Annotated in this window: 102 protein-coding genes, 1 tRNA gene and 1 pseudogene (1 of these 104 cut by a window edge); 64 read left to right on the top strand and 40 right to left on the bottom strand. The window is 44.4% G+C overall.

Annotated elements, in window-relative coordinates; all coding sequences use genetic code 11:
- Window positions 1-74 precede the first annotated feature (74 nt).
- Window positions 75-362: a winged helix-turn-helix domain-containing protein gene (locus tag OCV12_RS12040; protein ID WP_004741665.1), complete on the top strand. Its 288-nt coding sequence runs from the start codon at window positions 75-77 to the stop codon at window positions 360-362.
- Between the two features lie 68 nt (window positions 363-430).
- Here the strand turns inward: OCV12_RS12040 and OCV12_RS12035 are convergent, their stop codons facing one another.
- Both OCV12_RS12035 and OCV12_RS12030 read right to left on the bottom strand, forming a co-directional pair.
- A complete protein-coding gene (locus OCV12_RS12035) occupies window positions 431-763 on the bottom strand; it encodes a DUF4156 domain-containing protein (RefSeq protein WP_132935753.1) in 333 nt (110 codons plus the stop codon).
- A gap of 12 nt (window positions 764-775) precedes the next feature.
- Entirely contained in the window at window positions 776-1,120 is a 345-nt protein-coding gene (locus tag OCV12_RS12030; RefSeq protein WP_261884739.1) for a DUF2956 domain-containing protein, read from the bottom strand.
- A 109-nt stretch (window positions 1,121-1,229) separates the two neighbouring features.
- On the opposite strand from OCV12_RS12030, the gene OCV12_RS12025 reads away from it, so the two are divergent.
- From OCV12_RS12025 to OCV12_RS12010, 4 genes are all read left to right on the top strand, one after another.
- The gene (locus OCV12_RS12025; RefSeq protein ID WP_017632486.1) at window positions 1,230-1,691 is read left to right on the top strand and encodes a DUF2919 domain-containing protein; all 462 of its coding nucleotides are present in this window, start codon (window positions 1,230-1,232) and stop codon (window positions 1,689-1,691) included.
- A 65-nt stretch (window positions 1,692-1,756) separates the two neighbouring features.
- The gene (locus tag OCV12_RS12020) at window positions 1,757-2,680 is read left to right on the top strand and encodes a Dyp-type peroxidase (protein WP_261884738.1); all 924 of its coding nucleotides are present in this window, start codon (window positions 1,757-1,759) and stop codon (window positions 2,678-2,680) included.
- Window positions 2,681-2,799: 119 nt separating this feature from the next.
- Window positions 2,800-3,933 (top strand): flagellin, encoded by a 1,134-nt coding sequence (locus tag OCV12_RS12015; protein WP_261884737.1) that lies wholly within the window; start codon window positions 2,800-2,802, stop codon window positions 3,931-3,933.
- Window positions 3,934-4,229: 296 nt separating this feature from the next.
- Window positions 4,230-5,363 (top strand): flagellin, encoded by a 1,134-nt coding sequence (locus OCV12_RS12010; RefSeq protein WP_102300543.1) that lies wholly within the window; start codon window positions 4,230-4,232, stop codon window positions 5,361-5,363.
- 893 nt (window positions 5,364-6,256) lie between these two features.
- Here OCV12_RS12010 and crr read toward each other — a convergent pair.
- The 5 genes from crr to cysZ all read right to left on the bottom strand — a co-directional run bounded on the left by crr (window position 6,257) and on the right by cysZ (window position 11,257).
- Complete coding sequence (gene crr / locus OCV12_RS12005; RefSeq protein WP_004737851.1) at window positions 6,257-6,766, bottom strand: PTS glucose transporter subunit IIA; 510 nt, start codon at window positions 6,764-6,766, stop codon at window positions 6,257-6,259.
- 106 nt (window positions 6,767-6,872) lie between these two features.
- Complete coding sequence (ptsI, locus tag OCV12_RS12000; protein WP_048660880.1) at window positions 6,873-8,597, bottom strand: phosphoenolpyruvate-protein phosphotransferase PtsI; 1,725 nt, start codon at window positions 8,595-8,597, stop codon at window positions 6,873-6,875.
- Between the two features lie 136 nt (window positions 8,598-8,733).
- Window positions 8,734-8,991, bottom strand: coding sequence for an HPr family phosphocarrier protein (locus OCV12_RS11995; RefSeq protein WP_004734263.1), 258 nt, complete (start codon window positions 8,989-8,991; stop codon window positions 8,734-8,736).
- A gap of 302 nt (window positions 8,992-9,293) precedes the next feature.
- Window positions 9,294-10,262 (bottom strand): cysteine synthase A, encoded by a 969-nt coding sequence (gene cysK / locus OCV12_RS11990; protein WP_017061934.1) that lies wholly within the window; start codon window positions 10,260-10,262, stop codon window positions 9,294-9,296.
- A 236-nt stretch (window positions 10,263-10,498) separates the two neighbouring features.
- Entirely contained in the window at window positions 10,499-11,257 is a 759-nt protein-coding gene (cysZ, locus tag OCV12_RS11985) for a sulfate transporter CysZ (protein ID WP_132743161.1), read from the bottom strand.
- Between the two features lie 229 nt (window positions 11,258-11,486).
- Here cysZ and zipA point away from each other — a divergent pair, with 229 nt between their 5' ends.
- From zipA to cueR, 5 genes are all read left to right on the top strand, one after another.
- A complete protein-coding gene (zipA, locus tag OCV12_RS11980) occupies window positions 11,487-12,530 on the top strand; it encodes a cell division protein ZipA (protein WP_176680267.1) in 1,044 nt (347 codons plus the stop codon).
- A gap of 92 nt (window positions 12,531-12,622) precedes the next feature.
- Window positions 12,623-14,635 (top strand): NAD-dependent DNA ligase LigA, encoded by a 2,013-nt coding sequence (gene ligA / locus OCV12_RS11975; protein WP_176680266.1) that lies wholly within the window; start codon window positions 12,623-12,625, stop codon window positions 14,633-14,635.
- A gap of 523 nt (window positions 14,636-15,158) precedes the next feature.
- Window positions 15,159-16,262 (top strand): porin, encoded by a 1,104-nt coding sequence (locus OCV12_RS11970; RefSeq protein ID WP_176680265.1) that lies wholly within the window; start codon window positions 15,159-15,161, stop codon window positions 16,260-16,262.
- 98 nt (window positions 16,263-16,360) lie between these two features.
- Window positions 16,361-17,164 carry a DUF2057 family protein gene (locus OCV12_RS11965; protein WP_176680264.1) on the top strand — a complete coding sequence of 268 codons (804 nt, stop codon included), beginning with the start codon at window positions 16,361-16,363 and terminating at the stop codon, window positions 17,162-17,164.
- 93 nt (window positions 17,165-17,257) lie between these two features.
- A complete protein-coding gene (cueR, locus tag OCV12_RS11960) occupies window positions 17,258-17,650 on the top strand; it encodes a Cu(I)-responsive transcriptional regulator (RefSeq protein WP_261884736.1) in 393 nt (130 codons plus the stop codon).
- Between the two features lie 563 nt (window positions 17,651-18,213).
- On the opposite strand, the gene OCV12_RS11955 is transcribed toward cueR, so the two are convergent.
- The 5 genes from OCV12_RS11955 to OCV12_RS11935 all read right to left on the bottom strand — a co-directional run bounded on the left by OCV12_RS11955 (window position 18,214) and on the right by OCV12_RS11935 (window position 22,844).
- On the bottom strand, window positions 18,214-18,663 hold the full coding sequence (locus OCV12_RS11955; RefSeq protein WP_261884735.1) for an NfeD family protein: 450 nt from the start codon (window positions 18,661-18,663) through the stop codon (window positions 18,214-18,216).
- Between the two features lie 3 nt (window positions 18,664-18,666).
- Complete coding sequence (locus tag OCV12_RS11950) at window positions 18,667-19,596, bottom strand: SPFH domain-containing protein (RefSeq protein WP_017629595.1); 930 nt, start codon at window positions 19,594-19,596, stop codon at window positions 18,667-18,669.
- A gap of 209 nt (window positions 19,597-19,805) precedes the next feature.
- Window positions 19,806-20,660 (bottom strand): co-chaperone YbbN, encoded by an 855-nt coding sequence (locus OCV12_RS11945; protein WP_261884734.1) that lies wholly within the window; start codon window positions 20,658-20,660, stop codon window positions 19,806-19,808.
- Between the two features lie 398 nt (window positions 20,661-21,058).
- Window positions 21,059-21,886: an SDR family oxidoreductase gene (locus tag OCV12_RS11940; RefSeq protein WP_261884733.1), complete on the bottom strand. Its 828-nt coding sequence runs from the start codon at window positions 21,884-21,886 to the stop codon at window positions 21,059-21,061.
- Between the two features lie 43 nt (window positions 21,887-21,929).
- Complete coding sequence (locus tag OCV12_RS11935; protein ID WP_261884732.1) at window positions 21,930-22,844, bottom strand: TIGR01777 family oxidoreductase; 915 nt, start codon at window positions 22,842-22,844, stop codon at window positions 21,930-21,932.
- Window positions 22,845-23,145: 301 nt separating this feature from the next.
- On the opposite strand from OCV12_RS11935, the gene OCV12_RS11930 reads away from it, so the two are divergent.
- The 5 genes from OCV12_RS11930 to yfcE are packed head-to-tail and all read left to right on the top strand — an operon-like array spanning window position 23,146 to window position 26,008.
- The gene (locus OCV12_RS11930) at window positions 23,146-23,880 is read left to right on the top strand and encodes a DUF1538 domain-containing protein (protein WP_146490387.1); all 735 of its coding nucleotides are present in this window, start codon (window positions 23,146-23,148) and stop codon (window positions 23,878-23,880) included.
- On the top strand, window positions 23,877-24,671 hold the full coding sequence (locus OCV12_RS11925; protein WP_239848753.1) for a DUF1538 domain-containing protein: 795 nt from the start codon (window positions 23,877-23,879) through the stop codon (window positions 24,669-24,671). The genes OCV12_RS11930 and OCV12_RS11925 overlap by 4 nt, the downstream gene beginning before the upstream one ends.
- Window positions 24,661-25,011, top strand: a complete 351-nt coding sequence (locus OCV12_RS11920) for a P-II family nitrogen regulator (protein ID WP_146490385.1) — start codon at window positions 24,661-24,663, stop codon at window positions 25,009-25,011. Before OCV12_RS11925 ends, OCV12_RS11920 begins: the two co-directional genes overlap by 11 nt.
- Window positions 25,008-25,415 carry a CBS domain-containing protein gene (locus tag OCV12_RS11915; protein ID WP_017629601.1) on the top strand — a complete coding sequence of 136 codons (408 nt, stop codon included), beginning with the start codon at window positions 25,008-25,010 and terminating at the stop codon, window positions 25,413-25,415. The genes OCV12_RS11920 and OCV12_RS11915 overlap by 4 nt, the downstream gene beginning before the upstream one ends.
- A gap of 47 nt (window positions 25,416-25,462) precedes the next feature.
- Window positions 25,463-26,008, top strand: coding sequence for a phosphodiesterase (gene yfcE / locus OCV12_RS11910; protein ID WP_261884731.1), 546 nt, complete (start codon window positions 25,463-25,465; stop codon window positions 26,006-26,008).
- Between the two features lie 23 nt (window positions 26,009-26,031).
- Here the strand turns inward: yfcE and OCV12_RS11905 are convergent, their stop codons facing one another.
- The 4 genes from OCV12_RS11905 to OCV12_RS11890 all read right to left on the bottom strand — a co-directional run bounded on the left by OCV12_RS11905 (window position 26,032) and on the right by OCV12_RS11890 (window position 28,660).
- Window positions 26,032-26,343 (bottom strand): SelT/SelW/SelH family protein, encoded by a 312-nt coding sequence (locus OCV12_RS11905; RefSeq protein ID WP_261884730.1) that lies wholly within the window; start codon window positions 26,341-26,343, stop codon window positions 26,032-26,034.
- An 18-nt stretch (window positions 26,344-26,361) separates the two neighbouring features.
- A complete protein-coding gene (locus OCV12_RS11900; RefSeq protein ID WP_239828777.1) occupies window positions 26,362-27,117 on the bottom strand; it encodes a sulfite exporter TauE/SafE family protein in 756 nt (251 codons plus the stop codon).
- 114 nt (window positions 27,118-27,231) lie between these two features.
- Window positions 27,232-27,747 carry a regulatory protein ToxS gene (locus tag OCV12_RS11895; protein WP_017629605.1) on the bottom strand — a complete coding sequence of 172 codons (516 nt, stop codon included), beginning with the start codon at window positions 27,745-27,747 and terminating at the stop codon, window positions 27,232-27,234.
- A gap of 1 nt (window position 27,748) precedes the next feature.
- Window positions 27,749-28,660, bottom strand: a complete 912-nt coding sequence (locus tag OCV12_RS11890) for a winged helix-turn-helix domain-containing protein (protein WP_261884729.1) — start codon at window positions 28,658-28,660, stop codon at window positions 27,749-27,751.
- Window positions 28,661-28,931: 271 nt separating this feature from the next.
- On the opposite strand from OCV12_RS11890, the gene htpG reads away from it, so the two are divergent.
- The 3 genes from htpG (at window position 28,932) to hemH (ending at window position 33,111) form a co-directional block, all read left to right on the top strand.
- A complete protein-coding gene (htpG, locus tag OCV12_RS11885) occupies window positions 28,932-30,836 on the top strand; it encodes a molecular chaperone HtpG (protein WP_261884728.1) in 1,905 nt (634 codons plus the stop codon).
- Between the two features lie 388 nt (window positions 30,837-31,224).
- Window positions 31,225-31,869 (top strand): adenylate kinase, encoded by a 645-nt coding sequence (gene adk, locus OCV12_RS11880; protein ID WP_048660860.1) that lies wholly within the window; start codon window positions 31,225-31,227, stop codon window positions 31,867-31,869.
- A gap of 279 nt (window positions 31,870-32,148) precedes the next feature.
- Entirely contained in the window at window positions 32,149-33,111 is a 963-nt protein-coding gene (gene hemH / locus OCV12_RS11875; RefSeq protein WP_017629609.1) for a ferrochelatase, read from the top strand.
- Between the two features lie 90 nt (window positions 33,112-33,201).
- Here hemH and OCV12_RS11870 read toward each other — a convergent pair whose 3' ends face one another.
- The gene (locus tag OCV12_RS11870) at window positions 33,202-34,596 is read right to left on the bottom strand and encodes a peptide MFS transporter (protein WP_017629610.1); all 1,395 of its coding nucleotides are present in this window, start codon (window positions 34,594-34,596) and stop codon (window positions 33,202-33,204) included.
- 504 nt (window positions 34,597-35,100) lie between these two features.
- Here OCV12_RS11870 and rfaH point away from each other — a divergent pair.
- A complete protein-coding gene (rfaH, locus tag OCV12_RS11865) occupies window positions 35,101-35,607 on the top strand; it encodes a transcription/translation regulatory transformer protein RfaH (RefSeq protein ID WP_176680254.1) in 507 nt (168 codons plus the stop codon).
- Between the two features lie 79 nt (window positions 35,608-35,686).
- Here the strand turns inward: rfaH and asnB are convergent, their stop codons facing one another.
- The 4 genes from asnB to nagA all read right to left on the bottom strand — a co-directional run bounded on the left by asnB (window position 35,687) and on the right by nagA (window position 41,615).
- The gene (gene asnB, locus OCV12_RS11860; protein WP_017629612.1) at window positions 35,687-37,357 is read right to left on the bottom strand and encodes an asparagine synthase B; all 1,671 of its coding nucleotides are present in this window, start codon (window positions 37,355-37,357) and stop codon (window positions 35,687-35,689) included.
- Between the two features lie 233 nt (window positions 37,358-37,590).
- Window positions 37,591-39,177: a cation:proton antiporter family protein gene (locus tag OCV12_RS11855; protein WP_261884727.1), complete on the bottom strand. Its 1,587-nt coding sequence runs from the start codon at window positions 39,175-39,177 to the stop codon at window positions 37,591-37,593.
- Window positions 39,178-39,261: 84 nt separating this feature from the next.
- Window positions 39,262-40,476 carry a DNA-binding transcriptional regulator NagC gene (nagC, locus tag OCV12_RS11850; RefSeq protein ID WP_017629614.1) on the bottom strand — a complete coding sequence of 405 codons (1,215 nt, stop codon included), beginning with the start codon at window positions 40,474-40,476 and terminating at the stop codon, window positions 39,262-39,264.
- Between the two features lie 2 nt (window positions 40,477-40,478).
- Window positions 40,479-41,615, bottom strand: a complete 1,137-nt coding sequence (nagA, locus tag OCV12_RS11845; RefSeq protein ID WP_261884726.1) for an N-acetylglucosamine-6-phosphate deacetylase — start codon at window positions 41,613-41,615, stop codon at window positions 40,479-40,481.
- A 518-nt stretch (window positions 41,616-42,133) separates the two neighbouring features.
- Between nagA and nagE the strand changes: the two genes are divergently transcribed.
- Both nagE and glnS read left to right on the top strand, forming a co-directional pair.
- Window positions 42,134-43,651 carry an N-acetylglucosamine-specific PTS transporter subunit IIBC gene (gene nagE / locus OCV12_RS11840; RefSeq protein WP_017630058.1) on the top strand — a complete coding sequence of 506 codons (1,518 nt, stop codon included), beginning with the start codon at window positions 42,134-42,136 and terminating at the stop codon, window positions 43,649-43,651.
- A gap of 302 nt (window positions 43,652-43,953) precedes the next feature.
- A complete protein-coding gene (gene glnS / locus OCV12_RS11835) occupies window positions 43,954-45,621 on the top strand; it encodes a glutamine--tRNA ligase (RefSeq protein WP_176680251.1) in 1,668 nt (555 codons plus the stop codon).
- A gap of 139 nt (window positions 45,622-45,760) precedes the next feature.
- On the opposite strand, the gene fcrX is transcribed toward glnS, so the two are convergent.
- A complete protein-coding gene (gene fcrX, locus OCV12_RS11830) occupies window positions 45,761-46,210 on the bottom strand; it encodes a ferric iron uptake transcriptional regulator FcrX (protein ID WP_017630056.1) in 450 nt (149 codons plus the stop codon).
- Between the two features lie 207 nt (window positions 46,211-46,417).
- Between fcrX and OCV12_RS11825 the strand changes: the two genes are divergently transcribed.
- On the top strand, window positions 46,418-46,924 hold the full coding sequence (locus OCV12_RS11825) for a DUF4442 domain-containing protein (protein WP_004737898.1): 507 nt from the start codon (window positions 46,418-46,420) through the stop codon (window positions 46,922-46,924).
- 96 nt (window positions 46,925-47,020) lie between these two features.
- Here OCV12_RS11825 and fldA read toward each other — a convergent pair whose 3' ends face one another.
- The 3 genes from fldA to OCV12_RS11810 all read right to left on the bottom strand — a co-directional run bounded on the left by fldA (window position 47,021) and on the right by OCV12_RS11810 (window position 48,701).
- Window positions 47,021-47,554, bottom strand: coding sequence for a flavodoxin FldA (gene fldA, locus OCV12_RS11820; RefSeq protein WP_004737899.1), 534 nt, complete (start codon window positions 47,552-47,554; stop codon window positions 47,021-47,023).
- Window positions 47,555-47,612: 58 nt separating this feature from the next.
- Window positions 47,613-47,831, bottom strand: a complete 219-nt coding sequence (locus OCV12_RS11815; protein WP_004737900.1) for a DUF2788 domain-containing protein — start codon at window positions 47,829-47,831, stop codon at window positions 47,613-47,615.
- Window positions 47,832-47,939: 108 nt separating this feature from the next.
- Window positions 47,940-48,701 carry an alpha/beta fold hydrolase gene (locus OCV12_RS11810; protein WP_261885957.1) on the bottom strand — a complete coding sequence of 254 codons (762 nt, stop codon included), beginning with the start codon at window positions 48,699-48,701 and terminating at the stop codon, window positions 47,940-47,942.
- A 93-nt stretch (window positions 48,702-48,794) separates the two neighbouring features.
- On the opposite strand from OCV12_RS11810, the gene seqA reads away from it, so the two are divergent.
- Both seqA and pgm read left to right on the top strand, forming a co-directional pair.
- Window positions 48,795-49,334, top strand: a complete 540-nt coding sequence (gene seqA / locus OCV12_RS11805; RefSeq protein ID WP_017630054.1) for a replication initiation negative regulator SeqA — start codon at window positions 48,795-48,797, stop codon at window positions 49,332-49,334.
- Between the two features lie 93 nt (window positions 49,335-49,427).
- The gene (gene pgm / locus OCV12_RS11800; RefSeq protein ID WP_019820492.1) at window positions 49,428-51,074 is read left to right on the top strand and encodes a phosphoglucomutase (alpha-D-glucose-1,6-bisphosphate-dependent); all 1,647 of its coding nucleotides are present in this window, start codon (window positions 49,428-49,430) and stop codon (window positions 51,072-51,074) included.
- 119 nt (window positions 51,075-51,193) lie between these two features.
- On the opposite strand, the gene OCV12_RS11795 is transcribed toward pgm, so the two are convergent.
- Window positions 51,194-51,952, bottom strand: coding sequence for a DUF1853 family protein (locus OCV12_RS11795; protein WP_261884725.1), 759 nt, complete (start codon window positions 51,950-51,952; stop codon window positions 51,194-51,196).
- A 114-nt stretch (window positions 51,953-52,066) separates the two neighbouring features.
- Here OCV12_RS11795 and OCV12_RS11790 point away from each other — a divergent pair, with 114 nt between their 5' ends.
- Window positions 52,067-52,825 (top strand): Nif3-like dinuclear metal center hexameric protein, encoded by a 759-nt coding sequence (locus tag OCV12_RS11790; protein ID WP_261884724.1) that lies wholly within the window; start codon window positions 52,067-52,069, stop codon window positions 52,823-52,825.
- A 300-nt stretch (window positions 52,826-53,125) separates the two neighbouring features.
- Here OCV12_RS11790 and OCV12_RS11785 read toward each other — a convergent pair whose 3' ends face one another.
- Entirely contained in the window at window positions 53,126-54,415 is a 1,290-nt protein-coding gene (locus OCV12_RS11785; protein ID WP_261884723.1) for a citrate synthase, read from the bottom strand.
- Window positions 54,416-54,831: 416 nt separating this feature from the next.
- Here OCV12_RS11785 and sdhC point away from each other — a divergent pair, with 416 nt between their 5' ends.
- The 8 genes from sdhC (at window position 54,832) to sucD (ending at window position 64,447) form a co-directional block, all read left to right on the top strand.
- Entirely contained in the window at window positions 54,832-55,224 is a 393-nt protein-coding gene (gene sdhC / locus OCV12_RS11780; RefSeq protein WP_261884722.1) for a succinate dehydrogenase cytochrome b556 subunit, read from the top strand.
- Complete coding sequence (gene sdhD, locus OCV12_RS11775) at window positions 55,218-55,565, top strand: succinate dehydrogenase, hydrophobic membrane anchor protein (RefSeq protein ID WP_010436768.1); 348 nt, start codon at window positions 55,218-55,220, stop codon at window positions 55,563-55,565. Before sdhC ends, sdhD begins: the two co-directional genes overlap by 7 nt.
- On the top strand, window positions 55,566-57,332 hold the full coding sequence (sdhA, locus tag OCV12_RS11770; RefSeq protein WP_019820485.1) for a succinate dehydrogenase flavoprotein subunit: 1,767 nt from the start codon (window positions 55,566-55,568) through the stop codon (window positions 57,330-57,332). It begins immediately after the preceding gene.
- Between the two features lie 12 nt (window positions 57,333-57,344).
- Window positions 57,345-58,058 (top strand): succinate dehydrogenase iron-sulfur subunit, encoded by a 714-nt coding sequence (locus OCV12_RS11765; RefSeq protein WP_010436773.1) that lies wholly within the window; start codon window positions 57,345-57,347, stop codon window positions 58,056-58,058.
- Between the two features lie 97 nt (window positions 58,059-58,155).
- Entirely contained in the window at window positions 58,156-60,972 is a 2,817-nt protein-coding gene (gene sucA, locus OCV12_RS11760; protein WP_017630648.1) for a 2-oxoglutarate dehydrogenase E1 component, read from the top strand.
- Window positions 60,973-60,993: 21 nt separating this feature from the next.
- A complete protein-coding gene (gene odhB, locus OCV12_RS11755) occupies window positions 60,994-62,202 on the top strand; it encodes a 2-oxoglutarate dehydrogenase complex dihydrolipoyllysine-residue succinyltransferase (protein ID WP_009847318.1) in 1,209 nt (402 codons plus the stop codon).
- Between the two features lie 206 nt (window positions 62,203-62,408).
- Entirely contained in the window at window positions 62,409-63,575 is a 1,167-nt protein-coding gene (gene sucC / locus OCV12_RS11750) for an ADP-forming succinate--CoA ligase subunit beta (RefSeq protein WP_010436793.1), read from the top strand.
- A complete protein-coding gene (sucD, locus tag OCV12_RS11745; protein ID WP_004734209.1) occupies window positions 63,575-64,447 on the top strand; it encodes a succinate--CoA ligase subunit alpha in 873 nt (290 codons plus the stop codon). The genes sucC and sucD overlap by 1 nt, the downstream gene beginning before the upstream one ends.
- Before the next feature lie 132 nt (window positions 64,448-64,579).
- On the opposite strand, the gene znuB is transcribed toward sucD, so the two are convergent.
- Both znuB and znuC read right to left on the bottom strand, forming a co-directional pair.
- Window positions 64,580-65,365, bottom strand: coding sequence for a zinc ABC transporter permease subunit ZnuB (znuB, locus tag OCV12_RS11740; RefSeq protein ID WP_017630651.1), 786 nt, complete (start codon window positions 65,363-65,365; stop codon window positions 64,580-64,582).
- Window positions 65,365-66,147, bottom strand: coding sequence for a zinc ABC transporter ATP-binding protein ZnuC (gene znuC / locus OCV12_RS11735; RefSeq protein ID WP_176680246.1), 783 nt, complete (start codon window positions 66,145-66,147; stop codon window positions 65,365-65,367). Before znuC ends, znuB begins: the two co-directional genes overlap by 1 nt.
- An 83-nt stretch (window positions 66,148-66,230) precedes the next feature.
- Between znuC and znuA the strand changes: the two genes are divergently transcribed.
- The 5 genes from znuA (at window position 66,231) to OCV12_RS11710 (ending at window position 74,206) form a co-directional block, all read left to right on the top strand.
- Complete coding sequence (gene znuA / locus OCV12_RS11730) at window positions 66,231-67,121, top strand: zinc ABC transporter substrate-binding protein ZnuA (protein WP_176680245.1); 891 nt, start codon at window positions 66,231-66,233, stop codon at window positions 67,119-67,121.
- A 247-nt stretch (window positions 67,122-67,368) separates the two neighbouring features.
- Window positions 67,369-70,752 (top strand): helix-turn-helix domain-containing protein, encoded by a 3,384-nt coding sequence (locus OCV12_RS11725; RefSeq protein WP_261884721.1) that lies wholly within the window; start codon window positions 67,369-67,371, stop codon window positions 70,750-70,752.
- Between the two features lie 731 nt (window positions 70,753-71,483).
- Window positions 71,484-71,705 (top strand): FeoA family protein, encoded by a 222-nt coding sequence (locus OCV12_RS11720; protein ID WP_008221191.1) that lies wholly within the window; start codon window positions 71,484-71,486, stop codon window positions 71,703-71,705.
- Entirely contained in the window at window positions 71,706-73,979 is a 2,274-nt protein-coding gene (gene feoB, locus OCV12_RS11715; RefSeq protein ID WP_261884720.1) for a Fe(2+) transporter permease subunit FeoB, read from the top strand. It begins immediately after the preceding gene.
- On the top strand, window positions 73,976-74,206 hold the full coding sequence (locus OCV12_RS11710) for a FeoC-like transcriptional regulator (protein WP_017630655.1): 231 nt from the start codon (window positions 73,976-73,978) through the stop codon (window positions 74,204-74,206). Before feoB ends, OCV12_RS11710 begins: the two co-directional genes overlap by 4 nt.
- A 134-nt stretch (window positions 74,207-74,340) precedes the next feature.
- On the opposite strand, the gene OCV12_RS11705 is transcribed toward OCV12_RS11710, so the two are convergent.
- On the bottom strand, window positions 74,341-74,769 hold the full coding sequence (locus tag OCV12_RS11705) for an HIT family protein (RefSeq protein WP_261884719.1): 429 nt from the start codon (window positions 74,767-74,769) through the stop codon (window positions 74,341-74,343).
- Between the two features lie 637 nt (window positions 74,770-75,406).
- Window positions 75,407-77,140: an arginine--tRNA ligase gene (gene argS, locus OCV12_RS11700; RefSeq protein ID WP_261884718.1), complete on the bottom strand. Its 1,734-nt coding sequence runs from the start codon at window positions 77,138-77,140 to the stop codon at window positions 75,407-75,409.
- A 347-nt stretch (window positions 77,141-77,487) separates the two neighbouring features.
- Between argS and OCV12_RS11695 the strand changes: the two genes are divergently transcribed.
- Window positions 77,488-78,084 (top strand): VOC family protein, encoded by a 597-nt coding sequence (locus OCV12_RS11695; RefSeq protein ID WP_261884717.1) that lies wholly within the window; start codon window positions 77,488-77,490, stop codon window positions 78,082-78,084.
- A 258-nt stretch (window positions 78,085-78,342) separates the two neighbouring features.
- Here OCV12_RS11695 and purU read toward each other — a convergent pair whose 3' ends face one another.
- Window positions 78,343-79,176, bottom strand: coding sequence for a formyltetrahydrofolate deformylase (gene purU, locus OCV12_RS11690; protein WP_116872060.1), 834 nt, complete (start codon window positions 79,174-79,176; stop codon window positions 78,343-78,345).
- Window positions 79,177-79,457: 281 nt separating this feature from the next.
- On the opposite strand from purU, the gene OCV12_RS11685 reads away from it, so the two are divergent.
- The 8 genes from OCV12_RS11685 to rnd all read left to right on the top strand — a co-directional run bounded on the left by OCV12_RS11685 (window position 79,458) and on the right by rnd (window position 87,484).
- Entirely contained in the window at window positions 79,458-79,658 is a 201-nt protein-coding gene (locus OCV12_RS11685; RefSeq protein WP_048664628.1) for a hypothetical protein, read from the top strand.
- Between the two features lie 154 nt (window positions 79,659-79,812).
- Complete coding sequence (locus OCV12_RS11680) at window positions 79,813-81,741, top strand: ATP-dependent DNA helicase (RefSeq protein ID WP_116871772.1); 1,929 nt, start codon at window positions 79,813-79,815, stop codon at window positions 81,739-81,741.
- 59 nt (window positions 81,742-81,800) lie between these two features.
- Window positions 81,801-82,502 (top strand): tRNA (adenosine(37)-N6)-threonylcarbamoyltransferase complex dimerization subunit type 1 TsaB, encoded by a 702-nt coding sequence (tsaB, locus tag OCV12_RS11675; RefSeq protein WP_048664625.1) that lies wholly within the window; start codon window positions 81,801-81,803, stop codon window positions 82,500-82,502.
- A 72-nt stretch (window positions 82,503-82,574) separates the two neighbouring features.
- A complete protein-coding gene (locus tag OCV12_RS11670) occupies window positions 82,575-82,880 on the top strand; it encodes a hypothetical protein (protein WP_017062378.1) in 306 nt (101 codons plus the stop codon).
- Window positions 82,881-82,915: 35 nt separating this feature from the next.
- Window positions 82,916-83,476: a Slp family lipoprotein gene (locus OCV12_RS11665; protein ID WP_261884716.1), complete on the top strand. Its 561-nt coding sequence runs from the start codon at window positions 82,916-82,918 to the stop codon at window positions 83,474-83,476.
- 77 nt (window positions 83,477-83,553) lie between these two features.
- The gene (locus tag OCV12_RS11660) at window positions 83,554-84,405 is read left to right on the top strand and encodes an alpha/beta fold hydrolase (RefSeq protein ID WP_239847834.1); all 852 of its coding nucleotides are present in this window, start codon (window positions 83,554-83,556) and stop codon (window positions 84,403-84,405) included.
- A gap of 106 nt (window positions 84,406-84,511) precedes the next feature.
- The gene (gene fadD / locus OCV12_RS11655; RefSeq protein WP_261884715.1) at window positions 84,512-86,206 is read left to right on the top strand and encodes a long-chain-fatty-acid--CoA ligase FadD; all 1,695 of its coding nucleotides are present in this window, start codon (window positions 84,512-84,514) and stop codon (window positions 86,204-86,206) included.
- 159 nt (window positions 86,207-86,365) lie between these two features.
- On the top strand, window positions 86,366-87,484 hold the full coding sequence (gene rnd, locus OCV12_RS11650) for a ribonuclease D (protein WP_261884714.1): 1,119 nt from the start codon (window positions 86,366-86,368) through the stop codon (window positions 87,482-87,484).
- Between the two features lie 113 nt (window positions 87,485-87,597).
- On the opposite strand, the gene minE is transcribed toward rnd, so the two are convergent.
- From minE to minC, 3 genes are read right to left on the bottom strand one after another with little or no spacing between them, the layout of a single operon-like run.
- Window positions 87,598-87,861: a cell division topological specificity factor MinE gene (gene minE, locus OCV12_RS11645; RefSeq protein ID WP_004737949.1), complete on the bottom strand. Its 264-nt coding sequence runs from the start codon at window positions 87,859-87,861 to the stop codon at window positions 87,598-87,600.
- A 6-nt stretch (window positions 87,862-87,867) separates the two neighbouring features.
- A complete protein-coding gene (minD, locus tag OCV12_RS11640; RefSeq protein WP_009848498.1) occupies window positions 87,868-88,680 on the bottom strand; it encodes a septum site-determining protein MinD in 813 nt (270 codons plus the stop codon).
- 21 nt (window positions 88,681-88,701) lie between these two features.
- Entirely contained in the window at window positions 88,702-89,364 is a 663-nt protein-coding gene (minC, locus tag OCV12_RS11635; RefSeq protein WP_017629530.1) for a septum site-determining protein MinC, read from the bottom strand.
- 220 nt (window positions 89,365-89,584) lie between these two features.
- On the opposite strand from minC, the gene OCV12_RS11630 reads away from it, so the two are divergent.
- From OCV12_RS11630 to OCV12_RS11610, 5 genes are all read left to right on the top strand, one after another.
- The gene (locus OCV12_RS11630) at window positions 89,585-89,875 is read left to right on the top strand and encodes a YcgL domain-containing protein (RefSeq protein ID WP_017062372.1); all 291 of its coding nucleotides are present in this window, start codon (window positions 89,585-89,587) and stop codon (window positions 89,873-89,875) included.
- 30 nt (window positions 89,876-89,905) lie between these two features.
- The gene (locus tag OCV12_RS11625; protein WP_261884713.1) at window positions 89,906-90,904 is read left to right on the top strand and encodes a lytic murein transglycosylase; all 999 of its coding nucleotides are present in this window, start codon (window positions 89,906-89,908) and stop codon (window positions 90,902-90,904) included.
- A gap of 170 nt (window positions 90,905-91,074) precedes the next feature.
- Window positions 91,075-91,995, top strand: coding sequence for a LysR family transcriptional regulator (locus OCV12_RS11620; protein ID WP_261885956.1), 921 nt, complete (start codon window positions 91,075-91,077; stop codon window positions 91,993-91,995).
- Window positions 91,996-92,200: 205 nt separating this feature from the next.
- On the top strand, window positions 92,201-93,400 hold the full coding sequence (locus OCV12_RS11615; protein ID WP_017070302.1) for a NupC/NupG family nucleoside CNT transporter: 1,200 nt from the start codon (window positions 92,201-92,203) through the stop codon (window positions 93,398-93,400).
- A 184-nt stretch (window positions 93,401-93,584) separates the two neighbouring features.
- A complete protein-coding gene (locus tag OCV12_RS11610) occupies window positions 93,585-95,399 on the top strand; it encodes a cation:proton antiporter (protein ID WP_261884712.1) in 1,815 nt (604 codons plus the stop codon).
- A gap of 115 nt (window positions 95,400-95,514) precedes the next feature.
- On the opposite strand, the gene folD is transcribed toward OCV12_RS11610, so the two are convergent.
- Window positions 95,515-96,372: a bifunctional methylenetetrahydrofolate dehydrogenase/methenyltetrahydrofolate cyclohydrolase FolD gene (folD, locus tag OCV12_RS11605; RefSeq protein WP_017629535.1), complete on the bottom strand. Its 858-nt coding sequence runs from the start codon at window positions 96,370-96,372 to the stop codon at window positions 95,515-95,517.
- Between the two features lie 211 nt (window positions 96,373-96,583).
- Between folD and OCV12_RS11600 the strand changes: the two genes are divergently transcribed.
- Window positions 96,584-96,660, top strand: a tRNA-Arg gene (locus tag OCV12_RS11600).
- A gap of 104 nt (window positions 96,661-96,764) precedes the next feature.
- Here OCV12_RS11600 and OCV12_RS11595 read toward each other — a convergent pair.
- Window positions 96,765-97,268: a GNAT family N-acetyltransferase gene (locus OCV12_RS11595; protein ID WP_261884711.1), complete on the bottom strand. Its 504-nt coding sequence runs from the start codon at window positions 97,266-97,268 to the stop codon at window positions 96,765-96,767.
- 298 nt (window positions 97,269-97,566) lie between these two features.
- Between OCV12_RS11595 and aroC the strand changes: the two genes are divergently transcribed.
- Window positions 97,567-98,652 (top strand): chorismate synthase, encoded by a 1,086-nt coding sequence (gene aroC, locus OCV12_RS11590; protein ID WP_017062360.1) that lies wholly within the window; start codon window positions 97,567-97,569, stop codon window positions 98,650-98,652.
- A gap of 160 nt (window positions 98,653-98,812) precedes the next feature.
- Here aroC and OCV12_RS11585 read toward each other — a convergent pair whose 3' ends face one another.
- On the bottom strand, window positions 98,813-99,436 hold the full coding sequence (locus tag OCV12_RS11585; protein WP_261884710.1) for a trimeric intracellular cation channel family protein: 624 nt from the start codon (window positions 99,434-99,436) through the stop codon (window positions 98,813-98,815).
- Between the two features lie 299 nt (window positions 99,437-99,735).
- Here OCV12_RS11585 and OCV12_RS11580 point away from each other — a divergent pair, with 299 nt between their 5' ends.
- The 3 genes from OCV12_RS11580 (at window position 99,736) to OCV12_RS11570 (ending at window position 101,236) form a co-directional block, all read left to right on the top strand.
- Window positions 99,736-100,266 (top strand): elongation factor P hydroxylase, encoded by a 531-nt coding sequence (locus OCV12_RS11580; RefSeq protein WP_017063424.1) that lies wholly within the window; start codon window positions 99,736-99,738, stop codon window positions 100,264-100,266.
- 9 nt (window positions 100,267-100,275) lie between these two features.
- A complete protein-coding gene (locus OCV12_RS11575) occupies window positions 100,276-100,539 on the top strand; it encodes a YfcL family protein (protein WP_017632537.1) in 264 nt (87 codons plus the stop codon).
- Between the two features lie 175 nt (window positions 100,540-100,714).
- Window positions 100,715-101,236, top strand: coding sequence for an NADPH-dependent FMN reductase (locus OCV12_RS11570; RefSeq protein WP_055319703.1), 522 nt, complete (start codon window positions 100,715-100,717; stop codon window positions 101,234-101,236).
- A 147-nt stretch (window positions 101,237-101,383) separates the two neighbouring features.
- Here the strand turns inward: OCV12_RS11570 and mnmC are convergent, their stop codons facing one another.
- On the bottom strand, window positions 101,384-103,462 hold the full coding sequence (gene mnmC, locus OCV12_RS11565) for a bifunctional tRNA (5-methylaminomethyl-2-thiouridine)(34)-methyltransferase MnmD/FAD-dependent 5-carboxymethylaminomethyl-2-thiouridine(34) oxidoreductase MnmC (RefSeq protein ID WP_261884709.1): 2,079 nt from the start codon (window positions 103,460-103,462) through the stop codon (window positions 101,384-101,386).
- A 128-nt stretch (window positions 103,463-103,590) separates the two neighbouring features.
- Between mnmC and fabB the strand changes: the two genes are divergently transcribed.
- Window positions 103,591-104,802 (top strand): beta-ketoacyl-ACP synthase I, encoded by a 1,212-nt coding sequence (fabB, locus tag OCV12_RS11560; protein WP_048660829.1) that lies wholly within the window; start codon window positions 103,591-103,593, stop codon window positions 104,800-104,802.
- A gap of 79 nt (window positions 104,803-104,881) precedes the next feature.
- Here the strand turns inward: fabB and OCV12_RS24920 are convergent.
- Window positions 104,882-105,180: pseudogene (locus OCV12_RS24920) on the bottom strand (hypothetical protein).
- A gap of 86 nt (window positions 105,181-105,266) precedes the next feature.
- Here OCV12_RS24920 and OCV12_RS11555 point away from each other — a divergent pair.
- The 6 genes from OCV12_RS11555 to folC form a co-directional block, all read left to right on the top strand.
- On the top strand, window positions 105,267-106,400 hold the full coding sequence (locus OCV12_RS11555; protein WP_261884708.1) for a 4-phosphoerythronate dehydrogenase: 1,134 nt from the start codon (window positions 105,267-105,269) through the stop codon (window positions 106,398-106,400).
- A gap of 12 nt (window positions 106,401-106,412) precedes the next feature.
- Window positions 106,413-107,426, top strand: coding sequence for an aspartate-semialdehyde dehydrogenase (locus OCV12_RS11550; protein ID WP_010436890.1), 1,014 nt, complete (start codon window positions 106,413-106,415; stop codon window positions 107,424-107,426).
- Between the two features lie 208 nt (window positions 107,427-107,634).
- On the top strand, window positions 107,635-112,644 hold the full coding sequence (locus OCV12_RS11545) for a FimV/HubP family polar landmark protein (protein ID WP_261884707.1): 5,010 nt from the start codon (window positions 107,635-107,637) through the stop codon (window positions 112,642-112,644).
- 192 nt (window positions 112,645-112,836) lie between these two features.
- Window positions 112,837-113,631, top strand: coding sequence for a tRNA pseudouridine(38-40) synthase TruA (gene truA / locus OCV12_RS11540; protein ID WP_004734161.1), 795 nt, complete (start codon window positions 112,837-112,839; stop codon window positions 113,629-113,631).
- Window positions 113,632-113,807: 176 nt separating this feature from the next.
- Entirely contained in the window at window positions 113,808-114,734 is a 927-nt protein-coding gene (gene accD / locus OCV12_RS11535) for an acetyl-CoA carboxylase, carboxyltransferase subunit beta (RefSeq protein ID WP_176680227.1), read from the top strand.
- A 42-nt stretch (window positions 114,735-114,776) separates the two neighbouring features.
- A protein-coding gene (gene folC / locus OCV12_RS11530; RefSeq protein WP_261884706.1) for a bifunctional tetrahydrofolate synthase/dihydrofolate synthase crosses the window boundary here: on the top strand, window positions 114,777-115,343 show its 5' portion. The gene runs 696 nt beyond the window's last position; the window shows 567 of its 1,263 coding nt (coding positions 1-567); it begins with the start codon at window positions 114,777-114,779; its stop codon lies off the right edge, out of view.

Genomic DNA, 115,343 nt, shown 5'->3' with positions numbered 1-115,343 from the left:
GAGTTATTGATCAGCCTCAACATGTTGTCAGCGAAAAAAGAAATAATTGAGTTGCACATATATAGGAGGTGTCAATGGAGTTGAGTCCTGTTTTTGCAAGGCGGCTATATTTAGCATTGTTAGTCGAAAGCCTTGATAGGCCAAATGTGCCTAAACTCATCGAAAAAACGGGTTGGCCTCGTCGTACTATTCAAGATGTACTCAAGGCGTTACCGGGGATCGGTATCGAACTTATGTTTGTTCAAGATGGGCGACGTCATAATGATGGTTATTACCAGTTATCCGACTGGGGACCATTTGACAGTCAGTGGGTTCTAGAACGTAAAGGCGATATAGCAACAAGCCTTGGATTTAGTGCATAAGCCAGCGAAAGCTGGCTTTCTTTTGGGCGTTATAAAATCGAAGCATAACGATATGCCGATTTAATTGCTTACTCGCACAGGTAGGCAGTACCAAGCATGGTCACGGAAGTGCTGAAATCTTGGGGAAGGGTAAAGATAACGGTGTCTGCGCCTAGCTCAATGGCATTCGACTTAAGCTCATTCATCGCACCTTGAATAAGGGTGTCATTGGGAAAGAACAAGTAGCTGTACCAATGACCTTCGCTGCCAGTGACTTCCCCTTTATATTCACACTGCTCGATGTTAATCAGACCGTGGTAATCCATTTGTACCTTGTCTGCTTTACTATGAGGCGTTGATGTGGGTGTGGTACACCCGAGTAACATGCCACTCATAGCCAAAGCGACTAATTCCTTTTTCATACGTTTACCCTGCTATTGCATCAAATAAATCGCGAAGCCTACCCAGCTTGCGATCAGTAGTAACCACGGCAGTTTAGTGGCGTGATTTGATGGTGTTTCAACACTTGCTTCGATCGTGTCTTCTTGGTTTTGACTAGCTTGTTGAGTCTGCTTCTCTTTTTGTACGCGTTTCTTCGCTTTATCGGCTTGGCGACTGCGCTCTTTTTGCTGTTTCTTATACAGTGCGATGCCTTTCTCGATACCCTGAGCAATCAGTTTAGTTTGTTCTTTGGTTTGAGCTGGCTTTTGAGTCGCTTTGGCTATCTTCAGTGCTTCTTGTTGAGATTCAACAGACGGCGTATTAGTTTTCTTTTTCATACTGAGTTCGATAATTAAAACGGATTGGCTACTAAGATAACGCAAAGCTAGTTAAGTATGAATGATTTGCGTTAAAGTGTTGGTTTGAAAATAAGTGAAAGTGAGATTTGTGCGGTACTCCATAGAACAATACGACAAGCACGGCTTTTTGAAAGCCCCAATCTTGCTCTGGTTAGGTTGGCTGTTTCTAGCGAAAGCCTTGGTCGTTTTCATTGTTGCAGGCGCAAGCCGAGAATCGGGAACCGATATTCTTGAGATAATCTACCCAGACCATCAGATGTTTTATGTTGGAATTGCATTGAGTGTTCCTAGTTTGCTACTGATGTGGTTATTTGGGCTAAGATCTCCAGATAGAAAGCGCCTTAACAAAGTCGTGTCATGGGGGCGCGGGGTGACCATGATGGCTATCTTGGCACAAGGCTCCCATACGATTTATTTAATCTATTTGGATAACGGATGGTTCCGTTGGTCAAATGGCATCACCCTATTGTTGCTGCTTTGGTTAGCGCTTTATCTAACCAATAGCCATGCTGCAAGGGATTGCTTTAAAGTGGTTGAGCTCGAAGACTGATTCTCATCAAAACATTTGTCCCATTCACAATTATACTTAGAAGCTAAAACTGGAAGGAATAATCTATGCTTAATGTTTCAAATGAGCAGCCTAACGTTCAAAGTGCTATTTTGCCTGAAGCTGGGCCTTTCGCTCTTTACGTTCAACTTAAAGTGAACGCTAACACTGCTAGTGTACTAGCAGAAATTCAAAAGCTTCCGACTCTAATCGACGAGCTAAACCAAACTCAACCTGATGCGAACCTAACGGCGTCGGTTGCGTTCTCAAAAGCTTTTTGGGATAAGTTCGAGCAAGCTGCTCCCTCTGATCTAATTGATTTCCCTGCGCTTGGTGAAGGTGATGTTACAGCACCGAGCACACTGTCTGATGTTTTGATTCACTGTCATTCAAACCGACATGATCTGCATTTCTTCATCCTACGTAAATTGCTATCTGAAGTAGCAGCAGACGTGGAAGTAGTGGATGAAACTTACGGTTACCGCTTCCTAGACTCACGTGACATGACTGATTTCGTTGATGGCACTGAAAACCCGAAAGACGCGCAGCGCGCTGAAGTGGCGATTGTGCCTGAAGGTGAATTCGCAGGTGGTAGCTACGTGATGGTGCAACGCTTTGTGCATAACCTACCTGCTTGGAACCGATTAAACGTATCGGCACAAGAAAAAGTGGTTGGCCGTACTAAGCCAGACTCTATCGAGCTAGATGATGTTCCTGCAGCGTCTCACGTTGGTCGTGTGGATATCAAAGAAGAAGGCAAGGGCCTTAAAATCGTTCGTCACAGCCTGCCTTACGGCACAGCAACGGGCGATCACGGCTTACTGTTCATTGCTTACTGTAACGTGCGTCATAATTTTGATGCGATGTTAGAGAGCATGTACGGCGTAACTGATGGCAAAACAGACCAACTGCTTCGCTTTACTAAAGCCGTTACTGGCGCTTACTACTTTGCTCCTTCAACTGAGATGTTGAGTGCATTAACGATTAAGTAAGTCGTCTCAAAAAATAAACAAAGGGAGCCTCAGGGCTCCTTTTTTATTAAAGCTTTATATGAATTGGTCGATATAAGAGCAATCGTGAGTTTTATTCATCTTTTTGTAAGTGAAGGTCTATGGCTATAACTGTTAATACAAATGTCTCAGCGCTGGTGGCTCAGAGAAACCTCTCTAATGCCAACAACATGCTGAACCAATCTTTGGAGCGCTTGGCTTCAGGGAGTCGTATTAACAGTGCTAAAGACGACGCTGCAGGCCTACAAATCTCGAATCGACTCGAAGCGCAGATGAGCGGCATTGATGTCGCAGTTCGAAATGCGAATGACGGTATCTCCATTATGCAGACCGCAGAAGGCGCGATGAATGAAACCACCAATATCATGCAACGCATGCGAGACTTGTCACTGCAAGCGAGCAATGGTTCAAATAGCCAGTCGGAAAGAACAGCGATTCAAGAAGAAATTACTGCCTTAAACGATGAGCTGAATCGTATTGCAGAGACCACTTCATTTGGTGGTAAAAAACTCCTTAACGGTAGCTTTGGTAGCACGTCATTTCAGATTGGTGGCAGTTCTGGTGAAGCGGTGCAAATCGGCCTGAAAAGCATGCGCACCGATGATATCAACATGGGCGGTTTTAGTTATGTCGCGAATGGCATGGCCAATGACTCGTGGGAAGTAAAATCCAATCAGAATGATATGACGATGTCGTTTACGGATCGTTTTGGTCAGCCTCAAGAGATCACCATTAATGCGAAAGCGGGCGATGACATTGAAGAGTTGGCGACTTATATCAATGGTCAAACGGACCTGGTTTCGGCTTCCGTCAATGATGACGGACAGCTTCAGATTTATATGTCTGGTGAAGATACTGCGGGTACGATCTCTTTCTCAGGGTCGTTAGCCGGTGAGCTTTCGATGTCGGCGGGTTATTACGAATCTGTCGATGACATCAATGTGACCGATGTGGGTGGTGCACAGCGTGCTGTTTCTATTTTAGACACAGCCATGAAGTATGTGGACAGTCATCGTTCTGAATTAGGCGCAATGCAAAACCGCTTTGATCATGCGATAAATAATCTCGAAAATGTTCATGAGAACTTGGCGACATCAAATAGCAGAATCAAAGATACTGATTACGCCAAGGAAACCACTCAAATGCTTAAGCAACAAATACTGCAGCAGGTGAGCACCACAATACTGGCTCAAGCAAAGCAGGCGCCGAACCTTGCCTTAACCTTATTAGGCTAATAAATCGTCTCAAATCTTATAAAGATATTTCAGCTTAATTAACCCGTTTGGTTAATTAAAATACAAATCATCGCTCGACCGACTTCTCGGCAACTTTAGCGTTTTTCTCATCTTTTTTTGATAATTTTACTGCCAGTCACGCTTTCTTCTCCTTTATCGCTATTTCTTTAATTTTGTTGTTTTTTTCCTAAAGGTTTCGCCAATCACGCCGTTATTAAAAGTAACTTAGAGATAACTACTTGGTTTTCCGAGACGTCGGAAACCGCTATACCGGAAAATCAATTGGAGAAATCACCATGGCAGTGAATGTAAATACAAACGTATCAGCGATGACAGCGCAACGTTACCTAAACAATGCAAACAGCGCACAACAAACATCAATGGAGCGTCTAGCTTCAGGTTCTAAAATCAACAGCGCAAAAGATGACGCTGCAGGCCTACAAATCTCGAACCGTTTGAACGTTCAGAGTCGTGGTCTTGATGTTGCTGTACGTAACGCGAACGACGGTATCTCTATTGCACAAACTGCTGAAGGTGCAATGAACGAGACAACGAACATCCTGCAACGTATGCGTGATTTGTCTCTACAGTCTTCAAACGGCTCAAACTCAAAATCTGAGCGTGTAGCGATTCAAGAAGAAGTAACCGCACTGAACGACGAACTAAACCGTATCGCGGAAACGACGTCTTTTGGTGGCAACAAGCTACTTAACGGTACTCACGGTACTAAATCATTCCAAATCGGTGCGGACAACGGTGAAGCGGTAATGCTTCAACTGAAAGACATGCGCTCTGATAACGCTCAGATGGGTGGTAAGAGCTACCAAACTGAGAACGCGAAAGACAAAGACTGGAACGTTCAAGCGGGTTCTAACGACCTGAAATTGTCGTTCACTGACAACTTTGGTCAAGCACAAGAAATCGACATCAGCGCAAAAGCGGGTGACGACATCGAAGAGCTAGCGACTTACATCAACGGTCAACAAGATTCTGTTAAAGCGTCTGTTACTGAAGACGGCAAGCTACAAATGTTCACAGGCAACAATAAAGTGAGCGGTGATGTGTCTTTCTCTGGCGGTCTTGCGGGTGAACTAGGTATTCAAGCAGCTAAAGACGTAACGGTTGATACTATCGACGTAACATCTGTTGGCGGCGCACAAGAGTCTGTAGCAGTAATCGATGCGGCACTTAAGTACGTAGACAGCCACCGTGCTGAGCTAGGTGCTTTCCAAAACCGTTTCGACCACGCTATCAGCAACTTAGACAACATTAACGAGAACGTTAACGCATCTAAGAGCCGTATTAAAGATACCGATTTCGCGAAAGAAACGACTCAGATGACCAAGTCTCAGATCCTTTCTCAAGCTTCAAGCTCGATTCTTGCTCAAGCGAAGCAAGCACCGAACTCGGCACTTAGCCTACTAGGTTAATCGATTGAAAAGCCACGTTGACTAAAAGTTTTGACGTAAGGCTTCCACAAATTAGCTCGTGGTGAGAGATGAGCGCTAAACAGACCCAGCTTCGGCTGGGTTTTTTATTGCCTGTAATTTGGCAAAGTAGAGAGTTTAGGACAGTGGTAAAAGCCAAAAGCGAGATTCCCTATCACGTTCGTACCTCACTGTAGGGAATGACGGGAATAGGGCGATGATGATCTTATTGCTTTGTAGAATGAGTACGGTTGGTTTGAGTAAGTAACAGCTCAGTTAGAATAAAGGCTTTTATCGTCATTCCAGAACCGAGTAGAACGAGGTATCAGGAATCTCGCTTTTAAAAAGAGGTTGGTATTCCAGGTTGATTTTTTGTATTCGTGAAGTTTTTATAAGTTAGTTGAGCGCTATTCGTCATTCCAGAATCGAGTGGAACGCGATATCAGGAATCTGTTTTGAACGAGAAGTTTAATGATGAGGGATTTGAAATTCTATTGTCCCTGAGAGTGAGAGGTCTTGCCTGAGCTCGTAGCTTTCTAGGTTGGGAACAAACAGGGGATAAGTAACGTTGCAACCATTCGTCATCCCAGAATCGAGTAGAACGAGATACCAGGGATCTATGTTTGCTGAGATTCACACAGTGCAATCAATATGCATGGTTAGCGTCTGGAATGGATTCTAACACCACTCAATTAGAAGCTAGCTTGGTAGTTGATAACAAACGTCCGCTATTGTTTACGTTCGTAGAGAGGACTTTGATAGGGCGAGTAGTGGGGTTGTAGTAGCTCACGGAAGAGTCGCTGACAAAGGGTAAATCGTGAATAAAACAAATACAGCAGGCACAAAAAACGCCACCCTTAGGTAGCGTTTTAATTAAAGCCGATAAGTAATCGAGATTACTTAGTTACTTTAAGAACTGGAGTTTCGCCAACAGTTACAGAACCAGAAAGCTTGTTCAGCTCTTTGATTTCGTCCATGTTAGAGATAACAACTGGAGTAAGCGTAGATTTTGCTTTCTCTTCTAGAAGCGCTAGGTCGAAAGTGATGATAGTGTCACCAGCTTTAACAGATTGACCTTCTTCAGCTACACGAGTGAAGCCTTCGCCTTTAAGTTCAACAGTATCGATACCGAAGTGAACGAAAAGCTCAACACCGTCGTCAGACTCGATAGAGAATGCGTGGTTAGTTTCGAAGATCTTACCGATAGTACCGTTAACTGGAGCTACCATTTTGTCGCCAGCTGGTTTGATCGCGATGCCGTCACCAACGATTTTTTCAGCGAAAACTACATCTGGCACATCTTCGATGTTTACGATTTCACCAGAAAGAGGTGCGATGATTTCGATTGCACCAGCATCAGCGCTGTCATCAGATACAAGCTTTTTCAGTTTGTCAAACAGACCCATTGTGTCATGCTCCTAACGTTTAGTTTTATTCTGTAGAATATACTATACCAATCTAACAAATTAGACGACTATTTTTAGCCGTCTAACGTTATTAAGCAATTGGCGATTACTGAGTTTTCTCAGCGATGAACTTTTCTACGCAAGCTTCAATTTCAGCAGCTGTTGGTAGGGATAGTGCTTCGTCAGCCATAGCTTTAACTTCAGCGAAGTTAGAGTTACGGATTACTTTCTTAACTTTAGGGATAGAGATACCGCTCATAGAGAACTCATCTAGACCCATACCAAGTAGAAGTAGCGTTGCACGCTCATCACCAGCAAGCTCACCACACATACCAGTCCACTTACCTTCAGCGTGTGATGCGTCGATCACTTGCTTGATTACTGTAAGAACAGCAGGAGATAGTGGGTTGTATAGGTGAGAAATCATTTCGTTACCACGGTCTACCGCAAGAGTGTATTGCGTTAGGTCGTTAGTACCGATAGAGAAGAAAGATACTTCTTTTGCTAGGTGGTGTGCGATTGCAGCAGCTGCTGGAGTCTCAACCATTACGCCGATTTCGATTTCTTCATCGAAAGCTAGGCCTTCAGCGCGAAGTTCAACTTTGTACTCTTCGATTGCTTTTTTCAGTTCACGGATCTCTTCAACAGAAATGATCATTGGGAACATGATACGTAGTTTACCGTGTGCAGATGCACGTAGGATGCCACGTAGTTGGTCACGTAGGATTTCACGACGATCCAAGCTGATACGTACTGCACGCCAGCCTAGGAAAGGGTTCATCTCTTGTGGAAGGTCCATGTATGGTAGGTCTTTGTCGCCACCGATATCCATAGTACGGATAATCACTGACTCGCCTTCCATTGCTTCTGCTACTTCTTTGTAAGCAACGTATTGCTCTTCTTCAGTAGGAAGCGCGTCACGGTCCATAAATAGGAATTCAGTACGGTACAGACCAACGCCTTCACCGCCGTTACGCAGGATACCGTCACAGTCTTTTACTGTACCGATGTTGCCGCAAACTTCTACACGGTGGCCGTCTAGAGTTTCAGCATGCAAATCTTTTAGTTTTGCTAGTTCAGCCGCTTCTGCTTCGAAATCTGCTTTGATTTTCTTAGCTTCTGCTAATTCAGCTTCAGAAGGGTTGATGATGATCTTGTTGTTCATCGCGTCTAGCACAAGCATGTCGCCGTTCTTAACTTGCTTAGTGATATCGTTAGTACCAACGATAGCTGGAAGCTCAAGAGAACGTGCCATGATTGAAGTATGAGATGTACGACCGCCGATGTCACAAGCGAAACCAAGAACGTAGTCTAGGTTGATTTGTGCAGTTTCAGATGGTGTTAGGTCGTAAGCAACTAGGATAACTTCTTCATTGATGTCTGCTAGAGAAACAATGTTGATGCCTAGTGCATTTTTAACGAAACGAGTACCGATATCACGGATATCAGTTGCACGTTCTTTTAGGTACTCGTCATCAAGAGACTCTAGTGCAACAGCTTGCTCTTCGATCACAGTGTGGATCGCGTTGTCTGCGTGCATCTTGTCTTTCTTGATGAGTGCTAAAATCTCTTCTTCTAGCTCTTCATCTTCAAGCAGCATGATGTGGCCTTCAAAGATTGCTTCTTTTTCTTCGCCAAAAGTTTCAAGTGCTTTTTGCTTAACAACTTCAAGTTGTTGAGAAGATTTGTTACGAGCGTCAAAGAAACGCTGTACTTCTGCTTCAACTTGGTCGTCAGAGATAGATTGAGTGTTTAGGACAATTTCATCTTCTTGAAGTAGTAGTGCTTTACCAAAAGCAATACCAGGAGATGCTAGGATGCCTGAAATCATAGCCTTACCTTAGTTGTTCAACTGTAAACGGGAGAGTGTGTGACTTTAAGTCGTCGACTAATGTCGCGCTTATTCCTATCTATTTCGAACAAAGCCACTTTGCTATGCAAAATGGCTTTGAAAGAAGGAGACCGTATTAGTGTAGTTGATCCATAAGAGCAACTAGGTGGTCTACTGCTTGCTGAGCTTGAGGACCTTCAGCTGAAATAGTAACGTTAGTACCTTTTACTAGGCCTAAAGTTTGTAGTTTGAACAGGCTTTTCGCGCTAGCGCTTTTGCCGTTAGAAGTCACTGTGATGTCAGCGTCGAAAGATTTTGCTTCTTTAACGAACTGTGCAGCTGGACGAGTGTGAAGACCGTTTTCTGCTGTGATTTCTACTTGCTTCTCGTACATTTTATATACCCCAATTAATTTATTTTTTGTAAGTTTGTAACCAGATTAGCTTAACTGCTTTAGCCCAAATGCGCTAGAGGCTAGTACGCCATGTTCGTGTTAGAACTTAGACTGGTTATAAATTTTTATCCAGCCATGGTCGTCTTTTGTTGAGTACTCATGACTTTCAGAATTTGTTTATTGCTTCTTTTATTTTGAAGCGAAAAATAAAACAGACCCGATATTACCAAAGGTGGGGCAGGGATCAACAAAAAAGCCCCTAAACGGGGCTTTTTTGGACGAAAAATTGATTTGACCACATATTATTGTTGGTTCTCTTTTTCCGTAAAGATGCCAGCAAATAGGGCTGTACTTAGGTAACGTTCACCAGAGCTTGGTAGTACCGTTACAATGGTTTTTCCTGCAAATTCAGGGAGTTCTGCGATTCTGTTTGCGGCTACTACAGCTGCGCCAGATGAGATGCCAGCAAGAATACCTTCTTCTTTCATTAGGCGTTGAGCCATCTCAATCGCTTCTTCAGAAGTTACCGATTCTACACGGTCAATAATCTCTAAATCTAGGTTTCCAGGGATGAAACCTGCACCGATACCTTGAATTTTGTGCGGAGCTGGCTTGATTTCTTCACCTGCAAGCGCTTGTGCAATAACTGGAGACTCTGCCGGCTCAACCGCTACTGAAGTAATCGCTTTGCCTTTTTCGCCTTTAATGTAACGACTTGTACCAGTGATAGTACCGCCCGTACCAACACCCGCTACAAACACGTCGATTTCGCCGTCTGTTGCTTCCCAAATTTCTGGACCAGTTGTCTGCTCGTGAATCTGTGGGTTAGCAGGGTTGTTGAACTGTTGAAGTAGTAGGTACTTGTCTGGGTCTGAAGCAACAATCTCTTCTGCTTTAGCAATCGCGCCGTTCATGCCTTTTGGTGCTTCAGTCAGTACTAGGTTTGCGCCAAGTGCTTTAAGCAGCTTACGACGTTCTAGGCTCATTGACTCAGGCATAGTTAGCGTTAGCTTGTAACCGCGCGCCGCAGCGACGAATGCAAGAGCAACACCAGTGTTACCACTAGTAGGTTCTACAAGCTCGATACCTGGCTTCAGCGTACCTGCTTTTTCTGCTTCCCAGATCATGTTTGAACCGATACGACACTTAACACTGAAGCTTGGGTTACGAGCTTCGATCTTAGCTAGAACGTTACCTTTGCTTACTTTGTTAAGGCGGACTAGAGGTGTGTTACCAATCGTTAGGGTGTTGTCTTCGTAGATCTTGCTCATGCGATATTCCTTCATTTAATGACAGAACTAAACGTAGTATATCAATCACTTTACCGTCTAGTGTCTTTCGATGTTTGTTCAGCTTGAATTTAGATTAAACAAGTTGAAAAAAAGGTAAAAGGATTAAAAAGTTATATCATATAGATATGTAGCAGAATTGACGCCTATCTTTATTGAAATCAGAACTTCAAAAAGATAGGCGACACTAGGAAGTATGGCAGGGTTAGAGAAGAGAACTATAGACGTGAGCGCAGGGCTTGGTCTTTAAACTCAGCAACCCACATTGCAGTTGCGCCACAAACGGCAACGGGCATCACAATCAGGTTTAAAATTGGAATAGTAGTGAAAACAGAAACAAGCGCACCGAAGCTGTAGCTCTTACCTTGTTTTTGTTTCAAATTGTTTCTCATGTCATCGAACTTGATTTTATGGTTATCGAACGGGTAGTCAGCGTATTGAATCGCTAACATCCATGCTGTGAAGATGAACCATAAAAACGGTGCAACGGTTTGCCCTAGGGCTGGAATTAACAAAAGTAGGAATAAACCGATCGCTTTTGGCAGAACGTAGACAAGCTTGCGCCATTCTCTCGCTAATATACGTGGGGTATCTTTGAGAACATCAAGTAAACCATCGTCATTGACTTTTTTACCGCTCAGCAACTCTTCCACTTTTTCTGCGAGTAAACCGTTGAACGGTGCGGCAATGAAGTTAGCGAGCGTACTAAAGAAATACGAGAACGTGGCCAAGACGGTTAAGACAAGTAACGGCCATAAAATGTATGACAACCAAGACAAGAAGCTTGGCAATGCACCAATCCAACCTTCAATCCAAGTGTTTAGATTGGAGAAGATATAAAACAAGGCACCACCAACAAGCAATACGTTAGCGATCAAAGGAAGTAGTACAAACTTACGAATGCTCGGTGATAAAGCGATTTTTATTCCGAAAATAAAATAGCCAAAGCCTGAGCGTGGAACAGATTCAATAGTCATATTTAAATTAGGTCACATGTGAATTTGATTAAATAGCAAACATGTCTAGTGTACTCGACCGAAATTAAGAAAAAAAGCGTGGCGAAAATCACACCATGTAAGGAACTAATTGTATTAAGTTGTTCTAAAACAGTGGCTACTTTTGATAGAGTAGTGAGATTGGCCAAATTAACCCAACTTAGTGACAGCGTCTTTATCGCTAGTTGACTAAGAAAGCTGAGAGCGAAAAATGCAGGAATTGCGATTTGTACTCATTATTGTTGGCGCACTAGCTATCGCCGCATTATTGTTCCACGGTCTGTGGACGAGTAAAAAAGAAGGGAAAGCAAAGTTTGGTGATAAGCCGCTTGGTAAGCTTGATAACGATAGCTTAGATGAAGCAGAAACTATCCCAAATCGTTCATTCGCCCCAGAAGATGATTTTGAGATAATCCGAAAAGAACGTAAAGAACCGGATTTTGCTGTTTCGCCATCTGCGACTGATCCTCTGATCGATTCAGATCCACTTACAGCGCCACAAATGAAAGAAGCTCACGAAGACGACATCGAATTGAATGATCTTCCTTCTTTCAGTGTTGAAGACCCAATCAAGGTTGAAAGTGAGCCGGAAGAGCTTGAAGAAGAGAAGGTTATTGAACCTGAAGTTCCAAGCTTTGAGTTGACCGACGAACAAAAAGAAAACCATGCAGGCTTTAAAGAGCAGTACGGTTCGTTTGAAGAAACTTCTGAGACGGTTGATGAGCAACTTGTTCCAAACGAAACGTTCACTCAAAGTGAACCTGTTGTTGCGAAAGAAGTCGTTACTCCACAAAGCGCACCTGTTGAAGAAGCGAAGCCAGATGAAGAACTTGGTTTAGAAGTTATCGTTCTTAATGTTCATTGTGCTGGAGAAATCCCATTCGTGGGGACTGAGCTGTTCCGCAGCATGGAAAATAACGGTCTAACTTATGGTGAGATGTCTATCTACCACTGCTTTGCGCAGTCGAGTGACGAACCAAAAGTTATTTTCAGCGTAGCAAACATGATGCAGCCAGGCACTCTAGAACATGACGACCCTGCTGATTTCACGACGAAAGGTATTTCGTTCTTTATGACGTTGCCTTGTTACGGTCAAGCTGATCAAAACTTCAATGTAATGTTGAGTGCGGCGCAGAAAATTGCTGATGATATGGGCGGAAACGTATTGGATGAGTCACGTAATTTAATGACACCAAACCGTTTGTCTGACTACCGCAAGCAAATCAGAGATTTTATGACGGCATCGAATGCCTAGCCGTATTGTTTAGCCTTATAAATAATCTATATTTATAGAAAAGGGCTCCTAAGGGAGCCCTTTTTGATATTTCAATCACGACAGAGAATGATATGAAAGAATCGATTCAAGTTACCTTAGAGCAGTTAAGAGAAACTCTGCATTATCACGCCGTTCGTTATTACGTAGAAGATAGCCCTGAGATCCCTGATGTCGAGTACGATCGATTAATGCAGCAATTGCTAAAGATCGAAGAAGAGAACCCAGAGCTCGTGACGGTCGATTCACCAAGCCAACGTGTTGGCGGTCAGCCTTTGGATGGCTTCACGCAAGTGACTCACGAAATCCCAATGCTTTCTCTAGATAATGCATTCTCTGACGAAGACTTGGATGCGTTTAATAAGCGTATGTCGGATAGAGCACCAACCGCGAACCTTAAAACTTTCTGTTGTGAGCCTAAGCTTGATGGCCTTGCTGTAAGCTTGCTCTATGTGAATGGCACTTTAGTTCAAGCTGCGACTCGTGGTGATGGTGCGACTGGCGAAAACATTACAGAAAACGTACGTACGATCAGTTCGATTCCACTTAAGCTGCAAGGCGAAGGTTGGCCTGAGCGTATCGAAGTTCGTGGTGAAGTATTCATGCCAAAAGCAGGCTTCGACAAATTAAATGAGATGGCGTTGAAGAAAGGCGAAAAAGTCTTTGTTAACCCACGTAATGCCGCAGCAGGTAGTTTGCGTCAACTTGATTCTCGTATTACAGCGAAACGTCCGCTGGCTTTCTATGCCTACAGTGTTGGTGTTGTAGAGGGCGCTGAGCTTTCTAATAGCCACTATCAACGTTTCTTACAGCTGAAAAGTTGGGGTTTACCTATGTGCCCTGAGACTAAGCAGCTTAGCTCACTTGAGGACGTAAAGGCTTATTATCAAGATATCATGACCCGTCGCGATGCTCTGGCTTATGAGATTGATGGTGTGGTTATCAAAGTCGATGATATTGCCGCACAAGAAGTGCTTGGCTTTGTTGCTAGAGCTCCTCGCTGGGCGATTGCTTACAAATTCCCAGCGCAAGAAGAGATAACTTTGCTTAACGATGTTGAGTTCCAGGTAGGCCGTACGGGCGCTATTACGCCTGTTGCTAAACTGGAACCTATCTTTGTTGGTGGTGTGACGGTGAGTAATGCCACACTCCACAACGCTGACGAGATTGCTCGTCTAGGTGTGAAGGTAGGCGATAGCGTTATTATTCGTCGAGCTGGTGACGTGATTCCACAGATCGTCGCGGTTGTACAAGATCGTCGTCCTGAGACAGCGAAAGACATAGTTTTCCCTGATGCTTGCCCTGTATGTAGTTCTGCCGTTGAGCGTGTTGAAGGCGAAGCGGTAGCGCGTTGTACTGGCGGTCTCGTGTGTCAGGCGCAGCGTAAAGAAGCACTTAAACACTTTGTTTCTAGAAAGGCGCTAGACGTTGATGGACTGGGCGTGAAAGTAATTGAGCAACTTGTGGACCGTGAAATGGTAGAAACACCGGCTGACTTGTTTAAGCTCAGCGCTGGCGTGATTACTGTTCTTGACCGAATGGGACCTAAATCGGCACAAAACGTCGTGAGCGCGCTGAATAAAGCTAAAGACACGACATTAGCGCGTTTCCTCTATTCACTCGGTATTCGTGAAGTCGGTGAAGCGACAGCGATGAACCTAGCGCAACACTTTAAGACGTTGGAACTGGTTCAGGCAGCCACTCATGAACAATTAGTTGAAGTGTCAGATATTGGCGACATCGTTGCTAGCCATATCACCAGCTTCTTCTCACAAGGGAAAAATAGAGCTGTTGTCGATCAGTTGATAGAGCTAGGTGTGAATTGGCCAATCATCGAAGAAGCTGCCGATGATCAAGAGCTACCATTAGAAGGAAAAGTCGTTGTCTTAACAGGTTCATTGTCGCAATTAGGTCGAAGTGAAGCGAAAGCTGCGTTACAAGCATTAGGTGCGAAAGTGACGGGTAGCGTATCGAAGAAAACTGATATCTTATTTGCTGGTGAAGCTGCGGGTTCTAAACTAACTAAAGCACAAGATTTAGGAATCGAAATAAGAACCGAAGAAGATCTAATAGCCCTTATATCGTAAGTAAATTCAGATAAAAAAAGCTCAAAGGCACTCCTTTCAAGGGAGTGCCTTTTTTGTTTTTGCTATAAATTAGCAAGCTTTTTGTTTGTTGAGAATTTTGTTCCTATACGAAGTCTCAAATCAGGACAGTGATGGTGCTCAACATTAATGAAATGCTGTTCTAGTTGTGCTTAAAATGCGAGTCATATCTATTTTTATAAAAGGTGTTTTCATTTAACTTGTTGTTTTTATTTGTAATTGCTGTTTTTAGTTGTGAGCTTTTCATTTTGTCGATCTGGATCACTAAGTACCTACTAAATTTGCACCAACTCATATTTTTTTAGATGAAAATTAAGTTCTCATTGATCTTTTTGAGGGCGAAGTTAGTCTTAATGCCATGGATGCACGATGTGTATACCCAGAAAGGAAATAGAGAATTCAGCGTTAAGGGTTCTCAAACAAGAAAAGGTATTTCTCTCTACGGCGGCCAACTTTAGGCGGGAAATATTCAAACAGCTATATCCATTTTTAGGAGTTTTATTCCATGGAAAACAAAATTTTCAAACGTACTCTACTAGGTGCATCCGTTGCACTTTTATCGACAGGCGTAATGGCGAAAGAAGTTGGTATCAACTCTGACTTTAACGTTGACGTATACGGTGTTGCAGCTATCTCAATGGTTAACTACAACACGACTGATAACAACAACAACAGCAAGGGCTTTGTCGTAGAGAATGAATCTCGTATCGGTTTCCGTGCTCATAAAGATATGTTTGATGATGTATTAATCACAATGCAGATCGAATCTGGTTACGTAGATAGCACAGACTGGTCTCACGGTGGTGTTTCAGGTGGTGTGCTAGGTTTCCGTGATACTTTCATCGGTGCTTCTGGCTCTTGGGGTAACCTACGTGTCGGTCGTGTTCTGACACCACTATACGAAATCGTCGACTGGCCATTCTCTAACCCTGGTCTAGGTTCTGTATTCGATTGGGGCGGCATCAACGGCCACTACGATCGTCAATCTAACCAAGTTCGTTACGATTCAGCTAAATTTGGTGGATTCTCTTTTGCTGCTTCTGTTGGTCGTGATGACGATAACAATGGTGGTGGTAACGCTACACGTGATGCAAGCTTTGCTGGCGCAAGTGCTAAATATAGCTTTGAAAAAGTAACTTTGATGGGTGCGGTTGAATCTGGTACACGTGTAACTCCAGCTGTTGATGCTGGTTTTGAGTTTAACCCAGAGACGGGTGTTGCAGACCCTGTAGCTGCTGCTGCAGAAATTAAAGACGATACATTTGCATACATCGTTGGTTTTGAAGCTAGCCTACCTGCAGGTTTTGGCTTCGCAGCAGCTTATAAAGGCGAAGAGCTGGATAACAGCATCCGCAAAGTAACTCAAGATTCTTACTCTATCATTGGTCAGTACTGGAATGGTCCAATCGGTTTCAAACTAGGCTACGCAGCTAACCTTGAGTCTGAAACAAACGGTAAGAAAGACGCTAACTCAGACAGCAACACTATCTCTGGTCAGCTAATGGCTGTTCATAACGGTTTCGTACCTTACCTACGTGTAGCGGGTCGTACTGTTGGTGACGCTGATACAGATATCGTAACTCGCGTTGGTCTTGAATACGGTTTCTAAGCTAGAATCTTTAGCTTAAACAGTTAGATAAAAATCAAAACGCTGGTAAATTTTGTTTGCCAGCGTTTTTCCATAGTGAACGTAAGGAATTAGTCATAATGAATAAAGTTAGTGTAGTCGTATTATCATTATTTTTGGGAGCTTGTAGTTCACTCGATTCACAAAGTAATTTTGCAGACTCAGTTGCTGATGTGCAGCCCAAAGGTGGTTACATTAAAGTAACAGGTCAATCTTACGTAGCAGAAAATAGAGCAAATGTAGGCGCAGACATTCTCAAGTCGTCGCTTTACTTTACATACAATAAAGAAGTAACACCGAATACTGCCCCAGAATCTTCAATTACTATGGACGTGAGTTACTTCCAAAGTTACAAAGAGTACGAAACGGTTAGTTTTTTTGGTAAAACGATAGAACTAGAAGACAGACAAGTACCAAGAGAAAGCTGCAGCGAACACTGCACAAAGACTCAGTATATTAAATTTCCACTGAGCGAAACTGATATCCAGCAAGCAAGAGAAAAGAACTTAGAATTTACACTTGATGGACAAAACTCAGTAATGAGTACAACTTTCATTGTGCCGAAAGCGTATATCGACACAATTTATAATGGCGCAAATAATCATACAGCTATCGCTGTTGCTCCAGTAACGGTACCTGTTGCGGCTGTAGTTGCTGAAGAACCAAAAGCGTCTCAAGCTCAAGAGATGGTTAACTATTGGTACGGTGAAGCAACAAAAGAAGAGCAAGCTGCAGTAACAGATTGGGCATTCAAGAACCGTAAGAACGCTAACCCAGCATCACTAGAAGGCTCAAAAGAGATCGAAATGGTTTCATACTGGTTTAATAAGCTAGACAGTGAAGAAAAATCTCAAACTATGATTTGGTTGTTAGAGCAAGAGTAAACCTTTAACGTTACGCCCTAACTATGTTTTTCAACCGCAGTATTGTATAACAGCAGTACTGCGGTTTTTCATTTTAGGCTTACAGGTAAGATTGTGAATATTGGTGAAGTAGCAAAGCGTGTTGGTACAACAGCGAAATCCATTCGTTTTTACGAAAGTAAAGGCATGATGAGTCCTCCACATCGTTCAGAAAACGGCTATAGGCAATACGGCGAGATTCACATCGAACAGTTAGAGTTTGTACTAAGAGCTAAAATGGTTGGGTTTACCCTTGATGAGTGTAAATCACTGGTTGAGTTGGCAATGAATCCCAATAGAGAAAGCTACGAGGTAAAAAAGAAGGCAACGCAGAAGTTAAACGAAATAGAGTTGAAGCTTGCTGAATTAAATAAGATGAAAGCCCAACTGCAATCTTGGGTTCATGACTGCCCTGGTGATGCTTCCACGGAATGTCCTATCTTAAACAATCTATCTGGCCGCAGTTAGGTTGTGTCAGTTATACATAATCGTCAGGCCGCAATTACATTACTAGCCTGACTTTAGTCTCCTATCACAGCACTTTTCCGCCGTAATGTTTACAAATCAGTAATGGCACGTGAGTGACTGCATTACCATCTGAACATTTTACAATTGGCCCCATGTTTCCGTTACCAGGAGACTGACTGCTCGCGAGAGCACTTCCGAATGATAAGCTGAAAATAGCCGTTAGAATTATTAAAAAATGTCTCATACAAACTCCATTAGGTTTATCTCTGATTGAGATAAATGAAAGTATGGACAAGGAAAAGAAAATTTCAAAAATTGGACGGACTTAACATTTTTAATAATTATAATTAAGCGAGAGTCAGGCTAATTATTCATATATATCTTGGGTAAGAAATCTGGCTTTCTTATACCTTTTTAGCTTAATCAAACTTTTTAGCTTTACGAAATAAGAACTTATTTTTTTTTCAATTCAATCTATCGCAATGATAATTCGAATATTATTAAGGTTCAAAAATAGAAAAAGCCTGCATTTATTGAAAATGCAGGCTCTATATAGCATTTGATTATAAAGGTTCTATTATTAGAACTATTCCGTCTAAAGCGACAATCTTAATTTCGGTGCCAGATGGAATATCTTGACTCGCCTTTGCAGACCAAGAAGAGTCACCGAACTTGATTCGACAGCTACCTTTCTTTACGTCTTCACTTAGAATAACGGTTTGACCTACCAGTTGCTTTTCTCTTTGGTTTAACTCTCGCCCTGCATCCGATTGCTTGTCATTTGAGAGTTGTCTTCTCCACCACAACCAAGTCGTGATAAGTGAAAAGCTTGCAAAGGATAGCCATTGCATCTGCCAACCAATTGGTAGAGCACCTAAAAGTGCACCGATTAACATGGCAGATATGCCTATCCATAAAAAGTAACCAGCGGTTCCAACCAGTTCAAGTGCAAGCAGTGCTAGACCAAATGCTAGCCAGTGCCAGTGGTTTACTTGTTCTAGTAATTCGACCATAAGTTAGTCCTTACTACCTTTGTCATTCTTATGCGCAAACATCTCTGCAATGCCCGCGACAGAACCCATTAGGCCTGTGGCTTCAAGTGGTAACATGATGATCTTACCGTTTTCTGCTTGACCAATTGATTTAAGTGCGTCGGTGTAGCCTTGTGCAATAAAGTAGTTTACGGCTTGCATGTCACCTTGAGCAATCGCCGTCGATACCATTTCTGTTGCTTTCGCTTCTGCTTCTGCAGCGCGTTCACGAGCTTCGGCTTGAAGTATCGCGGCTTGTTTTTCACCTTCCGCTTTCAGGATCTCAGACTGCTTGTGACCTTCCGCTTTTAGGATCTCAGCTTGTCTTACGCCTTCCGCTTCTAGTATGTCAGCACGTTTGTTTCGTTCTGCCTTCATCTGAGCATTCATCGCAGCGGTAAGATCGGCGGGCGGTTGTACGTCTTTAATCTCGATACGCGTAACTTTTACGCCCCAAGGGTTAGTTGCTTCATCGACGATGTTCAGCAGTTTGGTATTGATCATGTCACGCTGGCTGAGCATTTCATCCAGTTCCATAGAACCCAGAACTGTACGGATATTGGTGAGGGTTAAGTTACGGATCGCGTGCTCAAGATCGTTCACTTCATAGGCCGCTTTAGGGGCATCGATAACCTGAACAAAACACACCGCATCAATAACGACGTTCGCGTTGTCTTTAGAGATGACCTCTTGAGCTGGGATGTCGAGAACACGCTCCATCATGCTGATGCGTTGTCCAACTTTATCAATAAACGGAATGATCAAGTTTAAGCCCGGTCTTAGGGTATGCGTGTAGCGACCGAAGCGTTCTACCGTCCAGTTATTGCCTTGCGGAACGGTTTTTACTCCGGCGAAAATAAATAACAGTGCGACGACGGTAAAGACGCCAATAGTAATCAATGTATCAATAGCCATACAAAATCCTTTGCAAGTTTAAGTTTTTGATAGTTCATTATTGATACTGGCTCATATTTAAAATCGGAGCAAATTTATAAACGAAAAACGGGCCATAAAATATTGATTTTATGGCCCATTTGGCATTCTTGTATTCGATAAACTAACTGATTGAATTGTTAGTTTTCGATGTGTTTTACAACGCTTAACTTAACTGGCGTTGACGATTGCTAGTAAAGCAGAGAGTACAACTGTCGACGGTATTTACTCGCAACCGGGTTACCTTGTCCAAGCGCACTCAAGATGTCCATGAATTCTTTCTTCATGTCACCATCGAGAGTATTAAGATCTTTTGCTAGGAAAGACCACAGTAGGTCCATTGCTTCTTCGCTACGGTTTACTTGGTGGTATTGCAGTGCTAATTCAGAGGCTGTTTTAGCATCGCTTGGGTTTTGCTGAAGAGCAGATTCTAGTGCTTGAATCTCAGGGCTGTCTGCTGCCTGTTTATGAAGTTCAAGCTTCGCAACTAGGCCTTTGTAGTAGTTATCTTGGTACTCAAGTGGGATGGTTGCTAGCTGAGCTTCAGCAAGGTCAAACTGTTGTGTTTCTAGCAAACACTCTGCTATCGCCAGTTTTACTTCACCTTTGTTTGTAAGCTCTGCTGGAAGTTGTTGCATTGCCGCTAGAGCTTGAGTGTGATCGCCTGCTTGCATTAACTCAAGAGCTTGGCGCAGTGCGAGTTCATCTTGACTAGGAAGGTGTTTGCTTAGCATCTCTACAATCGCGTCTAAGCTTTGAGGGCCACCAAGACCGTCGACAGGTTGACCGTTAACAAACAGTGCGATCGTAGGCAGTGCTTGAACACCAAATTGGCTAGCAATCGCTTGTTCTTGCTCGCAATTCAGTAGGGCTAACGTGAAAGCACCGTTGTATTGCTGAGTTAATGTTTGGAGTTCAGGAATGACTTGGGCGCTCTCTTGGCTCATTGGTGCCCAAAAATGGATGAGTACAGGGGTCTGCATCGAACCTTCTAATACTTGACGAAAGTTCTGCTCATTAAGTTCAACAATATGCGGAGATTGCATTTACGTTCCTTGAGGTTTGTTTTGTGGATACGTTGCAAATATGGGGTGAGAAGTCGGTAACTTCAAGATCTAACTCAGTTATCTCAGATAAAAAGCGCCAAAAATAAAAAAACGCCATGCTTCGATGTTGATTGAGTTGTTATCTCAACACGGAAGACACAGCGTTCTCATTGAGGTGGTCAGTGAGGTATTACTTAAGATATTCAAAACAGAATAAACAACGTAATAGCCAAACTCACACCTACCCAATTAAGGCGGTTTAAAGTCATGAAATATCCAGAAGTAGCTTCATCAATTGGGAATAATTGATGAGATAGGCTAAATCATGACATCTTATTGTTACGAATAAATTACATCGTTACATTAAAGTTTGCGACTGTGCATTCAAAGTTAGTAATTTATGCTGCTTTTCTCAAAATAGGGTCTAGCAAGCGGCTTGGTAGTAGCCTTTTTAACACAGCGAATACCTTAGTTGGTGTTGTCACTCGGTACCTTAACTTAGGTTTATCGGCAGTCAGCGCGTGAAAAACAGGTGCAATGCAGCTTTCAGCAGGCAGAACAAAAGCGTTGTTCGACGACTCTTTTTCAAGTCGGTCTTTTTGCTGTTGGTAAGCTTCTTGATGGACACTGCCTTCGATGCGTATCCACTTATTGAAGGCCTTTAGGGCGTTCGTTCTAAACTGGGTTTCGATAGGGCCGGGTTGAAGTAATGAAATGTGTATGCCACTGCCATGAAGTTCTAAACGCAGAGTGTCAGTCCAACCTTCTATCGCGAATTTTGAAGCGTTGTAAGCACCGCGATATTTCATAGCGGCGAAGCCTAACACTGAACTGTTTTGTACGATTCGTCCTTCGCCACGTTCACGCATGTGTGGGAGGATCTGGCAAACAAGATGGTGCCAGCCGAAGAAGTTGGTTTCGAATTGCTCTCTGAGTCCTTGAGTTGGTAAGTCTTCTAGCGCACCTGCTTGGCCGTAAGCGCCGTTGTTGAACAATCCATATAGCCCGTTAGGTGCGAGTTCAATAGCAAGCTTGGCACCATGTTCAATACTTTCTTGGTTGGAAAGATCGAGTTGAATGCAGGTGAGACCTTCATCTTGAAGGCGTTGAACATCTTGTGGGTCACGACAAGATGCAATGACATGAAAACCGCGCTTTTGCAGTGCATGAGCACATGTATAGCCAATACCCGTTGAGCAACCAGTGATAAGAATCGACTTGTTCACGCTTAATCCTTTATTAGAGTCTCTATGACTCTAGGGTAAAGAATTAGTCTTGATGTTGTAACAAGTTTTTTAGTGCAGGCTCGATTCTTGAGTAACTAAAGATGAATCCCATTTCGGTGAGCTTCTTTGGTTTGGAGCGGATGCTATCAAATAGCAAACAAGATGATTCTCCCATCAGAAGCGACATAGCCCATTTCGGTGTGAACAAGAAATGTGGTCGGCCCAATTGTTTGGCTAACGTACTGCTGAACAGTTTGTTAGTCACAGGGTGTGGCGCGCACATATTAAACTCGCCTTGAGCGTGAGGAATCGACAACAAGTGGTTAATGGCTCGCACCATATCTAGCATGTGAATCCATGGCATGTACTGTTTGCCAGAACCTAGAGGCCCACCGACGCCCAGTTTGTAGGGCATCAGCATTTTCTTTAGTGCACCGCCATTTTCTCCTAATACAATCCCCGTTCTGAGTAGTATCACTCGCGTGTTATCTGTTTCAGCTCGTTTAGCTATCTCTTCCCAGTGAGCACAAACTTTATGAGGGAAGCTCTCATCCTCCACTCGTAATGATTCATCAAACGGATGCTGTTGTTGATCGCCATAATAACCGACGGCTGAACCACTAATGAAAACCTCTGGTGGGTTGCTGCTGGCATGAATTAACTCGACCAACTTTTCTGTGATGTGCCAGCGGCTACTACAGATTCGCTCTTTTTGTTCTTCGCTCCAACGCTTGTCGGCTATCGGTTCGCCAGCAAGGTTAACCACCACATCGAAGTCGTTGAGGTCGCTTAGTTCATCAAGGGATTGAATGTAATGAAGGTTGTTCTGGTTCAGGTGATTTAGATTTTGCTTTGCTTTTTCAGGGTTCCGCGTCAGCAATGTCACATCGTCAGTGTTCCAACTTTTAACCAATTCAGAGCCAATAAATCCCGTACCACCAGTTAACAATATCTTCATACCAATCTCCTTATTAAACATAATTATAGACATGGCTTGTTTTTAATCGCCAATCAATACGAAAAAATCACTATAACGATCAGTTGGTTTCAATCGTGTGATACCCAAATTACGCCTTTTAAAATTAAAGAATGAATGAAATAAAATTCATTTGGCCAGGATGTGTACCGTTATCACACTTATGGATTTTACTCGGATATGTTACCAACTGCGTAATATTTATCACATAAGGAATGATAAGGATTTGCCATGATTATTAGTAACCAATAACCCGACACAATTTCAGCGATAAGGAGTGGCGATGGCGGCAGTACTTGCTTTGTTTCGAGCCATGCTAGGTAGCCTACGAGATCTGTTGCCGATTGTCGCAGTGATCGCCTTCTTCCAGCTCGCTGTGTTGCAAGAGCCACTTCCTCATCTGTTATCAATTCTAACTGGTTTAGTGCTGGTGGTCTTTGGACTGACTTTCTTCATATTCGGGCTCGAAATGGGGTTATTCCCAATTGGTGAGTCTATGGCCCAAGCCTTTGCTCGCAAAGGGAGTGTGTTCTGGTTACTGACATTTGCTTTTTGTTTGGGTTTTGGAACAACCATTGCAGAACCTGCGTTAACTGCGGTGGCGGCTGAAGCTGCGGAAGTGGCCGCCGAGGGAGGCGTTATCCCTAATACGTTAGATGAAATGGAAGAATATGCAGACGGCCTACGTTTCACCGTAGCATTGTCGGTGGGTATCGCCATCTTACTCGGAGTATTACGCATCTTAAAAGGGTGGCCAATTCAGTACATGATCATCGGTGGGTATATTGGTGTGGTGGTGCTTACCGCTTTCGCCCCTGAAAATATCATTGGCATAGCCTATGACTCTGGTGGAGTGACAACATCAACCATCACCGTTCCGTTGGTGACAGCATTAGGGGTGGGTTTAGCTTCAGCAATCAAGGGCCGTAATCCAATGATCGATGGCTTTGGGTTGATCGCCTTTGCGTCACTGTTGCCGATGATGTTTGTCATGGTCTATGGGATGGTGGTGACATGATCAGTGCTCAGCAGTTTATCGACACCTTTTTAGGTACCGTGATGGATGTGATTCCGATTGCGGTGATCATTTTTGGTTTTCAGCTGGCGGTGTTACGTAAGCCTGTGAACAATTTAGCCAAGGTGTTGATTGGTTTTTTCTACGTCATTCTTGGGTTGTCCCTTTTCTTGATGGGATTGGAACTCGCATTGTTTCCCTTAGGGGAGACCATGGCCATGCAGTTGACCGAACCCAGTTTTCTGACTGAGTTTAAAGTCAGCTCTGGTCTGACATTAGCTTGGTTTGATTATTATTGGGTTTACCTTTTTGCATTCTGTATTGGTTTTAGTACCACGATAGCCGAGCCATCTTTGATTGCGGTGGCTATTAAAGCGAATCAAGTATCCGGCGGCAGCATCAGTGTTAATGGGCTGAGAATCGCAGTGGCATTAGGAGTTGCTATCGGTATCTCGCTTGGAAGCTATCGGATCGTTGCTGGTGACCCGATCCATTACTACATCATTTTTGGCTATGTTGTCGTGGTTATCCAAACCTTTTACGCCCCCAAACTGATCATCCCATTGGCCTATGATTCTGGTGGGGTGACGACATCCACCGTGACCGTTCCCTTAGTGACGGCGCTTGGGCTAGGGCTCGCTTCAACTGTACCTGGACGAAACCCTGTGATTGATGGTTTTGGGTTGATTGCCTTTGCCAGCTTATTTCCGATTATTTCAGTGATGGGCTATGCCCAAATAACACAATGGTTAAACCGTTTACATACCTCTAAGGAGAGCAAAGATGCGCTTTAAACTTATCTTAGCGTTTGTAGAAGAGAGCAAGACAGACAGTGTACTCGATGCCGCGCGTGATGCGGGCGCAACTGGAGCAACGGTGATAAACAATGCCAGAGGGCAAGGTCTAAACCAAAAAACCACCTTCTTTGGCTTAACCTTGGAGGTGCAAAAAGATGTGTTGTTGTTTGTCGTCGAGGAGCATTTGGCTAGACATATTTTAGAAACCATCGGTGAAGTCGGAGAGTTCGACCAAGAGTCAGGGCAAGGCATTGCTGTTCAGATCGATGTTGAAGATGCGGTCGGGGTCGCGCATCAAGTCGAGACATTAACCAAAGTTGTGGAGGATGAGCTATGAATACGGGTGAGACAATTCGAGTAAGCGATGTAATGGCCAACACGTATGTGATTATTGACGGTCTAACGACGGTGTTAGAAGCGATTGAGATGGCAAAAAAACACAAAGTAAAAGCCATCATCGTCGATAAACGCCATGAGGATGATGAATACGGCATCGTGTTGATGAATGACATCGCCAAGAAAGTGTTAGCCAAGAACCGATCACCTAAGCGCACTAACGTTTATGAAATCATGACTAAACCGGCTTTGAGCGTGTCTGCCGATATGAATGTGAAGTATTGTGCGCGCTTGTTTGAGCGTTTTGGTATCAGTCGTGCCCCAGTAGTCAGTGACCATAAAATAGTCGGTATGGTTAGTTACAATAATATCGTGATCAACGGTATGGCGAGAGATGACGTGTAGCCGTTAGATACGTACAATAGGCTCATAAATTTTATGGAGAAGTACGTGTGAAATTATTTTTTGCTTCAGACCTACACGGTTCGCTGCCAGCAACAGAAAAAGTATTAGAGCTATACCAAGCATCTGGTGCGCAATATTTGGTTCTATTGGGTGATATTCTGAATCATGGTCCAAGAAACCCGATTCCAGAGGGATACAACCCGCCGGCGGTTGCAGAGAAGTTGAATGCGTTTTCTCAAGAGATCATCGCCGTTCGTGGTAACTGTGACAGCGAAGTAGATCAGATGCTGTTGTCTTTCCCAATGATGATGGATTACTCATGGGTGTTATTGGAATCGGGTCAGCGTATTTTCTTAACTCATGGTCACCTATATAACACAACGAAGCGACCAGCACTGAAAGCGGGCGATATTATTGCTCACGGTCATACTCATATCCCAGTTGCTGAATACCAAGATGAGATCTTCATTTTCAACCCTAGCTCAGTGACATTCCCTCGAGAAGGGCACGCAGCAAGCTATGGTCTATATGAAGACAACACCTTCAAAGTAATCAGCCTTGAAGGTGACCTGATTGTGAGCGGTCAGCTTTAAATAATAAAATCGGTCGCGTGGCTTTACTTTGAATCTACGTGGCCGAGGTCTTTGTCTGGAGCAATAATGTTCCGTACTCTTTGCTTCAGAACTTTAGCCTCAGGAAAACCGCCGTCCGCTTTTCTTTCCCAAATCTGTATTCCATTACAAAAGATCTCGAATCGTCCGCCCGTATCAGGGTGCAGACTGACTTGCTCTATCTCTTCACTGAAGGTGTGTAGCAATTCTTGGCACAACCAGCTTGAGCGAAGCATCCAATTACATTGACGGCAATAGTGTATGGTTATCGTTGCTTTCAGTACTGTTGTCGTGGTTGGATTCGATTCTGTATTCATAGTTAATCCTTTTAAATTCTATATCAGCAGCTTGATACCGACGGCAAACGTCAATATTTCAAAAGCGGTTTTGACGAGCTGATTGCTTGAACGGTTGGCAAGAAATGCACCGAGGCTTCCGCCTATAAATGAGCTAAGTAGAAGTATGGGTAGCCACAACCAGTATATCGGAGCACCAGCTTGTACGATTGCGATACCGCCGATGCCATTCCAGAACAGACCAACACATATCATGGTGAGTGCCACGGCCTGCTTATAAGTGAAACCAAACCAGCGAACAAGAAACAAGGTCACTAACAGTCCTGATCCGGCAGTGAGCGAGCCATTGATGATGCCAATCAGCGCAAGCCCAATGCCACCAATAATCCAACCTTTGGTATCTCGGTTTTTGAGTTGTTCCTCTTGTCCCAATTGCTTCTTTAGTCGCGAGTAGACGCCAAGCGCTAAGATCATCGCCCCAAGCAGTTTTTGTGCAATATCATCTGGAATCAGTAACACGATATTTGCCCCAATGACAACGCCGATGCTGCCAACAAGGATCAGATAGCAACAAATTCTCCAACTGAGCGTGCCACCTTTAATATGTGTATAAGCAGCGCCCAAACCTAAAGCGACACTGGCGACTTTGTGTGTTGCTAAGGCGACTGAGAAGGGGAGGCCAAGAAAGATAAGCAGTGGGAATTGAAGTAGCCCAGCACCACCACCCGATAAGGAAGCGAGGGTATTGGCGATCAATGAACCAAAAAAGAGGGCAAGTGAGTTTATCCAATCCATAGAATTTCGTACTTGTAAGTTTTAGATAACAAAAAGGGGCATCATGCCCCTTTTCTATTGGTTTACCGCTTCATGGTATTCAGCTATTGATACACAGTAAACGGCTTTCCAATGTTAGTTTGAAAACAATACGGTTGAACCGTGATTTAAGCTAGTCAGTAGCAGTGCTTTCGGGTTAACGATGTCGATTCGTCGGCTTTGCTCTGCATCCATCTTAATAACCTGAGTGATCAATTCGAGCTGACCTTCCGAAAAATCTTGGCGCTGAGCAGAAGTCACATCTTTAAACTCTGTTGGTGAAACCAATAGGTAGTTGTCATTGATATCCCACTGACCCGTTTCCGAAATGTTGATGACATTCGCAGGCTCAGTTTGAGTACCATACAGTCTAACCACTGACATTCTCAGATATGTACCATTTGGTAGGTATTTCGCATTCGATGACAGCTCAACTTTGCGAAGTGGGCCGATTGAGTCCGCTTGTTTGTTGTCGCTGATCAGAGTGACCATCTTAGATTGCCATTCATGTGCAGTAAGTAGGCGCTCTACTTTTGCATCGCTTCCCCAATATAGCCAACCACTCAAAAATGCAGATAGAACCAGTAAAATAATCGATACTTTTAATTTCATGTTACTGACCACCGTTACAAATGTCGTTTACATCCGACTGGTTTGCATAAATTCTTAGGGTTACATTCTCGCTAGAGTAATCTTGCGGGTGAATGTAGTTGAGGGCAAGGTTGTTGGTTTGTCCACCTGTTGCGATCACTTCAGTCGGCTTGAGCATGCCTGTGTGATTGGTGTTGTAACGTAATACACACTTCTCTATCGCTGGCAGCCAACTGCTAAGATCTGGGTGGTTAACTGGTGATTGAACCTTTACGCCATCCACTTCAGCCAATGTTTTGAACTCGGATTCTGCCGGGTTAGTAAACGTTAAAACCAGAATCGGCATGATGAAAGCAATAAGTAGCAACCAAAACGTTAACCACTTATTTGTGCTTTTAGCTGGAGTTGCAGCAGGAGCTCGTGCTGGTTCAGCTTCGACATTGGTTTCTTGAACCTTTGCTACTGGCTCTGACTCAACCGTTTCAGTGATCGTTTCTTCAGTCGCTGCAGGTGTTGCAAACGTCAAGATAGGTTCTACGTCATTTTCGACAATTTCAGCCGCTACTGGCTGATCATTTGATGAAAGTGGTGCAGAGCGCTCAACGGTCGCAATAAATTGATAACCGCGTTTAGGCACTGTCTTTACGAATTCTGGGGATTTGGTCGAATCTTTCAGCATCTTTCTTAGCGTTGATACTGCTTGCGTTAAGCTAGAGTCATCAACCTCAAAGCCTTGGTCTCGCCAAACATACTCGTGTAATTCATTACGAGTGATAACTTCATTGGGTCTTTCCGACAGCATCAGGAGAATGCGGCTTTCATTGCTGCCAAGGCGTACGACTTCGCCGTCGCTCATTTGGTCAACAAGTGAGTTGCTGTTTGGATCGAAGACAAACCGCTGTGCGAGAATAAACTTTGTGCCGATATTGCTCATTGAATTCTTCTACTTTTGGATGATTTGGGGTGCGAAATAGACAAATCTCAGGTGAAGTTCAGTTAATTCTTCACCAAATCATGGCTTCTTTTATGTTCTTTTATATTTATCAGACTCAAGGATAATAAAAACAGATCAAAAAAACAGTGTTTTTATGATTTTTGACCTTGAATTTACATTTGTCATCCTCATGTTAATGAACATAAGAGTGGCATCAAGTGTTACGCCCCTATGGTTATTCAACATAAAGTATAGATGTTTTGGAGTAAAAATGAGCGAAACGGCAACGCAAAATAAAGAGACTCGTGGCTTTCAATCTGAAGTAAAACAACTACTTCATCTAATGATTCACTCACTGTATTCAAATAAAGAAATCTTCTTACGTGAGCTGATCTCTAACGCATCTGACGCGGCTGACAAGCTTCGTTTCCAAGCCCTATCTAATGGTGACCTTTACCAAGGTGATGCTGATTTAGGTGTAAAACTTTCATTCAATGCTGAAGCAAATACCTTAACGATTTCTGATAACGGTATCGGCATGAGCCGTGACAACGTTATTGAGCATTTAGGTACGATTGCTAAATCAGGCACTGCAGACTTCTTCTCAAAACTGTCTGAAGACCAAAGCAAAGACTCTCAATTGATTGGTCAATTTGGTGTTGGTTTCTACTCAGCATTCATCGTTGCGGACGCGGTAACCGTTCGCACTCGTGCAGCTGGCCTAGCAAACAATGAAGCCGTTCAATGGCACTCTGCTGGCGAAGGCGATTACACCATCGAGGACATCACCAAAGAATCTCGCGGTACTGACATCATTCTTCATATGCGTGAAGACGGTAAAGAGTTCTTAAACGAATGGCGTCTGCGTGAAGTGATTGGTAAGTACTCTGATCACATCGGCATTCCTGTTTCTATCTTCACAGCAGTGAAAGATGACGAAGGTAAAGACACCGAAGAGAAGCATTGGGAACAGATTAACAAGGCGCAAGCGCTTTGGACTCGTAACAAATCTGATATCGAGAAAGAAGAGTACCAAGAGTTCTACAAGCACGTATCTCACGATTTCGCTGATCCACTAACGTGGAGCCACAACAAGGTTGAAGGTAAGAACGACTACACAAGCCTGCTTTACATCCCAGCGAAAGCACCTTGGGATATGATGAACCGTGACCATAAGAGCGGCTTAAAGCTTTATGTACAGCGTGTATTCATCATGGACGATGCTGAACAGTTCATGCCATCTTACATGCGTTTCGTTCGCGGCTTGATTGATTCAAATGATCTGCCTCTGAACGTGTCGCGTGAAATTCTTCAAGATAACAAGGTGACTCAGTCTCTTCGTGGCGCATGTACTAAGCGTGTACTAACTATGCTTGAGCGCATGGCGAAGAACGACAACGACAAGTACCTAGAGTTTTGGAAAGAGTTTGGCCTAGTTATGAAAGAAGGCCCAGCTGAAGACATGGCGAACAAAGAGAAGATCGCGGGTCTACTACGCTTCTCATCAACGGAAGTGGATTCTGCTGAGCAAACTATCAGCCTAGAATCTTACGTTGAGCGCATGAAAGAAGGCCAAGATAAGATCTATTACCTAACAGCAGATAGCTACGCTGCCGCTAAAAACAGCCCGCACTTGGAGCAGTTCAAAGCAAAAGGTATTGAAGTGGTTCTAATGTACGATCGCATTGATGAGTACGTAATGAACTACCTAACTGACTTTGATGGTAAGCAGTTTCAATCGATCACAAAAGCGGGCTTAAACTTAAGCAAGTTTGAAGGTGAAGAAGAGAAAGAGAAGCAAAAAGAGACTGAAGAAGAGTTCAAGTCTGTTGTAGAGCGTACTCAATCTTACCTAGGTGGTCGTGTTAAAGAAGTTCGCACCACATTCAAGCTAGCAACAACACCGGCTGTTGTTGTAACTGACGACTTCGAAATGGGTACGCAAATGGCTAAGCTTCTTGAAGCTGCAGGTCAAGCGGCACCTGAAGTGAAGTACATCTTCGAGATTAACCCTGAGCACGCACTGGTTAAACAGATGGCTGACGAAGCAGACGAGCAAGCGTTTGGTCGTTGGGTTGAGTTGCTACTTGGTCAAGCGATGCTGGCTGAAAAAGGCTCAATGGAAGATCCGTCACAATTCTTGGGTGCAATCAACGAGCTACTGACAAAGCGTTAGTCTTTCGACTTTAGGTTAAGCCAATAATTGTAATAAAAAGCTCGCAAATGCGGGCTTTTTTTATGAACGTCGCTGAAAATCTATTAAACGTGGTCAACGTCACCGTTGTCGTCACAACAAATGTTGCCGATACATTCTTTAGTCGTAAATTCAGCCAAATTGAATATTAATGTGATAGAATGCTCGACCTAATCAGCTGGAGCTAGGAACTCATTCCTTCCAGTTGTATGATTTTTAAACGTTATACCGAAACTTACCGTTTTGCTTCTGTTTACAGTTTTGCTTAACCTCAGCTGTTACCTAACTTTTCCTGTTTATCTTAAGTATGAACGAGGAAGGTGGGATAGTGAGCTTCGGTATAAATCATAATTTTATAAGAGGATTAAACATGCGCATCATTCTTCTAGGTGCTCCTGGCGCGGGTAAAGGTACTCAAGCTAACTTCATCATGAACAAATTTGGTATCCCTCAAATTTCAACTGGTGACATGCTACGTGCTGCTATCAAAGCGGGTACTGAGCTTGGTAAGCAAGCAAAATCAGTAATCGACGCTGGTCAGCTAGTTTCTGATGAAATTATCCTTGGTCTTATCAAAGAGCGTATCGCTCAAGATGACTGTGAGAAAGGTTTCCTACTAGACGGTTTCCCACGCACAATCCCACAAGCTGATGGCCTAAAAGAAATGGGTATCGCTGTTGATTACGTTGTTGAATTCGACGTAGCTGACGATGTGATTGTTGAGCGTATGGCTGGTCGTCGTGCTCACCTTCCTTCAGGCCGTACATACCACACTGTGTACAACCCGCCTAAAGAAGAAGGTAAAGATGACGTAACTGGCGAAGAGCTAGTTGTACGTGATGACGACAAAGAAGAAACAGTTCGTGCACGTCTAGGCGTATACCACGATCAAACAGCTCCGCTTATCTCTTACTACGGTAAAGAAGCTGAAGCAGGCAACACTCAGTACCTTAAGTTTGACGGTACTAAGCAAGTTGCTGAAGTTAGTGCAGAACTTGAGAAAGCACTAGCATAATTGGCTAACAGCCAGTTTTAGAATTTGATATATTGGAAGCGACCTTAAGGGTCGCTTTTTTTGTTTCAATTTTTAGTACGATACCAATCTAGATAATTTGATTGCACATCATTCAAGACGAAACCGTTTTCGATGAAGGTGGCTCACAATCGAGAGTAGATATTGTGATATCCCATTTAAAGAATGATTATTCAGACATTTAGTGGGAAGCAATGATCTTAAACTTATGCAGATTAGTATATTACTTTCCAGAAAAACACATATTGGTCTCAGGTATCTATGGAAAATAATAAAAAGCAGGGCGTTTTACTGGTGAACTTAGGTACGCCAGATTCTGCGACCCCAGCTGGCGTTCGTCGATTTTTGAGTGAGTTCTTGCACGACAAGCGAGTAGTAAACCTAACTCGTTGGCTTTGGTGTCCTATTCTGCATGGGGTGATTCTTCCTATTCGCTCGCCTAAGGTGGCAAAGCTGTATCAGTCGGTTTGGATGGATGATGGCTCACCACTGCTTGTTTACTCGCAAAGACAAGCGGAAAAGCTAGAGAAAAAATTAGAGATGCCGGTTGCATTGGGAATGACCTATGGTAACCCAAGCCTTAAGACGGGTATCGAACAACTGATGGAGCAGGGCGTAGAAGACATTATCGTATTACCTTTATACCCTCAGTACTCAGGCACAACGACAGCCGCCGTTTCTGATGGCTTAACTAAAGCTTTTAAGCAGATGCCTGTAATTCCAAGCTATCGCTTTATTCGTGATTACTACTCACATCCGAGCTATGCCAAAGCACTGGCTGAAAGCGTTCGCAGCCATTGGGATCAAAATGGCAAAGCCGATCACTTGGTTTGTTCGTTCCATGGCATTCCGAAGCGCTTAGCTGATGAAGGCGATATCTACCCACAGCATTGTGAAGCAACGACAAAACTCCTTGCAGCAGAGCTAGGTTTATCTGAAGAAGACATCACTATGACCTACCAATCTCGATTTGGTCGAGAGGAGTGGTTGAAGCCTTACACAGACGAGACGCTAGAATCCCTGCCAGGAAAAGGTATTAAGAAGATTGATATCATGGCTCCTGCATTCTCGGTGGATTGCTTGGAAACATTGGAAGAGATTTCAGACCAGTGTAAAGAGACTTTCATCGAAGCTGGTGGCTCAGACTTTAGCTATATTATGTGTCTTAACGATAGAGACTCGCATATCGACATGATGGCTGAACTGGTAGCACTTCATCGCTAATTGATGTGTCGATTGAATAGATAACAAAAGGGCTGCTCATTGAGCAGCCCTTTTTGATCTTGATGTTTCTTCTTGAAATAGATCTAGATATTAAGCCACAGAGGTTTCTGCTGTCTCAGCTTTTGGCTCTGCTTCAAGCGTCATGTTGGTTTCTACACCGTGCATCCATGATACAAGCTTGCCCGCACAAAGAAGTAGTAATACGCCACTAATTGTTGCTGTAATCGCGATACCACCGAAGATAGACATTGCGCCAAGCTCACCAACGTGAGAACCCACTAGGCCTGCGACGTAGTTTGCAACCGCATTGAAGCCGAACCAAGCACCCATCATTAGTGATGCTAAACGAAGTGGAGCTAGCTTGGTGACCAACGACAGGCCAATAGGCGATAGACAAAGCTCACCAAGAGTATGGAAGAAGAATGCACCCACTAGCCATAACATCGATGTTTTCACTGTTAGGTCGCCACCTTGCTCCATTACCGCGCCCATCATGCACACAAAGCCAAGTGCTAAGAAGAACAACGCCATCGCAAACTTAACCGGTGAGTTTGGTTCACGCTTACCTAGTTTCACCCAAAACGCAGCGATGATCGGTGCAAGTGTAATGATGAAGAATGGGTTTAGAGATTGGAACCAAGCTGCTGGAACTTCAAAACCACCAATCATACGGTCAGTATATTGTTGAGTGTAGATGTTCATTAGGCCGCCAGCTTGTTCAAAGCCAGCCCAGAAAACGATTACGAACAGACCCATAATCAGAATAACTTTTAGTCTGTCGAATTCTTCTTTAGTCAGTGGCGCTTTCTCTTTCGATTTGTTCAGCTCTTTTGCTCGAGCAGCCGCAGGTACAGAGCCGATGTTGCCTAACCAAGATTGAGCCATCGTCATTTGCATGATCAAGCTAATAACCATACCGATACCAGCAGCCAAGAAGCCTGCTTTCCAACCGAATGAATCTACTGCTGCACCCGAAATCAAGCCACCAAGTAGTGCGCCTAAGTTGATGCCCATGTAGAAAATGGTGAAAGCACCATCACGGCGGTTGTCACCTTCTTGATACAAGTCGCCAACCATGGTCGAGATGTTTGGCTTAAACATACCGTTACCACTGATAAGCAGTGCTAAACCAAGGTACAGAGCGTTGACTTGGTCTAAGCCAATAAAACCGTTAGGTAGGGCAAGTGTGAATTGGCCTAGAGCCATTAATACACCACCAATCAGGATCGATTTACGTTGTCCTAGGTAGTTATCGGCAATCCAGCCACCAATTAATGGTGTGATGTAGACTAAACCGGTGTAGATCCCGTAGAGATCGAGTGCGTCTTTTGTTGACCAACCAAGGCCACCATTAAGGGTGGTATCAGTTAAGAATAAAACAAGAATTGCACGCATTGCATAGTAGGAGAAACGTTCCCATAGCTCTGTGCTAAATAGTAGAAATAGGCCTCTAGGGTGGCCAAAGATGTTGTGAGTGCTTGGCATAAGTTTTACTAATTTTAGGTATTAAAAGATTTTATAGTCACTTATGTATACAGAGTGGAATAACCATCTGCAATAGGCGTCTTTTATGGTTACGATAACTAATTTTTTATAAGCTTATGAAAATAAGGGGTTTTCTATGCAATGTCACCCAGATAATGCGTGCTGCAAACTAATTTTCCAGTTTTGAGCTGGACGCATAGTGAGCGTTTTAAAAGAATTACCGAATAATAAAAGTGAAATGCATTGGCTTGTTGTATCGTTTTGATCTTCATAGGGTATGGTGTATTTTATTTGGTCTTGCATACATACGCTTACAAGAATGCGCCTTTTTGTCTGCAAATGATCCCTGTACAATGCTTAACCACTTTTCAGACCTATGACTTTTTGTTGATAAGTTGGTCTGCTACGCATAATTTCTTGCTTAGCAGTCTTCATTTTATTAACGGTGATTAAACCGTTTTAGGCTTGTGGTAAAATGTCCAAAAATAGAAAATGGCTAGTAAAATGAAACGTTGGTATTTGCTCTACTGTAAGCGTGGTGATCAAAAACGCGCTCAACAGCACCTAGAAAATCAGGGGGTAGAGTGCTTTTACCCTCAAATAGAAGTCGAAAAGGTGGTTAGAGGGAAAGAGAAGCAGGTCAAAGAGCCACTGTTCCCGTCTTACATCTTTGTTCGCTTTGACTATGAACAAGGCCCTAGTTTTACGACAGTTCGTTCAACGCGCGGTGTGGTCGACTTTATTAAGTTCGGCGCAAGACCGCATGAAGTCCAAGGTGACTTAGTTTTCGAACTCAAAGAGTTTGAGAAGTGTTGCAGTAACGAAACTGAAGATTGTTGTGTTGAGTTTGAGTCTGGGCAGGTGGTTAAGATTAAGAGTGGCCAGTTCGCTGGCATTGAAGCGATTTTCCATCAGAAAGATGGTGAAGCTCGCTCTATCATGCTCGTAAAAATGATCAGCCAAGTGGTTCCTATCAGTATTGAGAACGAAGCACTGCAAGCTCACGCATAAATACAACAATAAAAAATAGGCTTAAAAATAAAAAGGCGCATCATGCGCCTTTTTTAGTCTTTAGAATTTACCAATCGCTTTAAGCGTTGTAAGCATCGTTGTGAACGGCTTGTACTGCACGGCCAGATGGGTCAACACAGTTTTGGAAAGACTCATCCCATTCGATAGCTTTTGCTGATGAACAAGCCACAGATGGACCACCAGGTACACACTCTGCTGCTGACTCTAGCGGGAACAACTCTTCAAAGATTTCACGGTAAGCGTAACCTTCTTTGGTTGTTGGCGTGTTGTAAGGGAAACGGAACTGAGCTGTTTCCATTTGCTTATCCGTTACTTTCGCTTCGGCAGTTGCCTTCAATGTATCAATCCAATCGTAGCCAACGCCGTCAGAGAATTGCTCTTTTTGACGCCAAGCGATTGAATCTGGTAGGTAGTCTTCAAAACACTCACGTAGGATGTGTTTCTCCATCTTACCGTTACCACACATCTTGTCTTCAGGGTTCAAACGCATTGCCACATCGATGAACTCTTTGTCCAAGAATGGTACACGACCTTCAACGCCCCATGCTGCCAACGATTTGTTCGCACGAGCACAGTCAAACATGTTCAGAGCCAGCAGTTTACGTACTGTTTCTTCGTGGAACTCTTTAGCGTTTGGCGCTTTATGGAAATACAGGTAACCGCCGAAGATTTCATCCGCACCTTCACCTGAAAGTACCATTTTGATGCCCATCGCTTTGATCTTACGAGCTAGCAAGTACATCGGAGTTGATGCACGAATTGTCGTTACATCGTAAGTCTCGATGTGGTAGATAACGTCACGGATTGCGTCTAGGCCTTCCTGAATTGTGTACGTCATCTCGTGGTGCACAGTACCGATCTTGTCAGCCACTTCACGAGCAGCGATAAGATCTGGCGCACCTTCTAAGCCAACAGCAAACGAGTGCAGTTGTGGCCACCAAGCTTCAGATTGCTCATCATCTTCAATACGCATTGCAGCATAACGTTTCGCTACTGCTGAAGTAATTGATGAATCTAGACCACCCGATAGAAGTACACCGTAAGGTACGTCAGTCATTAGTTGGCGTTTAACCGCTGCTTCTAGTGCTTCAGTCAGTTCTTCTTTGCTTGTGCTGTTGCCTTGAACTGCCGCATATTCGTTCCAATCACGAATGTAGTAACGTTGTGGCTCTGCATCTTTAGAAGAGTAGAAGCTACCAGGAGGGAACTCACTGATTGTTTTACATACTGGAACCAGTGCTTTCATTTCTGAAGCAACGTAGTAGTTACCGTGTTCATCGTAGCCTTGGTAAAGCGGGATGATACCGATGTGGTCACGGCCTACTAGGTATTCGTCTTTCTCTTCATCGTATAAAACGAAGGCGAAAATACCGTTAAGTTCTTCTAGTAGGTCGGCACCCATTTCTTGGTACAGCGCAAGAATCACTTCACAGTCAGAATCTGTCTGGAATTGGTACTTGTCTTCGTAGCGTGCACGAAGTTCTTTGTGGTTATAGATTTCGCCGTTTACTGCAAGAATATGCTTTTTATCCTGGCTGTATAGTGGTTGAGCACCACTGTTTAAACCAACGATAGCTAAACGCTCGTGAGCAAGGATTGCTTTTTCACCAGCATAAATACCAGACCAGTCAGGACCGCGGTGACGAAGCTTTTTAGACATTTCTAAAGCAATTGGGCGAAGTGCTGCGGCATCACTTTTAATGTCGAGAATGCCAAATACTGAACACATAGAACTTCCTTTTAAATAATTTCTAAATCAACTGTATTCAATTTGCCATTCTGGCTAAAAAAAGCAACCGGATGTAAGCAAAAAAATAATATAAAGGGGGTTATGTTAGAAATTATCTAATTATTGATTGGTTTTGGTGTTTGATATTTAATTGCAGTTGGTTTTTTATACGAAAACCTCTCAAAAGTGCAAAAATTCGCAATTTTGAGAGGCTTTGAAGAGGGCGTTTTAGGTTAGATTTTATTGATGTTTGGGTTTAACTGTTCACATACGTGACGAGCAAAACCACTACCGGCTTCGCTATAAATGTTAAATGCCGCATCAACACCGTTTTCTTTGAGCGTTTCGAGTTGATCCGGATATTCAGCAATCGCCGCAATTTGACCTTTGAAGTTTCGAGATTTCAACTGGTCTAAAGCAGTTTGGTTACCTTGGTGGTGAGGCATCGCCAAGATCACTAATTTTACATTGGCGGTATCTAAGATGCGTTCCCAGAAGTCCGGGTCAGTCGCGTCGCCAGAAATCACGTTTCTGCCATGACTTCTGTGGTTGTGTGCTGCTTCTTCACGAACTTCGACACCTAGGCTGACTTTGCCATAGCGAGAGCGTAATTCGTCATAAGCACCAGTACCAATTCGGCCCATACCAAGAATAAGCACTTGTGCTCGACCTGGGTCAATTCGTTTATCACGTTGATTAAGCTTTTCTGACGCATGCTCTTTCAGCCATTTACCTGACTGCTGATAAAGCTTGTGACCAGCTCGGTTTAAAGGTGCAGCGATTAAGAACGAGAGTGAAACCGCAATGGCTACCGCAACTAGGATATCGCCCGACATCCAACCCATCTTGAAGGCAAGACCACCAACGATGAGGCCAAATTCGCTGTAGTTAAACAGTGATAATGAGGCGAGTAGAGACGTTCGAACACGGAACTTGAAACGGTTGAGCACCAAGAAGTAGAGAACACCTTTCACTGGCAGCATCAGCAAGAACAAGATTGCAAGCATAAAGCCTTGAATGGTTGGTTGCTCTGACAAACCAATGTTCAAGAAGAAACAGACAAGGAAAAGCTCTTTAAGATTAAACAGCGATTTTGATAACTCTGAGGCTTTTGGGTGACCAGCAAGTAACATACCTAGAACAAGAGCACCCAGATCTGGTTTCACACCAACCAAATGGAATAAACCAGCACCGACGACTAATGCGAAGAAGATGCCGGACAGAACCAGCATCTCGCCGTGACCAACCCAATCGAGCACCTTGTAGAACAGTGGGCGTAATAAAGGCAGGGCAAACAGAGCAATCGCATACCACTCAGGTATTTTGCCGGTAGAAGCCGTTAGGAATACGACGGCAAAGATATCCTGCATGACCAAGATACCAATCGCCAACGTTCCGTAAGTCGCATTCATCTCACCTTTCTCTTGCAGAGTCTTAACCGCAAATACCGTACTTGAGAAGGAAAGAGCAAAACCGAGCAGAACGATCTGTTCTACCGACATGGCGGCCAACGATGAAATGCCTAAGAACTTAAAACCAAACAGGGCGGCGGCGAAAAACAGAGTGGACAAAAGGTTGTGGATTGTCGCGCCAGCCCAGATCTCTTTAGAGAGTAGGGTTTTGATGTCGAGTTTTAAGCCGATAGTAAATAGAAGCAGTGTGACACCAAGGTCAGCTAAAGTAATGATGGTGTCGTTGGTTTCAAAGCCAAAGGCAAAAAGCCCAAAGCCTGCAACCAAAAAACCAACTAATGGGGGAAGGTGACACTTTAAAGCAATAAATCCTGCGATAAACGCAGTGGATATTAATATAAGTTCCATAACTTGTTGTTGTAGTTCCCTAGCTTAAAAAAACGGGCCGTGTTTATACAAACACGGCCCGCGGAAAATCAGAATTATTTTTCTTTAATCTTCGAGAAGCTTCTGCAGCAACACACCGTTGAGCATGGCGCGCTTAATCATGGCAAAAGCTCCCATCGTAGGATGTTTATCGATCTGTGATGCTACAATAGGCAGGCCGCTATGGAAAGTCGTTAACGACTGATTCTCTACATTGCGCTTAATTGCAGGGAAAACAATCTCTTGTGCCTTCGTAATATCACCCGCGATGATAACTTTTTGAGGGTTAAATAAGTTAATCGTCATAGCGATCGCCTTACCTAATTGGTTTCCTACTCGAACTAAGCTTTGTTTCGCCAGTTCGTCACCATTGATTGCATGGTCACACACATCTTGAATCGTAATACGGTCAAGCTCTGTTAAAGAAGACTCATAGCCTTGTTTAATCAACTTTTGAACTCGTTCAACGATAGCCGGGTTTGCTGCTACGGTTTCAAGACAACCGAAGTTACCGCATTGGCATTGCTCGCCTAGCGGATCGATTTGGATGTGACCAATCTCACCTACGTTGCGGTTGTGACCTAAGAAAACCTGACCATTCACGATAATACCTGCGCCGGTACCACGGTGAACACTCACTAAAATAGAGTCTTGGCTGTCTTTACTTGCGCCGAAGTAGTGTTCAGCAAGCGCCATTCCGCGAACATCGTTACCCACAAAACAAGCGACATGGAATGTGTCGCGAATAATGTCGCTTAAAGCTAGGTTATCGATGTCTGTGTTTGGCATGTACTCAACAACACCAGTCGTTGGGTTAACCAAGCCTGGAAGAGTAACGCCAATAGCAATCAGCTGATCGATCTTTGGTTGGTGCTCAGCAATGAAAGCCTTCAAATTATTAACCAAGCCTTGGGTAAGGTCTGATTGGTCTGAATAATTCAGGTCTTGCTGTTGGAAAGCCAGTTCACGACCGCCAAGGTCATGAAGGCTTATTTGAATATAGTCTCGGCCTAAGCGCACTGCGACAGAATGAAAAGGTTCCACTTCTGTGGTTAGGGAGATAGCGCGTCTACCGCCAGTAGACGCTTGCTGCGCAACCTCTTTGATTAGGCCGCGCTCTAAAAGTTGGCGGGTAATTTTTGTAACACTTGCCGGTGCGAGTTGGCTTACATCAGCCACTTGTATACGACTGATAGGCCCTTGTTGGTCTATTAGTCGGTATACCGCCGCACTGTTTAGTTGTTTAACTAAGTCTACGTTACCTATTTGTCCGCCATTCATACTTAATTGTGCTCGTATTGTCCATTAACAACAGTCGCTTTAACGTTAAAGTCTCGGTCAAATACAGCTAGGTTTGCAACCATGCCTTTTTTGATTCGACCTAGCTTGCTTTCTACACCGATAGCCGTAGCTGGGTATAGCGTAGCCATGCGAAGAGCTTCGTCTAAAGCGATACCAGCGTGCTCAACTGTATTCTGAACTGCTTCAATCATAGTCAGAGCTGAGCCGCCCAGTGTGCCGTTTTCATCAACACACTTACCATCCCGGTAATATACTTTCTTACCGACAAAAATAAAGTATTCCATGTCAGCACCTGCAGGAGCTGTGGCGTCCGTCACTAATACGAGCTTTTCTCCCTTGATTTTGTGCGCAATTCGAATGTTTGCGTAATCAACGTGGAAGCCATCGGCGATGATACCTGCGTATACTTCTGGTGTATCGTAAATCGCGCCAACAACGCCTGGCTCGCGGCCAACCATAGGTGTCATTGCATTGAATAGGTGAGTCGCGAAAGTAATACCAGATTCAAAACCTTGACGTGCTTCTGCATAAGTTGCGTTGGTGTGGCCAATAGAAACCACCACGCCCGCTTTCTGAAGACGTTCAATGTGTTCAGGATCGTTAAGTTCAGGCGCCAAAGTTACTTTTGCAACAAGGTCGCTGTTTTCACAGATAAGCTCAATCATCTCGTTATCAGATTTACGAATGTGATCGACGCTGTGAATGCCTTTTTTCGCAACGTTTAGGTACGGACCTTCAAGGTGAAGACCTAAAGACTGGTTTTGGTACTGATTGTGGTATTCACGAGCTGCCGTGATAACTGCACGCATATCTTCGTCTGAAGAGGTGATAAGCGTAGGCAGGAAGCTAGTACAGCCTGATTTCAGGTTTGCTTTGTGCATGATCTGCATAGTGTTTGCAGTGATCTCATCGTTCAGCATTACACCACCACAACCATTCAGTTGTAGGTCAATGAAACCTGGGCTTAGGTTTGCTCCGTCTAGGTTGCGAACCTCAATTCCTTCTGGCAATTCAGATATAGGGCAGACTTTTTTGATCAGTTCGTTTTCGATTACTACAGCATGATCGGTCAGAACATCACTACCAGTGTAAATTTTACAGTTACTTAGCGCGTACATAGTCAGCTAATCCTTATTTCGTGAGATCTTTAAAAATTCTTCGTTACCTAAATGGGTACTTAGTTTGCGAGCATCATTTACGTAACGATTTATCTTTTATGGGCAAACGGCTTCAAAATGGGAAGCGATTTTAAGTGTTTGAAAAATATGTGAACAATTCATTTTATTTATAAGTTTAGGCCAAGTGTTATCAGTGTTTTATCTGGCATTGCTTGCCTCAAATAACCCGTTGTTAGCCCAAACATTAGATCTAGATTTTATCTATAAATGTTCATTTTTTTGAATGATAAAATAAGTTTTATGATCTCGCTAGCAAAAACCTCTGGATTTGGTAAAAACTGGTGATTACGATCACAAATGGTAAGGTTTTAATTTGCGGAGCAAAATTAATTGAATACACTGAATAGGACTAAATTGAGCGACTAAAATAAGTTTCTCAAACGAATTCTAAAAAATCCTATAGGGGGAAACAACTGGTGAATATTCTAGGATATGCACAGAAGCTGGGTAAGGCATTAATGCTACCTATCGCAACGCTTCCGATTGCGGCGCTTCTATTACGTTTAGGTCAAGGCGATCTACTTGATATTCCATTTATGGCGCAAGCTGGTGGTGCTATCTTCGGTAACCTACCATTGCTATTTGGTCTAGGTATCGCGATTGGTCTTTCTAAAGACGGTAACGGCGCAGCAGGTCTTGCTGGTGCAGTTGCTTACTTCGTATTAACAGCTACAGCAACGACAATTAACGCAGACGTTAACATGTCATTCTTCGGCGGTATCTTCGCAGGTATCATCGCAGGTCACTCTTACAACGCTTTCCACGCTACACGCCTTCCTGAGTGGCTGGCATTCTTCGCGGGTAAACGTTTAGTACCTATCATGGCCGGTCTATTTGCACTTGTTGCAGGTGCTGTGTCTGGTGTGGTTTGGCCTGGTGTTCAATCTGGTCTAGACGCACTGGCTCACGCAGTATCAACGTCTGGCGCTATCGGTCAATTCGTTTACGGTACTCTTAACCGTGCACTTATCCCTGTAGGTCTACACCACGTATTGAACTCATACTTCTGGTTCGGTATGGGTACATGTCAAGAAATCATCGTTGCTGGTCAAGGCGCATTCGCTAACATCACTCAACTTTGTGTTGACCCATCACTAGCTAAAACTCTAGTTGTTGGTCAAGAGCACACATTCACATTCGCTAACTCTGTAACTCCAGAAATTACTACTGTAGTTAAAGAAGTGACTGAAACTGTTAAATCTGGCGACCTACACCGTTTCTTCGGTGGCGATAAAGGCGCTGGCGTATTCATGAACGGTTTCTTCCCAGTAATGATGTTCGGTCTACCAGGTGCTGCACTTGCAATGTACCTAGCAGCTCCTGCTGAAAAACGCAGCCAAGTTGGTGGCGCACTATTCTCAGTAGCATTCTGTTCATTCCTAACAGGTATCACAGAGCCGCTAGAATTCATGTTCGTATTCCTAGCTCCTGCTCTATACGCAATGCACGCTGTATTCACTGGTCTGTCTCTAGTTGTTGCTAACATGTTTGGTACTCTGCACGGTTTCGGTTTCTCTGCTGGTCTAATCGACTTCGTATTGAACTGGGGTCTAGCAACTAAACCATTCGTACTACTACTAATCGGTCTAGGCTTCGGTGCTCTATACTTCTTCACTTTCTCTTTCGCAATCCGCGCTTTCAACCTGAAATCGCCAGGTCGTGAAGATGATGACGAAGCTGCTGCAGCTCCTGCTGGTGAAGCTCCAAAAGGCGACCTTGCACGTCAATACCTGAAAGCTCTAGGTGGTCACGACAACCTAACTTCAATCGACGCTTGTATCACTCGTCTACGTCTAACTCTTAAAGACCGCTCTGTTGCAGATGAAGTTGTTCTTAAGAAACTAGGTGCTAAAGGTGTGGTTAAACTAGGTGAAAACAACCTACAGGTTATCCTAGGCCCACTAGCTGAAATCGTAGCTGGCGAAATGAAAGCTATCGGTGCAGGTGAAGACCTATCTGATGTAAAACTTCCATAGTAAGGGAAGTACTTAACTAAGACGTAAAGTTACTCTTAAGTAAGTTTCAAATTGAAAGCCTCCCACATGGGAGGCTTTTTTGTGACTGCCGTTTAAGGCCAGCGAACACGGTTCGTTCTATTCTTCATCGAATAGCAGAAATAATCGCAATTAACGGACGGTTCTTATTGTGCAAAGGCGAAGAATTGTGGATGATTAGCAACAATGATCTTTCTATCTTTGACTTGCGCTATAAGCGCCCGTTTTCTTGGAGATGAAAGATAACTTTCTCTGACAATACTAAATACATAGAGGTGCTATAGATGAGTGAAGCTGAGGCTCGTCCATCGAATTTCATTCGCCAAATTATCGATAAAGATTTAGCGGATGGTACACACAGTAGCGTGCATACTCGTTTCCCGCCGGAGCCGAACGGCTACCTGCACATTGGTCACGCTAAATCTATTTGCTTGAATTTTGGTATTGCTCAGGACTACCAGGGACAATGTAATCTTCGTTTCGATGATACAAACCCTGAAAAAGAAGACGTTGAATACGTTGAGTCAATTAAGAATGATGTAAGCTGGTTAGGCTTTGAATGGTCTGGTGACATTTGTTACTCATCAAACTACTTCGATACGCTTTACGCTTATGCTGTGGAATTAATTAATAAAGGCTTAGCGTACGTTGACGAGCTAAGTCCTGAGCAGATCCGTGAATACCGTGGCACGCTAAAAGAGCCAGGTAAAGCGAGCCCGTACCGTGACCGTAGCCCAGAAGAGAACCTAGCGTTATTTGAAAAAATGCGTGATGGTGGCTTTGAAGAAGGTAAAGCGTGTCTACGTGCTAAGATCGACATGAGCTCTTCATTCATGGTGATGCGCGATCCTGTTATCTACCGTGTTCGTTTTGCTCACCACCATCAGACGGGTGACAAGTGGTGCATTTACCCAATGTACGACTTTACTCACTGTATCTCTGATGCGTTAGAAGGTATTACGCACTCTATATGTACGCTTGAATTCCAAGACAACCGTCGTTTGTACGATTGGGTTCTAGATAACATCACGATCGATTGCCAACCTCGTCAGTACGAGTTTAGCCGTCTGAATCTTGAATACACAGTGATGTCTAAGCGTAAGCTGAACCAACTTGTGGTTGAAAACCTAGTTCAAGGTTGGGATGACCCACGTATGCCTACTATCTCTGGTCTACGTCGTCGTGGTTTCACTTCTGCGTCTATCCGTGAATTCTGTAAGCGTATCGGTGTGACGAAACAAGAGAACATGATTGAATTCGGTTCACTTGAGTCTTGTATCCGTGACGATCTAAACGAAAATGCACCTCGTGCAATGGCCGTTCTGGATCCAGTTAAGATCGTGATTGAAAACTACGATGCGGATAAAGTAGAGACACTAACGGTTGCTAACCACCCGAACAAACCTGAAATGGGCACTCGTGAAGTACCATTTACTCGTGAAGTGTGGATTGAGCGTGATGACTTCCGTGAAGAAGCAAACAAGAAATACAAGCGTTTGGTTCTAGGTAAAGAAGTTCGTCTACGTGGTGCTTACGTGATTAAAGCTGAGCGTATCGAGAAAGATGCGGAAGGCAACATTACGACTATCTTCTGTTCTTACGACAACGAAACACTAGGTAAGAACCCTGCTGATGGCCGTAAAGTGAAAGGTGTTATCCACTGGGTATCTGCTGATAAAGCACTGCCTGCTGAGATTCGTCTATACGATCGTCTATTCACTGTGGCAAATCCAGCCGCAGCTGATGACTTTGCAGCAACGCTTAACCCTGAGTCGCTTGTTACGCTAAACGGTTTTGTTGAGCCTAGCCTAGCGGAAGGTGCAGCAGAGCAAGCATACCAGTTTGAACGTACAGGTTACTTCTGCGTAGATTCGAAAGACTCTAAAGCAGACGCGCTAGTGTTCAACCGTACGGTTGGTCTACGTGATACTTGGGGTAAAACTGAAGCTTAATGCTTGAGTGTTTAGCTTGTTAAAAGTAACCCAATAAAAAACCGGCCTAGAGCCGGTTTTTTTGTGTTTGAATAATATCGGATATTTTTACTTATATAGTGACGATATAAAAAACGCCGGCCTAAGCCAGCGTTTAGTATTACTTCTTCGGTTTGTGTGCGTCAGGGTTACCTTTGCAATCACCGGTAATACTTTTTCCGTACAAGTATAAACTGTGGTTAGTCAGTTTCACGTTGTAACGTTCTGCGATTTCTTTCTGTCTCTCTTCGATGATGTCATCAGAGAATTCGATAACTTCGCCACAATCTAGACATACTAGATGATCGTGGTGGTGCTGTGTTGAAAGTTCAAATACAGACTTACCACCTTCGAAGTGGTGGCGAGTTACAATGCCAGCGTCATCGAATTGGTTTAATACTCGATAAACGGTCGCAAGTCCGATCTCTTCACCTAAGTCGATCAGCTTTTTATATAAATCTTCAGCACTAATATGTTGGCAGTCTGGTTGTTGTAATACTTCTAAAATTTTGAGCCTTGGGAGGGTCACTTTAAGACCAGCATCTTTTAGCGCTTGATTATTGTCTGACATATACTTTCCTGTTGATGATCTGCAGCAATTAACAGAATTCAATATTAATACCATTATAGTTTAGTCAGGCATAACAATAAACCACGAACTTCAAAGGGTTACTAATCGACATCACAATCTGTTTTGTAAATTGGAAGTATCTCACTTATAGTGGAGGTACGACCAGTCAAGGTGGCGGTAATTCTAATATGAACACGGAATGTTGTTATGAATAAGCAACTTGCAAAAATATACAAACCAAACATCGTAAAATTCGCTCTTAATATCTGGCCTCCGTTCTGGGGAGCGGGCATCAAGATAGCGCATATAAGTTCAGACTTCAGGGTAGTAAAGACGGTGCTGAAGCTACGTTGGTGGAACAAAAATGCCAATCGCACTCAATATGGCGGCAGTATCTTTTCCCTGACGGATCCGGTTTACTCATTGATGTTAATGGGAATTTTGGGTGAGCGATATTATGTTTGGGACAAGGAAGCGAGCATTAATTTTATCAAACCTGGTCAATCTGACTTGTATGCAGATTTCGAAATAAGCCAAGGGCAACTGGATGAGATCTATCGTCAGACACAGCTCGGTGAGAAGTGTTTTCCTGAGTTTATTATCTATGTCAAAGATAAGCAGGGAAATGTGGTATCAGAAATTCAGCGTACGCTTTATGTAAGAAAGAAGCCGCAATTTAGAGATGATGATGAAGCACTAGAAGCTGAGTGTTAATTGGTCACCATTGAATAGCAAAAAACCTCCCAAAAGGAGGTTTTTTCATATCTACATAGTTGCCATTAATTGTAACAATTAACAACCGCTAGAGAATTAGTCTTCTAGCTCTGCTAGGCACATTTCTTCGTGGATTTGTTTAACCCAGTTAGATACACGCTCATCAGTTAGCTCAGGTTGACGATCTTCATCGATACATAGACCAACGAATTGGCTGTCATCGCCTTCAACTAAACCTTTCGATGCTTCGAATTCGTAGCCTTCAGTTGATGTGTAACCTAAGATAGTACCGCCTTTCGCTTCAACGATGTCACGGATAGTACCCATAGCATCACAGAAGTATTCTGCGTAATCTTCTTGGTCGCCACAACCAAAGATAGCAACAAGCTTAGTTGAGAAATCAATAGCTTCTAGCTCAGGGAAGAAGTCATCCCAATCACATTGTGCTTCACCGTAGTACCACGTAGGGATACCAAGCAGCAGTAGATCGAAGTTATCGATATCTTCTTTGCTACTTTTTGCAATGTCTTGAACGTGAACGAGCTGCTTGCTCAATTGCTTTTGAATCATCTTAGCAACAGCTTCAGTGTTACCTGTATCGCTACCAAAGAAGAGACCTACACTTGCCATAGAATCATTACCTTTCATTTTGTCTGTTGTCGGTGTAATAAAGTTCGGAAGGGAATCGTTAGATCCCGGTTCCTTCCCAGCTTAGTTGGATTATCCCTTTGGCGATAAAACCTGCACAGCCAAGGAAAAGTACTAACCACACAATGCGACGACCAAATGGAGGAACATTTCCTTGCTTGAGAACGTCCTTAATTGCCATACCGATTAAAAAGAAAATCGCGGCAAATAGGAGATCTAAACCAACAGATTCAATGATGTTCATGTAGTCGTAAAGCATGGGAACCTTATATACCAATTTTGCTTGGGCGCACTATATCACTGTTGCGAGATAAAGTTAATGTGCAGTGATTACTCAGCTCTCATTTATCTGCATGAAAAAGCGTGCTTAAGCGATGAATTTTCGAATTGCTCTGAGTACTTCTGCTGGCTTTTCTGCGTGTAGCCAGTGACCCGTATTCGCAATGACGTGCGCCTTTGCGTTAGAAAATTGCTGCTGAACCGCGGTTTGGTGTTCAGCCGTGAGATAGTCAGAGTCCCCACCTTTTATTAGCAAGGTTTTGACCGAGGTTTTGTCGATCGGTTCCCAGCCAATGATGTGCGCGTAATTGGCGAGCAGGGATGCGACGTTAAAGCGCCACTCCATGATGCCTTGCCCTGATTTGAACAAAGATTTGGTCAAGAACTGGCGAACCCCATCAATCTCGATATGTTTTGCGAGAACCTTTAGCGCCTCTGAGCGAGAGGTTGGTTGTTCTGCGATCACGGCTTGCAGGCCAGCGAATACGTTATCGTGACGGCTCTGGGTGTAGGCGACCGGAGCCATGTCCAGTACAACCAACTTACGCAGTTCGAGATGTTGGGTTAGCGCCATCGCGACTTTGCCACCCATAGAGTGACCAATCACAGTCACATCTTCTAACTCAAGATCATTCAGCAGTTGAGCTACATCTTGTGCCATCGCTTGATAGTTGTGAGTGTCACTATGGAAAGATTGACCGTGGTTACGTAGATCGATACTAAGCACTTGATGATCGGCTTTTAGATCCCTAGCGAGCAAGCCAAGGTTGTCCAGATTACCGAATAATCCATGGATCAAAACAATGGTGTGACCCTCACCTTCAATTTTATAGTTGAGCTGTACTGACATTTTTATCTTATTCATGGTGGGTTTGACGTAGAGTATCCGCGCGGATCTCGCTATAATCCCCCAGAGTTTAAACATTGAGATTGTGAAAAGCGAATGAAAACAATTGAGGTTGATGAGGACCTATACCGTTTTATTGCGGGTCAGACAGAACGTATTGGCGAAAGCGCTTCAGATATTCTGCGCCGCTTGTTACAGGTTGATAGCCAAGGCATGGTTCCGATCGAAGAGATCGTTGAGCCAAAAGGTATCGTTGTTAGCAAAGAGGTAGGCTTTACTCCAGAGAAATTCGATGGCGTTAAAGAGATGCGCTCACTACTAATATCAGATGAGTTTGCATCACTAAAGAAAGCCATTGATCGTTTCATGCTTGTGTTGTCAACACTGCATAAAATCGACCCTTTAAGCTTTTCAGAAGCAACTCAAGTAAAAGGCCGTAAACGTGTTTACTTTGCAGACAACGAAGCGACGTTGCTAGCAAACGGTAACACCACTAAGCCTAAAGCTATTCCACAAAGTCCTTTTTGGGTTATTACTAATAATAATACAAGCCGTAAAAGACAGATGGTTGAGCAGCTTATGAGCCGCATGAGTTTCCAAGCAGAATTGATAGAAAAAGTAACAGGTTCAATTTAACGAAATCTGATTTAAACCTCATAATATCCATGGATAAGAAGATATTATGAGGTTTTTTTTGTTTTTAAATTTTATATATAAGGATGTCGAAAAATGGCTATGCACCCTCGTGCTGGGCAAAAAGCTCAGCAGGAAGATCTTCATAATATTCCGGCTTTAGTGGCTAACTATTTCTTACAGCAACCGGATGCTACCAACCCAGATCACAAAGTACTGTTCGGTACTTCAGGTCACCGTGGTACAGCAGACAAATCAACATTTAACGAAAACCACATTCTAGCGATTGCACAAGCAGTGGCTGAGGTTCGTGCCGAGCAGGGTACAACAGGTCCACTTTTCTTAGGTAAAGATACTCACGCTCTATCTGAGCCTGCGTTCTCTACGGTTATCGAAGTGCTTGTAGCGAACGGTGTTGAAGTTATTATTCAAGAAAACAATGGCTTTACTCCAACCCCGGGTATCTCGCACGCGATTCTTACGCACAACCTAGTGAATGATAAGAAAGCTGACGGCATTGTTATCACGCCTTCGCATAACCCACCACAAGACGGCGGTATTAAATACAACCCGACACACGGTGGCCCTGCTGAAGCTGAATTGACTCAAGCGATTGAAGACCGTGCGAACGTGATCATTGCTGAGCAAATGCAAGGTGTTAAGCGCACTCCTATCGCACAAGCTAAACAGTCTGAGTTAGTGAAAGAAGTGGATCTGGTTGCTCCATACGTTGCTGATTTGGTTAACGTGGTTGATATGGAAGCGATCCAGAAAGCAAACATCAAGATTGGTGTTGATCCACTGGGTGGCAGCGGTATCGATTACTGGCGCCAAATTGGTAAAGCGTACAACCTAGATCTTACTCTGGTAAGTGAAGCGGTTGACCCTTCTTTCCAATTCATGTCTCTAGATAAAGATGGTGTTGTTCGTATGGACTGTTCTTCTCCATACGCGATGGCAGGCCTACTGGCTCTTAAAGACGAGTATGCACTAGCGTTTGGTAACGACCCTGATTACGATCGTCACGGCATTGTTACGCCAAAAGGCCTAATGAATCCAAACCACTTCCTAGCAGTTTGTATCGACTACTTATACCGTAACCGTGAAGGTTGGGGCAAAGACGTTGCTGTTGGTAAAACCCTGGTATCAAGTGCATTGATTGACCGTGTCGTTGCAGACTTAGGTCGCGAACTTTGTGAAGTGCCAGTTGGTTTCAAATGGTTTGTTGATGGCTTATACAACGGTCAGTTTGGTTTCGGCGGCGAAGAGAGTGCGGGTGCATCTTTCTTACGTAAAGATGGAACGCCTTGGTCAACAGATAAAGATGGCCTAATTCTTTGCCTGCTTGCGGCTGAGATCACAGCGGTAACGGGTAAGAACCCACAAGAATACTACGAAGAGCTTGCTGCTAAACACGGTGAATCTAAGTACAACCGTATTCAAGCGGTAGCAAATGGCGCGCAAAAAGACGTGCTGAAGAAGCTGTCTCCAGAGATGGTTTCTGCTGAAACTCTTGCTGGCGATGCGATTACTGCTCGCTTAACGCATGCTCCAGGTAATGGCGCTGCGATTGGTGGCCTTAAAGTGACAACTGAGAACGGTTGGTTTGCTGCTCGTCCATCAGGCACTGAAGACATCTACAAGATCTACTGTGAAAGCTTTAAAGGTGAAGAGCACCTAAAAGCAATTGAAGCGGAAGCTCAAGAGATTGTTAACCAAGTATTTGCAGCCGCTGGCCTATAATCGAACCTCGATTACTAGGGTTGCTACGTAAATAGAAGAAGGGTTGATGTGAAAGCATCAGCCCTTTTTATTTGTCTATGAATAAGTGGCAAGACAAAGTAAGTTCAATGACGAATGGATTAGCCATGTGGCCAGCTTTGCGGCATTACAAACCAGAATTGACCGGACTGGGTTTGTCCATGAACAAAGCGATCACCAAACTCAGTAATGGGGTTACTGCTAAAATCATCTGTCCCAGCTGCCCATTGTTCTTTGGTGAGAGGGTAGAGTGCTTCAGTGATTAGATGAGCTTGGTTTTGATAGCACCAAAAACCGTTTACTTGGCTTGGATTAATGTCGTAACCCAAACATGTAGTAGGCACGTTTTGTTCTAAGAATGGGTTGGTATATAGGCGACCTTGCATCAGAAGATGTTTTGAGTCGACTTCGATCTCTGGATACTGCTCAATAAAGGCGGCTGAAGATGACATTCCAAGCTGGTGGCTGAGCATTCTATCGAGCTTCTTATCCAATTGATCATGGGAGTTGGGCCCAAACCATGTTTGCTCATGAAGTAGGTAAAATTTAATCGCGACTTCCCAGTGTTCTAACTTTTGACTGTTTGCATCTTCGAGAATAAAGTCGATAGCGCCTAGTGTTCTACCCTCAACATTAATCTGAATCTCATCGTGCTTGATTGAATAATTATCCGAAGCAGTGATGACTTGTTCACATAGGTGTTGGTAGAGGAAGCCTAATCTAGGATTACCATTATAAGCATGTGATGCGTCGAGCGCTTGGTGGCTTGAGAATACACCGAGATCAGAAATGGGTGGCTTGATTTCCAGTAGTGGTGGTGAGCCAATCACCCATTGGTAAAAACGTTGCAGTTCAGTCATCGGTTCCTCGTAAACTTTAGTCATCTGTTCTTAATAAACAGAGGGCAGGGCTTTCGACATTCTACCCGTAAATTGATATAACGACGTTATTATAAAGGTAAGCTGGAAATAAAAATGAATAACTTACAATTAGAAAAGCTACTGAACGAAAAGCTGCAGCCACAGCAGATTAAAGATTACTGTCCTAATGGCCTTCAAGTCGAAGGTGCTTCTGAAGTGAAGCGCATCGTTACTGGTGTAACAGCTTCTCAAGCGCTGATTGACAAAGCGGTAGAATTGAACGCCGATGCTTTATTGGTTCATCACGGTTTCTTTTGGAAAGGCGAGTCAGAGGCAATTCGTGGCATGAAGGGCAAGCGCATTCGTACTCTGATTAAGAATGATATCAACCTGTTAGGTTATCACTTACCTCTCGATATCCACCCTGAACTTGGTAACAACGCTAAGCTTGCTGAACTGCTTGATATTGAAGTAGAAGGTGGCTTGGAAGGGCACCCGCAATCGGTTGCAATGTTTGGTAAGTTGAAAACACCAATGACAGGTGCTGAGTTTGCCGAAAAAATTGATCAAGTGTTGAATCGTAAGCCGCTACACATTGCTCCTGAGAACGCCGATAAAATGATTCAAACAGTTGGTTGGTGTACTGGCGGCGGTCAAGACTACATTGAGCTTGCTGCCTCTCAAGGTATCGATGCGTTTATCTCTGGTGAAATTTCTGAGCGCACAACCTATTCAGCGCGTGAGCAAGACATTCATTATTTTTCAGCAGGGCACCACGCAACAGAACGTTATGGCGTGAAAGCGCTGGGTGAGTGGTTAGCAAAAGAACACGGCTTGGATGTTGAGTTTATCGATATCGATAACCCAGTTTAAGAACAGATGCTAGATGAGGGATACGAGTAAAATAGCATTCGTCATTCCCTAGACTGACGAAGGAGGGAGTAGGGAATCTCTTTGGGCTATCTACTCGTTGAATGAGATCCCCAACTCGCTCGTCCCTCGCTCTCGGGGATGACGGCATAGTTTGTTTCTATCGTCATTCCCTAGACTGACGAAGGAAGGAGTAGGGAATCTCTTTGACAGGCCGTTGTGGAGATTCAAAATATCTCGTACAAAAAGAAAGGGTTGATGTTTTCACATCAACCCTTTTTAACAATCATACTTTAATCGCAATTATTCACGTTCGTGAAGTGCTTTAAAGTCACGCTGCTCTTGACCAGTGTACAACTGACGAGGACGACCGATACGGTTTGTCGGATCGCTGTGCATTTCGTTCCAGTGTGCAATCCAACCGATAGTACGAGACATCGCGAAGATTACAGTAAACATTGATACTGGAATACCGATAGCTTTCAGAATGATACCTGAGTAGAAATCTACGTTCGGGTATAGCTTCTTAGACACAAAGTACTCATCAGACAGAGCGATACGCTCAAGTTCCATTGCTACGTCAAGTAGTGGATCTTGGATGTTTAGCTCTTTCAGTACTTCGTGACATGCTTCGCGCATTACCGTTGCACGTGGATCGTAGTTCTTGTAAACACGGTGACCGAAGCCCATCAAACGGAATGGGTCATCTTTGTCTTTTGCTTTCGCAACGTATTCTTCAATGTTATCTACGCTACCGATCTCTTCAAGCATACGTAGACAAGCTTCGTTTGCGCCGCCGTGAGCTGGGCCCCAAAGTGATGCGATACCTGCTGCGATACACGCAAACGGGTTAGCACCAGATGAACCAGACAGACGTACTGTAGATGTTGAAGCGTTCTGTTCGTGATCAGCATGTAGTGTGAAGATTTTATCCATTGCGCGAGCAACAATAGGGTTCACTTCGTACTCTTCACATGGGTTTGCAAACATCATGTGTAAGAAGTTTTCAGCGTAGCCTAGGTCGTTACGTGGGTAGATAAACGGCTGACCGATTGAATATTTGTAACACATTGCTGCCAGTGTCGGCATTTTTGAAATCAGGCGGTAAGCCGCAATTTCACGGTGTGTATCGTTGTTGATATCAAGTGAGTCGTGGTAGAACGCCGCTAGAGCACCTACAACACCACACATTACAGCCATAGGGTGAGCATCACGACGGAAGCCGTGGAAGAAACTAGCAATCTGCTCATGCACCATAGTGTGACGTGTCACGGTAGTCTTGAACTTTTCGTATTCAGCTCGAGACGGGGCTTCACCGTAAAGAAGTATGTAACATACTTCTAAGTAATCAGCGTTATTGGCAAGTTGGTCAATTGGATAACCACGGTGTAGAAGAATACCTTTTCCACCGTCAATAAAAGTGATTTGAGACTCACAAGATGCAGTGGCAAGAAAACCAGGGTCAAAAGTGAAAAAACCATTAGAACCTAGTGTACGAACATCGATCACTGGAGTACCAAGTACACCTTCCGTAATCGGCAGCTCGATTGGCGCTTGACCTTCAATGTGAAGGGTAGCTTTCTTATCCGCCATAACAATCTCCTTTGTTTATTATTAATCCGTCCAGGATGTTTATGTGCCATTTTTTTACTGGTCTTACGTGGGAAAGTCAATTTTTCTACAGCTTTGTGTGCACTTGTTAGTGTTTTTTACATTAAATTCGTTAAAAATCTGGTCTGTGTAGCATTATTTGTTACATCAATTGTATTAGAATGTTGCCAGCCGTATAGTGGCGCTGAAAAGTTTGGTTAAAACCTTATAAATGCAAGGCTAAGAAGAAATGTGAGGTGTCTTTCTTAATCTGGCAGTTAACAATTATTTTACAATTATCTAAGGCTCAACTTCAGTTATTTGTTAAGTTAATGTTAAATTTTGAAGGTTTGCGATCAAATTTTGTCCATAACAATATCATAAGGTTATTTAATGACCATAATGCTCAATGGAGCTGAGTGAGCAAGCCCGTGAAAGAAAGAAAGACAAGACCTGTTAATTTAGATTTACAGACCATCCACTTTCCTATCACTGCAATAGCTTCCATCCTACACCGTGTGTCTGGGGTGATAACTTTTGTCGCGATTGGAATTCTGCTTTGGTTACTATCCACTTCCCTCTCATCCCCAGTAGGCTTTATGGAAGCTAGCGACATTGTCGACGGTTTCTTCGTGAAGTTTATTCTGTGGGGCATTCTAACCGCTTTGGCTTACCACATTGCTGGTGGTATTCGTCACCTTCTTATGGACCTAGGTCACTTTGAAGAGCTGGAATCTGGCGCTAAGAGCGCTAAGGTTGCATTCGCAGCAACAGCGGTATTGTCTCTACTAGCGGGGATCTTCGTATGGTAAACAACGTTTCTACTTTTGGTCGTAATGGTGTTCATGATTATCTACTGATTCGTGCAACTGCCATCATTATGACTCTTTACACTATCTACCTAGTGAGCTTCTGTGCTTTCTCTGGTGATATCTCTTACGCATCTTGGACGCAATTCTTTGGTGGAACCTTCACTAAAGTCTTCACCATGTTAGCGCTTACTTCTGTTTTGGTTCACGCGTGGATCGGCCTATGGCAAGTACTAACTGACTACATCAAATGCGCAAAACTGCGTGTTGGTCTTCAAGTCGGTGTTGTTGCAGTTCTTCTTGGATATTTCTTCTCTGGTCTGTTTATTTTGTGGGGTGCGTAAGTGACTATTCCTGTTCGTGAGTTTGATGCCGTAGTTATCGGCGCTGGTGGTGCAGGTATGCGTGCCGCACTGCAAATTTCTGAGCAAGGCCTATCTTGTGCATTGCTTTCTAAAGTTTTCCCTACTCGTTCTCATACGGTTTCAGCACAAGGCGGCATCACTGTTGCTCTTGGTAACGCGCACGAAGACCATTGGGAACAACACATGTACGACACCGTTAAAGGTTCTGATTACATCGGTGACCAAGACGCTATCGAATACATGTGTAAAAACGGTCCTGAGTCGGTAATCGAACTTGAAAAAATGGGCCTGCCTTTCTCTCGTTTCGAGAACGGCACTATTTACCAACGTCCTTTCGGTGGTCAATCTAAAAACTTTGGTGGTGAGCAAGCGGCTCGTACCGCAGCAGCAGCCGACCGTACTGGTCACGCACTGCTTCACACGCTTTACCAACAAAACATTAAGCACAAAACGACGGTTTTCTCTGAGTGGTATGCACTGGATCTTGTTAAGAACGAAGACGGTGCAATCTTAGGTACAACTGCGCTTTGTATGGAAACGGGCGAAGTTTGTTACTTCAAAGCGAAGGCAACAATCCTTGCTACTGGCGGTGCTGGTCGTATCTACGCTTCGACAACTAACGCACACATCAACACTGGTGACGGTGTTGGTATGGCGATTCGTGCTGGTGTTCCAATGCAAGACATCGAAATGTGGCAGTTCCACCCAACGGGTATCGCTGGCGCAGGTGTATTGGTAACGGAAGGTTGTCGTGGTGAAGGTGGTTACCTTCTGAATAAAGACGGCGAACGCTTCATGGAACGTTACGCACCAAACGCTAAAGACTTAGCGGGTCGTGATGTTGTTGCTCGTTCAATGATGGTTGAAATCCGTGAAGGTCGCGGCTGCGATGGTCCTTGGGGTCCACACATCAAGCTTAAGCTTGATCACCTAGGTAAAGAGACACTTGAATCTCGTCTTCCTGGTGTATGTGAGCTGTCTCGTACCTTTGCTCACGTTGATCCAGTAAAAGAGCCAATCCCAGTAATCCCAACATGTCACTACATGATGGGTGGTGTTCCAACACAAGTTTCTGGTCAAGCTATTAAGCAAACTGAGGATGGCACTGATGTTGAAATCCAAGGTCTATTTGCTTGTGGTGAAATCGCATCAGTATCAGTACACGGTGCGAACCGTCTAGGTGGTAACTCACTACTTGATTTGGTGGTATTTGGTCGTGCAACAGGTCTACACCTAGGTGAGACTCTGAAGAAGCAAGACGAAGCGAAACCAGCAACTGAAGCAGACATTGAGCGTTCTCTAGAACGTTACAACCGTTGGGAAAACAGTACTGACGGCGAAGATCCAGCGCAAATCCGTAAAGATCTTCAACAATGTATGCAGAATAACTTCTCAGTATTCCGTGAAGGCAAAGCAATGGCTGAAGGCCTAGAAGAGCTTAAAGCGATTCGCGAGCGTCTGAAGAATGCACACTTATCTGACAAGTCGACAGAGTTCAACACTCAACGTATCGAGTGTCTAGAGCTTGAAAACCTGATGGAAACTGCATTCGCAACAGCGGTTGCTGCAAACTTCCGTACAGAGAGCCGTGGCGCACACGCTCGATTCGATTTCCCTGACCGTGATGATGAGCAATGGCTATGCCACTCTCTTTACAATCCAGAGTCAGAGAGCATGACTAAGCGTGGTGTAAACATGGAACCTATCCATCGTGAAGCGTTCCCACCAAAAGCACGTACGTACTAAGGAGATATGACCATGAAACTGAATTTCTCTTTATACCGTTACAATCCAGATGTCGACCAGAAGCCTTACATGAAGGAATACACCCTAGAGGTGGATGAAGGTTCAGACATGATGCTTTTGGACGCGCTTATTCTGTTGAAAGAGCAAGATCCAACTATCTCATTCCGTCGCTCATGCCGTGAAGGTGTATGTGGTTCGGATGGTTTGAACATGAATGGTAAAAACGGTCTGGCGTGTATCACTCCATTGTCTGCGCTTTCTGGCCAAGACAAGATTGTGATTCGTCCACTGCCTGGTTTACCTGTTGTTCGTGACCTGATTGTAGACATGACCCAGTTCTACGATAACTACGAGAAAGTGAAGCCATTCTTAGTGTCTGATGGCAATGTACCACCGGCACGTGAAAACTTACAAAGCCCTGATGAGCGCGCGCACTTAGATGGATTGTACGAATGTATCATGTGTGCATGTTGTACTACATCTTGCCCATCGTTCTGGTGGAACCCTGACAAATTCATCGGACCAGCAGGCCTACTTGCAGCGTACCGTTGGCTAATTGATAGCCGAGATACAGCGACAGACGAACGTTTGTCCGATCTTGATGATGCATTTAGCGTTTTTCGTTGCCATGGCATCATGAATTGTGTAAGTGTTTGTCCTAAGGGATTAAATCCGACGAAAGCTATTGGTCACATCAAGACCATGTTGGTGAATCGTTCGGTTTAAGTTATATAAAAATTGCCGCCCTAGAAGTTTTGGGGCGGCCTTTTAATAGCTCGGCATAGACCGCAGCAAACGTGAAAACTACTGGTTAAGGGAAAATATGCACAACGGCGTGATGAAGGCATGGCTCGAGTCTTCACACTTGGCTGGCGCCAATGCAACGTACGTAGAAGAACTCTATGAACTGTATCTAAGTGACCCAGATTCGGTAAGTGACGAATGGAGAAGTGTTTTTGAAGAACTGCCTGTGCAAGCTTCAGAGACAGTGGAACAACCACACTCTCGTGTTCGTGAATACTTCCGTCGACTCGCTCAAGAAACAAAGCATTACAGTGTCCAAGTTAGTGATCCAGATGTCGATGCGAAACAAGTAAAGGTTCTGCAACTAATTAATGCTTATCGATTCCGAGGGCATCAATCAGCAAATCTAGACCCCCTAGGTTTATGGAAAAGAGATACAGTTGAAGAGCTGGATCCTTCTTTCCACACTCTTACCGAAGATGACCTCAATGAGACGTTTAACGTCGGCTCTTACGCGATTGGCCAAGAGACGATGGTGCTTAAAGATTTATACAAATCTCTAAAGCAGACTTATTGTGGTTCTATTGGTGCTGAATACATGCACATGACAAATACAGAGCAAAAGCGTTGGATTCAACAACGTTTAGAGTCTGTGTCTGGTCAACCCTCTTTCAATAAAGAAGAAAAGCAAGCTTTCCTAGAAGAGCTAACTGCAGCTGAAGGTCTTGAGCGCTATCTTGGTGCGAAATTCCCAGGTGCGAAACGCTTCTCGTTGGAAGGTGGTGATGCGCTTATCCCAATGACGAAAGAAATTATTCGTCATGCTGGCGGACAAGGAATGCGTGAAGTTGTTGTTGGTATGGCTCACCGTGGTCGTCTAAACATGTTGGTCAACGTGCTTGGTAAAAAGCCACAAGACCTGTTTGACGAATTTGCGGGTAAGCACGATGACACGTGGGGTACTGGTGATGTGAAATACCACCAAGGCTTCTCTGCGGACTTCGCAACGCCAGGCGGCAACGTTCACTTAGCACTTGCATTTAACCCATCTCACTTAGAAATCGTAAATCCGGTAGTTATCGGTTCAGTACGTGCACGCCAAGATCGCCTTGGTGATAGTGACGGCAGCCGTGTACTTCCAATTACTATCCACGGTGATTCAGCTATCGCTGGTCAGGGTGTAGTACAAGAGACGTTTAACATGTCTCAAGCTCGTGGCTTCTGTGTAGGTGGTACGGTTCGTATCGTTGTAAACAACCAAGTTGGTTTTACAACTTCTAACCCACGCGATACTCGTTCTACGATGTACTGTACTGATATCGCGAAGATGGTTCAGGCTCCGATTTTCCACGTTAACTCTGATGATCCAGAAGCGGTTGCGTTCGTTGCGCGTCTTGCATTGGATTACCGTAATACGTTTAAGCGTGATGTTGTTATTGATTTGGTTTGTTACCGTCGTCACGGTCACAATGAAGCCGATGAGCCGAATGCAACACAGCCTTTGATGTACCAAAAAATCAAGAAGCACCCAACACCACGTAAGCTTTACGCTGACGTGCTAATGGAGCGCGGTGAGTTTGGTATTGATACAGCAACTCAACTAGTTAACGAATATCGTGATGCACTTGATCACGGTGAAGTTGTGGTTAAAGAGTGGCGCCCAATGGCACTTCACTCTGTGGACTGGTCTCCTTACCTAGGTCACGACTGGAACATCGAATGGGATAACAAGATTGATATCGAGCGCCTGAAAGAGCTTGGTACCAAACTTTGCCAATACCCAGACAGCCATAAGCTGCAAAGCCGAGTCAATAAACTGTACAACGATCGTACTGCCATGGTGAATGGTGAGAAACAAGTCGATTGGGGTATGGCTGAAACTCTGGCATACGCAACACTGGTTGATGACGGTAAGCGTATTCGTATCTCTGGCCAAGATTCTGGTCGTGGTACGTTCTTCCACCGTCACTCAGTACTGCACAACCAATCAGATGCAAGCACGTATGTTCCTCTTGCGAACATTCATGACAAGCAAGGGCCATTCCAAGTGTTTGACTCGGTATTGTCTGAAGAAGCGGTACTGGCATTTGAGTATGGTTACGCAACAGCAGAGCCAAGCGGTCTAACCCTTTGGGAAGCACAATTTGGTGACTTCGCAAACGGTGCACAAGTTGTTATCGACCAATTTATTTCGTCAGGTGAGCAAAAGTGGGCACGTCTATGTGGTCTAACTATGCTGCTTCCTCACGGTTATGAAGGTCAAGGCCCAGAGCACTCTTCTGCACGTCTTGAGCGTTACCTTCAATTATGTGCTGAACAAAACATGCAGGTTGTTGTTCCTTCAACACCAGCTCAGGTTTACCACATGATTCGCCGTCAGGTTGTTCGACCAATGCGTCGTCCTCTGATCGTAATGTCACCTAAGTCATTGCTTCGTCATCCTCTGTGTACTTCTTCTCTGGAAGATTTGGCAGAAGGTACGTTCCAACCAGCTATCGCAGAAATTGATGATCTGGCTCCTGAGAACGTAAAACGCGTCGTGTTCTGTTCAGGTAAGGTTTACTTTGACCTGCTTGACCAAAGACGTAAGAACGAGCAAGACGATGTCGCTATTGTGCGTATTGAGCAACTTTACCCGTTCCCTTACGAGGACGTGAGAGCTGCAATTGCACAGTACACGAATGTAGTCGATTACGTTTGGTGTCAAGAAGAGCCACAAAACCAAGGTGCTTGGTACAGTAGCCAACATAATTTCCGAGCTGCTATCCCAGTGGGTGCTGATATTCAATACGCAGGTCGTCCTGCATCAGCATCACCAGCTGTTGGCTATATGTCGGTACACTTGAAACAACAAAAAGCGTTAGTTGACGACGCTTTGACCCTACTTAAGAACTAGAAGTAAAAGGAAAATACGCACATGACAATTGAAATTCTGGTTCCAGATTTACCTGAATCTGTGGCTGATGCAACAGTTGCTACTTGGCACAAAAAACCGGGCGAAGCGGTTGCACGTGATGAAGTCATTGTAGATATCGAAACAGATAAAGTAGTTCTAGAAGTACCGGCTCCTGAAGCGGGTGTTCTGGAAGCTATCATCGAAGAAGAAGGTGCTACAGTACTTTCTAAACAGCTTCTGGCTAAAATCAAGCCGGGTGCTGTCGCTGGTGAACCAACGAAAGATACAACTGAAGATACAGAAGCTTCTCCTGATAAGCGCCACAAAGCGGCTCTTACAGAAGAGAGCAACGACGCACTAAGCCCAGCTGTTCGTCGCTTGCTTGCAGAGCACAACCTACAACCAGCTGACGTTAAAGGCACTGGTGTTGGTGGTCGTATTACTCGTGAAGACATTGACGCACACCTAGCAGCAGCGAAAGCGGCTCCGGCAGCAGCATCTGCACCAGCAGTTGAAGCGCCAGCAGCAGCTCGTAGCCAAAAACGCGTACCTATGACTCGCCTACGTAAGACAGTGGCTAACCGTCTTCTAGAAGCGAAGAACAGCACAGCAATGCTGACTACTTTCAACGAAGTGAACATGAAGCCAATCATGGACCTTCGTAAGCAGTACAAAGACCAATTCGAGAAGCGTCACGACACGCGTCTTGGTTTCATGTCTTTCTACGTGAAAGCAGTAACAGAAGCGCTAAAACGTTTCCCAGAAGTGAACGCTTCTATTGATGGTACAGATATCGTTTACCACAACTACTTCGACATCAGCATGGCAGTATCAACGCCACGTGGTCTAGTAACTCCAGTACTGAAAGACTGTGACACACTAGGTTTCGCTGACATAGAAAAAGGCATCAAAGAGCTAGCAATCAAAGGCCGTGACGGCAAGCTAACTGTTGATGAACTGATGGGCGGTAACTTCACTATCACAAACGGTGGTGTATTTGGTTCTCTAATGTCTACGCCAATCATCAACCCGCCTCAAGCGGCAATCCTGGGTATGCACAAAATCCAAGATCGTCCAATGGCTGTTGATGGCAAGGTAGAGATTCTACCAATGATGTACCTAGCGCTTTCTTACGACCACCGTCTAATCGATGGCCGTGAATCAGTTGGCTTCCTAGTGACCATCAAAGAGCTACTAGAAGATCCTGCACGTCTGCTATTAGACGTTTAGTATCGCTAAAACGTCTAGTTAACCCAGTTAGCTAGACGTAAAAAGTTTCAAAGGCTAGGCTGCTCAACGTCTGGCCTTCACTTGAACTGTAAAGCCATTAGAAAATGGACAGCAGTTTATTTGAGAAGACCCTACAGACGTAACACAGGAAACTGTGTCGTTATGGAAATAATAATCCCTTAAGGGAAAATAAACGGAATATCAAAATGAATTTGCATGAATACCAAGCCAAACAGCTGTTTGCAGAATTCGGTTTGCCTGTACCAGAAGGTTTCGCATGTGATACTGCACAAGAAGCTTTCGAAGCTGCAGGTCGTATCAGTACAGCCAAGAAAGTCGTTAAGTGTCAAGTGCACGCTGGTGGCCGCGGTAAAGCGGGCGGCGTAGAGCTACATGACACGAAAGAAGGCGTTAAAGAGTTTGCACAAAAGTGGCTAGGTAAAAACCTAGTGACTTACCAAACAGACGCTAATGGTCAGCCTGTAACAAAGATCCTAGTTGAAGAAGCATCGAACATTGCTAATGAGCTTTACTTAGGTGCTGTTGTTGACCGAGCAACGCGCAAAATTGTATTCATGGCGTCGACTGAAGGCGGTGTGGACATTGAGAAAATCGCTGAAGAAACTCCAGAGTTAATTCACCAATCAGCGATCGATCCTCTAGTGGGCCCTCAAGCTTACCAAGGCCGTGAACTTGCGTTCAAACTTGGTCTAGTTGGCGATCAAATTAAACAGTTCGTTAAGATCTTCATGGGTCTTGGCCAAATGTTCTCTCAGTACGACCTAGCTCTACTAGAAATCAACCCGCTTGTAATAACTGGCGAAGGCAACCTGCTTTGTCTAGACGGCAAGATCAACATCGACTCAAACGCGATGTACCGTCAGCCTAAACTACGTGAAATGCACGATCCATCTCAAGAAGATGAGCGCGAAGCACACGCAGCACAGTGGGAACTGAACTACGTAGCATTAGATGGCAACGTTGGCTGTATGGTTAACGGTGCAGGCCTTGCGATGGGTACGATGGATATCGTAAACCTACACGGCGGCAAGCCAGCAAACTTCCTTGATGTAGGCGGCGGCGCGACAAAAGAACGTGTAGCTGAAGCATTCAAGATCATCCTTTCTGATGACAATGTTAAAGCAGTACTAGTAAACATCTTCGGTGGCATCGTTCGTTGTGACATGATCGCTGAAGGTATTATCGGTGCGGTTAAAGAAGTTGGCGTAACAGTTCCTGTAGTTGTTCGTCTAGAAGGTACTAACGCAGACCTAGGTCGCGAAGTACTTGCTAATTCTGATGTTGATATCATTGCAGCTGAATCTCTAACAGATGCTGCTCAGAAAGTTGTTGCTGCTGCGGAGGCTAAATAATGTCTGTATTAATTAACAAAGACACTAAAGTAATCTGTCAGGGTTTCACTGGCGGTCAAGGTACATTCCACTCAGACCAAGCTATCGCATACGGTACGCAAATGGTTGGTGGTGTTTCACCTGGTAAAGGTGGTCAAACTCACCTAGGCCTTCCAGTATTCAACACAGTACGTGAAGCCGTAGAAGTAACTGGCGCAACAGCAACCGTTATCTACGTACCAGCACCTTTCTGTAAAGATGCAATCCTAGAAGCGATTGATGCCGGTATCGAACTGATCGTAACGATCACTGAAGGTATCCCTACAACAGATATGATCGACGTTAAAGTGAAGCTAGAAGAAACTGGCGTTCGCATGATCGGTCCTAACTGTCCAGGTCTTATTACTCCAGATGAGTGTAAGATTGGTATCATGCCTGGTCATATCCACAAGAAGGGTAAAGTAGGTATCGTATCTCGTTCAGGTACTCTGACGTACGAAGCAGTTAAGCAAACAACAGATGAAGGCTTTGGTCAGTCTACATGTGTTGGTATCGGTGGTGACCCAATCCCAGGTTCAAACTTCATTGATATCCTAAAACTTTTCCAAGAAGATCCAGAGACTGAAGCAATCGTAATGATTGGTGAAATAGGTGGTACTGCGGAAGAAGAAGCAGCTGAGTTCATCAAAGCGAACGTAACTAAGCCAGTTGTTTCTTACATCGCTGGTGTTACTGCTCCTCCGGGTAAACGTATGGGCCACGCAGGCGCAATCATCTCTGGCGGTAAAGGTACTGCTGAAGATAAATTCGCAGCACTAGAAGCAGCAGGCGTTAAGACAGTTAAGTCTCTTGCTGACATCGGTAAAGGCCTACGTGAAATCACAGGTTGGTAATCAGCTAACTTTTATCGATTGAGATAGAAGCTAACTAACTGAATGATATTAAAAAGGCTTGGTCACTGACCAAGCCTTTTTTGTATGTCTTCAATGATACGAGATACGAGATACGAGATAAGAATCGTAAGATTACGCTCGGGTCTTCACCATTTGAGATAGCATAAACATCGCAGCTGCACTGATAACCACAGACGGGCCAGCAGGCGTGTCATAGAACCAAGACAAGCTTAATCCACCGAATACAGAGATAGAGCCAATAATCGATGCTAGGAACGCCATCTGCTCAGGTGTATTGGAGAACTTCCTTGCCGTTGCTGCAGGAATAATCAGTAGTGATGTCATGATTAGTGCACCCACAAACTTCATACCGACAGCAATCACTATGCCAACAAGCAGCATCAAAATCAGACGCATTAAATCAATGTTTATACCATCAACAGCCGCGAGATCTTCGTTAACCGTCGTTGATAATAGTGGTCGCCAAAAGATAGCCAGTACCAGCCCTATCACAGCAGCCCCCGCATAGATGAACACCAAATCGGTCGGAGAGACTGCCAGCAAGTCACCAAATAGGTAGCTCATCAGGTCAACACGAACATTATCTAAGAAGCTGACAGCAACCAAACCAAGTGATAGCGCACTGTGCGCCAAAATACCGAGTAGGGTATCGGTCGCGACCAGTTTTTGTTTTTGCAATGTCACGAGTAACACAGCCAGCATCAAACAACAGATCAGCAGCGCGAAGTACAAGTTAATGTTAAACAGGAAGCCAAGCGCTAAGCCCATTAGTGAGGCGTGTGCAAGGGTGTCACCAAAGTAAGCCATCTTGCGCCACACCACGAACGAACCCAGTGGACCAGCAATAAGAGCAATGCCTAAGCCTGCAAGAATAGAAGGTAGAAGAAACTCAAGCATTAGTGGTGATGTCCGTGTTTATGGTTGGAGCAGTCGTGCACATCCCCAGAAACTGGCTGGCCTGCCAAGTCATGGTGATGGTGGTCATGTTGGTGGTGGTAGAAAGCCAAACTCTCTTGAACCGCAGTACCGAACAGCGCGATATAAGAAGGGTGGTGCTTGATGTCAGCTGGTGCACCAGAGCAGCAGATGTGGTGATGCAAACAGATCACATCGTCTGTTTTTGCCATCACTAAATGCAAGTCGTGTGAAACCATAAACACAGCGCACCCAAAGCGGTGACGGATGGAATCGATCAGGTCGTAAAGATCGATTTGGCCTTGCACATCAACACCTTGTGCGGGTTCATCAAGAACGAGCAGGTCGGGTCTTTTCAATAGTGAGCGAGCGATCAGCACGCGTTGGTTTTCGCCACCAGACAGTTGGTGCATGTTACTTTTTATTAGGTGTTCAGCGCCTACTAGCATCAAAGATTCTAGAATTTCTTGTTTGCTGAATTTTCCGGTGAGCTTAAGAAAACGCTCTACATTAAGAGGCAGAGAGTCGTTCAGCTTTAGCTTTTGAGGAACGTAACCAATTTTTAGTTTTTTTGATTTGGTGATCTTTCCTGAATATTTGTTCTGGAGCCCTAGTAGTACTTTAACTAAGGTTGATTTTCCCGCGCCATTAGGCCCAATTAGGGTAGTGATTCTGCCACGCTCTAAATTTAGAGAGATGTTGTCTAAAACTTTTCGACCGTCAAATTCGACGCTCACAGAATCTAGTTGGATTAAGTTATCCATGAATAGAACTCATTTGCAATTCGCTAATGTTATAATGTAACATTTACCTCAAGCCTAAGCTACTTTTCTATTATCGAGGGATTATGTCACGTTCATCTTTTATACTTGCTACTTTGCTTTTAGCGCCAAGTGTTGCAAGTGCCAATACTATTTTAACAAGTTTTAAACCAATTCAAATGATTGTGACGGAATTAACGCAAGGCGTTAGTGAACCGGGCGTGTTGATGAACAGCAACGCTTCGCCGCACGATTATGCGCTTAAGCCATCTGACGTGAAAAAAGTTCACAGTGCAGACATGGTGGTTTGGTTCGGTCCTGACCTAGAAGCTTTCTTGACGAAAGTGATTGGTTCAAAAGAGAACGTTATCCAGATCAGTGAGATCCCTGGTATTAACTTGAGAGAGTTCGGACATGAAGAGCATGATCACGATGCTCATGAAGGCCATAACCACGGCAGCCATGATCCTCACTTCTGGTTAGGCATTGATCAAGTTGAGGTAGCAGCAAAATACATCTCAGCTAAGTTGATTGAATCTGACCCTGACAACGCAATGGCGTATCAAGAGAACTTAGATTCATTCTTGATTACTCTGAAAGAAAAACAGCAGTCAATTCGCGAGCAACTTGCGCCAGTAAAAGATAAAGGTTACTACGTGTTCCATGATGCGTATGGCTACTTTGAGCAAGAGTTTGAGTTGAATAACCTAGGTCACTTCACGGTAAGCCCTGAACGTAAACCGGGTGCAAAAAGCCTAATTGCTATCAAGAAAACCTTAGTACGTGAGAATGTTCAGTGTGTCTTCTCTGAGCCTCAGTTTACGCCTGCTGTCATCGAATCAGTGACTCGCGGAAGCAATGCGAAGCAAGGTCAACTTGATCCAATCGGTTCAACGGTTGAAGTGAAGAGCGGAAGTTATTTCGATTTTCTTCAACAAGTTACAGACAGCTACACGAGCTGCCTAAGTGCTAAGTAATCGCTAGAGAGTATTCCTTACTCTACTTTGCTCTCGTTAATTTATGAATCATGCCGCTTTTTGCGGCATTTTCGTGACCGCTAAGATAAAACCTTCCAACAAATCGCAAACCTCCTTTCTCCTTTGTTAATTTCCGCTAAAATAGAAAGATAATAATAAGCACAAAAAAACTCAGTTTTGGTTTAAGCAACGTTAAGACATTGCGGCAGCCGAAACTTCACGTGTTGTTGCTGTTCAGGATTAAAAGTTGTATCAGATTATCTTCAGAATGTTCATGTTAATGAGCATTTCATTTAGCGTTCTTGCGGTAAATACATCACCTTCTGTTTTCTACCCTTTGCCCGTTCAAGCGCAAGGGAACTTTCTTGCGGCCAAAAATCTATATCTCGGTGCCGGAGGCGGGCTTTGGGTTCATGATGTTCATGGAAAAGTACTTTTTTATGATGGTCGAACTCTGCTTCCGAGAAAGGGCAGTTTGTTGCAGTTTTCCTCTGAAAACGTGGCGTTCCTTAATGATGAATTTTGGACTTTTTTCGATAATGAAGTGTACCGACACAGTCCGGGCATTGGCAACGAACTGGCGTTTAGCTTAAGCCCAGGCGCTGAAATCTCAAACATAGGTGCATCCGGCGATTATATTTGGGTGACCGACGGCAGTAATTTTTATACCTACAACACTCAGACCTTAGAATTTAATACTTACTCATTGCTCAAGTTGTATCGCTACAACAACAGCAGTGACATTTCGATAAATGACGCTGAGTGGGTGCTATCAAAATGGGTACTAGCGACCAGTTCAGGCGTTTACCTTTCTGAAAATCAAGAATTTACCCATGTAACAGCCTCAGAGAAGAATCACATAGAGACGGTCTATTTTTCGAATGCGAGACGTGAGTTAGTGATTGGCACCTTGAAGGGGGCGGTGATCGTCGATCTTGCGAATCCAGAGAAAGAGGTAAAAGTCAGTGGCTCTCATGTACTTTCACTCGCTGAAACCTCAGACCAATATTGGATTGGTACCGAGCACGGCTTAATTAGCTATAACTTTATTACAGGTCACATTACGCGATTCGACCAAGCGACTAACCAAGACTTCTCGTTACCGGGTGAGAAAATATACTCATTGATTAACGACCACGCTGGTGGTATGTGGGTGGCGACTAATAATGGTATCCGCTACTTTTCACTGTTCAGTAAGACATTCTCAAGAACACCATTAACCGGAATGGGGATGCACTCGAGCAGTGTAGTGATCAACAAAGTGCAACCTGTTAGTGACCACTTATCTTGGGTTGCTTCTTCAATGGGGCTCTATTTTGTCGATTCTCAAAGCGAAGAACGCCCGGTTCGTGTCTATTCGGATTCTGTACGGGATTTTGTCATCTTTGATTCTTCGATTTGGTTGGCTACCGAAGAAGGCATTATTAGCTTTAATACCGATACACTAGAACCTGAAGCACTCGATTTACCGAGAGCGATTGATGGGGTGCATGTTGAAAATTTTGCGCTTCAATCTAACAACCTGCTTTGGATGACCTCTGGGCAGAACCTTTATTCTCTTTCCGTTGATACGATGAATTTAACGGGCTATGGCATTGATTGGTTAGTCGATAAGTTTTTGCCAGCCAAAATCACCGATCTCAATATAGGGTTACAAGGTCGAGTCTATATAGGCACAGACCACGGTTTTTATTCTTTTATTGATAAGCGAATCAGCTTTAGTCGCTCAAGTGAACGATTTGGCAAAGTCGTCGATATTGAAAAAGCCAAAGATGGGGCTCAATGGTTCGCAGGCAGTTACGGCGTGTATCGAATTCCTTATGACAGCTCAGCGATTCAAGAGATCACCCTCGTTGAAGATAATATTAGCCCTAACTGTTTGATCAGCGATGACAATGGAGTGTGGTTAGGGTCTTCGAAAGGCATCAGTTACTACGGTTTAGATGGTCAACTGCATAAACACATTGGCTCTCCTTTTGGATTGATTACCAACGAACTGGCGGAAGGTGCATGTGCGTTGTTTTACAGTGAAGAGAGTCAATCTTCACGACTCGTTTTAGGCTCAAAGTATGGTGTGGTGAGTGCATTATCGAATGAGTTATTGGTATCCACGACACCTCATAGTCGCGCGTTGCTGAGTAAGATTAGCGTAGACCAACAAACGGTATCCTTGGGTGGCAAGACTGCCGACTTAGCTGAGATCCCTTATGGTTCATCGATTGGTTTCAAATTGGGTATTTTACCGGCGACGTTTGCTCCTGCTATGGAGTATCGACTGAGCGACGATGAACCTTGGAGTGAGTTTGAAGGGGGCTTGCTAACGCTCGATCATCTTCTTCCTGGTGACTACACGCTTGAAGTTAAGCCAGTGAAGGACTCCCATTACCGATTTGTCTCAACCAATCAAAGCTTCTCGATTGCAGAACCTTGGTATCTGAGTAACTGGGCGGCAGCGAGTTCTCTTATCTTGCTCATCTGTGTCGTGACCATCTTGGTATTTTGGCGTTCCCGTTATGTTACTTTTGCCAACAGGCACTTAAAGGCGCAAGTTGCACTAAAAACGGATCAGCTGAGACATCAGAGTCGTATCTTGTTGACGACCAATCAACAGCTGAAAAAGCAGCTATCGGTTAAAAATGCGCTTGTGTCTCACACCGCAAAAGAGCTGTCTTCTGAAGTGAATAATATCGCGGCCATGCTCCCGAATTGGAATGATGACCAAGGGAAGTCACCTATCTTGACCTTGAAGAATGGTTTAGCTCAGTTGAGTAATAGCCAACAAGGTGAGGGAGCGGTTTGTTACGACATGATTTTAATCTTGGAGTCGGTGCTCAAGGCTTGGCAGGACGATTTAGTGAAAGCCGGTATTGAACTGGATATTAAAGTCGAGACCAAGCAAAGACATGTCTCCTTACTGTATTTTAATCTCGATATTATCTTCAATAGCCTAGTGGCGAGCATCATAAAGCGTAACTTTAAGTCGCAGAGTATGGTTGTGCTAGTCGAAGAGGTAAAAGGGCATCTTGTTGTTACGATTCGAGATCATGGGATGCCTTTCCCTAAATTAGCGTCAAGCATCAGTGATAACAATGGTAAGTCGACTGACCTTAATATTGAGAAGCTTCCTTTGTTGATGAATCAGAGCGGTGGTGAGTTGAACGCCTTTGTGTCTGATTCTCAGAACAAGGTTCAGCTTTCTTGGCCGATTGAATATCAGATGTTGGATGACCTTGAAGCAAGCACAATAGAACAGATTGAAACCATTAAGCTTGCGGCTTCAACACCAGAACAACAAAAGCTGACCGCTGAACAAGAATGGAAGAATAAAGTGTCGCAGCTTGTTAGTGCGCACTACGCTGATGCGGAGTTCGGCACTGCAACTGCTGCTAAGTATCTGTTCATGTCGGAGAGAAGTTTACAGAGACGCTTTAAGTTGGCTTATAACAAGACCTTTAAAGAACACTTGAATGAAGTGCGCCTTGAGCATGCGTGTGAGCGACTCCTTGCAGGAGAGAAGATCTCAGATGTTGCGTTTGACTCGGGCTTCAATGACCCTTCTTACTTTAGCCAAAGGTTTAAGCATCACTTCGGTATGTCGCCGTCTAAGTTTGCTGAAAACAACGAGGAGTAGTTCACTGCGGATCCACTCTACTTTCACATAGATAAAGATACTCTAAGCCTCGACATTCGTGTCGGGGCTTTTTTATGCTCCTACGAGATACGAGATACGAGATACGAGATACGAGATACGAGATACGAGATACGAGATACGAGATACGAGATACGAGATACGAGATACGAGATACGAGATACGAGATACGAGATACGAGATACGAGATACGAGATACGAGATACGAGATAACGAGATAACGAGATAACGAGAGTTGGGATTTAGAAATATGTTTGGGATAAACAAGAGGAAGAAAAAAATATCGTGGTATAGCCGGGGGGACTATACCACGGGTGCCAAAGACACCTTCGCTTGCTGCCGGAGTGATATGGCAAGCCACATCACCTCTGGAATAAAATTAAAGAGAAGGAGTTTCTCTTCGATGGAGTAACTATACGTCCAGGTACTTATTTTACTTATAAAATTAACGACAGATGGTCATGAGAAAACCGACATTATTTTAAGTTATTGATAATTAATGATTTGTCGCTGTTTCTGTGAATTTGTACTAGTGAGGTAGTTCTCGTTGTTTGTTGAAAGTAACGTTTTTGACGTAAACGTTTTTAACGAAATTTACGAGCATGTATTTTCGAAAACATTGATTTCACACAATAGAATTGTGGTCATGTATGTGTATCATGCTGTTAATAACAATCTTTCTCATTATCAGTCACGAATTGGGTACTTATGAAATGAAACTCTCACAACTAGAGCAAGGCAAAGCGGCTTCTATTGTTGCACTAACAGGTTTAACACCAGAAGTTAGAAAAAAACTCATGGTCATGGGTATGTTGCCAAAAACCGAGGTGACTCTGATTCGCCGTGCACCTATGGGTGATCCGCTTCAAGTTGAAGTGAGAGGGGTTTCAATTGCCATTCGTGAAAGCATCGCAGAACAAATCGAGGTTATCTAAATGGATTATCAAGTTCTAACCGTTGGTAACCCGAATAGTGGTAAAACAACATTATTTAATGCACTGACTGGTGCTAAACAGCACGTTGGTAACTGGGTTGGTGTAACCGTAGAAAAGAAGACGGGCGTATATTCGCACGCTGGTGATCAGTTCCAGCTTACCGATTTACCGGGTATCTACGCACTAGACAGTGGCAATGACGCTAACAGCATCGATGAGTCGATTGCATCTCGTGCCGTTCTTACTCATCCAGCAAACGTAATCATTAATGTGGTAGATGCTAGTTGTCTGGAACGAAGCTTATACATGACATTACAACTGCGAGAATTGGGTCGCCCAATGATCGTGGTATTGAACAAAATGGATGTACTAAAGCGTGAGCGTCAGGTGATTAACCTTAAAGCGCTTGAGAAAGAGCTAGGTTGTCCAGTATTAAGCTTGTCTGCAAACGATAAAGGCCAAGTGGTTCGCTTTAAAGAACGCCTACATAAATTGCTTGTTCAAGGTGTGAGCCTTGATCCTATCTCTATTGATTACGACGCAGCATTAGAAGCTCTTATCCCTTCTGTTGAATCACAATTTGATGATGCTGACGTTTCTCACCGAGCTCTGGCTATTCGTGCTTTAGAAAATGATTACTTGGTCTTGAATGGACTGGCTCCGCAGACTCGTACTCAAATTGATGGCGTACGTCTTGGTGCTGACTTTGATATTGACCTTGCAGTCGCCGACGCGAAATACACATTCTTACATGACCTTTGTAAACGTGTTCGTCGCAGCGAAGGCAAACTAAGCCGCAACTTCACAGAAAAAGCAGACCAATTCATTTTGAACAAATGGGTCGGTATTCCTTTCTTCTTTGTGATCATGTACCTGATGTTCATGTTCTCTATCAATATCGGTAGTGCGTTTATCGACTTCTTTGATATCGGTGTTGGGGCAATCTTGGTCGATGGTGGACATCACCTATTAGATGGTCATTTACCTGTTTGGTTAGTCACTATATTGGCCGATGGTATCGGTGGTGGTATTCAAACCGTTGCGACCTTCATTCCGGTGATTGCAGCTCTTTACTTGTTCTTAGCAGTTCTTGAAAGCTCAGGTTATATGGCGCGTGCGGCATTTGTACTTGATAAAGTCATGCAGAAGATTGGTTTGCCGGGCAAAGCGTTTGTACCACTAGTGCTTGGTTTTGGTTGTAACGTACCTTCAATCATGGCAACTCGTACTCTTGACCAAGAACGCGAACGTAAACTGGCTGCATCAATGGCGCCGTTTATGTCATGTGGTGCTCGTCTTCCGGTATACGCACTGTTCGCCGCTGCATTCTTCCCTGGGGCTGGACAAAACGTGGTATTCGCTCTGTACATCATGGGTATTGTTGCTTCTGTGTTCACGGGTCTGTTCCTTAAGAACACCATTTACCCAGGTAGCAGCGATAGCTTAGTAATGGAAATGCCAGATTACGAATTGCCGACAGTGCAAAACGTGATGCTAAAAACATGGCAAAAACTGAAGCGTTTCGTACTTGGCGCAGGTAAAACAATTGTAATGGTTGTGGCAATCCTGAGCTTCTTGAACTCGCTAGGTATGGATGGCAGCTTCGGTAACGAAGACAGCGAGAACTCTGTGTTGTCTAAAGCGGCACAAGTTGTGACCCCTGTGTTCCAACCAATTGGTATTACTGAAGAAAACTGGCCTGCGACGGTTGGTATCATTACAGGTATCTTCGCAAAAGAAGCCGTTGTAGGTACATTAAATAGCCTATACACAACGCCTTCTGATGAAGAAGCGGCTGAATTTGATTTAGCAGCAAGCTTGCAAGAAGCGGTGATGACGATTCCTGAAAACCTGTCTGGTCTGAGCTATTCAGATCCACTAGGTATTGAAGTGGGTGATTTATCAGACTCTGGCTCAGTGGCTGAAGATCAAGAAGTCGATTCATCTATCTTTGGTAACCTGAAAGATAAGTTTGTTTCTGGCCACGCGGCATTCGCTTACTTGATTCTTATCCTGCTTTACACGCCTTGTGTTGCTGCGATGGGTGCTTATGTACGTGAGTTTGGCCAGACGTTCGCACGCTTCATTGCAGTTTGGACGATGGCGCTTGGTTACTTTGGTGCGACCTTCTATTACCAAGCGGCAAACTTTGCTGCACACCCAGTGACAAGTGCTGTGTGGATGGTGGTAATTGCTGGTGGCTTTGTGGTGACATATCGCGTGTTCAAGAAAATTGGTAACAAGCAGAAAGCGCTAGAGGTGCAAGTCGTATGATCTTAACTGAACTTCATCAATACATAGACAGCCAAGGTGTCGCAGCTCGTAAAGAACTCGCCGCAAAGTTTGGTATGAGTGAAGATGGCGTCGATGCGATGCTGGGTGTGTGGGTCAAGAAAGGGAAAATTTCTCGCTTGGTCGATACTAACAAGCATGGCCATACAACGCGCATTCGCTACACAATCAGCAAACAAGATGGCCTGTCGCTTAACGTGATGATGTAGTTCAGACCTGCATACACTCGTTGAGAACGGCGAGGTTAGAAAATTAGAAAGCCGCTTATCTATTTTAGATAAGCGGCTTTTTGTTATGTGTCTTTTCTGAACTGTCTGGTTTGAAGCTTAACGAGAGACTCTAATTACGCTTTCTTGAAGATAGAGCTCAGTGACAGCACGTTTTGAATACGAGTCAGAATAGCGGCTTGATCTTCTTCACTGCGTTGCTCGCCTTTGGTGTTACCCCATACAGGACCTGGCCATGCCATGTCGTCTTTGAAGCGTGCAATATGGTGAATGTGCAGTTGAGGCACCATATTACCTAGCGCACCTAGGTTTAGTTTGTCTGGTTGGAATGTGGCTTCTAGTGCTTGGCTTACCGCTTGAGATTCATGTAAGAACTGCTGCTGTTCTTTCATTGGTAAGTGGTGCAGTTCTTTTAGATTGGCACGTTTTGGTACCAGAATAACCCAAGGCACAGCGTTGTCTTTGTGCAGTAGCGCAAGGCTAAGAGGGAATTCGCCAATAATAGTAGTGTCTTTTGCCAATTGGGGATGAAGTTCGAAGCTCATGATCTTTCCAATTAATTGTTTTAGTTGAGTATAAGGTTGGAACAGATATGTGGCTAGTGCTTCGCTCTCAATAAGCAGATTCCCTATCACGTTCGTCCCTCACTGTAGGGAATGACGGCTGGGGAGAGTGATAACGAATTGGTTTGCTGTGGTTACGTGCTTTTCGGAGATTCCCTATCACGTTCGTTCCTCACTGTAGGGAATGACGATTGGGGAGAGTGATAACGAATTGGTTTGCTGTTGTTGTGTGTTTTTGGGAGATTTCCTATCACGTTCGTCCCTCACTGTAGGGAATGACGATGGAGGGGAGGGATAACGAATTGGTTTGCTGTGGTTACGCGCTTTTCAGAGATTCCCTATCACGTCCGTCCCCACTGTTGTGAGTAACGGTTTGGGAAATTGATAGCGATTTGGTGTGGTTTGATAGCGCATCATTGATGCTATCTTGGATTCACGGTACCTATTCCCGTCATCTCCTAGAGCGACGAAGGAGCGTAATAGGAGATCTCTTGTTGAGGACGTTGGTGGGTAACAGAGCTTGCTAAGTAAACGTAGCCTCCAAATAAAACAAAAGGTTGACGCTTTCACGTCAACCTTTCTAATTATCTCGAATCTCGAATCTCGAATCTCGAATCTCTTACATGCGCTCTAGAGTATCGATACCTAGAAGCGATAGACCTTGCTTGATTGTCTTCGCAGTTAGTGCAGCAAGCTTCAGACGGCTCTGTTTAACAGTTTCATCTTCAGCAACTAGGATAGGGCATGCTTCGTAGAAGCTAGAGAACTGACCTGCTAGTTCGAATAGGTAGCTACACATGATGTGTGGTTGACCTTCACGAGCAACAGACTGTACCGCTTCTTCGAATTGTAGAAGTTTTGCGATAAGTGCTTTCTCTTTCTCTTCAGTGATTTTGATTTCACCTTCAAGAGAGTCCATAGAAACGCCAGCTTTAGCGAATACAGAAGCAACACGAGTGTACGCGTACTGCATGTACGGTGCTGTGTTACCTTCGAACGCAAGCATGTTGTCCCAATCGAACACGTAGTCAGTAGTACGGTGCTTAGAAAGGTCTGCGTACTTAACCGCTGCCATTGCAACTGTGTTCGCGATCGCTTTCTTCTCGTCTTCTGCTAGTTCAGGGTTCTTAGATTCGATCAGCTGTGCTGCACGAACTTCAGCTTCATCAAGAAGGTCAGCTAGACGAACCGTACCGCCTGCGCGAGTCTTGAATGGCTTACCGTCTTTACCTAGCATCATGCCGAACGCGTGGTGCTCAAGAGAAACAGATTCTGGGATGTAACCTGCTTTACGAACGATAGTCCAAGCTTGCATTAGGTGCTGGTGTTGACGTGAATCGATGAAGTAAAGAACACGGTCTGCGCCTAGCTCTTCAAAACGGTATTTTGCACAAGCAATGTCAGTTGTTGTGTAAAGGAAGCCGCCGTCACGTTTCTGGATGATAACGCCCATTGGGTCACCATCTTTGTTTTTGTATTCGTCTAGGAATACAACTTGTGCGCCGTCGTCTTCTTTAGCAAGACCTTGCTCTTTCAGATCCGCAACGATAGTTGGAAGCATGTGGTTGTACATGCTTTCGCCCATTACGTCATCACGCGTTAGAGACACGTTTAGACGATCGTAGTTGCGTTGGTTTTGAATCATTGTTACGTCAACAAGCTTCTTCCACATCTCTGCGCAGAACTCGTCGCCGCTTTGCAGTTTAACAACGTAGCCACGTGCTTTAACTGCGAACTCTTCGTCTTCATCGTAAAGCTTTTTAGATTCACGGTAGAAGCCTTCAAGGTCAGCAAGTTCCATTGAAACTTCACCAGACTCAGCCTGAACGCGCTCAAGGTTTGCGATAAGCATACCGAATTGAGTACCCCAGTCACCGATGTGGTTAGCACGGATAACGTTGTTGCCTAGGAATTCTAGAGTACGAACAACTGCATCACCGATGATAGTTGAACGTAGGTGACCAACGTGCATTTCTTTAGCAACGTTTGGCGCAGAGTAATCCGCAACAATAGTTTGCGTTTCAGCAACGGCAACACCAAGGCGAGAGTCAGCCAATGCTGCGTCTGCTTGTTTTGCTAGGAAAGCTTCATCTAGGAAGATGTTTAGGAAACCCGGACCTGCGATTTCAACTTTAGACGCGATACCGTCTAGGTTTAGAACGTCCAATACTTTTTGAGCAAATTCTCGTGGGTTAGTGCCTAGTCGTTTAGCAACGCCCATAACGCCGTTTGCTTGGTAGTCACCAAACTGTGGTTTTGCAGATTGACGAACAGCAGCAGGAGAGCCTGCAGGTGCGCCAGCGGCTTCTAGAGCCTGAGATACTTTGTCATTAATAAGTGCTTGGATATTCACACGCGTTTCCTTCAATTCAAGGATGATAAGAGTGGCCGTTAATTCTTGGTCATTAAATTGGTTAATTATGCTTCTAGTTAACGATTTAATGCCAAAATCAGCAGCAGACTCTGTTTAAGTTCACAGAAATGGCGGTAATCATACCAATTTTGTGCGGTTTCTTATAGGTCGAATTGATAGAAAATTAACATTTCCTCAGGGGTTTTTGACAAACAACTTTTGCCAAGCCGAGTTTGAATGTTTAAGGAGTCGAATGAGCATACTTATTGAGTCTATTTTGCAAAAGCAACGCTTGTTGAAGAAAGCAAAACTGATAACATGCTGCCATAAATGGGAGAACACAGACAATGACGATGAGCCTCAAGCAAGCCGAACTCGAACCACAACAAATGATTGCCCGCCTTGATACGTTTATGGCGAAAATTGAGAACCTAGGAAATACATTGGGTTTGGATTTAAGCTTTGCTCAAGCGGATCATATTGCACTAAGAATCAATGAAACTGAGCTTGCGAAATCTGCGCACCAAGCATGGTCTGAGTACGGTTCTACGATTTCAGAGGCGATGATCAACGGTCGCCCAATTGTGGTGTTGGCTTTCGATGAACCGTTGCAAAGCCTTGGTTGGAAGATTGAATGCTTAGAGCTGCCATACCCAGCAGAAGGCAAGATTTACCCGAGCCAAGATTGGGAACATGTTGAGTTCGTGATTCCTTCTCACGCACAAACGGCTGATGAATATTTAGCGGATCTGAAAGAGACTTACCCAGAGTTCGCAGCTAAGTTCGACTCTTTGGCTGAGCAAGGTATTAAGATCAAACTCTCTAGCCCGAAAGGCGAGGGCGAACGTTTGAATAACCCAACGGTTGCATTCAAGCATCAAGGAATTTGCATCAAGCTGCACCCACATTCGTTGAAGAATATTGTAGAGTCAGAGCAGGCTTAGTCTGATCGGACTTAACAAGAAAGAGATTCCTGATCTCGCTTAGGCTCGTCGGAATGACGGATGTGTGCAGTGGTTGTGTTGGTCTACTAACTATTGCGAGCGCTTGCTAAATATAAAATTTTCTAGATAGAAAGCCTATCGTAGTCGGGAATCTCTTAAAGCCAGTCTGATCATCAGATACAAAAAACGCGCAATGGGTTAACCCTATTGCGCGTTTTTTATTGGATTCTAGCTGGAAGCCGAACCTAAATTAGCGACTTACAGAATCACAGTTTTGTTGCCGTAAACAAACACGTGATCGTTGATCACCTTGTTGAGCGCCTTACTCAGAACATTCTTCTCAACGTCACGACCCGCTTGCGCCATGTCTTTCGCGCTGAAGTTATGATCCACTGGAATAACGTCTTGTTTAATGATTGGGCCTTCATCCAAATCATTAGTCACGAAGTGTGCCGTTGCACCAATGATCTTTACGCCGCGCTCATACGCTTGTTGGTATGGCTTTGCGCCAATAAATGCTGGCAAGAAGCTGTGGTGGATATTGATGATCTTGTGGTTGTACTTTTCAACAAACCCCGGAGTCAGCACTCGCATGTACTTAGCCAAAACAAGGTAATCAGCCTCGTATTGGTCAATCACTTCTAGCATTTTCTGCTCATGCTCTTCACGGTTCAGACCTTCGTGTGAAACATGGTGGTAAGGAATGTCAAAACGCTCGGTTAGGCTTTGTAGGATGTCATAGTTGCCAACAACGGCTGCGATTTCCACGTCTAAACTGCCATCGAAGTTCTTCATTAGAATGTCGCCAAGGCAGTGCGCTTCTTTGGTTACAAGAATCACAACACGCTTGCGAGAAGAGCTCATTAGCTTGCGTTTTGCGTTCTCTGGTAGCGCTTGGTCTAAATCGGCTAACAAGGTTTCGTCATTGAAGTAACCCTCTAGCTCGGTGCGCATAAAGAAGTGGCCGCTGGTGTTATCTACGAACTCATTGTTGTGCACAATATTGAGTTGGTGTTTGTAACAAATGTTGGTGATCTTCGAGATGAGGCCTGGGGCATCAGTACAATGTGTTAGTAAAGTTTTTCTTTCCATTTGCATCTTACTTCCATGAAATATTTTTATTCTTTAAATTAAATGCAGGCCGTCGAACGGTGAACTGAGCCGCAATATCACCGTTATAATTAATCTATTATCAAGTTGGTTTCAACAAATTCTGCTGCTCATTTATCGCTTTGATAAATTGTTTGATATGGAAATATCAGTTTTTAGATAGGAAAACAGGCAGAAGCTTCATTTTTAAAGTTTTGACCGTAGTACGCATTTGAACTTCAACCGGGGCATTCACGCCTTGGCCAAAAATAGAGGTGATACTTATGGATAAAGAGTTACTAGCAAAAAAACTGTACTGCAAGCGAGTGAATTCATTGGCGGGTGGTACGGAGTTAGATGGTAATGTTTTAGATGAAATGTGGGAAAGCAAAACCTCACCAACCGATGCTGCGAAAGCCATGCAGCCTTGCGAGAACCAATTTGAAGGTGCGCCTTGGTTGTCGCGTTACCTCAGCCGTAAATAAAACCCTTTCTTTGATTTCTGTTCCTTTCTCTTTTCAGGACACTCAGACCAAATCAAACTAAACCAAACACCTCCGGTGCGAAGTCATTCTTGATTCGCGCCGGCTCACTAAACCTGCCATAATTCGCCTTCTCTTTTTCTAAACTTCGTACTCTATGATATCTAAAACGTTTTCTGCTGATGGTGCTCTGGGCAAAGCAATCCCTGGGTTTCAACCAAGACAAGCTCAGTTAGACATGGCTGAAGCGGTTTCACAAGCGATTGAAAAACAAAGCCAATTGGTTGTTGAAGCTGGAACAGGTACAGGTAAGACGTTTGCTTACTTAGTGCCTGCGTTGCTGAGTGGTAAGAAAACCATCATTAGTACGGGGTCTAAAAACCTTCAAGAACAGCTGTTTCATCGCGATTTACCATTAATGGTCGATGCGCTCGGCTTTTATGGTCAGGTTGCGTTACTTAAAGGACGTTCTAACTATTTGTGTTTGGATAGGCTGAGTCGTCAAATGATCGAGAGTCATGGCACTCACACCGATCCAACACTGTTAGCGCAACTAGTGAAAGTTCGTAGTTGGTCGTCTGCGACACAAACGGGTGATTTAGGCGATTGTGATGATATTGCAGAAGATAGCCCAATTATTCCTACGATTACTTCTACTAACGACAACTGCTTAGGTAAAGAGTGTCCAAGCTATACCGATTGCTTTGTGCTTAAAGCGCGTAAGAAAGCGATGGATTCCGATGTGGTTGTCGTAAACCACCACCTGTTCCTAGCCGATTTAGCGATCAAAGAAACCGGATTTGGTGAACTGATTCCTGAAGCCGACGTGTTTATCTTTGATGAAGCGCATCAGCTTCCTGATATTGCCAGCCAGTATTTTGGTCAGTCTGTGTCGAGTCGACAGATTAATGAGCTCGCCAAAGACATCGAGATCGCCTACCGAACTGAAGCAAAAGACATGCGTCAGTTACAAAAGGTCGGGGACAGGCTCGTTCAGTCTGCCGCCGATCTACGCATTGTATTGGGCGATACGGGCTTTCGTGGTAACTGGCGTGAGGCCTTGAAATCGGAGTCGATTGCACGAGAGTTAGTTCGCCTACAAGATGCGTTGCAACTGGCCGTCGATGTATTGAAGCTAGCACTGGGTCGAAGCCAACTGTTAGACACGGCTTTTGAACGTGCGAACATGATTAAGTCACGCATTGAACGTGTGTGCGATGTGTCGATTACGGGGTACTCCTATTGGTATGACACAACACCAAGGCAATTTGCTTTGCACATCACACCACTGTCGGTTGCGGATAAATTCCACGAGCAAATCGAACTTAAACCGGGCGCTTGGGTATTTACCTCAGCAACCTTGGCGGTGTCCGATGATTTCGACCATTTCACATCGCGACTTGGCTTAAAGCCGTCAGCTCAGTTTTCACTACCGAGCCCATTTGATTATCCGAATCAGGCGCGTTTATGTGTGCCTCGTTATCTTCCAGAACCGAATAGTCCGGGGTTGGCCGATAAGCTGGTTCGAATGCTGACTCCTGTGATCGAGCAAAACCAAGGCCGCTGTTTCTTCTTGTGTACTTCACACAGCATGATGAAAGAGTTGGGAGAGCGATTCCGAGAAACCCTCACGGTTCCTGTTCTATTGCAAGGTGAGACAAGCAAGCAAAAAACCTTAGCCGAGTTCATGGAATTGGGTAACGCATTGCTCGTAGCGACAGGCGCTTTTTGGGAAGGGATAGATGTTAGGGGCGATGCATTAAGCTGTGTTATCATCGACAAATTGCCCTTTACGGCCCCTGATGACCCTTTACTTAAGGCTCGAATCGAGGACTGTAAGCTAAAAGGGGGTGATCCTTTTGCACAAGTACAGTTGCCAGACGCTGTGATTACCTTGAAACAAGGTGTCGGCCGATTGATACGTGACAAGCGCGATAATGGCGCTTTGATTATTTGCGATAACCGATTGGTGACTCGCGATTACGGTGGCATATTTTTGGCGAGTTTACCGCCTATCCCTCGTACACGTGACTTAGGGGTCATTAAAGAATTCTTAGCTAAAGACCATTCAACCGCTGCTGAGTAACTGGCATTGTTGAGTTTAGCCATTATTTTTAGATTAGATAACGAATATTTGAGACACAAATGAGCGCGAAAATTCTTGCAGTAGATACCGCAACTGAAAACTGTTCAGTTGCATTAGTAATGGGTGACCAGGTGTTCGCACGTAGCGAAGAGGCTCCTCGAGACCATACGAAGAAAATTCTACCTATGGTTGATGAAGTACTGAAAGAAGCGAATGTCGCTTTAACCGATATCGATGCTATCGCGTTTGGTCAAGGTCCAGGCAGCTTCACGGGCGTACGTATTGGTATTGGCATTGCTCAAGGCTTGGCTTTTGGCGCGGATTTACCAATGATCGGTGTCTCTACACTGGCAGCGATGGCGCAAGGCAGCTACCGTAAATTTGGTGAAACTCATGTAGCAACAGCGATTGATGCGCGTATGAGTGAAGTGTACTGGGCTCGTTATAGCCGTGAAGAAGACGGTCGTTGGACTGCGGTTGATGCTGAGTGTGTTACACCACCAAGCGAATTGGCTGCGCAGCTTGAAGCTGACTCTGAAACATGGGCAAAAGTCGGCACAGGTTGGGAAGCGTACGCAGAACATATGGATACTCTAGCGATCAACACCAAAGCGTGTGAAGTGCTATTCCCAGAAGCGCAAGATATGGCGTTCCTTGCTCAATTTGCTTACGCAGAAGGTAAAGCGGTTGCCGCTGAAGAGTCTGAGCCAGTTTATCTTCGTGACAAAGTGACTTGGAAGAAACTGCCAGGTCGCGAATAATTTTTACAAGGTTCTGATGCAAATTAGATCTAAATGCGTATTATTTAGATTTGAGAGGGCAGATATTTAGTCATGGTATCAATTAACAACTTACCTCCTTCTTCGATAGGCAGCACGTCTAAGCCTAATCGAATCAAAAAGAAGGAGCAGGCAAAAAAATCTGATGCTAGCACTGCGGTTGGGCAACCAACTAAGGTGGCTAATGCTGTTTCCCACTCTATTCGTCAAGTTAAAGAGTCTGAACTCCATAAGGCTCAAATCCAGTATGATCTTCCAGAAGGCCGAGGACGTAAGGCTATGGAAGAGTATATGGATGTAATGAATCAGGCGAAGAAAGAAGAACTTGCAAAGCTTATCGGTGTCGATATCTACATCTAGAGCTTGTCATTAATGCCTGTTTAAGGACCAGAACCATGTCAAATTACTTATCTAAAATTCGCTTAATTGCCCTTTCTATTGGTATTTTGGTGCTTGCAGGGTGTTCGTCACTACCTAGCGAACTCGAAGCAAAATCAGAGCCTGTTATTAGCGATTACCAACAATGGGTCGACCAACTACCGGATGCCAAAAGTGTTCGATTAGGTGGCGTAATATCTAAAGTAACTAACTTGAAAGATAAGACTCGAATCGAAGTCGCTAATATGCCGATTTCTAGTAACGGTAAGCCAGATCTAGACGCAGAACCAAGCGGACGTTTTGTCGGTTATATTGAAGGCTATGTTGAGCCTCTAAGCTTTGCAGAAGGTCGCCTGATTACTTTGGTTGGTCAATCAAGCGGCAGTGAAGATGGGAAAATAGGGGAGTACCCTTATACCTTCCCTGTGATGCAAGTAGACAACCAACGACTTTGGAACATTACGGAGCGCGTTGTTGTTAACGATTTTGCACCAACCTACTACTCGTGCAGAAGTCTACATTGCCGCAGCTTCCAAACGATGCCAAGACAAGGTCGAGTGATACAGGACGTAGAGTAGCTCACTTTGCCGGCTCTTGATTACTAAAGGTTGATTACTAGAGCTTGATTACGCAACCAGATGGAATTAGATGCTTGATGATTGAAAAGTCATACTCCCTTGCGAGCGGGAAGCTTGCAACACAGCAGATAGGCAACCCAGAAACGACCGCTACGACGGTCGTTTTTATTCATGGGTGGTTAGATAACTCCGCGAGTTTCTCTTCTGTTCTCTCTAATCTCGAAACACTTTCCCCCAACTCTCACTTGGTTGCGATTGATCTCTTTGGTCATGGCTTTTCGTCGCATAAGTCGGGCAGTTACTACCCGTTTCACGACTATATTGATGATTTGCACCAGTTGGTGACTAAATTATCGCCAAACAGACTGGTACTGGTAGGACATTCACTTGGTGCATTGATCGCAAGTTGCTATAGTGCCGCCTTTCCTGAAAAGGTGTCAGGATTAATTCAAATTGAAGGTCACGGACCTCTTTCAGAAGCTCCCCAAGAAACGGTTTCTCGCTTGAGAGATGGGGTACTCAGTCGTCTTCGACAGCGAAGAAAGCCTTCACGTCCTCTGGCAAGCCTTGAGGATGCTATTAAGCTGAGAGCTCACGCCAATCAAATCAATGCTGAATTAATTGCTCCTATAGTAGAGCGAGGAATTGTCGAGTTAGATAACTCTTGGCAATGGCGATGCGACCCTAACCTAAAATGTGACTCGTTATATCGAATGTCACAGGCGCACGCTGAAGCGATTATGGCGGCTATTGAATGCCCTCAATTAATAGTTTTAGGAAATGATGGATTCCGACATTTGCAGCATAATCGCTACAAATCAGCCCATAGTCCTCTAAATATAGAGACTGTTCCTGGCGGACATCATTGCCATTTAGAGAGTCCAGAGTTAGTTTCAGAGCTAATTCTTGGTGTAGTTAACAAAATTTAAACAAGTGTTTGAGCCTTTTAGTGCTCATGCACTAAAGCTGTGCTGTAATACCGCAATGATAAAAAGCGGCGAAACAGTCGTCAGCTGATAAACGAGGAGTAACATAGTGGATAAACCTTGGCTTTCACGTTATCCAAGTGACGTACCAGAGACGATCAACCCAGATCAGTACCCATCTCTTGTTGAAATGTTTGAACAGTCGGTACAGAAGTACGCAGACCAACCAGCATTCGAGAACATGGGCTCAATAATGACGTTCCGTAAGCTTGAAGAGCGCAGCCGTGCTTTTGCCGCTTACCTGCAGAATGATTTGAAACTGAAGAAAGGCGATCGCGTTGCACTGATGATGCCAAACCTGCTGCAATACCCAATTGCACTTTTTGGTGTATTGCGTGCTGGTATGATTGCAGTGAACGTCAACCCACTGTACACACCTCGTGAGCTTGAACATCAACTGAACGATTCTGGTGCAAAGGCGATTGTTATCGTTTCAAACTTTGCGAGCACGCTAGAGAAAGTCGTTGATAACACGCCAGTTAAACACGTTGTACTCACCAGCTTAGGGCAAATGCTGCCACGCGCGAAAGGTACAATTGTCGATTTCGTAGTGAAATACGTAAAAGGCATGGTGCCTAAGTATGATCTACCGGGCGCTATCTCTTTCAGAAAAGCACTGCATAAAGGTCGCCGTCTTCAGTATGTGAAGCCGTTTATGGCGGGTGATGACATTGCTTTCCTACAGTACACGGGCGGTACTACGGGTGTGGCTAAGGGCGCAATCCTAACGCACCGCAATATGATCGCGAACGTACTTCAAGCGAAAGGGGCATACGGTCCTGTTCTGCAAGAAGGCCGTGAGCTGGTGGTAACGGCACTGCCGCTTTACCACGTGTTCGCACTGACCGTAAACTGCTTGCTGTTTGTTGAGATGGGTGGTCGAAACCTTCTTATCACCAACCCTCGTGATATTCCTGGTTTCATTAAAGAGCTACAAAAGGTGCCGTTTACCGCGATTACTGGCGTAAACACTCTATTCAATGCACTTGTGAATAACGAAGATTTCCACGAGTTGGATTTCAGTAACCTGCGCCTATCGGTTGGCGGTGGCATGGCGGTTCAACGCTCTGTTGCTGAGCAATGGAAGAAAGCGACAGGCATTCACTTGCTGGAAGGCTATGGCTTAACCGAGTGTTCACCACTGGTAACGGGTAACCCATACGACCTTAAAGATTACACTGGCGCTATTGGCCTGCCTGTACCATCAACAGAAGTTCGTATTGTTGATGATGAAGGCCAAGTGGTTGCTAATGATCAAGTGGGCGAACTGCAAGTTCGTGGTCCTCAAGTGATGCAAGGCTACTGGCAGCGTCCAGAAGCAACCAAAGAAGTGATCGACCAAGACGGTTGGCTATCTACGGGTGACATCGTTAAGTTTGATGACGAAGGCTTACTGCACATTGTTGACCGTAAGAAAGACATGATTCTTGTGTCTGGCTTTAACGTTTATCCGAATGAGATTGAAGATGTAGTGGCACTACACGGCAAAGTGCTCGAAGTAGCGGCTATCGGTCAACCTCATGAAGTGTCCGGTGAATTGGTTAAGATCTACGTCGTGAAGCGCGACCCTAGCCTAACCAAAGAAGACATTATCGCGCACTGTCGTGAACACCTAACGGGTTACAAGATCCCTAAACTGGTTGAATTCAGAGAAGATCTTCCAAAGACCAATGTAGGTAAGATCTTACGTCGTGTGCTTCGTGAAGAGAACGATGCAGAATTGGCTAAACGCGCGAGCGAATAATAAGCCAGTTTATGGGTAACCATTACTCGAGAAACCATAGCACGAGAAGCCATTGAGGCGCTTAATCTAAGCGAGCGCTGAAAAATGGTGTTAGAATGCCGACAGTTAATGTCGGCATTTTTGTATCCGGCGATCAAATAGAAACCAGTGAGAGTTTTTGTGGATTATCAAATCATTACCCAATTGAAAGACCTTGAGCGAGTTTGCCAACAAGCACGTGAAGCCGATGTCGTTATGCTTGATACGGAGTTCGTTCGTACAAGAACCTATTACCCTCAATTAGGCTTGATTCAGTTATTTGATGGTGAAACGCTGTCACTGATTGACCCTATTGCTCTTGGCGAAATGACACCATTTGTTGGATTGTTGAAAGACGCCTCAGTATTGAAAGTGCTGCACGCGTGCGGTGAAGATTTGGAAGTGTTCCAGAACGCATTTGGCTGCACACCGACACCAATGGTGGATACGCAAATCATGGCTGCTTTCTTAGGCCATGGCTTATCAACAGGCTTTGCTGCTCTGGTTTCAGAGTTTGTTGGTGTTGATCTCGATAAGAGTGAATCTCGCACTGACTGGCTAGCTCGTCCACTTTCTCAAAAGCAATTGGACTACGCAGCGGCAGATGTGCATTACCTGATGCCAATGTACAACAAGCTTCTTGAAAAAGTGATGGAAGCGGGTTGGTGGGAAGCGGCTCAACAAGAGTCTGACCTACAAGTTGCTAAACGTATTCGTAAAGCAAATCCAGACAATGCTTACCTTGATATCAAAGGTGCATGGCAATTAAAACCTAAACAGTTAGCTATCTTAAGACCGCTAGCAACTTGGCGTCTAAAAGAAGCAATTAAGCGTGATTTAGCGCTGAACTTTGTTTTCAAAGAACAAGACCTGTGGGCTGTAGCTCGATTCGCTATGAAAGATCCCAAGCACATGGAACAGGAAGGTTTTGACTACCGCTCTGTACGTCGCCATGGTGCTAAGATCAGCTCAATAGTAAAGTTAGCGGAACACACGCCAGAAGAAGAGTACCCAGCACCAGTAGAACGTCTAATGGATTACCCGGGCTACAAGCAAATCTTCAAAGTGTTGAAAGATGAAGTGAAAACAGCATCACAACACAGCGGCTTAGCGACCGAGTTTTTGGCATCGAAAAAGCAACTTAACCAAATGTTAAGCTGGGTTTGGAAACACCAACGTAACCCTGAAAAGCTACCTGATGTAATGCAAGGTTGGCGTTTAGATGTGGTTGGCGAAAAGCTGAGTAAAGCGATTAAGTAATCTGTACTTGTTATAAGAGTTAGCCAGTTACAGATATAAAATGCAGACACAAAAAAGAGAGCCTAAGCTCTCTTTTTTATTTAATCTGCTTACTACTTACAAGATAGTGAAGACTACTTATCGTCTTCTGGTAGTTTAACGTTCAACTCTAATACTGAGATGTCGTCGTCTTTGTGTTCGAAAGTAAGATCAACCATTGATGGATCTACCTCAACGTACTTTGCAATACACTTCAAGATGTCTTCTTTCAGTTGCGGCAAGTACGATGGAGCAGGGTCGTCATGACTGCGGCGCTCAGCAACAATGATCTGCAAACGCTCTTTGGCTAGATTTGCGGTCGTCTTTTTCTGTGGTCTGAAAAACTCTAGTAATGACATTGCGTATTAGCCCCCGAACAGTCTTTTGAAGATGCCTTTCTTCTGTTCCGTTAAGAAACGGAAGTCCACTTGGCTACCTAGTAGTCGCTCTACAGTATCATTGTAAGCCATACCTGCGTCGGTTGCTTCGTCAAAGATAACTGGAACACCCTTGTTCGATGCGTTCAGTACCGCTTGGCTCTCTGGAATCACGCCCAGTAAAGAGATGTGTAGGATCTCTTCAACATCTTCAACACTCAGCATTTCACCTTGAGTTACACGTGCTGGGTTGTAGCGAGTCAGTAGAAGGTGAGTTTTCACTGGCTCTAAACCGTCTTCTGAGCGACGAGATTTAGAGTCAAGAATACCTAAAATACGGTCTGAGTCGCGTACAGAAGAGACTTCAGGGTTGGTTGTTACAATCGCTTCATCAGCAAAGTACAACGCCATTAGAGCGCCTTGCTCAATACCCGCAGGAGAATCACAGATGATGAAATCAAAGCCCATTTCATCAAGTTCATCAAATACGCGACGAACACCGTCTTTCGTTAGTGCATCTTTATCACGAGTTTGAGAAGCAGGAAGAATGAACAGGTTTTCTGTGCGCTTGTCTTTGATCATCGCTTGGTTCAGCGTAGCTTCACCATTGATAACGTTAACGAAATCGTAAACAACACGACGCTCACAACCCATGATTAAATCTAGGTTACGCAGACCGATATCAAAGTCGATAACTGCGGTTTTCTTCCCTTTTAAAGCCAGACCTGAGGCAATAGCTGCACTAGAGGTCGTTTTGCCTACCCCGCCTTTACCTGACGTTACAACGATAATGCGTGCCATTATTTTTTCCTTTTATTTCTCTTATATTGCGAGGACGTCAACGTGTAATACATCGTTTGCCATACTGAACATGGTTTTCTTCTGCCAGTACTCGCTTTCAATTTGATCGCTGAGCCAGTAATTTCCTGCAATAGAAACCAGCTCGGCTTGTAAATCATTACAAATTATTTTTGCTTCAGTTTGACCACTTGCACCTGCAATCGCGCGGCCGCGTAAAGTGCCATGAATATGGATGCTGCCATCGGCAATCACTTCTGCACCCGCACTTACGTGACTTAGGATGAGTAGGTCGCCATCTTTCGCGTAAACCTGCTGACCAGAACGAATTGGGGTTCGAACCACCTTAATCGGTGCCATCTTAGCGGGTGCTTGCGATGGAGATTTACTTGCCGTCATGACAGCAAAGCCCGCTTCTTTCGCTAGATTTTGCATACGTTTATCAGAACAGCCAGCCACGCCAACCGGGATCATGCCCGCTTGAGAGATACCATTTTTCAGTTGCACAAAATCGATATCGCCTGCGACTTTGCTGATGTTGATAACAACAGGCGCAGCGGCGAAAAACGTGGGTGCTTGGTCTACCTTCTCCTGAAGAAAAGACACTGCATTTTCGACTTGATCATCGGATAAGTGCAAAACAGATAGCGTAAAGCTGCTACCTTTTAGATCTGGGTTACTAGACATCGAAAAACTACAGGACCTCAATAGCGAATTGGTACAATTTCTTTATCAATAAAATAAAGGGCATTGCCTGAAACTAGGTTTATCATGTTATATTCCCAAACCAAGCACAGCAAGTAATCTTGTTGTCAAATGGACGTTTTGTTCCCAATATTTCCCTAACATAAACTATTGATCTCGCAAGTGAGAGTTTTGTAGTCATAATCAATTAAAAAGGTTTGTCATGCTGTGTTCTATATATAAAAGCTCAAAGAAAGAAGGAACATACCTTTATATCCCAAAGAAGGATGATTTTTCACAAGTTCCTGACGCATTGATGCAAATGTTTGGTAAACCTAGTTTTGTAATGGTAATTAAAATGGATGGCCGTAAACTGGCTCAAGTGAACATCGAGAAAGTGAAAGAATCACTGAATACCGATGGTTTCTTTTTGCAGGTTCCGCCACCACCAGTTAACGAACTTGAGCTTCATAAAGAGCGTAAAGCTCAACAGAAATCTCAAGACGAAGAGTGATAGCCACCTCAATTCAAGGAGGAGTGATCGTTGAGTAAATTTTCGAAAACCATATTGGCTGTGTCAGCATTACTATTGGGTAATAGCCTGACCATTAGCTCAGTACACGCTGAAGAGCTGAGCTTCGAACAATATGTAGAAAAACTAAAGCAACAAGGCCGTGAAGAAGGCGTTTCTGAAGCGATCATTGATGAAGCCTTTGATGGTGTAACGTTTAAGCCAAGAGCGGTGAAAGCCGACAAAAACCAACCTGAGAAGAAGCTGACTCTGGATGAATACATTCCACGAGCGGTACCAGATTGGAAAGTGAAGCAAGCCCGCTCGCTTTATAAGAAGCATTACACAGCGCTAAAGCGTATTGGTGATGAATATGGTGTTCAACCAAGATTCATTGTCGCGCTATGGGGCGTTGAGAGTAACTTTGGTAAGTTCACTGGTAACTACAGTGTTATCGATGCGCTAACGACCATGGCTTACGAAGGACGCAGAGAAGCGTTTTTCCGCAGCGAAGCAATGGCGGCGTTGAAGATTCTTGATCAAGGCCATATTACACCAAAAGAGATGAAAGGCTCTTGGGCTGGTGCTATGGGGCAACCTCAGTTTATGCCAAGCTCATTCTTAGCGTTTGCCGCTGATGGTAATGGCGACGGTAAGAAAGACATTTGGGGTACTGAAGAAGATGTGTTTGCTTCGGCAGCCAATTACCTTAGCCAATCAGGTTGGGATGATAAGTACACTTGGGGCCGTCAGGTTCACGTACCGTCAACCGTGTCTATTGATTTGCAAGGCCGAACTGAAGACAAAGCGAAGTACCTAAAAGAGTGGTCTGAACTTGGTATTAAGCGCTACGACGATCGCCCATTGCCGACGCTTGATGAAGACATTAAAGCTTGGTTGATTATGCCGGATGACGAAGCGGGTCGTTCGTACCTCATTTACAACAACTACAATGTGTTAATGAAGTGGAATCGTTCTTACTACTTTGCTTTGGCAGTTAGCCACCTAGCAGACAGAATTAAGTTTAATTAATCGGCCTAATTTGATTAGCAGACTTAATTTGATTAATAGACCTAGCTTGCTTTGATAGCAATTGGCCTACCATAGGCAGAACGAACTAAAGGACTCTTCGGAGTCCTTTTTGATTTTATATTTCAGAGATTTAAGAAGGTGGTCTTGTGCTAACAGATAGAGCTGCACAGATGGTGATATTCCATGCATTAATTAAGCATGATGGCTTTACCAGTGCTGCGAAAAGCTTGAACGTTTCGGTGTCTCATATCAGTAAACAAGTTGCTTTGCTTGAAGACTCCATTGGCATCAAGCTGGTACAACGAACCACACGTAGTCTAACGCTGACCGAAGCTGGGGAAGTGTTCTATCAGCACTGTGAGCAACTGTTTAACACGGTAAAAGCGGCTCAAATGGATATGGATAGCCAGCGTGATGACATTTCTGGAATATTGCGTGTTGGGTTGTCACAGTCATTTGGTACTTTGCACATCATTCCTGCGATTGATCAGCTCAGACAGCTTTATCCTCAGTTGAGAATCGAGGTCCACTTGTTTGACTACAAGGTGGATATGATTGAAGAGCGATTGGATCTCTGGATCACCAATAACGAAGACCTGCCTGAAGGGTACATTGCGCAGCGATTAGCTGACAGTCAGTTTGTGGTTGCAGCATCGCCGGATTATCTGATTAAAGCAGGGACGCCACATGTACCTTCTGACCTGATTGACCATAACTGTCTTATCTATCGTAGCCGAGAGCGAGATTACACCTCGTGGGCGTTTGATAATGGCCAAGAGAATCTTAGCGTTAAAGTAGCGGGCGATTACTCGGTGGACTTAGCAGAGGCAGTACGCGATGCAGCGGTATCAGGGTGGGGAGTGGCTTACTTAGCAACTTACCTAGTTAAGGAAGAGTTTAGAACGGGCAAATTAATTCAAGTTTTGCCTGAATGGCGCGCTAGCCAATTAATGCCATTTTATGCCGTGTATCCGAGTCGAAAGAACATGCCGAAGAAGCTTTCTGCGGTGATTGAGTTCATCAAAGATCATATCGGATCGCCGACGTACTGGGATGAAAACCTGAAAACTTGCGTTGAACTGCATCGCTAACTGTTTCCAAATCTATAAATATAATTTCCATATGGAAAAAGTATGGTTTTTAATCAAACTTAATTATTAAAATTCAATAACTTAATTTATATCATCACTCAAAGGTGATTACCCCAACATCACGTTAACAACCACCACTTGCCGCAAACGATTTCCTCTATAGAATGCGTCGCCTTTCCTATCTACAACTTTTAGGTTGACGCACATGGCTTCGCTACTTGGAATTATCACTATTTTAGTTGCCGCTTGGTTACTATCTACGGACAGAAAAAATATTCCACTAAGAACAGTCTCTTTGGCTTTCTTATTACAAATCTCATTCGCGCTGTTGGTTCTGTATGTACCAATGGGTAAAGAAGCGTTGAATGCAGCCACAGGTGCGGTATCTAGCTTGATCAACTACGGTCAAGAGGGGATTAACTTCCTATTTGGTGGCCTTACGAATAACGGTTTCGTTTTCGCGATTAACGTTCTAGGCATCATTATCTTTTTCTCTGCACTGATCTCGGGTTTGTACCACATCGGCTTTATGCCAAAGGTGATCAACCTTATCGGTGGCGCGCTGCAGAAGTTCTTGGGCACAGGTCGTGCCGAGTCACTGTCTGCGACAGCAAATATCTTCGTTGGCATGATTGAAGCGCCATTGGTGGTTAAGCCTTACTTGAAGCACATGACAGACTCACAACTGTTTGCTGTGATGGTGTGTGGTTTGGCTTCTGTCGCTGGTGGTACGCTAGTGGGTTATGCATCGCTTGGTGTTGACCTAAATTATCTGATCGCTGCGGCATTCATGTCTGCACCTGCGGGTCTATTGATGGCTAAGATCTTAGTGCCAGGTAGCGCTGATGACGCTCAAGAAAATATTGAGTCTGATGTTGAAATTCCACGAGCAACAAACGTAGTTGAGGCAATGGCAGATGGGGCTATGTCTGGACTTCGTATTGCCGTTGCGGTGGGTGCGACACTTCTAGCCTTTATCAGTGTGATTGCAATGCTGAATGGCTTATTAGGTATTGTTGGCGGTTGGTTTGGCGTAAACCTAAGCTTTGAACTGATCCTAGGTTATGTGTTCGCACCCGTTGCATGGCTGATCGGTGTGCCATGGTCTGAGGCTGTGGTTGCAGGTTCACTGATCGGTAACAAGATTGTCGTGAACGAGTTCGTGGCCTTCATCCAGCTAATGGATGCTAAAGAAGCGCTAAGTGAACACTCACAAGCGATCGTGACTTTCGCTCTATGTGGTTTTGCTAACATCTCAACAATGGCGATTCTAATTGGTGGCTTGGGCAGCTTGGTACCAGAGCGTCGCTCTTTCATCTCACAATACGGCTTTAAAGCAATTTGTGCAGGTGTGTTTGCCAACCTAATGAGTGCAGCGATTGCTGGTGTGGTGCTGTCTCTGTAGCTAGATGATAAGTACCGAGTGGATGAGTCAGTCACTTTATTTCCCCGATAGTAAAGTGACTGATTAATCACAATAATATTCGGTTAGCACGAAAAAGAGAGCCTATAGTTTAATGACGTAGGCTTTCTTGTTTCAGCAAATAGGTTTGTGTCACAGGGTGTGGTACAAATTTTTAGGGGCACAAATGGATTTGTCGATTACTTCTTCTTTGGCGTTAATTGGACTCTTGTCTTTAGCTTGTCAGCTGCTCGGCTGGCGTTTGCGTCTTCCCGCGATTCTCCCTCTTCTCATTGTTGGCCTGCTGTTAGGTCCCGGTTTAAATGTCCTTAATCCCGATGTTATTTTCGGTGATGTTCTATTCCCGCTGATTTCATTAGGTGTCGCCATCATTCTGTTTGAAGGCGCATTGACTCTGAACTTTAAGGAAATTAGAGGCCACGGTCGAATGGTGACTCACCTCGTGAGTTTCGGCATGTTGATTACATGGGTGTGCATTGTTGTTGGTGCTTACTACTTTGTTAACTTCAGTTGGCCACTAGCGGCACTATTCGGTGCCTTGGTGGTGGTGACAGGGCCGACGGTGATTGTCCCTATGCTTCGCAGTATTCAGCCTAAATCTTCTCTGGGCAGTATCTTGCGATGGGAGGGGATAGTGATTGATCCCATTGGCGCTCTGTTTGCTGTTCTGGTTTATGAATACATAGTCTCTTCTGCCGACCCGACAGGGCATGTACTTTCAGCTCTGGGGCTAACCTTAGCCATTGGTTTAGGCTTAGGGATCATCGGTGGCCATTTGATTGCCAAGATGCTGCAAGGGCACTGGGTGCCTCACTATTTACGTAATGTGGCGGTGCTGACGCTAATGTTGGCGGCGTTCTCTTTTTCTAATGACTTGAGTGAAGAGTCGGGCTTACTAACCGTGACCATCATGGGGATCTGGCTTGCCAATGTGAAGGGCTTGGATATCGAAGACATCATCGAATTCAAAGAAACCCTGACCGTGTTACTCATTTCTGCGTTGTTTATTCTGTTAGCCAGTCGACTCGACTCGGGGACCTTCCTCTCGATAGGTTGGGGCGGTATAGGGTTGTTAGCGGTGGTTATGCTGGTGGCTCGCCCGTTAAGCGTGTGGATCAGCGGGATCGGTACGGATCTTACTTCGGCGGATAAATGGTTTTTGAGTTGGATGGCACCTCGCGGGATCGTTGCGGCCGCGGTTTCTTCTCTGTTTGCTATCAAACTGCAAGAGAAGCAATTGATTGAGGGTGCAGATCTGCTCGTGCCTATGGTGTTCTTAGTCATTATTGGTACGGTTGTGATTCAGAGCTTAACCGCGAGCTGGTGGGCGAGAAGACTTGGTGTGACTCAAGAGAAAGCACAAGGGGTTATCTTCTTTGGCGCCACTCACTTTGCAAGACAATTTGCCAAGGTGCTAGCCACACACAACATCAACAGTGTGCTTGCCGATACTAACTGGGAGAGTATTCGTTTGGCGAGGATGGATAATTTGAATGTCTACTTTGGTAACCCCGCTTCAAGTCACGCGGAAAACAATTTGGAACTCGATGGGATAGGGCGTGCGATGATCGTCTCGCCTTATCGTCAAACCAACCCGTTAGTCAGCATGCATTACCAAGACGAGTTTGGTGCCAATAAGGTGTTTGAGCTTGAATCGTCAGAGACTAAGCATGAAAGACATCAAGTGAGCCGTGATGGCAATCGAAGTCTGTTCTGGGAAGGAATTACCTATTCCAAGCTCAACTCGTTAATGGCACAAGGCAGTCAAATTAAGAGCACAGGTTTAACCGAGGCATTTGACCTTAATGAGTTTAATACTCTGTACCCGAAAGCGATTCTACTAGGTGTGATTACTAACGGTGACTTTCGCTTAATTACACAAGGTTCTGAGCTGGAAAAACTGATATCAACGGAATGCGAGATCATCAGTTTGTTGCCGCCGTCAGATCCGGCAGAAAAAGCTGAGACTCCAGATAAATAGCGATTAGTTTTGTATCTAAAACGAATCGCTTGATATCAAAAAAGCCGCAACGTTCTTCACGTTGCGGCTTTCTAAGTCTATTTATACTGTCGTCTGCAGATTTGTCGTTCGCAGATTACTTTGAGTGAAACTGCTCACAAGCGATCATCGTGTTTTCGATTAGGCTCGCCACTGTCATTGGGCCAACACCACCTGGTACTGGCGTGATGAAGCTTGCGCTCTCTTTCGCTACGTCGTATTCAACGTCACCCACTAGCTTGCCAGATTCTAAACGGTTGATACCAACATCGACCACAACGGCACCTTTCTTAATCCAAGCACCCGGAATGAAGTTAGGCTTACCAACGGCAACCACAACAACGTCTGCTTGACGTACGTGGCCTTCAAGGTCTTTGGTGAAACGGTGACATGTCGTCGTTGTACAACCCGCTAGAAGTAGTTCTAGGGTCATTGGACGACCTACGATGTTTGAAGCGCCAACAACAACCGCGTGCTTGCCACGTAAATCGATGTTGTAACGGTCAAGCAGTGTGATGATACCTTTTGGCGTGCAAGAGCGAAGCTTAGGCATACGCTGAGCCAAACGGCCAACATTGTATGGGTGGAAGCCATCAACGTCTTTTTCTGGTGTGATGCGCTCAAGAACGTGAGTGCTATCAATGCCAGCAGGTAGAGGTAGTTGAACCAGAATACCGTCGATCTCTGGGTCTTGGTTCAGTTGGTCTACTAATGTTAACAGTTCATCTTCTGTCGCAGTGGCTGGCAAATCGTAAGATTTAGATACGAAGCCAACTTCTTCACATGCTTTACGCTTACTTCCAACGTAAACCTGAGAAGCAGGGTCTTCACCCACTAAAACAACCGCTAGGCCCGGAGCGCGTAATCCAGCTTCAGTACGAGCTTTTACACGTGCAGCAACTTCAGAGCGAACCGTTTGAGAAATTAGCTTTCCATCAATATTTTGAGCAGTCATGAATTTCCTTAGTATTGATATTCAAGTTAGTGGCTGATGTTTTTGGCGCATTATTCCAGAAAATCTTTTTGATTACCATCAAGCAAACGTTTGCTTTGGTCTATTTTCCAACACTTATATGTTTGTTGCCCTTTTTTTACTCACTTAGATCAGAATGTTACATAAAGCCGTTGCTTTACTGATTCGAATTCGTATAATTCGTTCCTGTAGCGCGCCCTTAGCTCAGCTGGATAGAGCACGTCCCTTCTAAGGATGTGGTCGAAGGTTCGAATCCTTCAGGGCGTGCCATTATTTAAAGAAACCCGATAACTCTCAGAGTTGTCGGGTTTTTTGCGTTTCAGGGCGACTTAAACTTCTTTCTACTTGTTCTTCTACGTACTTGTCGACTTCTGCTAAACCACCACGATCTCCGGAATATATCGAAGTCCCAGCATCGTACATCCATCCTCGAAGTAACTATCTGTCACAACGTTGAAACCGAATTTACCATAGTAGTCTTTAAGGTGTGCTTGTGCCGAAATAAAAATAGAGCAGTCAGGATAAATCTTGCGAGTCGCATCGAAGCTTACTTGCATAAGTTGGTTACCAACCTGTTTACCACGATACTCTTTTGCCACGATTACTCGGCCGATACACACATCGTCAGCATCTGAATCGAGTAGAGGAAGAACATCCACTGGGTATCCAAGCTTTTGAGCCATAATACGGCTGTAAGCGACCAGACGTTCGTTCTCATAACCCATGACGTGATAAGTCTCGGGATGGTTATCTTTGCCATCCAAATCACTGTAGGGTGTGTTCATATCCACGATAAAAATATCGACTCTTTGTTGCAAGAAATCATAGAGCTCTTGAACAGACAGATCCGCAAACTTTTTAACTCTCCACTCAATCATTATTCTTCTCCTTATTATTGTGGGCTACAACATAGAGAGTATTTAAAGCGAGTTCATTAACCTTTGTTAATTGGTCAATGTTACTGGTGAAAACGCCCACTTTAAAGCGACGCTCGTTTCCACTCGTTATTCATTTCGTTCGACCTATGTAATAGAAAGTTAAAATTGTTCCTTTTTTGGGGTTTACATCATTTGGTAATAAAGCCACTATGAATTCACGAAGAATAGACAAGTAAAGCTGTTCACCAGTGGGTTTAGGAATCAAACCTTCTGCTCAATAGCTGATTTAGAGGAAGTAATGGCAGGAAACAGTATCGGACAACATTTCCGCGTGACCACGTTCGGAGAAAGTCACGGTATCGCACTAGGATGTATCGTAGATGGGTGCCCACCAGGATTAGAAATTACCGAAGCAGACCTTCAAAGAGATTTGGATCGTCGTCGCCCCGGTACTTCTCGCTATACAACGGCTCGCCGTGAAGCGGATGAAGTGAAAATCTTATCAGGTGTATTTGAAGGCCAAACTACGGGTACTTCTATTGGTCTATTGATTGAAAATACAGACCAACGCTCTAAAGACTATTCCGAAATTAAAGACAAGTTCCGCCCTGGCCACGCTGACTATACGTATCATCAAAAGTACGGTGTGCGTGATTACCGAGGTGGTGGTCGTTCTTCAGCTCGTGAAACGGCAATGCGTGTTGCAGCAGGTGCAATTGCGAAGAAATACCTAAAACAAGAATTTGGTGTTGAAATCCAAGCTTACCTTTCTCAAATGGGTGATATCTCAATTGATAAAGTGGATTGGAACGAGATTGAAAACAACGCTTTCTTCTGTCCTGATGCCGACAAAGTACCAGAATTTGATCAACTGATTCGTGACTTGCTAAAAGAAGGCAACTCGATCGGTGCGAAGATTCAAGTGGTTGCGACTAAAGTGCCAGTAGGCCTTGGTGAGCCAATCTTTGATCGTCTAGATGCTGACATCGCGCACGCTCTAATGAGCATTAACGCTGTGAAAGGTGTTGAGATTGGTGATGGCTTCGATGTTGTTAATCAACGCGGTAGTGAACACCGTGACCCATTAACTCCAGAAGGTTTCAGCAGCAATCATGCTGGTGGTATCTTAGGTGGTATCTCTACTGGTCAAGATATTGTGGCAAGCATTGCGCTTAAACCAACATCAAGCATCACTGTACCTGGTGACACAATCACTAAAGATGGTGAAGCAACGCAGCTAATCACGAAAGGTCGTCACGACCCATGTGTTGGTATCCGTGCGGTGCCTATTGCAGAAGCAATGCTGGCTATCGTGTTGCTTGACCATTTGTTACGTCATCGCGGTCAGAACTTTGGTGTGACAACTGAAACGCCACAAATCTAATTCTGCTTCTTTTTATTTAGAATAGAATTGAAACTGATTTGATAAAAACAAAAAGGGTTGCTTCGTAATGAAGCAACCCTTTTTCGCATTAGTAGGATTGTTCGTCCGGTTAGCGACTATCGTCATTAAAGACCGCTAGCAGCTCAAGGCTCTTAATCCATTAATGCACTGAGCTTTCAGGATCAAGCTGGAACGAAGGCAAGCGCCATTTGAATCTTACCGCCGCCATGCGCAGCAAGTAACCAACTACAAGCGTCACAATTGTCGCCGTTACGTCGTTGATACCAAGCTCAAGCAAAACGAGGTACAAACCTGAAGCGACAAGTGCGACAGACGCATATAGCTCTTCATGTAACACTAATGGTGTTTGACGACAGATAAGGTCGCGTAGCAAGCCACCAAAGACACCTGTCACCAATGCCGATACCATGCAAATCATCGGGTGCAGACCCATAGTCATCGCTACTTTGGTACCAATGATACTGAATACAATCAGGCCTATGGCATCTAAGCGAATAAATAAACCTTTTAGCTTGATAACCCATTTAGCCAGTCCGGTTGTAATAACACCTGCGATACAGGTGATGGCCAGATACTGCGGGTTTTCAACCCAACCTAAAGGGTAATGGCCAAGTAAGATATCTCGCACCGTACCGCCGCCAATTGCCGTTGCGCTCGCAACCAACATTACACCAAACCAATCCATTTTTTGTTTGCCAGCACTGAGAGCGCCGGTCATGGCTTCTGCCGTGATGCCAATGATATACAAAACACTTAGTAGCATTGCTGTAGCTCTATAATTTAGGTCTATAAATTTGAGTCTTATAGGCCTTAGGGATATAAAAATGAAGCGCGAGTGTAGTAGTAAAAATGCTTGTTGACGAATGAATATTTGTACCGTGAATGAGCGTTTCAGATTAGCTAAACTAATCATTCACCTTAAAGTGGTGTAATCTGGGAATGGCAATCGATTGTCACTGCAAAGTATAATGGCGAACCCGATATCATTACGCTTGATAGGGCTTTACCGAGCGCTTAAAAAAACGCAAAATGCCCCAGTTCTTTTTACTTAAATTTGATTTTATGACACACCAATATTCAGACATTATCGATATCTTCAATCAGACCTTTTTTGAAAGCTTTAATACCAAACTAGAGCTAGGGGCTGATGAGCCGATCTATTTGCCTGCTGATGACACTATCCCGCATCATCGAATTGTGTTCGCACGTGGCTTTTACGCCTCTGCACTCCATGAGATCGCACACTGGTGCGTTGCTGGCCCTGAGCGTCGTTTACTGGAAGATTTTGGCTATTGGTATGAACCTGATGGTCGAACGGAATCGGTTCAAGCTGAGTTTGAAAAAGTAGAAATTCGCCCACAAGCGTATGAATGGATCATTGCGATGAGCGCAGGCTTTCCTTTTAATGTCAGCTGTGACAATCTACACGGCGATTTTGAGCCAGATCGTTTGGCCTTTATGAATAAAGTACATAGCGAAGTTATGGGTATCTTTGAAGTGGGCTTTCCGCCTCGCGTAAAAATGCTCTCTGAAGCATTACGCAGCTTCTACGATGTAGAACCTTTATGTGCTAGCCAATTTATTGTGAAATAAGAGAATATTATGATTATCGAATTTGAAGAAAAACTACTTGAAGTAATTGATGCTCGCATTGAAAACGCATCAGACGACGAACTGTTTGCTGGTGGTTACTTACGTGGTCATATTTCTCTGTCAGTGGCTTCGTGTGAAGAAGAAGGCATTGAAGACGTAGCAGAAGTTAAAGCACGCATCGAAAAGAGCCTAGATGACGCTCGCTCTGAACTAACGCCTGCAGACCGTACCATCGTTAATGACCTTTGGGTTGAGCTACAAAACCAAGCTTAATCGCTGGTTATTTATCACTACCCGCTCAGTCCCTTCCTTTTCATTTTGCTGAGTCGTGAATAGTTTGAGACTCATTCGAAATTTTTGAATGAGTCCGTTCAATCCTTGTGATGGTTCCATTTTCTAACTACGTTATTCTAATCCCACTTAACGGAATTACAGAAAAGGTCACATCATGAAAGTTATCGCATTTGGCGCAAGCACAAGCTCTACCTCTATCAACAAAACTCTAGCAACTTACGCAGCTAACTTGATTGAAGGTGCTGAAGTTAAAGTTTTAAACATCAACGATTACAACGTTCCTATGTTCAGTGAAGACACTGAAAAAGAGATTGGCCAAGCGGAAGGTGCGCAAGCATTTTTGCGTGACCTAGCAGAAGCGGACGCGTTTGTTATCTCTTTCGCTGAACACAACGGCCACTACCCAGCCGCGTACAAAAACCTATTTGATTGGGCGACACGCATTGAGCGCTCAGTGTTTGGCGAGAAGCCAGCAGTTTACCTAGCGACTTCACCGGGCCCTGGTGGCGCACAAACGGTACTAGGCGCAGCAACAGGTTCAGCGCCATACTTTGGCGGTAACGTAAAAGCATCCCTTTCAGTACCAAGCTTCTACGATAACTTTGATTTTGAGTCTGGTTCTATCAGCAACGAAGAGATTGCTCAGCAGATCAAAGATGCGGTTGCTAAGCTGTAAACATCGTTCAATTTAGAACACCGGCTTAGAGCAACACGATCAACAAAAAGCCCGAGTGACATAACGTCACTCGGGCTTTTTAGCTTTTAGCTTCAAGTATTTCCAATATTCAGATGTTTTAGATGTTCAGAATAGTTGAACTAGAAACTACTGGTTTGCTTTAGAGTGCTTATCAGCAACCCAGCCAGCGGTTAATGCTTTACCTTTACGCAGCCTGCGCACCCACATTCTGCTTGGGTGAATGGCTTCAAGCACATCAACTGGCAAAGGAAGCGGATCGCCGCAGATTTGTGACGCTAACACTTCAGCTAACAGTGGAGCAGAGCTTAAACCGCGCGAACCCAGTCCGATAAAGCAGTACAGGTTAGAGAAGCTTGTGACTGTTTGAACATCATCAACCGAGTCACGCTTTGGGTTAAAGTTGTGCAGGTCTTGGTACTGATCTTTAATTGCTTCGAAATCACCAACATTTCCGACAAATGGCAAGTGATCACGGCTTACGCTGCGGATACCTTGGCGCGCTAGGTTACCACTGGTGTCGACATCTTTTGTCCATACTTGATCTGGTAGCGACCCGCGCAGGCGCTCGCCATTGTGTTGCTGAACCTCAATATCGAACTCTTGGTCAATATTGGTTTTGTCGTAGTTCGCACCAATGCAGTGGTGGCCGTTGTTTGGATTTTGCGGCGTTAGGTAACCATCAAAACACAACACAGTTTTTAACTTGGTTAAGTTTTCCGTGGTCGGAATATGGCTTACTTGGCCTTTAACCGGAGTTAGAGGTACAGGCTGAGTTTGCTCAAGCTGGGTGAACTTGTGGCCGTTCGCAACAACCACTTGGTCATGTTTAGTTTGAATTTCACCTTGTGGTGTCTCAATAGTGAGTTGCCATTGTTGTTCAACTTCGAGCCACTCAAGTTGAGTCACTTGATGTTGATAGTGAGCACTAACTTGGTTGGTCTCTTCTAACTTTTCGAACAAGCCTTGTGTCAGTTCTAGAGGGCTTAACCAACCACCTAGTGGGAAGTAAACACTCTCTTTATCAACAGGTAGGCCAACCTTTTCATTCGCTTGTTCTGGCGATAAACGCTGAATCAAATCTGTATGGAAATTGCCTTCCAACATACGATTGAGCTTTTTGGTTGAGCCTTCATCCCACATCAGAATATTTACGCCACACCAACTGTGGTCAAACTGAATAGATTGCGCCGCCTGATTGATGAACTGGCGAGCAAACAGTAAACCTGGGCCAAACACGCGAGAGACGTTCGATGTCGCTTCACTTAACAATGGGTAAATTGCACCTTGGTTGTTGCCTGAAGCATTGCCCGCTGCTTGTGGGTGCTCGCAATAAAGCGTGATGTCTTTACCGCGGCGGCTCAGCGTTTTAGCGAGTGCTGCACTAGCAACACCACCACCAATGATCGCGATATCTTGCGAGTCACTGTGTTCTGATAGGCCATACCAAGGTTTGATGTTGGTGTGAGCATGCTTTTCGCCCAGTCGGCCTGCGATCATTTCGCGTTTAGTGCCAAAGCCTTTAACCTTCTTCATTTCAAAGCCAGCTTCAATCAAACCACGACGAACAAAACCAGCGGCGGTGAAGGTCGCACAGCTACAATCTTGTTTAGCCAGTTTGGCCATGCCGTTAAACAGGTTTTGATTCCACATCTCTGGGTTTTTACTTGGAGCAAAGCCATCTAGGAACCAAGCATCCACTAAGCCGTGTTTTGGTGTAGGGACGTTAGGCATACAATCTTTGATATCACCAAACCATAAATCAAGCGTGATAGCGCCATCACCCAGCACAATGCGGTGACATTCCGGCAGTGCGATAGGGTAGTGTTCTTGGAGTTGCGTCGCATACTCGGCTAATTCTGGCCACGATTGGTGTGCTTTGATGAGATCCTCTTTATTTAGAGGATATTTTTCAAAACTGATGAAATGTAACTCTTTGGTAATAGCTTGAGGGTTATCTTTAAGGAAAGTATCGAACCATTGCCAAACAGCAAGAAAGTTAAGGCCAGTGCCAAAGCCGGTTTCTGCAATGACAAAACGACGTTGTTGATGTTCAACCCAACGCTCTGGAAGGTGGTTTTGCTTTAAAAAGACGTAGCGAGTTTCTTCCAAACCGTTAACATTGGAGAAGTAAACGTCGTCAAATTGGTCTGAAACTGGCGTGCCAGACTCATTCCATTCCAGTTCTGCATTAGTAATTGAAGTCATAAAATCTATCATTTTGTGATTTGAAGCGATATGTTGGTAGGGATTGTACGAATTTCTAGGAAAGCTGACCACTTTTGTTAGGCTTCTTAGTTATCATCTAGCTGAATTTAGAATTATAGGAATGTCACATGAAACGAGTCGTAATCACCGGTATGGGTATTGTTTCAAGTATCGGTAACAACGTCGAAGAAGTTTTAGCATCACTGAAAGAGGGTAAATCTGGTATTACCGCTTCAGAGCAGTTCAAGGAAAATGGCTTGCGCTCTCAAGTTTGGGGTAACCTAAAAATGAACCCAGCTGACCATATCGATCGCAAAAAAATGCGCTTTATGGGTGATGCGGCGGCATTCGCATATCTTTCAATGGAGCAAGCAATTGCTGACTCTGGTTTAACAGAAGATCAAGTATCTAATGACCGCACGGGTATCGTTGCGGGTTCAGGTGGTGCTTCTTCACTTAACCAAGTAAACGCAGTAGACATCATCCGTGAGAAAGGCGTTAAGCGTGTTGGTCCATACATGGTTCCACGTACAATGGCTTCAACGGTTTCTGCTTGTCTAGCAACTCCTTTCAAAATCCGTGGTGTGAACTACTCTATGAGTTCTGCATGTGCAACATCTGCACACTGTATTGGTCACGCAATGGAGCTTATCCAACTTGGTAAGCAAGACGTAGTATTCGCTGGTGGCGGTGAAGAACTAGATTGGTCTCTGACTATGATGTTCGACGCAATGGGCGCACTTTCTACTAAGTACAACGACACTCCTGAGCTGGCTTCTCGTACTTACGATGCAGACCGTGACGGTTTCGTTATCTCTGGTGGCGGCGGCATGCTAGTAATCGAAGAGCTTGAGCACGCAGTTGCTCGTGGCGCGAAAATCTACGGTGAGATCGTAGGTTACGGCGCAACTTCAGATGGCTACGACATGGTTGCTCCTTCTGGTGAAGGCGCGGTTCGTTGTATGAAGATGGCTATGCAAAACGTTGATGGCGTTGACTACGTGAACACTCACGGTACTTCAACTCCAGTTGGTGACGTTAAAGAGCTAGGTGCTATCCAAGAAGTATTTGGTGGCAACAGCCCTGCAATTTCTGCAACGAAAGCGATGACTGGTCATGCTCTAGGTGCTGCTGGTGTACATGAAGCGATTTACTCAACGCTAATGCTAGACAACGGCTTTATCGCTCCAAGCATTAACGTTTCTAACCTAGACGAAGCAGCTGCTGGCCTAGACATCGTAACTGAAGCTCGCGAGCAAGAGCTAACTACGGTTATGTCTAACAGCTTTGGTTTCGGCGGTACAAACGCAACGCTAGTAATCAAAAAGTACCAAGCTTAATTTAGGCTTGAGTCAGATATACAAAGGTTAATCGTTAACGGGTTACGCGAGTGTCGATTCAACACGCACAGGTAACTCGTTAACTATGAACCACAGAACAAAGCTTTTTAAACATGGATTTTAAATCTAGGTTTAAAAGTTGAAAGGTTTCCAGAGCTTGATCAGTAGTGACTTAGTTAATACTGGTTGAACAGACGCAAGACTCTGTCTCCTGGAGAGCGAGATAGGATCCTTTTGTTCTGGATGTTTGCCCGATTGTTTATTCAATCGGGCATTTTTCGTTTTAAGCTTTTGGCTTTTGATTTCTGGGTAAAGACGCTTATCTCTGCTGTTTGTGCAGACTCAGCGATTCAGTCCTTTATTCATAATGTATTCCATTTGCTACTCGACACCGTGTGTGGAATTTTGCACAATCATTTCAATTCACATTTAGGTCGATAGACCCCAACAAAAGTACTCGCCAAATGAAAATCTTAATCGACGAAAATATGCCTTATGCTGAAGCGCTTTTTAGCCAGCTAGGGGAAGTGACAATGAAGTCTGGTCGCACACTCACAGCTGACGACCTAGTTGACGTAGACGCATTAATGATTCGCTCAGTCACCAAGGTGAACGAGTCGTTGATCAGCAAAGCCAATAAACTAAAGTTTGTTGGTACTGCAACGGCTGGTATGGATCACGTCGACCAAGAGTTGATGAAAGAGCGTGGCATTTTCTTTACCGCGGCACCAGGCTGTAACAAGGTGGGTGTGGCTGAGTATGCGTTCAGTTCAATGATGGTACTTGCGCAGCAACAAGGCTTCTCAGTGTTTGACAAAACGGTCGGCATTATCGGTTGTGGTCAAGTGGGCAGCTACTTAGCGAAATGCCTAGAAGGTATTGGTATTAAAGTTCTGCTTAACGATCCTCTCAAGCAACAAGAGGGTGACACTCGTGAGTTTACTAAACTAGAGACATTGCTTGAGCAATCAGACGTTATCACGCTGCATACGCCAATTACTAAAACCGGTGAGTTCCCAACGCATCACTTGATCAATGAACAAGTGCTCAACAACTTCCGCTCTGACCAAATCCTGATTAATGCGGCTCGTGGTCCTGTGGTGGATAACCAAGCGCTAAAAGCTCGTTTGCAAAAAGCGGATGGTTTTACTGCGGTTCTGGATGTGTTTGAGTTTGAACCTGAAGTCGACATGGAATTACTTCCACTGCTTGCTTTCGCAACACCTCACGTAGCGGGCTACGGTTTAGAGGGCAAAGCGCGCGGTACGACGATGATCTTCAACAGCTACTGTGAGTTCTTGGGTACTGAACAACGTGCTTATGCAAGCGATCTTCTGCCGACGGCACCTGTGCCTCAAATGAAATTAGATAGAGCTTGGGACGAAGCAACACTGCACAATTTGACTCAGTTGATCTATGATGTGCGCAAAGACGACGCCTTATTCCGTCGCAATATCTCTACGCCGGGTTCTTTTGACAAGATGCGTAAAGAATATTGGGACCGCAGAGAGTACAGTGCTGTCGAGTTAACGGGCGACGAATCTTGTAATTTGACGCCGTTATCTAAACTCGGTTTTATGGTAAAGCCAACTTTATAAAAGAGAGAAACAATGAGCCAAGAATTTAATATTGCTATTTTAGGTGCGACTGGTGCGGTTGGTGAAACCATTCTTGAAGTACTTAAAGAGCGTAAATTCCCTGTCGGTGAACTGCACTTACTAGCAAGTGAACGTAGTGAAGGCAAAACTTCCCGTTTTAACGGCAAAACAATACAAGTACAAAACGTAGAAGACTTCGATTGGTCTCAAGTACATATTGCGTTTTTCTCTGCAGGTAGCGAACTTTCAGAGCGTTGGGCTCCAATCGCTGCGGATGAAGGTGTGGTTGTTATCGATAACACATCACGCTTCCGCTACGAATACGATGTTCCTCTGGTTGTGCCAGAAGTGAACCCTGAAGCGATTGCTGAGTTCCGTAACCGCAACATCATTGCGAACCCTAACTGTTCTACTATCCAAATGGTTGTAGCACTAAAACCAATTCACGATGAAGTAGGTCTTGAGCGTATTAACGTTTCAACTTACCAATCTGTGTCTGGTGCAGGTAAGCCGGGTATCGATGAGCTCGCAGGTCAAACTGCTAAGCTTCTTAACGGCATGCCAGCTGAAAATTCAGCGTTCTCACAGCAGATCGCGTTCAACTGTATTCCTCAAATCGATGAGTTTACTGAGAACGGCTACACGCGTGAAGAGATGAAGATGGTTTGGGAAACTCAAAAAATCTTTGCTGACTCTTCAATCACAGTGAACCCGACGTGTGTTCGCGTACCTGTATTCTACGGTCACGCTGAATCTCTACACATTGAAACTCGCGCACCAATCGGTGCAGAGCAAGTGGTTCAGCTTCTTGAGAACACAGAAGGCGTTGAAGTTTTCCAAGCTCTAGACTTCCCAACTCAGGTTCGTGATGCTGGTGGTAAAGACCACGTAATGGTTGGTCGTATTCGTAACGACATCAGCCATCATAGCGGCGTGAACATGTGGGTGGTTGCTGATAACGTTCGTAAAGGCGCAGCTACAAACGCAGTACAAATCGCTGAAGTTCTGATTCGCGATTACTTCTAAGTTTTACTGCTTTGATAAACAAGCCTCACTCTTTAGTGGGGCTTTTTTAATCGATTGAAAATATTGTTAGTCAAATTGTGTGAAATTGCTGCGAATATTGTCGCTGCAACACATTTTTTGTTTTCATCTCTATAGTTTTACGTCATTTATCCGATATATTTAATAGATCATCACTTTATCCGAATTTAAGCACCTAGCTGAGCCTTTTATGTTTCAAATTTTCAAGCAGTGGTTAATGCCTTTTGCCGTTATCATTGCGACTCAGATTTCCGTTGTTCGTGCAGATTCCATTCGAGTTGTTGGGCCTGATGGCCAAATACAATCAGCGCCTACGTTTTCAGAACCTCTCTCAAGAGCGCAGTCAAATAGCGCTGAGCCTTCTCGTTTCTATGGTCCAACTCGTGGTTCAGAGACGCTGTGGTCTATCGCCTCAAGATTACGTCCGGATAACTCCGTTTCAGTCCAACAAACCTTGTTGGCGATTTATCGCTTAAATCCTCAGGCGTTTGAAAATCAGAATATCCATAGCCTGTTGCCTGCTAGCAATCTACGCGTGCCTTCTTTAGAGCAAGCGCGAGCAAGTTCGACGCAGCAAGCCATCAATATCATGAACTCGCACTTAGCGAAGCTTGATGATCCGGCGACGAAACCGGCAGCTTCAAAGCCAAAAGCAGTGCAAGCCTCGAATCAATCGGATACTGGCTCTAAAAATACCACGCCTGCAAAACAAGCCAACTCAACTGAAACCGCTAAGAAGCAGGCTTCTCTTGTTCCATCATCTCCAGCGAAAGAGATGAATAAACTTGAGAAACAGTTAGAGCTTTCCGAAACAGAGCTCCTTTCACTTGAAGAGAAGAACCATCAACTCCGCTTAATGCTGTCGAATGTACAGTCAGAAGTAGATGTGCTGAAAACAGAACTCAGCGATGAAGACCGTATCCGCAGTGAAGTTGAAAAGTTACTGGCGGAAGAGCGCAGAAAGAACGCTGAAATTGAAAAAATGGCACCAAGCGCGATGGATCAACTGTTATCTAACGGTTGGTTAGTGGCTGCACTGGCGATTATTCCCGGCCTTCTGCTTGGTTTAATCATTGTTGTGCTATTGGGTCGCCGCTCAAAAAACGATGACCAACAACAAACAACACAAGATCAACCGATTCAACCAGAAGCAAGCAGCGTTGCGCCTATCACTCTAGGCGACGAGATTGACGACCTTGATAACGAGCTGTCTCTCGATGATGAATTGTTCGGTACGGAAGATGACGCCAATAAGCTGTTTGATGATCAAGCTCTGGCTGAAGAAGACGATGTATTTGCAGGCTTAGACGAATCGGATCTCGATTTTAACCTCGACGGTGAAGATGATGACCCATTTGCTAGCATTGGCGAAAACGGTGAATTAGACACTAACTTCGATGATCTGGACTTAGACAGCAGCAACGGTATCAGTGTTAATGGCGAAGAGAAAGCGCTTGGTCTTGAAGAGATGGAGCGCGCACTCGATAAAACGGCAGAAAGCGCTCTAGATTCTGATGATGTTGATTTTGACCTTTCTGATGATAACTCAATGTCTGCTGACGACATTGAAGCTCTATTATCTCAAGAAGCTGAAACGGAAGATTTAGGTTCAAATGAACTAGACCAATCCCTGTTAGACGATCTGTTCGCCCTTGATGACGAAGATGATGATAGCTTCGATATCGATGCTTTGATTTCGGAAGAGCAAAATGACTCGCCTTCGACGAGTACCACCCCAGCTACCGATGATTTCGACATTGATGCGCTTATCTCACAGCAACAGAATGATGCTAAGCCAGCGGATTTGAGCAATGACGAATTCGATATCGATGCTCTGATCTCTGAACAGCAGACTCCACAGCCAGGAGCACAACCCGCAGCGCCAAGTGTAGAAGACGATATTGATGACATCTTTGCTCAGGTTGCCGCTCAAAATGATCAAAACGACCCTTTCAATCTTGATAACGATGATGAAGTTACCAAAGACTTGAACAGCGGTTTGGCATCGGATGATGATATCGAAAACATCCTGTCTCAGTTTGATAAACCAATCGTAGACGAAGAAACTCAAGACAGCGTTGATCTGCTTGATGAGCAGCTGGCAGGCGATGACGTAGACCTAAGTAACTCGACAGACCTTCTTGATGAGATGCTAGGGGACGATTCGGATGATGAGTCTGAAAGCGAACCGCTTGGCTTTGATTCTCTGTCTGAACTGGAAGAGCTTTCTGGCCTATCGACGGACGATGAGCTAAACATTGCGGAAGATAGCACGGAAACCTTAGATGAGCTGATAGGTGATTCTGACGATGATGACTTTGAACTCGATGCAGATAGCACCGATCTGCTTGATGATTTCCTTGATAGCGAATTGTTAGCTGATGATGCATCAAGCGATGAAGCGAGCGAGAAGGGCACTGAATCTTTAGACCCGTTTGATGAGCTATTAACAAGCGGCATTGAAGACGAGCTTGAATCAGAAGAGCAGACGTTTGATAAAGAGTTAGACGCGGCCTTTGATTTTGACAAAGTCAGCGATGAGCCTATTAAAAACTCAGACGTTGAGACTACTCCATTACCGTTAGAGCCTTCTGAAGCCGAACTAGAGCAAGCTGAGGACGTTAGTGAAACATCACAACCTGAGCAAATTAACGACGAGTCATTAGATTCAGAACAGACGCAAGACAGCTCTGAGCTAGAAAGCGATGAAGTTAAGCCACAAAGCAATGAAGCCTTTAATCGTGATGACTTTATCGATGACCTATTTGGTGTAGCACCAGCAACAGATGCTCTGCTTGATGATTCATTAGAAACCACAGACGAAGCGTTGATTGATGAATTAATGACGTCTGATGACAGTGATGTATTGGAAGCAACCGTAGAGCCAGTTGAAGGCCTAGTTCAAGAGCCAAGCGAAAAGTCTTCTGAACCAGAACAAACATCAAGTTCGGATGTTTTAGATTCATTACCGGAACAAGCAGAACCGTCTGTTGAAGATAACGAACTGGATATTGATTCGCTGTTATCTGAACATTTTGATGTCGAAGAACCCGCTTTCGCTGAGTTAGAACAAGAAGCGCTTGAGCCGAAAGCAACAGATACACCAGACAGTCACGAAGAAATCGCGCCTAGCTATGAAAACCAAACTTCAACTACGTCATTGAGTGATCTCTCGGAAGACGAAGAAGAGACGGTTGAAGATTGGTTAGCAGAAGCGATCGACGATGTAGAATCTCCTGCGAACATCGCCTCTGATTTTGACTTTGAGCCGAAAATTCAAGGTAGCGATGAATTTGAAGATGTCGTTGAATCCTTGCCAGAGCCAGAGCCAGAGCCAGAGCCAGAGCCAGTTCGAGCTGCAAATATGCCGGAAATCATTCCAAATGAATTCGGCGTACCTGAAGATGACGATTGGCTGATTGAAGATGAAACGTCTGAGCCAGAAGCATTAGAAGAAACTGACGTAGCATCAGAGTCTGTAGCACCTGTTGTTGAACCCCAGTTAGATGCTGAACCGCAAGTTAAAGCGACACCGCAAGCGGAAGTAGCAGAACAAGAAAGTGACGAAGAGTTCTCGTTTGATGACTTTGAGTTGCCAGAGTTTGGTGAAGAAGATGCATTGGCAGAAGCTGATGCTGCACCACAAGCAGAAATAGCGGAGCAAGAAAGCGACGAAGAGTTCTCGTTTGATGACTTTGAACTGCCAGAATTCGGTGAAGAAGACGCACTGGCAGAAGCTGATACTGAAGTAACACCAGAACCAGTAATACCTGCTGTTGAGCCTCAATTAGATGTTGAACCTCAAGCTGAAGCTAAGGGTAAAGACGACGAAGAGTTTTCGTTTGATGACTTTGAGTTGCCAGAGTTTAGTGAAGAAGACGCACTAGCGGAAGCTGATGCTGAATCAACACCAGAACCAGTAACGCCAGCTGTTGATGCTCAGCCAAGTGTTGAATCGCAGCCAACCGCTGAGCCTCTGCTAGATGTTGCACCACAGGCTGAAACTGCGAAACCAGAAAGCGAAGAAGAGTTCTCGTTTGATGATTTTGAGCTACCAGAATTCGGTGAAGAAGATGCATTAGCTGAAGTGGTGAGTGAGCCGGATGAAGCACAGCTAGAGCAAGACTTGTCTGATGGCACAGAGAAGTTCGAATTCGATGACCTTGACCTGCCTGAGTACGATGAAGAGAGTGCGAAAGCCGATTCTGTCTTGGATGATATTGAGCAAAGCAGTGCTGAGCCAGTAGCAGAAGATGAAGGCGTACAGTTCGACGAGCTTGATTTACCAGAGTACGGTGAAGATGAAGCCATCTCTGATGCGTTTGCTGAGAAGGCAACACCGCTAACCTCTTTCAGCCCACAAGGCGAAGAGCAAGATGCGTTGCACGATTTGTTCTCGAATCCGCAAAGCTTCAGTCATGCTGATGACTTATCGGATATGGAAGAGTCTGAATTGGCTGGGTTTACAGAGCCAGAGCTATCATCGAATACTCTTTCAGAATCAAACCTAGCGCCATCAGAGTCAAACTCAGCGCCAACGGCGGTTCAAGACGAACCACTAGAAGGCTTTGATGATTTTGATGAGACAGCACTGGCTGAGTTGCTTTCGGAAGACGTTCAAGACTCTGTCGATAACATGTTCGACAAACCTCTTGATGCAACATCGATTGATAGCGCAGGGCTAGACATTGATGCAATGCTTGAAGTGGGCGGCGAAGACTGGAAAGGCTTTAATTTAGCGCCAGAACAGCAATCGAGCATGCACAATGACGTACCTGATGATCAACAAGAAATTTGGGCATCGTCAGAGCAACAAGCCGAACCAAAAATCAAAGAAGAGAATTGGGGGCAGCAAGATAACTTAACCGAATCAGGCAATGGTCGTGATAAACAATACATGACGATTGATGAACTGATGGCGCAAGTCGAGCAAGAAGGCGAAGAGGTCATTAATCCAGATGATGAAGAATTGAAGCTGGATGTTGGCCTAAATGAATTCCCAGATGTGATCGGCGATATTGGCAACTATGATGTCGATAGCAATGCAGAGGCTGCAGGTAAGCTTGATTTGGCTAAAATCTACATCGAGATGAGTGATCCTCAAGGAGCGATTAAGCTGCTAGAAGAGGCGATTGTTGACGGAAGCGATGACATTCGCCGCGAGGCCAAGAATCTCATCGACACGTTAAACGGTCGATAAGCTCAGCGAAACGAAAAGGGTAGCATTGGCTACCCTTTGTTTTAGGCGAGGTTAAGAGTCGTCGTTTTATTTGGCTTCTCAAAGCTAGCCTAGGGCGATGGTGAGTGTTTATTGAAGTTTTAGCCCCATCCTATTTGGGCTAGCACTCATTTCCGTATATACTTCTCGCCCATTTTCAAAGAGAACAAGAACATGAAAATTGCTTTAGGTATTGAATATAACGGTACCCACTACTTTGGTTGGCAGCGCCAACGAGACGTGAAAAGTGTCCAAGAAGAATTGGAAAAGGCTCTTTCAGTTGTCGCGAATCACCCAGTAGAAGTTATGTGCGCAGGTCGTACAGATGCCGGTGTTCACGGTACGGGACAAGTCGTTCACTTTGAAACTAATGTCGATCGCAAAATGGTGGCATGGACAATGGGCGCGAATGCCAACATGCCAAAAGATATTGCGGTTCGTTGGGCGACTGAAGTGAATGAGGATTTCCATGCTCGTTTTTCAGCTACTGCACGCCGTTACCGCTACATTATCTTTAACCATGCACTGCGCCCAGGCATTCTGAATTCAGGTGTGAGCCATTACCATGGTCATCTTGATGAGAAAAAAATGCATGAAGCGGGTCAGTACTTGTTAGGCGAGAACGACTTCACTTCATTCAGAGCGACACACTGTCAATCTCGTAGTCCATGGAGAAACATGATTCACTTGAATGTGACTCGTCATGGACACTACATTGTGATCGACATTAAAGCGAATGCGTTTGTTCACCATATGGTGAGGAATATTACTGGTAGCCTTATTGCGGTAGGTAAAGGTGAGCAGAAACCAGAGTGGATCCAGTGGCTTTTAGAGGCCAAAGATCGAAAAGTTGCAGGTGCGACTGCAAAAGCGGAAGGCTTGTATCTGGTGGACGTTGATTATCCTGAACATTTTGAACTACCAAGAGAGCCAATTGGCCCTCTATTTTTACCGGATAATTTGAACTAAATGTGAGACTTAGGTTCAAAAATTATTACGGTTTAGTGCGTAAGATAGTCCCAGAAAATAGGTACAACCAGTTTTTTATCTACAGTCGCTGTTTTATGTGCTTTAATTCCCACGCATAATTCCCAAATTTATTTCTTTCGCAATCAAGCGGAAGAATCGAAACAAAAAGGTCTTCCATGAGTTGGCTTGAAAAGATTCTAGAAAAAAGCAACATCGTAACATCTCGTAAAGCGTCTATCCCTGAGGGTGTTTGGACTAAATGTACTTCTTGTGAGCAGGTTCTTTACCATGCTGAGCTAGAGCGTAACCTAGAAGTATGTCCAAAATGTGATCATCACATGCGCATGAAAGCACGTCGTCGTCTGGATACATTCCTAGACAAAGGTGAACGTGTTGAACTAGGTACTGATCTTGAGCCACAAGATAAGCTTAAATTTAAAGATTCTAAGCGTTACAAAGAACGTATCTCTGCTGCACAGAAAAACAGTGGTGAGACAGACGCACTAGTTGCAATGAAAGGCGAACTGCTTGGTTTACCTATTGTAGCTTGTGCTTTTGAATTCTCATTCATGGGCGGCTCAATGGGTTCTGTTGTAGGTGCTCGTTTTGTGAAAGCGGTTGATGCTGCAATTGAAAACAACTGTGGTTTAGTTTGTTTCTCTGCAAGTGGTGGTGCGCGTATGCAAGAGGCATTGATGTCTCTAATGCAAATGGCGAAAACCAGTGCTGCTCTAGAGCGTTTATCAGCGAAAGGCCTACCGTTTGTATCAGTAATGACTGATCCAACAATGGGTGGTGTTTCTGCAAGTTTGGCAATGCTTGGCGATATCAACATTGGTGAGCCAAAAGCACTGATCGGTTTCGCTGGACGTCGTGTAATCGAGCAAACTGTACGTGAAGACCTTCCTGAAGGTTTCCAACGCAGTGAGTTCCTACTAGAGCACGGTGCTATCGACATGATCGTTGACCGTCGTGAGATGCGTCAGCGTGTTGCAAGCCTTGTTGCTAAAATGACCAACCAGCCTTCACCATTAGTAGTTTCTGTGAACGATTCACCGAATGAAGCTACTTATGAAGTACCAGAAGCGCCAGAAAAAGGGTAAAGTACCTTCTAACAAACCAACTTTATTATGGTTATGAGTTAGATGAGTCAACAACCTATTCCTCAAGCCACATCCTCTTTGGAGATGTGGCTTGATTATTTATCAAACATCCACACCAGTGCTATTGATCTTGGGTTAGACCGAGTTCAGGCCGTCGCCTCTAAGGCAAACCTCACCAAACCTGCTCAACATGTTATTACTGTTGCCGGAACCAATGGCAAAGGCTCAACGTGTGCCCTAATGGAAGCGATTCTATTGGACGCTGGTTATTCTGTTGGTGTCTACAGCTCTCCTCACTTAATTCGCTATAACGAACGTGTTCGTATCAACGGCCAAGATCTCTCTGATGAGAAGATGGTTCAGTCTTTCGATTTTATTGAGAAAGAACGTGGCGAAATCAGTCTTAGCTTTTTCGAATACGGCACTTTAGCCGCGCTACGTGCATTTCAAACGGAAGCGGTCGATGTCGTGCTATTGGAAGTAGGGCTAGGCGGTCGTTTAGATGCAACGAATATCGTTGATCATGACGTGTCTGTGATTACGAGCTTGGCTGTCGACCACGTTGATTGGCTCGGTGATGATATTAATGTGATTGGCTTTGAGAAAGCG

Source organism: Vibrio pomeroyi (assembly GCF_024347595.1).
Lineage (GTDB): Bacteria > Pseudomonadota > Gammaproteobacteria > Enterobacterales > Vibrionaceae > Vibrio > Vibrio pomeroyi.
The sequence above is the reverse complement of the archived record's forward strand: the minus strand, read 5'-3'. Positions and strand labels throughout refer to the sequence as shown.

What these genes read in the sequence shown, in the direction of transcription:
- OCV12_RS12040 (WP_004741665.1), top strand. Translation starts at nt 75, where the DNA reads ATGGAGTTGAGTCCTGTTTTTGCAAGGCGGCTATATTTAGCATTGTTA.
- OCV12_RS12035 (WP_132935753.1), bottom strand. Translation starts at nt 763, where the DNA reads ATGAAAAAGGAATTAGTCGCTTTGGCTATGAGTGGCATGTTACTCGGG.
- OCV12_RS12030 (WP_261884739.1), bottom strand. Translation starts at nt 1,120, where the DNA reads ATGAAAAAGAAAACTAATACGCCGTCTGTTGAATCTCAACAAGAAGCA.
- OCV12_RS12020 (WP_261884738.1), top strand. Translation starts at nt 1,757, where the DNA reads ATGCTTAATGTTTCAAATGAGCAGCCTAACGTTCAAAGTGCTATTTTG.
- OCV12_RS12015 (WP_261884737.1), top strand. Translation starts at nt 2,800, where the DNA reads ATGGCTATAACTGTTAATACAAATGTCTCAGCGCTGGTGGCTCAGAGA.
- OCV12_RS12010 (WP_102300543.1), top strand. Translation starts at nt 4,230, where the DNA reads ATGGCAGTGAATGTAAATACAAACGTATCAGCGATGACAGCGCAACGT.
- crr (WP_004737851.1), bottom strand. Translation starts at nt 6,766, where the DNA reads ATGGGTCTGTTTGACAAACTGAAAAAGCTTGTATCTGATGACAGCGCT.
- ptsI (WP_048660880.1), bottom strand. Translation starts at nt 8,597, where the DNA reads ATGATTTCAGGCATCCTAGCATCTCCTGGTATTGCTTTTGGTAAAGCA.
- OCV12_RS11995 (WP_004734263.1), bottom strand. Translation starts at nt 8,991, where the DNA reads ATGTACGAGAAGCAAGTAGAAATCACAGCAGAAAACGGTCTTCACACT.
- cysK (WP_017061934.1), bottom strand. Translation starts at nt 10,262, where the DNA reads ATGAGCAAGATCTACGAAGACAACACCCTAACGATTGGTAACACACCT.
- cysZ (WP_132743161.1), bottom strand. Translation starts at nt 11,257, where the DNA reads ATGACTATTGAATCTGTTCCACGCTCAGGCTTTGGCTATTTTATTTTC.
- zipA (WP_176680267.1), top strand. Translation starts at nt 11,487, where the DNA reads ATGCAGGAATTGCGATTTGTACTCATTATTGTTGGCGCACTAGCTATC.
- ligA (WP_176680266.1), top strand. Translation starts at nt 12,623, where the DNA reads ATGAAAGAATCGATTCAAGTTACCTTAGAGCAGTTAAGAGAAACTCTG.
- OCV12_RS11970 (WP_176680265.1), top strand. Translation starts at nt 15,159, where the DNA reads ATGGAAAACAAAATTTTCAAACGTACTCTACTAGGTGCATCCGTTGCA.
- OCV12_RS11965 (WP_176680264.1), top strand. Translation starts at nt 16,361, where the DNA reads ATGAATAAAGTTAGTGTAGTCGTATTATCATTATTTTTGGGAGCTTGT.
- OCV12_RS11955 (WP_261884735.1), bottom strand. Translation starts at nt 18,663, where the DNA reads ATGGTCGAATTACTAGAACAAGTAAACCACTGGCACTGGCTAGCATTT.
- OCV12_RS11950 (WP_017629595.1), bottom strand. Translation starts at nt 19,596, where the DNA reads ATGGCTATTGATACATTGATTACTATTGGCGTCTTTACCGTCGTCGCA.
- OCV12_RS11945 (WP_261884734.1), bottom strand. Translation starts at nt 20,660, where the DNA reads ATGCAATCTCCGCATATTGTTGAACTTAATGAGCAGAACTTTCGTCAA.
- OCV12_RS11935 (WP_261884732.1), bottom strand. Translation starts at nt 22,844, where the DNA reads ATGAAGATATTGTTAACTGGTGGTACGGGATTTATTGGCTCTGAATTG.
- OCV12_RS11930 (WP_146490387.1), top strand. Translation starts at nt 23,146, where the DNA reads ATGGCGGCAGTACTTGCTTTGTTTCGAGCCATGCTAGGTAGCCTACGA.
- OCV12_RS11925 (WP_239848753.1), top strand. Translation starts at nt 23,877, where the DNA reads ATGATCAGTGCTCAGCAGTTTATCGACACCTTTTTAGGTACCGTGATG.
- OCV12_RS11920 (WP_146490385.1), top strand. Translation starts at nt 24,661, where the DNA reads ATGCGCTTTAAACTTATCTTAGCGTTTGTAGAAGAGAGCAAGACAGAC.
- OCV12_RS11915 (WP_017629601.1), top strand. Translation starts at nt 25,008, where the DNA reads ATGAATACGGGTGAGACAATTCGAGTAAGCGATGTAATGGCCAACACG.
- OCV12_RS11905 (WP_261884730.1), bottom strand. Translation starts at nt 26,343, where the DNA reads ATGAATACAGAATCGAATCCAACCACGACAACAGTACTGAAAGCAACG.
- OCV12_RS11900 (WP_239828777.1), bottom strand. Translation starts at nt 27,117, where the DNA reads ATGGATTGGATAAACTCACTTGCCCTCTTTTTTGGTTCATTGATCGCC.
- OCV12_RS11895 (WP_017629605.1), bottom strand. Translation starts at nt 27,747, where the DNA reads ATGAAATTAAAAGTATCGATTATTTTACTGGTTCTATCTGCATTTTTG.
- OCV12_RS11890 (WP_261884729.1), bottom strand. Translation starts at nt 28,660, where the DNA reads ATGAGCAATATCGGCACAAAGTTTATTCTCGCACAGCGGTTTGTCTTC.
- htpG (WP_261884728.1), top strand. Translation starts at nt 28,932, where the DNA reads ATGAGCGAAACGGCAACGCAAAATAAAGAGACTCGTGGCTTTCAATCT.
- adk (WP_048660860.1), top strand. Translation starts at nt 31,225, where the DNA reads ATGCGCATCATTCTTCTAGGTGCTCCTGGCGCGGGTAAAGGTACTCAA.
- hemH (WP_017629609.1), top strand. Translation starts at nt 32,149, where the DNA reads ATGGAAAATAATAAAAAGCAGGGCGTTTTACTGGTGAACTTAGGTACG.
- OCV12_RS11870 (WP_017629610.1), bottom strand. Translation starts at nt 34,596, where the DNA reads ATGCCAAGCACTCACAACATCTTTGGCCACCCTAGAGGCCTATTTCTA.
- rfaH (WP_176680254.1), top strand. Translation starts at nt 35,101, where the DNA reads ATGAAACGTTGGTATTTGCTCTACTGTAAGCGTGGTGATCAAAAACGC.
- asnB (WP_017629612.1), bottom strand. Translation starts at nt 37,357, where the DNA reads ATGTGTTCAGTATTTGGCATTCTCGACATTAAAAGTGATGCCGCAGCA.
- OCV12_RS11855 (WP_261884727.1), bottom strand. Translation starts at nt 39,177, where the DNA reads ATGGAACTTATATTAATATCCACTGCGTTTATCGCAGGATTTATTGCT.
- nagC (WP_017629614.1), bottom strand. Translation starts at nt 40,476, where the DNA reads ATGAATGGCGGACAAATAGGTAACGTAGACTTAGTTAAACAACTAAAC.
- nagA (WP_261884726.1), bottom strand. Translation starts at nt 41,615, where the DNA reads ATGTACGCGCTAAGTAACTGTAAAATTTACACTGGTAGTGATGTTCTG.
- nagE (WP_017630058.1), top strand. Translation starts at nt 42,134, where the DNA reads ATGCTACCTATCGCAACGCTTCCGATTGCGGCGCTTCTATTACGTTTA.
- glnS (WP_176680251.1), top strand. Translation starts at nt 43,954, where the DNA reads ATGAGTGAAGCTGAGGCTCGTCCATCGAATTTCATTCGCCAAATTATC.
- fcrX (WP_017630056.1), bottom strand. Translation starts at nt 46,210, where the DNA reads ATGTCAGACAATAATCAAGCGCTAAAAGATGCTGGTCTTAAAGTGACC.
- OCV12_RS11825 (WP_004737898.1), top strand. Translation starts at nt 46,418, where the DNA reads ATGAATAAGCAACTTGCAAAAATATACAAACCAAACATCGTAAAATTC.
- fldA (WP_004737899.1), bottom strand. Translation starts at nt 47,554, where the DNA reads ATGGCAAGTGTAGGTCTCTTCTTTGGTAGCGATACAGGTAACACTGAA.
- OCV12_RS11815 (WP_004737900.1), bottom strand. Translation starts at nt 47,831, where the DNA reads ATGCTTTACGACTACATGAACATCATTGAATCTGTTGGTTTAGATCTC.
- OCV12_RS11810 (WP_261885957.1), bottom strand. Translation starts at nt 48,701, where the DNA reads ATGTCAGTACAGCTCAACTATAAAATTGAAGGTGAGGGTCACACCATT.
- seqA (WP_017630054.1), top strand. Translation starts at nt 48,795, where the DNA reads ATGAAAACAATTGAGGTTGATGAGGACCTATACCGTTTTATTGCGGGT.
- pgm (WP_019820492.1), top strand. Translation starts at nt 49,428, where the DNA reads ATGGCTATGCACCCTCGTGCTGGGCAAAAAGCTCAGCAGGAAGATCTT.
- OCV12_RS11795 (WP_261884725.1), bottom strand. Translation starts at nt 51,952, where the DNA reads ATGACTGAACTGCAACGTTTTTACCAATGGGTGATTGGCTCACCACCA.
- OCV12_RS11790 (WP_261884724.1), top strand. Translation starts at nt 52,067, where the DNA reads ATGAATAACTTACAATTAGAAAAGCTACTGAACGAAAAGCTGCAGCCA.
- OCV12_RS11785 (WP_261884723.1), bottom strand. Translation starts at nt 54,415, where the DNA reads ATGGCGGATAAGAAAGCTACCCTTCACATTGAAGGTCAAGCGCCAATC.
- sdhD (WP_010436768.1), top strand. Translation starts at nt 55,218, where the DNA reads ATGGTAAACAACGTTTCTACTTTTGGTCGTAATGGTGTTCATGATTAT.
- OCV12_RS11765 (WP_010436773.1), top strand. Translation starts at nt 57,345, where the DNA reads ATGAAACTGAATTTCTCTTTATACCGTTACAATCCAGATGTCGACCAG.
- sucA (WP_017630648.1), top strand. Translation starts at nt 58,156, where the DNA reads ATGCACAACGGCGTGATGAAGGCATGGCTCGAGTCTTCACACTTGGCT.
- odhB (WP_009847318.1), top strand. Translation starts at nt 60,994, where the DNA reads ATGACAATTGAAATTCTGGTTCCAGATTTACCTGAATCTGTGGCTGAT.
- sucC (WP_010436793.1), top strand. Translation starts at nt 62,409, where the DNA reads ATGAATTTGCATGAATACCAAGCCAAACAGCTGTTTGCAGAATTCGGT.
- sucD (WP_004734209.1), top strand. Translation starts at nt 63,575, where the DNA reads ATGTCTGTATTAATTAACAAAGACACTAAAGTAATCTGTCAGGGTTTC.
- znuB (WP_017630651.1), bottom strand. Translation starts at nt 65,365, where the DNA reads ATGCTTGAGTTTCTTCTACCTTCTATTCTTGCAGGCTTAGGCATTGCT.
- znuC (WP_176680246.1), bottom strand. Translation starts at nt 66,147, where the DNA reads ATGGATAACTTAATCCAACTAGATTCTGTGAGCGTCGAATTTGACGGT.
- znuA (WP_176680245.1), top strand. Translation starts at nt 66,231, where the DNA reads ATGTCACGTTCATCTTTTATACTTGCTACTTTGCTTTTAGCGCCAAGT.
- OCV12_RS11720 (WP_008221191.1), top strand. Translation starts at nt 71,484, where the DNA reads ATGAAACTCTCACAACTAGAGCAAGGCAAAGCGGCTTCTATTGTTGCA.
- feoB (WP_261884720.1), top strand. Translation starts at nt 71,706, where the DNA reads ATGGATTATCAAGTTCTAACCGTTGGTAACCCGAATAGTGGTAAAACA.
- OCV12_RS11710 (WP_017630655.1), top strand. Translation starts at nt 73,976, where the DNA reads ATGATCTTAACTGAACTTCATCAATACATAGACAGCCAAGGTGTCGCA.
- OCV12_RS11705 (WP_261884719.1), bottom strand. Translation starts at nt 74,769, where the DNA reads ATGAGCTTCGAACTTCATCCCCAATTGGCAAAAGACACTACTATTATT.
- OCV12_RS11695 (WP_261884717.1), top strand. Translation starts at nt 77,488, where the DNA reads ATGACGATGAGCCTCAAGCAAGCCGAACTCGAACCACAACAAATGATT.
- purU (WP_116872060.1), bottom strand. Translation starts at nt 79,176, where the DNA reads ATGGAAAGAAAAACTTTACTAACACATTGTACTGATGCCCCAGGCCTC.
- OCV12_RS11685 (WP_048664628.1), top strand. Translation starts at nt 79,458, where the DNA reads ATGGATAAAGAGTTACTAGCAAAAAAACTGTACTGCAAGCGAGTGAAT.
- OCV12_RS11680 (WP_116871772.1), top strand. Translation starts at nt 79,813, where the DNA reads ATGATATCTAAAACGTTTTCTGCTGATGGTGCTCTGGGCAAAGCAATC.
- tsaB (WP_048664625.1), top strand. Translation starts at nt 81,801, where the DNA reads ATGAGCGCGAAAATTCTTGCAGTAGATACCGCAACTGAAAACTGTTCA.
- OCV12_RS11670 (WP_017062378.1), top strand. Translation starts at nt 82,575, where the DNA reads ATGGTATCAATTAACAACTTACCTCCTTCTTCGATAGGCAGCACGTCT.
- OCV12_RS11665 (WP_261884716.1), top strand. Translation starts at nt 82,916, where the DNA reads ATGTCAAATTACTTATCTAAAATTCGCTTAATTGCCCTTTCTATTGGT.
- OCV12_RS11660 (WP_239847834.1), top strand. Translation starts at nt 83,554, where the DNA reads ATGATTGAAAAGTCATACTCCCTTGCGAGCGGGAAGCTTGCAACACAG.
- minE (WP_004737949.1), bottom strand. Translation starts at nt 87,861, where the DNA reads ATGTCATTACTAGAGTTTTTCAGACCACAGAAAAAGACGACCGCAAAT.
- minD (WP_009848498.1), bottom strand. Translation starts at nt 88,680, where the DNA reads ATGGCACGCATTATCGTTGTAACGTCAGGTAAAGGCGGGGTAGGCAAA.
- minC (WP_017629530.1), bottom strand. Translation starts at nt 89,364, where the DNA reads ATGTCTAGTAACCCAGATCTAAAAGGTAGCAGCTTTACGCTATCTGTT.
- OCV12_RS11630 (WP_017062372.1), top strand. Translation starts at nt 89,585, where the DNA reads ATGCTGTGTTCTATATATAAAAGCTCAAAGAAAGAAGGAACATACCTT.
- OCV12_RS11620 (WP_261885956.1), top strand. Translation starts at nt 91,075, where the DNA reads ATGGTGATATTCCATGCATTAATTAAGCATGATGGCTTTACCAGTGCT.
- OCV12_RS11615 (WP_017070302.1), top strand. Translation starts at nt 92,201, where the DNA reads ATGGCTTCGCTACTTGGAATTATCACTATTTTAGTTGCCGCTTGGTTA.
- OCV12_RS11610 (WP_261884712.1), top strand. Translation starts at nt 93,585, where the DNA reads ATGGATTTGTCGATTACTTCTTCTTTGGCGTTAATTGGACTCTTGTCT.
- folD (WP_017629535.1), bottom strand. Translation starts at nt 96,372, where the DNA reads ATGACTGCTCAAAATATTGATGGAAAGCTAATTTCTCAAACGGTTCGC.
- OCV12_RS11595 (WP_261884711.1), bottom strand. Translation starts at nt 97,268, where the DNA reads ATGATTGAGTGGAGAGTTAAAAAGTTTGCGGATCTGTCTGTTCAAGAG.
- aroC (WP_017062360.1), top strand. Translation starts at nt 97,567, where the DNA reads ATGGCAGGAAACAGTATCGGACAACATTTCCGCGTGACCACGTTCGGA.
- OCV12_RS11585 (WP_261884710.1), bottom strand. Translation starts at nt 99,436, where the DNA reads ATGCTACTAAGTGTTTTGTATATCATTGGCATCACGGCAGAAGCCATG.
- OCV12_RS11580 (WP_017063424.1), top strand. Translation starts at nt 99,736, where the DNA reads ATGACACACCAATATTCAGACATTATCGATATCTTCAATCAGACCTTT.
- OCV12_RS11575 (WP_017632537.1), top strand. Translation starts at nt 100,276, where the DNA reads ATGATTATCGAATTTGAAGAAAAACTACTTGAAGTAATTGATGCTCGC.
- OCV12_RS11570 (WP_055319703.1), top strand. Translation starts at nt 100,715, where the DNA reads ATGAAAGTTATCGCATTTGGCGCAAGCACAAGCTCTACCTCTATCAAC.
- mnmC (WP_261884709.1), bottom strand. Translation starts at nt 103,462, where the DNA reads ATGACTTCAATTACTAATGCAGAACTGGAATGGAATGAGTCTGGCACG.
- fabB (WP_048660829.1), top strand. Translation starts at nt 103,591, where the DNA reads ATGAAACGAGTCGTAATCACCGGTATGGGTATTGTTTCAAGTATCGGT.
- OCV12_RS11555 (WP_261884708.1), top strand. Translation starts at nt 105,267, where the DNA reads ATGAAAATCTTAATCGACGAAAATATGCCTTATGCTGAAGCGCTTTTT.
- OCV12_RS11550 (WP_010436890.1), top strand. Translation starts at nt 106,413, where the DNA reads ATGAGCCAAGAATTTAATATTGCTATTTTAGGTGCGACTGGTGCGGTT.
- OCV12_RS11545 (WP_261884707.1), top strand. Translation starts at nt 107,635, where the DNA reads ATGTTTCAAATTTTCAAGCAGTGGTTAATGCCTTTTGCCGTTATCATT.
- truA (WP_004734161.1), top strand. Translation starts at nt 112,837, where the DNA reads ATGAAAATTGCTTTAGGTATTGAATATAACGGTACCCACTACTTTGGT.
- accD (WP_176680227.1), top strand. Translation starts at nt 113,808, where the DNA reads ATGAGTTGGCTTGAAAAGATTCTAGAAAAAAGCAACATCGTAACATCT.